The 115,343-nt window shown below is 62.1% G+C and carries 88 protein-coding genes, 3 tRNA genes, 2 pseudogenes and 1 riboswitch (2 of these 94 running past the window's edge); of the genes and pseudogenes, 31 read left to right on the top strand and 62 right to left on the bottom strand.

Annotated features, from left to right (window positions below; genetic code table 11):
* The 7 genes from ABGT83_RS09480 to ABGT83_RS09510 form a co-directional block, all read right to left on the bottom strand.
* Positions 1-2,358, bottom strand: the 5' portion of a protein-coding gene (locus ABGT83_RS09480) for an AMP-binding protein (protein ID WP_346687245.1). 600 nt of this gene lie to the left of the window's left edge; only the first 2,358 of its 2,958 coding nucleotides appear in the window; its start codon is at positions 2,356-2,358; its stop codon lies off the left edge, out of view.
* Between the two features lie 85 nt (positions 2,359-2,443).
* A complete protein-coding gene (menB, locus tag ABGT83_RS09485; RefSeq protein ID WP_346687247.1) occupies positions 2,444-3,283 on the bottom strand; it encodes a 1,4-dihydroxy-2-naphthoyl-CoA synthase in 840 nt (279 codons plus the stop codon).
* Positions 3,284-3,453: 170 nt separating this feature from the next.
* Entirely contained in the window at positions 3,454-4,326 is an 873-nt protein-coding gene (locus tag ABGT83_RS09490; protein WP_346687249.1) for an alpha/beta fold hydrolase, read from the bottom strand.
* 113 nt (positions 4,327-4,439) lie between these two features.
* Entirely contained in the window at positions 4,440-6,269 is a 1,830-nt protein-coding gene (gene menD, locus ABGT83_RS09495; protein ID WP_346687250.1) for a 2-succinyl-5-enolpyruvyl-6-hydroxy-3-cyclohexene-1-carboxylic-acid synthase, read from the bottom strand.
* The gene (locus ABGT83_RS09500; RefSeq protein WP_346687252.1) at positions 6,266-7,681 is read right to left on the bottom strand and encodes an isochorismate synthase; all 1,416 of its coding nucleotides are present in this window, start codon (positions 7,679-7,681) and stop codon (positions 6,266-6,268) included. Before ABGT83_RS09500 ends, menD begins: the two co-directional genes overlap by 4 nt.
* 231 nt (positions 7,682-7,912) lie before the next feature.
* Positions 7,913-8,263: an anaerobic ribonucleoside-triphosphate reductase gene (gene nrdD, locus ABGT83_RS09505; protein WP_103265175.1), complete on the bottom strand. Its 351-nt coding sequence runs from the start codon at positions 8,261-8,263 to the stop codon at positions 7,913-7,915.
* 298 nt (positions 8,264-8,561) lie between these two features.
* The gene (locus tag ABGT83_RS09510; protein ID WP_346687253.1) at positions 8,562-10,073 is read right to left on the bottom strand and encodes a helix-turn-helix transcriptional regulator; all 1,512 of its coding nucleotides are present in this window, start codon (positions 10,071-10,073) and stop codon (positions 8,562-8,564) included.
* Positions 10,074-10,353: 280 nt separating this feature from the next.
* On the opposite strand from ABGT83_RS09510, the gene ABGT83_RS09515 reads away from it, so the two are divergent.
* Positions 10,354-12,078 (top strand): FAD-binding protein, encoded by a 1,725-nt coding sequence (locus tag ABGT83_RS09515; protein ID WP_346687255.1) that lies wholly within the window; start codon positions 10,354-10,356, stop codon positions 12,076-12,078.
* A 277-nt stretch (positions 12,079-12,355) separates the two neighbouring features.
* On the opposite strand, the gene ABGT83_RS09520 is transcribed toward ABGT83_RS09515, so the two are convergent.
* From ABGT83_RS09520 to ABGT83_RS09530, 3 genes and pseudogenes are all read right to left on the bottom strand, one after another.
* Positions 12,356-14,047, bottom strand: coding sequence for an FAD-dependent oxidoreductase (locus ABGT83_RS09520; protein ID WP_346687257.1), 1,692 nt, complete (start codon positions 14,045-14,047; stop codon positions 12,356-12,358).
* Between the two features lie 171 nt (positions 14,048-14,218).
* Positions 14,219-15,679, bottom strand: a complete 1,461-nt coding sequence (locus tag ABGT83_RS09525) for a LuxR C-terminal-related transcriptional regulator (RefSeq protein ID WP_103265179.1) — start codon at positions 15,677-15,679, stop codon at positions 14,219-14,221.
* 165 nt (positions 15,680-15,844) lie between these two features.
* Positions 15,845-15,934, bottom strand: a pseudogene (locus ABGT83_RS09530) (LuxR C-terminal-related transcriptional regulator); the annotation flags it as partial.
* A 143-nt stretch (positions 15,935-16,077) separates the two neighbouring features.
* Between ABGT83_RS09530 and ABGT83_RS09535 the strand changes: the two are divergent.
* Positions 16,078-17,496 (top strand): response regulator transcription factor, encoded by a 1,419-nt coding sequence (locus ABGT83_RS09535; protein WP_346687259.1) that lies wholly within the window; start codon positions 16,078-16,080, stop codon positions 17,494-17,496.
* A 6-nt stretch (positions 17,497-17,502) separates the two neighbouring features.
* Here ABGT83_RS09535 and ABGT83_RS09540 read toward each other — a convergent pair whose 3' ends face one another.
* Together ABGT83_RS09540 and ABGT83_RS09545 are read right to left on the bottom strand one after the other, a co-directional pair.
* Entirely contained in the window at positions 17,503-19,173 is a 1,671-nt protein-coding gene (locus ABGT83_RS09540; protein ID WP_346687260.1) for an FAD-dependent oxidoreductase, read from the bottom strand.
* 203 nt (positions 19,174-19,376) lie between these two features.
* Positions 19,377-19,586, bottom strand: coding sequence for a helix-turn-helix domain-containing protein (locus ABGT83_RS09545; protein ID WP_103265229.1), 210 nt, complete (start codon positions 19,584-19,586; stop codon positions 19,377-19,379).
* 81 nt (positions 19,587-19,667) lie between these two features.
* Between ABGT83_RS09545 and ABGT83_RS09550 the strand changes: the two genes are divergently transcribed.
* A complete protein-coding gene (locus tag ABGT83_RS09550; RefSeq protein WP_103265182.1) occupies positions 19,668-19,889 on the top strand; it encodes a helix-turn-helix domain-containing protein in 222 nt (73 codons plus the stop codon).
* Between the two features lie 26 nt (positions 19,890-19,915).
* On the opposite strand, the pseudogene ABGT83_RS13470 reads toward ABGT83_RS09550, so the two are convergent.
* Positions 19,916-20,125 (bottom strand): annotated as a pseudogene (locus ABGT83_RS13470) (LuxR C-terminal-related transcriptional regulator); the annotation flags it as partial.
* A 240-nt stretch (positions 20,126-20,365) separates the two neighbouring features.
* Positions 20,366-21,775, bottom strand: a complete 1,410-nt coding sequence (locus ABGT83_RS09555; RefSeq protein ID WP_346687262.1) for a helix-turn-helix domain-containing protein — start codon at positions 21,773-21,775, stop codon at positions 20,366-20,368.
* 205 nt (positions 21,776-21,980) lie between these two features.
* Between ABGT83_RS09555 and ABGT83_RS09560 the strand changes: the two genes are divergently transcribed.
* Positions 21,981-23,528, top strand: coding sequence for an FAD-dependent oxidoreductase (locus ABGT83_RS09560; protein ID WP_346687263.1), 1,548 nt, complete (start codon positions 21,981-21,983; stop codon positions 23,526-23,528).
* Positions 23,529-23,718: 190 nt separating this feature from the next.
* On the opposite strand, the gene ABGT83_RS09565 is transcribed toward ABGT83_RS09560, so the two are convergent.
* Entirely contained in the window at positions 23,719-25,464 is a 1,746-nt protein-coding gene (locus ABGT83_RS09565) for an FAD-dependent oxidoreductase (protein WP_346687265.1), read from the bottom strand.
* Between the two features lie 275 nt (positions 25,465-25,739).
* Here ABGT83_RS09565 and ABGT83_RS09570 point away from each other — a divergent pair, with 275 nt between their 5' ends.
* From ABGT83_RS09570 to ABGT83_RS09580, 3 genes are all read left to right on the top strand, one after another.
* Complete coding sequence (locus tag ABGT83_RS09570; RefSeq protein WP_346687267.1) at positions 25,740-27,215, top strand: response regulator transcription factor; 1,476 nt, start codon at positions 25,740-25,742, stop codon at positions 27,213-27,215.
* A gap of 124 nt (positions 27,216-27,339) precedes the next feature.
* Positions 27,340-28,800: a helix-turn-helix transcriptional regulator gene (locus ABGT83_RS09575; RefSeq protein WP_346687269.1), complete on the top strand. Its 1,461-nt coding sequence runs from the start codon at positions 27,340-27,342 to the stop codon at positions 28,798-28,800.
* A gap of 136 nt (positions 28,801-28,936) precedes the next feature.
* Complete coding sequence (locus ABGT83_RS09580) at positions 28,937-30,676, top strand: FAD-binding protein (protein WP_103265189.1); 1,740 nt, start codon at positions 28,937-28,939, stop codon at positions 30,674-30,676.
* Positions 30,677-31,019: 343 nt separating this feature from the next.
* On the opposite strand, the gene ABGT83_RS09585 is transcribed toward ABGT83_RS09580, so the two are convergent.
* Both ABGT83_RS09585 and folE read right to left on the bottom strand, forming a co-directional pair.
* Positions 31,020-31,289, bottom strand: coding sequence for an ACT domain-containing protein (locus ABGT83_RS09585; protein WP_103265190.1), 270 nt, complete (start codon positions 31,287-31,289; stop codon positions 31,020-31,022).
* Positions 31,290-31,441: 152 nt separating this feature from the next.
* Positions 31,442-32,011, bottom strand: a complete 570-nt coding sequence (gene folE, locus ABGT83_RS09590) for a GTP cyclohydrolase I FolE (protein ID WP_346687271.1) — start codon at positions 32,009-32,011, stop codon at positions 31,442-31,444.
* A gap of 309 nt (positions 32,012-32,320) precedes the next feature.
* Here folE and ABGT83_RS09595 point away from each other — a divergent pair, with 309 nt between their 5' ends.
* Together ABGT83_RS09595 and ABGT83_RS09600 are read left to right on the top strand one after the other, a co-directional pair.
* A complete protein-coding gene (locus tag ABGT83_RS09595) occupies positions 32,321-34,039 on the top strand; it encodes a helix-turn-helix transcriptional regulator (RefSeq protein ID WP_346687273.1) in 1,719 nt (572 codons plus the stop codon).
* A gap of 231 nt (positions 34,040-34,270) precedes the next feature.
* Entirely contained in the window at positions 34,271-35,926 is a 1,656-nt protein-coding gene (locus tag ABGT83_RS09600; protein ID WP_346687274.1) for an FAD-dependent oxidoreductase, read from the top strand.
* Positions 35,927-36,173: 247 nt separating this feature from the next.
* Here the strand turns inward: ABGT83_RS09600 and ABGT83_RS09605 are convergent, their stop codons facing one another.
* The 4 genes from ABGT83_RS09605 to ABGT83_RS09620 all read right to left on the bottom strand — a co-directional run bounded on the left by ABGT83_RS09605 (position 36,174) and on the right by ABGT83_RS09620 (position 41,053).
* On the bottom strand, positions 36,174-37,031 hold the full coding sequence (locus ABGT83_RS09605) for an exodeoxyribonuclease III (RefSeq protein WP_346687275.1): 858 nt from the start codon (positions 37,029-37,031) through the stop codon (positions 36,174-36,176).
* Positions 37,032-37,044: 13 nt separating this feature from the next.
* On the bottom strand, positions 37,045-37,200 hold the full coding sequence (locus ABGT83_RS09610) for a hypothetical protein (protein WP_157938956.1): 156 nt from the start codon (positions 37,198-37,200) through the stop codon (positions 37,045-37,047).
* Between the two features lie 147 nt (positions 37,201-37,347).
* On the bottom strand, positions 37,348-37,818 hold the full coding sequence (locus ABGT83_RS09615; RefSeq protein ID WP_346687277.1) for a 23S rRNA (pseudouridine(1915)-N(3))-methyltransferase RlmH: 471 nt from the start codon (positions 37,816-37,818) through the stop codon (positions 37,348-37,350).
* Between the two features lie 397 nt (positions 37,819-38,215).
* Positions 38,216-41,053 carry an MSCRAMM family protein gene (locus ABGT83_RS09620; protein WP_346687279.1) on the bottom strand — a complete coding sequence of 946 codons (2,838 nt, stop codon included), beginning with the start codon at positions 41,051-41,053 and terminating at the stop codon, positions 38,216-38,218.
* 319 nt (positions 41,054-41,372) lie between these two features.
* A riboswitch (glycine riboswitch) is annotated at positions 41,373-41,471 on the top strand.
* 145 nt (positions 41,472-41,616) lie between these two features.
* Here ABGT83_RS09620 and ABGT83_RS09625 point away from each other — a divergent pair.
* Both ABGT83_RS09625 and ABGT83_RS09630 read left to right on the top strand, forming a co-directional pair.
* A complete protein-coding gene (locus tag ABGT83_RS09625; RefSeq protein WP_346687281.1) occupies positions 41,617-43,134 on the top strand; it encodes an alanine/glycine:cation symporter family protein in 1,518 nt (505 codons plus the stop codon).
* A gap of 290 nt (positions 43,135-43,424) precedes the next feature.
* Positions 43,425-44,027, top strand: a complete 603-nt coding sequence (locus ABGT83_RS09630) for an AAA family ATPase (protein ID WP_346687282.1) — start codon at positions 43,425-43,427, stop codon at positions 44,025-44,027.
* A gap of 38 nt (positions 44,028-44,065) precedes the next feature.
* Here the strand turns inward: ABGT83_RS09630 and ABGT83_RS09635 are convergent, their stop codons facing one another.
* From ABGT83_RS09635 to ABGT83_RS09645, 3 genes are all read right to left on the bottom strand, one after another.
* Positions 44,066-44,575 carry a shikimate kinase gene (locus tag ABGT83_RS09635; protein ID WP_103265200.1) on the bottom strand — a complete coding sequence of 170 codons (510 nt, stop codon included), beginning with the start codon at positions 44,573-44,575 and terminating at the stop codon, positions 44,066-44,068.
* Between the two features lie 160 nt (positions 44,576-44,735).
* Entirely contained in the window at positions 44,736-45,707 is a 972-nt protein-coding gene (locus ABGT83_RS09640) for a DMT family transporter (protein WP_346687285.1), read from the bottom strand.
* 218 nt (positions 45,708-45,925) lie between these two features.
* Positions 45,926-47,935 (bottom strand): DUF2207 domain-containing protein, encoded by a 2,010-nt coding sequence (locus tag ABGT83_RS09645; protein ID WP_346688030.1) that lies wholly within the window; start codon positions 47,933-47,935, stop codon positions 45,926-45,928.
* A 73-nt stretch (positions 47,936-48,008) separates the two neighbouring features.
* On the opposite strand from ABGT83_RS09645, the gene ABGT83_RS09650 reads away from it, so the two are divergent.
* Positions 48,009-48,099: transfer RNA gene (locus ABGT83_RS09650), tRNA-Ser, on the top strand.
* 182 nt (positions 48,100-48,281) lie between these two features.
* On the opposite strand, the gene ABGT83_RS09655 is transcribed toward ABGT83_RS09650, so the two are convergent.
* From ABGT83_RS09655 to ABGT83_RS09670, 4 genes are all read right to left on the bottom strand, one after another.
* Complete coding sequence (locus tag ABGT83_RS09655; RefSeq protein ID WP_103265202.1) at positions 48,282-48,653, bottom strand: guanylate cyclase; 372 nt, start codon at positions 48,651-48,653, stop codon at positions 48,282-48,284.
* A gap of 45 nt (positions 48,654-48,698) precedes the next feature.
* Positions 48,699-49,253, bottom strand: coding sequence for a LemA family protein (locus tag ABGT83_RS09660; RefSeq protein ID WP_103265203.1), 555 nt, complete (start codon positions 49,251-49,253; stop codon positions 48,699-48,701).
* A gap of 287 nt (positions 49,254-49,540) precedes the next feature.
* On the bottom strand, positions 49,541-50,581 hold the full coding sequence (gene ispE / locus ABGT83_RS09665; protein ID WP_346687287.1) for a 4-(cytidine 5'-diphospho)-2-C-methyl-D-erythritol kinase: 1,041 nt from the start codon (positions 50,579-50,581) through the stop codon (positions 49,541-49,543).
* Entirely contained in the window at positions 50,578-51,243 is a 666-nt protein-coding gene (locus ABGT83_RS09670) for a nucleoside deaminase (RefSeq protein WP_428994607.1), read from the bottom strand. The genes ispE and ABGT83_RS09670 overlap by 4 nt, the downstream gene beginning before the upstream one ends.
* Before the next feature lie 126 nt (positions 51,244-51,369).
* Between ABGT83_RS09670 and ABGT83_RS09675 the strand changes: the two genes are divergently transcribed.
* Positions 51,370-51,457 (top strand) — tRNA-Ser (locus ABGT83_RS09675).
* Between the two features lie 282 nt (positions 51,458-51,739).
* On the opposite strand, the gene ABGT83_RS09680 is transcribed toward ABGT83_RS09675, so the two are convergent.
* Positions 51,740-53,092, bottom strand: coding sequence for a citrate/2-methylcitrate synthase (locus ABGT83_RS09680; protein ID WP_346687289.1), 1,353 nt, complete (start codon positions 53,090-53,092; stop codon positions 51,740-51,742).
* Between the two features lie 293 nt (positions 53,093-53,385).
* Between ABGT83_RS09680 and ABGT83_RS09685 the strand changes: the two genes are divergently transcribed.
* From ABGT83_RS09685 to ABGT83_RS09710, 6 genes are all read left to right on the top strand, one after another.
* Positions 53,386-54,960 carry a glycine betaine ABC transporter substrate-binding protein gene (locus tag ABGT83_RS09685; RefSeq protein WP_239926496.1) on the top strand — a complete coding sequence of 525 codons (1,575 nt, stop codon included), beginning with the start codon at positions 53,386-53,388 and terminating at the stop codon, positions 54,958-54,960.
* Position 54,961: 1 nt separating this feature from the next.
* Positions 54,962-55,735: an ATP-binding cassette domain-containing protein gene (locus tag ABGT83_RS09690; RefSeq protein ID WP_187143311.1), complete on the top strand. Its 774-nt coding sequence runs from the start codon at positions 54,962-54,964 to the stop codon at positions 55,733-55,735.
* 390 nt (positions 55,736-56,125) lie between these two features.
* Positions 56,126-56,764 carry a TetR/AcrR family transcriptional regulator gene (locus ABGT83_RS09695; RefSeq protein ID WP_346687291.1) on the top strand — a complete coding sequence of 213 codons (639 nt, stop codon included), beginning with the start codon at positions 56,126-56,128 and terminating at the stop codon, positions 56,762-56,764.
* Positions 56,761-57,966, top strand: a complete 1,206-nt coding sequence (locus ABGT83_RS09700; protein WP_346687292.1) for an ABC transporter ATP-binding protein — start codon at positions 56,761-56,763, stop codon at positions 57,964-57,966. Before ABGT83_RS09695 ends, ABGT83_RS09700 begins: the two co-directional genes overlap by 4 nt.
* Positions 57,959-58,756 carry an ABC transporter permease subunit gene (locus ABGT83_RS09705; RefSeq protein WP_346687294.1) on the top strand — a complete coding sequence of 266 codons (798 nt, stop codon included), beginning with the start codon at positions 57,959-57,961 and terminating at the stop codon, positions 58,754-58,756. Before ABGT83_RS09700 ends, ABGT83_RS09705 begins: the two co-directional genes overlap by 8 nt.
* Before the next feature lie 193 nt (positions 58,757-58,949).
* A tRNA-Arg gene (locus ABGT83_RS09710) sits at positions 58,950-59,026 on the top strand.
* A gap of 365 nt (positions 59,027-59,391) precedes the next feature.
* Here the strand turns inward: ABGT83_RS09710 and ABGT83_RS09715 are convergent.
* The 14 genes from ABGT83_RS09715 to ABGT83_RS09780 form a co-directional block, all read right to left on the bottom strand.
* Entirely contained in the window at positions 59,392-59,817 is a 426-nt protein-coding gene (locus ABGT83_RS09715) for a metal-dependent transcriptional regulator (RefSeq protein WP_428994608.1), read from the bottom strand.
* Between the two features lie 262 nt (positions 59,818-60,079).
* A complete protein-coding gene (locus ABGT83_RS09720; protein WP_346687296.1) occupies positions 60,080-61,528 on the bottom strand; it encodes an ABC transporter ATP-binding protein in 1,449 nt (482 codons plus the stop codon).
* Positions 61,519-62,214 (bottom strand): energy-coupling factor transporter transmembrane component T family protein, encoded by a 696-nt coding sequence (locus ABGT83_RS09725; RefSeq protein WP_346687297.1) that lies wholly within the window; start codon positions 62,212-62,214, stop codon positions 61,519-61,521. The genes ABGT83_RS09720 and ABGT83_RS09725 overlap by 10 nt, the downstream gene beginning before the upstream one ends.
* Positions 62,214-62,795 carry an MptD family putative ECF transporter S component gene (locus ABGT83_RS09730; protein ID WP_301154607.1) on the bottom strand — a complete coding sequence of 194 codons (582 nt, stop codon included), beginning with the start codon at positions 62,793-62,795 and terminating at the stop codon, positions 62,214-62,216. The genes ABGT83_RS09725 and ABGT83_RS09730 overlap by 1 nt, the downstream gene beginning before the upstream one ends.
* Positions 62,796-62,819: 24 nt before the next feature.
* On the bottom strand, positions 62,820-64,532 hold the full coding sequence (locus tag ABGT83_RS09735; protein ID WP_346687300.1) for an ABC transporter ATP-binding protein: 1,713 nt from the start codon (positions 64,530-64,532) through the stop codon (positions 62,820-62,822).
* Positions 64,533-64,566: 34 nt separating this feature from the next.
* Entirely contained in the window at positions 64,567-66,360 is a 1,794-nt protein-coding gene (locus ABGT83_RS09740; RefSeq protein ID WP_346687301.1) for an ABC transporter ATP-binding protein, read from the bottom strand.
* A gap of 73 nt (positions 66,361-66,433) precedes the next feature.
* The gene (locus tag ABGT83_RS09745) at positions 66,434-67,072 is read right to left on the bottom strand and encodes a TetR/AcrR family transcriptional regulator (RefSeq protein WP_346687302.1); all 639 of its coding nucleotides are present in this window, start codon (positions 67,070-67,072) and stop codon (positions 66,434-66,436) included.
* Between the two features lie 149 nt (positions 67,073-67,221).
* Positions 67,222-67,431 carry a helix-turn-helix domain-containing protein gene (locus ABGT83_RS09750; protein WP_301154603.1) on the bottom strand — a complete coding sequence of 70 codons (210 nt, stop codon included), beginning with the start codon at positions 67,429-67,431 and terminating at the stop codon, positions 67,222-67,224.
* A gap of 218 nt (positions 67,432-67,649) precedes the next feature.
* A complete protein-coding gene (locus tag ABGT83_RS09755) occupies positions 67,650-67,877 on the bottom strand; it encodes an iron dependent repressor, metal binding and dimerization domain protein (RefSeq protein ID WP_346687303.1) in 228 nt (75 codons plus the stop codon).
* 144 nt (positions 67,878-68,021) lie between these two features.
* Positions 68,022-69,785, bottom strand: a complete 1,764-nt coding sequence (locus ABGT83_RS09760) for an ABC transporter ATP-binding protein (RefSeq protein ID WP_346687304.1) — start codon at positions 69,783-69,785, stop codon at positions 68,022-68,024.
* Positions 69,786-71,561 (bottom strand): ABC transporter ATP-binding protein, encoded by a 1,776-nt coding sequence (locus tag ABGT83_RS09765; RefSeq protein WP_301154600.1) that lies wholly within the window; start codon positions 71,559-71,561, stop codon positions 69,786-69,788.
* A 5-nt stretch (positions 71,562-71,566) separates the two neighbouring features.
* Positions 71,567-73,021, bottom strand: coding sequence for an ABC transporter ATP-binding protein (locus ABGT83_RS09770; protein WP_301154599.1), 1,455 nt, complete (start codon positions 73,019-73,021; stop codon positions 71,567-71,569).
* Positions 73,018-73,725, bottom strand: coding sequence for an energy-coupling factor transporter transmembrane component T family protein (locus ABGT83_RS09775; protein ID WP_346687306.1), 708 nt, complete (start codon positions 73,723-73,725; stop codon positions 73,018-73,020). The genes ABGT83_RS09770 and ABGT83_RS09775 overlap by 4 nt, the downstream gene beginning before the upstream one ends.
* A complete protein-coding gene (locus ABGT83_RS09780; RefSeq protein ID WP_346687308.1) occupies positions 73,722-74,345 on the bottom strand; it encodes an MptD family putative ECF transporter S component in 624 nt (207 codons plus the stop codon). Before ABGT83_RS09780 ends, ABGT83_RS09775 begins: the two co-directional genes overlap by 4 nt.
* A gap of 412 nt (positions 74,346-74,757) precedes the next feature.
* Here ABGT83_RS09780 and ABGT83_RS09785 point away from each other — a divergent pair, with 412 nt between their 5' ends.
* Positions 74,758-75,459 (top strand): helix-turn-helix transcriptional regulator, encoded by a 702-nt coding sequence (locus ABGT83_RS09785; RefSeq protein WP_346687310.1) that lies wholly within the window; start codon positions 74,758-74,760, stop codon positions 75,457-75,459.
* Positions 75,460-75,519: 60 nt separating this feature from the next.
* On the opposite strand, the gene ABGT83_RS09790 is transcribed toward ABGT83_RS09785, so the two are convergent.
* From ABGT83_RS09790 to ABGT83_RS09840, 11 genes are all read right to left on the bottom strand, one after another.
* Positions 75,520-75,750, bottom strand: coding sequence for a helix-turn-helix domain-containing protein (locus tag ABGT83_RS09790; RefSeq protein ID WP_301154595.1), 231 nt, complete (start codon positions 75,748-75,750; stop codon positions 75,520-75,522).
* Between the two features lie 219 nt (positions 75,751-75,969).
* Positions 75,970-76,347, bottom strand: coding sequence for a metal-dependent transcriptional regulator (locus tag ABGT83_RS09795; protein WP_301154594.1), 378 nt, complete (start codon positions 76,345-76,347; stop codon positions 75,970-75,972).
* A gap of 61 nt (positions 76,348-76,408) precedes the next feature.
* Positions 76,409-78,172, bottom strand: coding sequence for an ABC transporter ATP-binding protein (locus ABGT83_RS09800; RefSeq protein ID WP_346687313.1), 1,764 nt, complete (start codon positions 78,170-78,172; stop codon positions 76,409-76,411).
* The gene (locus tag ABGT83_RS09805; protein WP_346687315.1) at positions 78,169-79,878 is read right to left on the bottom strand and encodes an ABC transporter ATP-binding protein; all 1,710 of its coding nucleotides are present in this window, start codon (positions 79,876-79,878) and stop codon (positions 78,169-78,171) included. The genes ABGT83_RS09800 and ABGT83_RS09805 overlap by 4 nt, the downstream gene beginning before the upstream one ends.
* 229 nt (positions 79,879-80,107) lie before the next feature.
* Positions 80,108-81,115 (bottom strand): AraC family transcriptional regulator, encoded by a 1,008-nt coding sequence (locus tag ABGT83_RS09810; protein WP_346687316.1) that lies wholly within the window; start codon positions 81,113-81,115, stop codon positions 80,108-80,110.
* Positions 81,112-82,584, bottom strand: a complete 1,473-nt coding sequence (locus ABGT83_RS09815; protein ID WP_346687318.1) for an ABC transporter ATP-binding protein — start codon at positions 82,582-82,584, stop codon at positions 81,112-81,114. The genes ABGT83_RS09810 and ABGT83_RS09815 overlap by 4 nt, the downstream gene beginning before the upstream one ends.
* Complete coding sequence (locus ABGT83_RS09820) at positions 82,584-83,318, bottom strand: energy-coupling factor transporter transmembrane component T (RefSeq protein ID WP_301154589.1); 735 nt, start codon at positions 83,316-83,318, stop codon at positions 82,584-82,586. The genes ABGT83_RS09815 and ABGT83_RS09820 overlap by 1 nt, the downstream gene beginning before the upstream one ends.
* An 11-nt stretch (positions 83,319-83,329) precedes the next feature.
* A complete protein-coding gene (locus ABGT83_RS09825; RefSeq protein WP_346687321.1) occupies positions 83,330-83,947 on the bottom strand; it encodes an MptD family putative ECF transporter S component in 618 nt (205 codons plus the stop codon).
* A gap of 1,027 nt (positions 83,948-84,974) precedes the next feature.
* The gene (locus tag ABGT83_RS09830; protein WP_301154587.1) at positions 84,975-85,406 is read right to left on the bottom strand and encodes a metal-dependent transcriptional regulator; all 432 of its coding nucleotides are present in this window, start codon (positions 85,404-85,406) and stop codon (positions 84,975-84,977) included.
* Positions 85,394-87,127 carry an ABC transporter ATP-binding protein gene (locus ABGT83_RS09835; protein WP_346687322.1) on the bottom strand — a complete coding sequence of 578 codons (1,734 nt, stop codon included), beginning with the start codon at positions 87,125-87,127 and terminating at the stop codon, positions 85,394-85,396. The genes ABGT83_RS09830 and ABGT83_RS09835 overlap by 13 nt, the downstream gene beginning before the upstream one ends.
* Complete coding sequence (locus ABGT83_RS09840; RefSeq protein ID WP_346687324.1) at positions 87,128-88,933, bottom strand: ABC transporter ATP-binding protein; 1,806 nt, start codon at positions 88,931-88,933, stop codon at positions 87,128-87,130. It abuts the gene before it with no gap.
* A gap of 174 nt (positions 88,934-89,107) precedes the next feature.
* Here ABGT83_RS09840 and ABGT83_RS09845 point away from each other — a divergent pair, with 174 nt between their 5' ends.
* The 5 genes from ABGT83_RS09845 to ABGT83_RS09865 all read left to right on the top strand — a co-directional run bounded on the left by ABGT83_RS09845 (position 89,108) and on the right by ABGT83_RS09865 (position 94,273).
* A complete protein-coding gene (locus ABGT83_RS09845) occupies positions 89,108-90,088 on the top strand; it encodes a helix-turn-helix domain-containing protein (RefSeq protein WP_346687326.1) in 981 nt (326 codons plus the stop codon).
* Between the two features lie 155 nt (positions 90,089-90,243).
* Complete coding sequence (locus ABGT83_RS09850; protein ID WP_087192219.1) at positions 90,244-90,864, top strand: MptD family putative ECF transporter S component; 621 nt, start codon at positions 90,244-90,246, stop codon at positions 90,862-90,864.
* Between the two features lie 24 nt (positions 90,865-90,888).
* Complete coding sequence (locus tag ABGT83_RS09855; protein WP_087192220.1) at positions 90,889-91,626, top strand: energy-coupling factor transporter transmembrane component T; 738 nt, start codon at positions 90,889-90,891, stop codon at positions 91,624-91,626.
* The gene (locus ABGT83_RS09860; protein ID WP_346687329.1) at positions 91,623-93,239 is read left to right on the top strand and encodes an ABC transporter ATP-binding protein; all 1,617 of its coding nucleotides are present in this window, start codon (positions 91,623-91,625) and stop codon (positions 93,237-93,239) included. Before ABGT83_RS09855 ends, ABGT83_RS09860 begins: the two co-directional genes overlap by 4 nt.
* Positions 93,236-94,273, top strand: a complete 1,038-nt coding sequence (locus tag ABGT83_RS09865; protein WP_301154581.1) for a helix-turn-helix domain-containing protein — start codon at positions 93,236-93,238, stop codon at positions 94,271-94,273. The genes ABGT83_RS09860 and ABGT83_RS09865 overlap by 4 nt, the downstream gene beginning before the upstream one ends.
* Positions 94,274-95,381: 1,108 nt before the next feature.
* Here ABGT83_RS09865 and ABGT83_RS09870 read toward each other — a convergent pair.
* The 3 genes from ABGT83_RS09870 to ABGT83_RS09880 form a co-directional block, all read right to left on the bottom strand.
* Positions 95,382-103,388: a Spy0128 family protein gene (locus tag ABGT83_RS09870; RefSeq protein ID WP_346687332.1), complete on the bottom strand. Its 8,007-nt coding sequence runs from the start codon at positions 103,386-103,388 to the stop codon at positions 95,382-95,384.
* Between the two features lie 396 nt (positions 103,389-103,784).
* Positions 103,785-104,582, bottom strand: coding sequence for a MerR family transcriptional regulator (locus tag ABGT83_RS09875; RefSeq protein WP_346687334.1), 798 nt, complete (start codon positions 104,580-104,582; stop codon positions 103,785-103,787).
* A gap of 43 nt (positions 104,583-104,625) precedes the next feature.
* Complete coding sequence (locus ABGT83_RS09880) at positions 104,626-105,852, bottom strand: MFS transporter (protein ID WP_346687336.1); 1,227 nt, start codon at positions 105,850-105,852, stop codon at positions 104,626-104,628.
* Between the two features lie 315 nt (positions 105,853-106,167).
* Here ABGT83_RS09880 and ABGT83_RS09885 point away from each other — a divergent pair, with 315 nt between their 5' ends.
* The 5 genes from ABGT83_RS09885 to ABGT83_RS09905 all read left to right on the top strand — a co-directional run bounded on the left by ABGT83_RS09885 (position 106,168) and on the right by ABGT83_RS09905 (position 109,776).
* Positions 106,168-106,464: a type II toxin-antitoxin system RelB/DinJ family antitoxin gene (locus tag ABGT83_RS09885; protein WP_278806865.1), complete on the top strand. Its 297-nt coding sequence runs from the start codon at positions 106,168-106,170 to the stop codon at positions 106,462-106,464.
* Complete coding sequence (locus ABGT83_RS09890) at positions 106,451-106,741, top strand: type II toxin-antitoxin system RelE/ParE family toxin (protein ID WP_346687338.1); 291 nt, start codon at positions 106,451-106,453, stop codon at positions 106,739-106,741. Before ABGT83_RS09885 ends, ABGT83_RS09890 begins: the two co-directional genes overlap by 14 nt.
* 491 nt (positions 106,742-107,232) lie before the next feature.
* Positions 107,233-107,469, top strand: coding sequence for a hypothetical protein (locus ABGT83_RS09895; protein WP_346687340.1), 237 nt, complete (start codon positions 107,233-107,235; stop codon positions 107,467-107,469).
* A 398-nt stretch (positions 107,470-107,867) separates the two neighbouring features.
* Positions 107,868-109,250 carry a phosphoadenosine phosphosulfate reductase gene (locus ABGT83_RS09900; protein ID WP_346687342.1) on the top strand — a complete coding sequence of 461 codons (1,383 nt, stop codon included), beginning with the start codon at positions 107,868-107,870 and terminating at the stop codon, positions 109,248-109,250.
* On the top strand, positions 109,240-109,776 hold the full coding sequence (locus tag ABGT83_RS09905; RefSeq protein WP_346687344.1) for an IbrB-like domain-containing protein: 537 nt from the start codon (positions 109,240-109,242) through the stop codon (positions 109,774-109,776). Before ABGT83_RS09900 ends, ABGT83_RS09905 begins: the two co-directional genes overlap by 11 nt.
* Before the next feature lie 60 nt (positions 109,777-109,836).
* On the opposite strand, the gene ABGT83_RS09910 is transcribed toward ABGT83_RS09905, so the two are convergent.
* On the bottom strand, positions 109,837-110,094 hold the full coding sequence (locus tag ABGT83_RS09910; protein ID WP_346687346.1) for a hypothetical protein: 258 nt from the start codon (positions 110,092-110,094) through the stop codon (positions 109,837-109,839).
* 497 nt (positions 110,095-110,591) lie between these two features.
* On the opposite strand from ABGT83_RS09910, the gene ABGT83_RS09915 reads away from it, so the two are divergent.
* On the top strand, positions 110,592-110,846 hold the full coding sequence (locus ABGT83_RS09915; protein ID WP_346687348.1) for a hypothetical protein: 255 nt from the start codon (positions 110,592-110,594) through the stop codon (positions 110,844-110,846).
* A gap of 462 nt (positions 110,847-111,308) precedes the next feature.
* Here the strand turns inward: ABGT83_RS09915 and ABGT83_RS09920 are convergent, their stop codons facing one another.
* From ABGT83_RS09920 to ABGT83_RS09935, 4 genes are all read right to left on the bottom strand, one after another.
* Complete coding sequence (locus tag ABGT83_RS09920) at positions 111,309-112,910, bottom strand: carbon starvation CstA family protein (RefSeq protein WP_346687350.1); 1,602 nt, start codon at positions 112,908-112,910, stop codon at positions 111,309-111,311.
* Positions 112,911-113,201: 291 nt separating this feature from the next.
* Complete coding sequence (locus tag ABGT83_RS09925) at positions 113,202-113,423, bottom strand: hypothetical protein (protein WP_103265209.1); 222 nt, start codon at positions 113,421-113,423, stop codon at positions 113,202-113,204.
* Between the two features lie 529 nt (positions 113,424-113,952).
* On the bottom strand, positions 113,953-114,891 hold the full coding sequence (locus tag ABGT83_RS09930) for an aldolase (RefSeq protein WP_103265210.1): 939 nt from the start codon (positions 114,889-114,891) through the stop codon (positions 113,953-113,955).
* A gap of 114 nt (positions 114,892-115,005) precedes the next feature.
* Positions 115,006-115,343 carry the final stretch of a TM2 domain-containing protein gene (locus tag ABGT83_RS09935; protein ID WP_103265211.1) on the bottom strand. 655 nt of this gene lie beyond the right edge of the window, so only the last 338 of its 993 coding nucleotides appear in the window; the start codon falls outside the window, past its right edge; the stop codon is at positions 115,006-115,008.

Raw genomic sequence — 115,343 nt, forward strand, 5'->3', positions numbered from 1 at the left:
ACTCTGGTTCGCATCGAGCGTGATCAGAGCGTTCGGAGCGGCAGCTTGAGCGGCGCGCACGCATGCAACGGCAGTTCCGGGCTTGATCTTCAGTTTGACGCGCGCATAGCCCGCTTCCGCGCAGCGGCGTACAGCAGCGGCCGTTTCGCTCGGGGATCCCGCGCCCACCACGGCGCCGGCCGGCACCGAGATGCTCGCATCGAGCGCGGACGAAGGCGAGACCGAGGAAGCAAGCACATCCGCCACCGAAGCTGCGCGCGCGGCGGAAACCGATGTCGGCGACCCCGGAGACGCAAACGCCTCGCCGACAAGCTGCCACAGCGGCTTGTTCACGATCTTGCCGTACAGGTCCCACAACGCCGGTTCGAGGGCGCCGCACGCCATGGGATGCCTGGCGGCCTCGGCGCAGGCGGTGAACAGCGAGCTTGCCTCACCGGGATGCAGAAGCGCCTCGTTCAGCACGAGAGGCGCCAGCACGTCCTTCAACACGCACAGATCCTGATCGAGCGTCTCAGGAAGGTACCAATCGGTGGAGAAGGCCACGCACTCGCCCAGGCCCGTCCTGCCCGCATGGTCGGTCACCTCCACGATGATCGACTCTCGCTGCGACAAGGTGCCTTTCGCCGTCTCGAACGGGGTGATGAACGGCACGCTGATGCGGTGGAGGGCGACCCGGGTCACTTCGATGCGCTCCTCGTAGAGGCGCTCGAGCACGGCGCGATCGATTTTTCCGATGCCGCTGCGCGGGAACGCATCAAGCACGTGCACGTGCTTAGGCTGGTAGATTTTCGAAAGCTGGGACGCGACGCTCTCCCTTGCGAACACGGCGAACTCATGGTCCCCCGAGCGCGCAGGCGCTTCCCGCAGGCGGCCCGAGACATCGGAAGCCGTCGGGGGCGCAGCGGCCGGCTCGGGGGCACGCTCGATGAACGCAATGGGCCGGCGTCCCCAGAGGGCATCGCGGGCGCCAAACACGTAAGCGTCCGACACGCCAGGTACGCGCAGCAGCTTTTCGCGGATCTCGGCCGGGTAGACGTTCTCTCCGCCGGAGACGAACATATCGTCGGTGCGTTCTTTTACGTAGAGCAGCCCATCGATGAGCGCGGCGGTGTCGCCCGTGAGGAAGTATCCGTCCACCGTGAGCGCGGCGCGCGCGTTCAGGTAGCCGCGGAACAGGCCCGGACCTCGCACCGCCAAACGGCCGAAGCCATCCTCGCCCGGATCGACAATGCGCGCATGGTATCCGGGAAGCAGCCGCAGACCACCTGCATACGATGGCGTGAGCAGGGAGTTCGCTATCTGGCTCGACGTTTCGGTCATGCCATAGCTCACGAATACGCGCAGCCGGAGAGCGCGGGCGCGCTCGATGGTGCTGGGATTCGTCGCGCCGCCGCCCAGCAAGATGCAGCCGTAGCGACGCAGCGCCTCGCCGCGCCCCGTGGCTATCATATCCTGCAGCATCTTGTCGACCACCGACACATGCGTCGCGCCCTTGCGCGCCCCATCGGATACAAGGCGGTCTGCATCAAAACGCCGGTAAAGGATGAAGGGGCAGCAGTTCAGAAAGCTGCGCACGATCACTTGGAATCCGCCAACATGGTACAGGGGCAACGCAGCCTGCCACAGTCCCTCGCCCTGCCGGTTGAGCACCGCATTCGACACCTCTGCAGAACGGCAGAGGTTCTCCCAGTTCAGCGTCACGGCTTTCGCACGGCCCGACGTACCCGACGTGAACATGACCACCGCGCGGGCCTCGCGGTCGAACACGTGCGCCGCATGCTCGGCGAAGTGGATGACCCCTTCGATCGCATCCTGGCGCGCCACCTCGTTGCGACGTCGGAGAGCGGCCCGACTTGACGAGGCGCGGCCTAATCCACGCGCCGATCGAGGTTCCGCCTCCGCCATGCTCGCACGCGAGGAGAACGTGGTGCGGGAGACGCGCGTTTGCATAAGGTTGCCTCCGCGCACCACCAGCTCGCCAGAGAGCAGTGCCATCGCTTTGCTCACGTAGCGCTCGACGTTCGCCTCGTTGATGCGCACGGCGATACCTGCGCCGGTGGCGCGCTCGACGTCCATGAGACGGGACGCCTTCTCGCTCTCGGTCAGGCGATTGTTGAGCACGACAAGCGTGAAACCGCCATAGGCGGCAGCCAGCATGAGCTGCACATAGGCGGGGCAATTCGGCAAATCGACCGCGACGTAGTCGCCTGGCCGCACGCCTCGATCCCTCAGATAGCGCGCGAGCGCCGCGGACAGCAGGCGCGTCTCCCGATAGGAGTACGCCGTCTCTTCGCCAGCCTCATCGACATAGGTGAAGCATGTGCGCTGGGGGCACCGTCGCACCATGCTTTCGAACATGCCGATCATCGCTGCTCGCGTCCAGCCTCTCTGCGTCCGTCATCGTCAACAGTCATTCGAGCGCCTCATTCGCCCATAAGCCGCATCAGGGAAACTTCGGGAACTGGTCGAAGTCGGGCGCGCGCTTCTCCTTGAACGCGTCGCGTCCCTCCTTCGCCTCGTCGGTGGTGTAGTAGAGCAGCGTCGCGTCGCCTGCGAGCTGCTGGATGCCGGCCAGGCCGTCGGTTGCCGCGTTGAACGACGCCTTCATGAAGCGCAGCGCCGTGGGGCTCAGGCGCAGCATGTCGCGCGCCCAGCTGACGCATTCGGCCTCCAGCTGGTCGAACGGCACCACCTTGTTCACCAAACCCATCTCCAGCGCCTCCGCGGCCGTGTACTGGCGGCAGAGGTACCAGATCTCGCGAGCCTTCTTCTGGCCGACGATGGCGGCCAGATACCCCGCGCCATAGCCCGCATCGAAGCTGCCCACTTTGGGGCCGGTCTGGCCGAACTTGGCCGTGTCGGCGGCCAGGGACAAGTCGCATAGGATGTGCAGCACGTGGCCGCCGCCGATGGCGTAGCCGTTCACCATGGCGATGACGGGCTTGGGCACCACACGGATGAGGCGCTGGAGGTCCAGCACGTTGAGGCGCGGGATGTTGTCCTCGCCCACGTAGCCGCCGTTGCCGCGGATCTTCTGGTCGCCGCCCGAGCAGAACGCCTGGTCCTCGGGGCGCCCATCGTGGTTGGCGCCGGTGAGGATGATCACGCCGATCTCCGCGTCGTCGCGTGCGACGGTGAACGCGTCGTAGAGCTCGTTCACCGTGAGCGGAGTGAAGGCGTTGCGGCGCTCGGGCCGGTTGATGGTGATCTTGGCGATGCCATCGCAGGTTTCGTAGATGATCTCGCGATACGCCTTGCCCACCTGCCATGCGATGTCGCTCACTGCACGTCCTTTCGATACGCGCGAACCAAGACCTTGGAGGATCCGATCGCGCGCTGCATTGAGAGGGGTTTTGATACGATCATCTCTATAGTACACCAACTCAACATATTGTAGGCTTTACCGAAGAATATCCCCACATAGAGCAACCGCTTCAACCAACCGCTCAATCGCTATACCCGCAGAGAGGCGACGAAGTCCCCCGGAGCTTCGAGATGAACATTGTGACCAGCGCCTTCGATGATGCGGGTCTCGCAGACCCCGTTCGACGCCAGGCCTTCGGCGAGGATGCAGTACTTCGCATCGCGCGCGCCGGCCAGGTAGAGCACGGGCGCTCCGCTTTCGCACATCGACGCCAGCGCGGCGAGCGCCTCGGGCCGGGACGGCATGGCATGTTGGCCTGCGCCCTCGAACGTGCGGGCCAGAGCCTCGGCGTCGTTGGCCAGACGGCCGGCGCGCACGCGCTCGCGGACGGCAGCGGGCAGATCGCTCTGGGTGGCGAACAGGGGGAGGCGTTCCCATGCGTCCATGAAGGCGGTCAGGCCTTCGGTGCGCAGCCGCATGGCTTGGGCGGCGTCGCGTTCGCGGGCAGCGGCGCGTTCACGCGCATTCGCCGGGCCCAGGCCGGCGCTTTCAAGGACGAGGGCAGCGAAGGCCTGCGGGTCCCGAACAGCGGCCGCAAGAGCGACGCGACCGCCAAGGGAGTACCCGATTACGGCAGGCTTGCGGCTTTCTCGGCCGCCCTCGCCATCCGAGACGGCGCTGATGAATGCGAGCAGGGCTTCGGCCTGCGCATGGAGCGCGTAGGCTTGCGGACTATCGGGGCGGTCGCTGCGCCCGTGGCCGACGAGGTCGAGCGCGTAGACGGCGCGATCACGAGCGAGCCGCCCCGCAACCTCGTCCCACGACGCGACGCTCTGCGCGAATCCGTGCACGAGCACGAGCGGGGCGCCATAGGCGGAGGAACCGCTGTTTGCGGACCGATCACCCCAGCAGCGTACTCCGTACCGCACACCCGCATGCTCGAAACGAGGTTCCGTCGTCATCCGTCATCCTTTCTCAAGCGCTGCCGTGCGCGTGCGCACGAAGCGCCACGTCTCACACGCCAGGCTGCGCGAAAGCCCCAACGCCGCCGTTCGCGCGTGCGCACAAAGCGCCCCTACCAATACGGGCGGTAGCGCTCCTTGAGTCCTTCCAGAGGCACGCGAACCTCAATGAGCGAGATGCCGGGCGTGCCCAATGCGGTGCGGTACGCCTCGTCGAACGCCGCCGCCGTGTCGGCCCGTTCGTACGGCACGGCGAAGGCGCGCGCCGCCGCCTCGAAATCCACGTCCTGCGGTGTGAGGAACAGGCGCTTGAAGTAAGCGTCGTCGGATTTCTGCGGCAGCATGTCGAAGATGGCGCCGCCGTTGTTGTTGAGCAGAACGATCGCGATGCACGGCGCCGCATCGGATATGCCGTCGCGTGCAGCGCTCGCTTCCCGTTGCACGCGCAGCTCGCGTTGGAGCGCGAGCGCATTCAGGTCGTGCAGGAGCGTCAGATCGCCGGTGATGAACGTGGTCTGGGAGAACCATTGCGCCGCCCCAATGGCTGCGGACACCGTGCCGTCGATGCCGTTGAGACCGCGATTGCACAGCACGGTCAGGCGTTTCGCGCTCTTGAGGTAGAACGTGTCCAGCGCGCGAACGCTCATGGAATTGGCGGCGAACAGACATGACCCTTCGGGCGCACGTTCCACGACGCGTCGAACGAACGCCCCTTCGAAGCCGGCCTCCCGATCGTCCACCGCCGCGATGCGCGCGCGGGCGGCGTCGTTTGCATCGATCCATGCGCGGGCGAAGGCGCGCTGGGCATCATCGGGTTCGTACTCGATGGTCTGCAGGTCGTACGCCATCCCAAGCGATCCCGCAAACTCCGACGGCCTGCATTGCACGAACAGGTCGGTTGCCGCATTGCAGTCGCGCGTCTCCAGCGGATCGACGACGATCTGCATCGGGTGCGCAGCGGCAATCAGCTGCGTCGCTTTCTTCGACACGGGGAAGCGCCCGAAGCGGACGACCGCCTCCGGCGCAAGACCCTCGGGCGCCAAGCCGCCCGCGCCGAGCACGGAATCGTAGTTGTCGATGACCAAGTCCTCGTCGAACGAGCGCAAGCCGGACAAGGGATCCGCCAGGAGGGGAAGGCTAAACGACCGCGCCCAGTCGAGCACCTTGCCTGCCTCGAGCTCATTCTCGCAGGTTCCCTCGCCCGCATACACGAGCGCGCGGCGCCCCGCGAGCATTGCTGCAAGGCTCTGAGCATCCTGCATGCCAATCGACCTGCGCGGACTCACGATGGGCGCCCCTTCGAGCGCGCTCCGCCCGCTTTCGAACAGCCCCTCGACGCCAAGATCGGGCTTGAGCGGCTCGTCGAACGGAAAATTCACGTGCACGGGTCCGCCCAGGCACGCCCCCGCGATGCGCGCAGGCCCCGCAGCGGGAGCATTCCCGCCTGCGGCGATGCACGCCTCGCGGGCCGCCTGGCGGGCGAAGGCGAGCGACGACGCGCTTTCGGTCGGCAGCGGCATCTGGCGAAACGCACGCACGTGATCGCCGAACGCCTTGAGCTGGTCGCACGTTTGCGGAGCCCCAAGGCCCTGCAGGCGCGGCGGCCGATCGCCCGTGAGCATCACGAGCGGCACACGCGACGACTCCGCCTCGAGCACAGCCGGATAGTAGTTCCCCACCGCCGTGCCCGAGGTGCAGATGACCGCCGTGGGTCGGCCGCTCGCCTTGGCCAGTCCGAGCGCGAAGAAGGCCGCACCGCGCTCGTCCACGTCCACGAACAGCCGCAGCCTATGGGGATGCCGTCGCGCCAGCTCGTAAGCGCACATGGCGAGCGGGGTCGAGCGCGAACCGGGGCTCGCCACCACATCCCGCACGCCCCAACGCGCGAGCTCGTCCAGAAATGCACCCACGAACAACGCCGTTACAGCCGGGTCTGCGCTCATCGGATGGTTCCTTTTTCAACGCGCTGGTTGTTCGTAGAGCCAGCGAGGGTTTCCGCAGTGCCCGAGATGCAATCGATGGCGGAGGCGTAGCGTGCTTCGCTCCGTGAGCCTTCGCCAGCGGCCGCAGATCGAGTACTGCGGGAAGCCGCAGTGTCGGCTCCATCCTCTCCGCTGAAAGCGGAGAGGATGGTCATGAGCTTCATATCGATTTCGTCGTATTCGGCATCGGCATCGCTGCCGGCCACCACGCCGCAGCCGGCGTACAGCCAGCCGATCTCGCCGTCGAACACGCCGGTGCGCAGCGCGACCGAGAACTCGCCATCCCCATCGCCGTCCACGTAGCCGCACGCCCCGGCGAAGAACCCGCGGTTGTACGGCTCGATGCGCCGCAACAGCATCTTCGCCTCGCCCACCGGCGTGCCGGCCACGGCCGGCGTTGGATGCAAATCCTCCATCATCGACCACAGATCGACGCCCTCCAGCAGGCGCGCCCGCGCAGGCGTGCACAGGTGCTGCACGTGCGTGAGCGGAAGTATCCCCGGCTCGGAAGGCACGTCCACATCGTGGCATGTGCGGTTGAATACTTCGCGGATGAAGCGCACCACGTAATCGTGCTCGGAGCGGTTCTTGGAATCGGCCATGAGCTCGGCTGCCAGCCGCATGCGGTCCTTTTCGGAGCTGCCGGCCGGACACGTGCCGGCCAGGCACATGCTCTCCAGGTTGGATCCGCGCTTGCGCACCAAAAGCTCGGGCGTGCACCCGCAGAAGAACACGTCGGCGTAGCGGTAGAGCAGCACCGTGCCGCGGGCGGACCCGTCGATGAGGTTCACCAGCAGGTCCTTCGACGAGAAAGGGTGTTCGGCGACGAGTTTGAGGCGCCTCGACGGCACCACCTTCTCCACGCGTCCCTCGGCGATGGCGTGCAGGCCGGCGTCCAGAACTTGCCGCCACGCCGCACGCGAATCGGGTTCGATGCGATAGGGTATCGTCTCGCGCCGGCGCGCGGGCGCAGCCAGCGCCTGGCGAGCGAACCGCTCGATACGCCCCGGATACACCGGCCCAAGCGAGTTCACCTGCAGCAGCGTGCCCCGCTCGTTCTCGATGAGCACGATCTCCGGCAACATGAACTTGAGGCGCGGAAACGCCTCGAACAGCTCGTCGGGAGGCGCTGGGTTCTCCGCATCGAAACGGTTGAACGAAAAGAACACGGGCGGCTGTGCCGTCGGCCCTTCGAGTTCGCTCTCGGCATCGTCGAGCGTCGGCAACGCAATGCAGCGTCCCAACCCCATGTAGCGGCATGCCCGCTGCTTGTCGTAGTACACGAACTGGTCCGTGAAGCCCTTCTGCAGCAGGCAGAATGCGTCTACTATGTCGGCCTCGATCGGACGTGTGTGCGAGAATATCCTGGTCATAGGCTCTCCTGCCGCACCAGCTCAACGCAGAGCTTCAATTTTGGCAGTACGGCCTTAACCTTGTCCATGGGCATCCTCCGATCGCATACGCCTGGTGCGCACCGGGCATCGGGCGCGCCTGACAGTATACCCGTGTACGGCCGTGAGCTCGACCAGCCTCGGAGGGACGGAGCACGAAAGCGGGCGATCGTACGTTCCGGACCCTTTCCGGCACTCGCGTGCCTCCCCGCGCTACGCCACGCCGTGCTTGACTCGATCGGCTTCCTCGGAGGTCTTCGCGTCGTTCCAACGATCCATGGTGCCCACCAGATAGCCCGTAATGCGCCGGATGCGATCGAACGGCGCTGCCGCAAGCTCGTAGCGGATGCCCACGTCCTCGCCATCGACTTCGAGGGCGAGTCCCGTGACGGAACTGTTCGGATGGTGGGAGTTGCCGCGATCAAGATAGGCGCGGATTTCAGCGTCGCTCACCGGGGCATCGTCGGGATTGACGTATGCGATATCGACCGCAACGCCGTCGGTCGTTCGCTGCTCGCGTCGCTCTGCCGCGCATTCGACCTTCGATTCTCGTATCGCTTTCATGCTGGTCCTTCCGCTCGTCTTTGCGTTCGATTAAATGATATCTTAATACTATCATATAGCCGTACTCGCGAGACGCGGTGCTCGGCAACGGTTTCGTACGCCGGCAAACGCACGAGCGCAGGCTCAAGCGCAGCAAACTCGGCGTGCGGCTTGCAACCGCGCACGCGCAATCGGGGCTCTGCGCAAATAATCGCTGCCCGAACCAAAGCCGCACGAATGCGACGCTACCACGGCTCGGCGAGAGGGTCATACGACGGCCGGAAGCCTCTTCGAGCGTCTGAGAAGGCGCACCGCAGCCTCACGCTTCGACAAGCTCCACGAGGTCGATGAGCTCCTGGCGGGAGTGTACCCCCGTTTTCGCGAAGATGCTCTTGATATGGCTGCGAACCGTGTTTTTGGATATCACGAGCTCCTCGGCAATGTAGGGCACGTCGCGCCCGCGCGCCAGAAGATCGAGCACGTCGGCCTCTCGGCGCGACAGCCGGTAGCGGTCCACCACGACCACGCATCCCGCCGATACCGCATCCTTCCCTTCGGCGCCTCCCAAGGACAGAGCGGGTTCTGCCAGGATCGCCGGACCGGCCGCGCGCCGGAGGCGCTTTCCATGCGGTGCCACCATGGCGATTGAAAGCAGGTACACCGCCACCAGTGCCACGACCGACAGCTCGGCCAGACCGACGCCTCGCCCCGCTCCCACGAACAGACCCACAACCGAGCCCACCAGCTGACTCGCGTACACGACGCCGGCAAACAGGCCGTAGACAAGCACCGGCGGAAGCGTTTGATTACGCGCAGTGCGGGCGCAGGACACGACCATAAGCGAGGACGTGACCGAGAACACCAGAAACACGAACGACAGCACTATCTGGCGAAACGCACCCTCGAGCAGCGGCAGCAACAAGAACGCCGTTGCGGTGAGAGGAAACAGGATCTGGTACAGCCGCATCAGCGTGACGCGCTCGTACAGAAGCTTCCACGATGCCAACAGCACGATGGAGGCGACGAGCAGCCCTATCATATTGCTCGCATTCGTCTGGCCGATCGACCCGCCACCCGACGCCGACCCGATGCGCACGATACCCACGATGAACGCAGAAAACGCAACACATAACAGCGGCCGCCAAAGCTCTGCCACAGCCTCGCGGCACCGATCGCGCCTCTGGGAGGGAACAATTTCGAACATCGGGTGGGTTTTCGGCGCGCGGCGCCTCGCCACCGCGACGAGCACGGTGGCTGCGGGAGCGAGTGCGAACAGAGAGGCTCCGGGGACGATGCTCTCGGGCAGCAGTTCGACGGCGAAAAACAGAAGTGCGGATACGCCGGCGGCAAGGAACACGACGATGCCTGCGGCGAATACCTTCTGTGCGGCTACGATCTCTTGCAATGTGCAGAACATGAGACCGCTTCCCCAGCCGAAGCAGAAACCTACAGCGACGAGTGACCATCCCGAGGACAACATATTCGTCTGCTCCAAGACGACCAACACGGCCCCCGTCAAGAAAAGCCCCAGTGCGAAAAACGGAGAACGCCAGGCGCGCGCCTTCGGTCGGCGGTAGGCCGCCACCCCAGCTACCGCAAGCGAGGCGGGAAATGCGGCCGTACGCGCGAAGTACTCCGCCATGAGCGCGCCCGGGCTTTCGATCCCCGTGAGAAAACGCAGATACCCGCCCCAGAGCATCACCGAGGTGCATGCCAGGAAAAACCCGTATGCAAGTGCGGCCAGCATCTGCTCGCGCTTCACGTTGTCGCCCGAAAAACGCGGTTTCGGCTTCGATTCCGTGTTTTTCGGGCGACGAGCTTTGAACCCCACCGGTCCGCACCTCCCTCTCCCTCGCACGGATAGCGCCGACATTCGAGCGCATCGACGCCCGCGCGGCGCATGTCCATTGTACCGCACGCTCCGAACGGCCCGACGCAAGGAAGGGCGCCGCGCGGCTTCTGGGCGAAAAACCACCCAGGCTGGGTGAGCCATTGTTTTGCCTGATCGGATACGCTTCGGACAACTCGGAACCCGCTCGCTGCCGCACGGCCCGTTCGCGCAGTAGCTCGTTCCCGGGAGCGTTCGTCACACACAAGGAAGGGAGATTGTCATGGAGGGTACTCTGAACCGACGCAGCTTCGTCAAAGGCGCCGCCCTGGGCGCCGCGGGTCTGGTGGCGGGAGGGGCGCTGGCGGCATGCTCGCCCCAGGCAGACGCGCCGAAGAGCGAATCCGACGCCGCACAGGCGACGGCCACGAACAGCGCCGAGCAGCAGTGGAGCTTCGAGATTGCACCCGAGCCTATCGCCGACGCCGACATCAAGGAGACGGTGGAGTCCGACGTCGTGGTAGTGGGCGGCGGCATGTCCGGCATGGTAACTGCGGCCTCATGCGCCGAGAACGGCCTCAAGGTGACGCTCATCAGCGCGTCCACCGCGCCGGTCAGCCGCGGCGGATCCAACAACGGCGTGTACTCCACGGTCATGGAGCAGATGGGCATCCCGCGCATGGATCCCACCTGGTTCTACCGCATGCAGTATGCGGCCAACGGCGGCAACTTCAGGCCGGGGCTATGGTATAAGTTCTACAACAATTCAGAAGAAGCCATCAACTGGATCATCGACATCGCATCCAAGGCGAACATCAAAACGACGATCGAATCCGGTCCAGCGTACAAGGAAGGCGACCCCATGTACACGCCCACGGCGGCCCACGCCTTCTACGTGGACGACGAGGAGCTGCATGGCGCTATCGGCAACGGCGAGGGATACATCGCCGCGGAGATGGGACGCTACATCACCGAGGACTTGGGCGTGGACGTCCGCTGGAACGTGAAGGGTGAGCAGCTGGTGCGCGGCGGCGTGGCGAACGGCACGAGCGGGCGCGTGGACGCCATCATCGCTTCCAACGCCGACGGCGCGTACACCAAGTACGTGGGTACCAAGGCTGTGGTCATGGCGACCGGCGACTTCTCCCACGATAGGAACATGATGGAGAAGTACTGCCCACAGGCCGTGGAGCTGTGCGATTTCACAACCGACATCAACTACGACCAGGGCATCTGGATGGGCGGCCTCATGCCCGGCGACGGTCACAAAATGGAACTGTGGGTGGGCGGCGCATGGCAGAAGGAGCCCAACAACATCATGCTCGGCCGTCCCAACCTGCCCGGCGACCAGCCCTACACGAGCCACACCGGCCTCATGGTGGACAAGAACGGCCAGCGCTTCATGAATGAGGACGTGCTGGGCGGCCTTGCATGCGCCACAATCATGCACCTGCCCGAAAAGACCGCCTACTGCATCTGGGGCCAGAACCGAGCCGAGGCGGGCGGTCCCTGGGGCGCCATCAACTATGCGCACGGCGAATACTTTACCACCGAAGAGGTTATCGAGCGCTGGGACACCGACGCCGACGGATTCGGCATCGTCAAGGCCGACACGCGCGAAGAGGTTATCTCGAAGCTGGGGCTGCCCGCCGAGACCATCGATACCGTCAACCGTTACAACGAGATGTGCGCGAGCGGTGTGGACACCGATTTCTACAAGACCGCCGACAAGCTCATCCCCATCGGCGAAGGCGACGGCCCTTTCTATGGCGCATCGTTCACACCCGGCTTCCTAACCTCCCTCGGCGGCCTGCGCACCGACGTCAACCTGCGTGTGCTCGACGAGAACGACGAGCCCATCGAAGGTCTGTTCAACGCGGGCTGCATGATTGGCAACTTCTACTCAGCCACCTACACGTTCGCCATGGAGGGCATGAACTACGGCGCCACCTGCATCACCCTGCCCTACGTGCTGGGCAAAGATCTGGCCGCGGGCAAACTCGGGTAAGCGCTACGACCTTGACCAAAGCGCAGTGAGGCGAAACGGCGGATGCGCGAAAGCGTCGCCCCGTACCCCCTCTCCCCGAACCTTACGAGAGGGCGTTCAGGCTTTCGAAACATATCCGGCGCAGCCCTGTATCCCCTCCTAGGCAGGGCTGCGCCACTCACCTGCTGCTCGCAGAAAAGCCCAGCCCTGCAGGGAAACAGGACCGGGCGATCGAATCGCGCCGCAGCGAACAAGGGAGGGAAGGCTTGCCGCGGCGCAGCGGGAATGGCGTTCGAGGCTATGAGGCAATCAGCTCGGTGAGCACGGAGTCCTTCGCCAGCGCCTCGCCCACCAGCTGGCCAAACGTGACACAGCGGCCATGGCTGATGCCGGGGCAGTGCACCGGATAGTCCTTGCCGAAGAAATCGCCCTGCACGTTGCCGATGGCGAACAGGCCCTTGATAGGAGCATCTTCCTCGGTGCACACCTGCGAGTCCTCGTTCACATGAAGACCGAACGGGATGGTCAGCGTCGAGCACACGAGCGGCGTCGCGTAGAACGGAGCCGTCTTCACCTCGGACAGGAACTGCGCCGGGACGCCGAACCGAGTGTCCTCGCCCTTCTGGTACATGGCGTTGTAGCCCTCGACGGATTCTTTCAGCTTGTCGGCAGGCACGCCGATCTGCTCGGCCAGCTCTTCGAGCGTGTCGGCCTTGTACAGCTCGCCGCTCTCGATGCGCTTCTCCATCTCCTCCTCGATGCCGTCAAGCCACGTCTCGTACTTCGTGGGCCACTGCTGCTGCACGTACTTCGGATAGTCGGCATCGAAGACGGACCACGCCATATCGCCCGGCGTGTTCATGCGGGCGTTCGTCAGGTACGGCTCGAACGGGATCTCGGCGCCGTAGCGCTCGCCGTTCTTGTTGACTGCAAGCCAGCTCATGATGAAGGCCGTAAGATTGAAGGTGTATGAGCTGGGTGTGAACTGGTGCACCATGGGCGCTGCCGGGCTCTTCGATATAGCCGCGCCGGCCCAGCTGCCCATGAGGATGCCGTCGCCGGTGTTGGCGCCTTGCGGCGTGTAGATGAACGCGTCGGAGCGGTTGCAGATGGGAGCCCAGGCGTCGACCATCTCCTGGTTTCCGCTGATGTCGCCCGTTGCCAGGATAACGCCCTTGGATGCGTTGAACTGCACGTACTTGCCGTCCTCGCCGGTGGCGATAACGCCTGTGATGCCGCCCTCGGCATTGCCAACCAGCTGCTCGGCATGCGTGTTGAAGAAGTATTCGGCTCCGCTGTCGGTGGCGGACTTGTTGAGCGCCTCGCCCAAGGTCCAGTTGACTTCCTTGCCATCGGGGCGCACGGTGCCCACTTCGTCACCCTTCACGAACGAGACAGCATCGGGATAGATGCGCCAGCGCTCAGGGAGCGTCTCCCAACCGTACTTGGCCGTGCCGGACAGGGCGGACACCATCGAGATGCCCTGCTTGCCCACCATCTCCTCGATGTAGTTGAACACGGGACCGGTCTGCTCGGCCCAGGTGCGCAGCAGATTGTAGTTGACCGTCTGGTTGGACCACTGATACAGCAGCATGCACGCCGTATCGATGTCGATGTTCACGCCGTTCTCAAGCTTCCAGTTGCTGCCGATAGCGGCCACGTCCACGCCGCGAATCTGAATGCTTTCGGTGCGCTCAAGCAAAGCGACCTTTGCGCCGTTGCGCGCCGCCGCCTCGGCGGCCGAGTTGCCCGCGAGGCCGCCTCCGACGATGACAATGTCGTAGTCCTTCGTCTCAGCGATATCGGTAATAGGCTCGGGCGCGACTTCCCACGTGTGCTTGCCGATGCCGTTCGACGAACCCGCAGCCGACGTCGAACCGGAGCCTCCCTCGGAAGCGGCGGGGGCGCATCCTCCCAGCGCGGCAGCCGCAGCTGCACCGGCGCCGGCAACGATCGAGCCTTTCAGAAACGTCCTACGTGAAATACCCATGTCTCATCCCTTCCCGTAACCTTCGCACGCCCCTTGCGTGCAAAGCGCTTCTTCAAGCGCCCTTGCAGTCTAGGGATGAAAGGAAGCGGGCGAAACGCACGAATCCTGCCATTTTCCGAAAGATCGCAGGGTTCGTGCGACAAGGGCGACTCGGTCGCATGAATCGTGCGACTATGCGTTTAGCACCAGGTCGATCAGCTCCTGTCTGCTGTGCACCCCCATTTTCTGGTAGATGCGGCGAACGTGGGTGTTCACCGTGTTCTCGGATATACCCAGGCTCTCGGCAATCCATGGCTGCGTGCGGCCTACCGCCAACAACCGAATGATCTCCTGCTCGCGCTGCGTGAAACCCCACTCCTGGCAGCGCTCCTGCAGCACGTCGTCGGGCCGATCCTCGACGTTGGGAGAAACCTCCGCAACCGGGCGCACGAGCACCTGAGGTGCGAACAGCTCCCACACCTCCTTGCTGGTAAGCAGCAGCACGATGGCGACCGTCATCAAGTACCCGACGAACATAGCCTCCTCGTAACCATGAGCGTTCGTGGGCATCGCGAAGGACAGGACGATGGCGATCGCAGCTCCCGCCGCATAGCACGCGCCCACCGCCAGCCGCATGACGGCGATAGTCTTTACCGGCTCGCTCGAGCGCGTATGGGCGACCTGCGAGAAAATGACCCAACTGAGCACGTCGAATACCGTATATCCTCCGATAATGACAGCTCCCGACGCTTCAAACGACTGACCGTCGTACAAAAACGGCATGAGCGAGAAACCGGCGACCATAGCCAGCAGCCCCAACCGATACATCCAGCTCGCACGCTTCGGCGCAACGAGCACGACCAAGAACGCGACCACCGCCACCATACCTCTGACAACCTGGATCAGAACGCCGCCGCCTATAGCCGACTCAACCGCTTGCGGGGCGAACGACGCAAGATGCTGGACGTATCCGAAGCCGATCATGATGAGCATCACGGCGCCAAGGGCTGGCAGCGACACGCCGAAGCTGGAGCGCAGGCGCTCGGCCAGGTTCTGCTCGGACGATGTAGTCAATTCGTTGCGGAAGCCATAGGTGCTGAGTTTCGGATCCACTCGAGCGAGCATGAGCAGCGAAGCCGCCGGAAGCAGCGCGAAGAAGCAGGCGGAAGCCACCGGGATCATGAGAAGCAAAGGGACGTCGACCACGAACGCGAACGCGAAGCCTCCCGCGACGTAGACCATGGCGCTACGAGCCCCGTCACTGCTGTAAACCGCACCCCACGCCAAGCCGGCGAATCCCATGAAGATGGCGCAGAGCACGGCACCCGCGAACAGCAGCGTCCAGCTATCAGCGAACCCCGCGCATACGAGCACCAGTGAACCGACGGCGCCTGCGACCGCAACCGCCGCCATGATCTTCTTTCTCGCCAACAGCCGGCGCATCGCGTCGCTGCGACGCATTGTGACCACGTACAGCGGTACGCCGAATGCGAATATGCAGATCGCGGCGATCTCCGACATGAACCCTTGTTGGCCAGACGGACTGAAGAATACGCTCATGAATAGAGCGTCGAACCACGCCCACAGGAAACCGGAACCGATAATAGCTTTTACATCGAACCGCGCGAAACCTTTGCGAACAGCGAACGGCATGCGATCCTCCCCCTCCTGGGCGCATTATAGTGGAAGACCGTGAACCGTGCGCAGCGGAAAGCGAGGACGACGGCGCTGCCAGCTTCACTCGTCGTGCTTCGTACGGGCGCCGTTAGGGCGCTCTTCGATTCGCTCGCTCTTTTGAACAACCAGCGCGATAAGCTCCTAGCGCGTACGGACGCCTGTTTTCTGATAAATATGTCTGATATGGGTTTTCACCGTGCTGTACGAAATGAATGCATCCGCCGCTATCGTCTTAGCGGTTTTTCAGCAAGATGGGTGAGGATACCCTCCGCGCACCGGTCGGCTCCCGTTCTCGAAGCGCGATGACGGCTCCTACCCTTCGCGGTCGGGTATACTTGACACCGGCTCATAGACGTTCTGCGAAAGAAACGCACATGGAAAACCGCAAACTCATCGTGCTCGTCGGCTTGGGATACGGAACGTTCCTTGCCGTTAACATCGCTTTCATGTGGGGAGGATTGTCCTTCGCGATGGAAGCCGACGAGTCCGTGCGCAACCTCTCCCAGCTTTTCCGCATCGGCGCTACGGTCGCCATAGCACTCGCGCCTCTGACGGTTCTTGCAATTGCTGTGCTTACCGGCTTCCGACGCTCCAGTCGATCACTCCGCGTTGTCTTCACCGCTCTCTTGGCTCTTTCGATGGCAATGTTTTTGGCCGCATCGTTGTGGTGCCCTTCGGCATCCGTCGTTTTCCTGATTGTCGGCGCGGTGTTCGGCATTACGAACGGCATGTACTTTCTACTCTGGGGAGAGGTGCTCTCTCGTTTGGAACCCCGGGCATCCTTCGCAGCCATGCTCATCATGGGAGGGGTGTCGAGTTTGTCCAGTATAGCCCTCTTCCAGATCGAGGGTTTCTTTACTCCCAGGATAGCGGCGTTCGCCTTGCTCGTACCCGCCTTCCTGCTCTTCGAACACTGCGCCAACGCCACCGAGGCGCTTTCTGAAAAGTCGACCGTGCACGCTCCGCGGTTAGGAAAATCCCCTGCGCGTTCGACGCTGCGCCCGGTCTTGGTACCGGTGCTCAGCGTGGCCGCCTTGGCCTTTGAGTTCAACGCTATCCGCGAAGTGGCCGCCAGCAACTTCAACGGCACGCTCATCAACACGCTGTCGACGGCGGGAGTGCTGCTGGCCGCCGCGATACTCGGCGTTGCGTCGTTCGTCAAGAAGCGGCCGCCCGACATCGACAGCATATATCCCTGGGTAGCGCTCGGCTTGGCAACGCTACTCATTCCCACGCTCTTTCTCGAATCGTTCTACTGGCCCGTTCTCACGGCGCTCGTCAGCATCGCGTACACGTTCATGGAGGTTCTGCTTCGCACCATTCTGGCAAAGATCGCGTACACTAGGCGCGACAACCCGTTCATCGTGTTCGGCTTCGGTGAAGGTATGGTATTTTCAGCTATCGGGCTGGGAACGCTCGTCGGATCGCTCGTGTACTTGAGCGGCCTGTCCAAAGACGTGCTGGTCGCCATCGTGCTCATGGTCTGCATCTACCTGCTCGTCTTTCCTTTTGTCCTCGGCAAACTGGAGACGAAGAAGCGCCTATCCGACTTCGAAGGGGCGGCGCGCGGCAATTTGGAAACGCGTTGCGCCGCCCTGGCTGAAACGAACGGCATCAGCCCGAGCGAGTTGAAGGTGATGGTCCTGCTCGCCCAGAAGCTGAGCTACGCCGCAATCGCACAGAAGCTTATGCTGAGCGAGAACACTGTGCGCAGCCACTGCAAATCGATCTACCGGAAGCTCGCCATCCACAGCAAGCAAGAGCTCTACGACCTTGCAATGCGGAAGCCCTGATAGCTCTTATTGCACAAGCGAGCCCTTCGCCACAGCTGCGCCCAGCAATGCGCCGAGCGTGATGCAGCGCCCATGGCTCAGCCCGGGAGCGCAGATGGGATAGTCGTTGGCGAAGAAGTTGCCCTGCACGTTACCGCAGGCGAACAGACCCTCGATCGGGCGCTCTTCAGAGTCGAGCACGCGCAGCTGATCGTCCACATTCAACCCTCCGGGAATGACCAGCAGTTTGGCCGGCACCTGCGAAGCGTAGAACGGAGCTTTCGCAATAGGCTTCAAGCAGGCCGGATCTTTGCCGAAGTCTTCGTCGACGCCGAGGTCGACGAGCTCGTTGTAGCGAGCGACCGTCGCCACAAGCGCATCGGCAGGAACATCGATCGTTGTCGCGAGCTCTTCGAGGGTCTGGCCCTCGAACGTGGCGCCTTCATCGATACCCATCTGCACGATTTCAGGCAGGGGCGGCACGGCATCGGGTGTCATGCTGCCGTCCATGAAATACTTCGTCAGCGAGCCGGCAGTGTTGAAGTTGTACGTGCTCAGAGCAGACATGGAAGCCATCTGGCTCTCGTAGTCCGCGTCGAAGATAGTCCAGACAGTGCGTTTCGCGCTGCTCATCACCGCATCGGTAATGCCGGGCAGCGTTGTGTTCTCGTCGGCGAACCGCTTTCCGTTGGCATTTACCCGCAAGAAGGACGCAGTACACAGCGCACCGCCGCCTTGGATGGGATGAACCATGGGGCCATGATTGCCCGGCTGCATGGAAGCGCCCGCCCAGAGGGCCATGTTGATGCCGTCGCCCGTGTTGGCCTCGGGAGGAATGTAGGCGGTACCGTGCACGCGACCAACCAGCGGACACCACTCCGCCACCATGTCCTCATTTCCGCCATAGTCGCCCGTCGCTAGGATCACGCCTTTGGAAGCAGTGTACTTCACATACGAGGAACCCTGCGAAGCCACCACGCCAATAATATTGCCGCTCCCGTCTTTCAGCAGCTGTTCGGCCCTTGTTTTGTAGTACGACGCGCCACCGTTGGCAAGCGCGCGCTCCTGCATCCAGCCGACAAGGGCCTCCATGCACTCATGCACCCCGTATCCCGCCAGGTTATGATCGGTCGGATACGTGCGCGTGGTGAAATCGGGGGCATTCGCTGTTGCAGACGAGCCCATGCCCAGCACGAATTCGGCATCGTGATCGGCTGCAAGGTCGATTATGCGATCGAACACCTCGCCGGACTTGTCGGCCCACAGTTTGATGAGGCTGCCGTTCGCTTTGTAGCCCGATGCCTTCACCAAATCGCTGACCAGCTGGCCTTTGTCGATCGAAACGCCCGCGGCCTTTTGCACCCGCGTGTCCACGGCGGCCATATCGAGTCCACGTGCGCTCGGCTGCGACATCTTTTCGATGATAACCGCCTTCGCTCCCGCTTCGCACGCGTGCATGAACGCCGTCATACCGGCCACGCCGGCTCCGATGATGACCACGTCCGCCTCAACAGTTTCGGAGATGTCGTTTTCAGGAATAGGGTCGGGTACGGTTTCCCATGAACGGGCCTTCGTCGTCCCTGCCGTTGGCGAATCGTCCGCACCGCCTTGCGGCGCACATGCAGCCAGCGAACCCGCTCCCGCCAAGGCTCCCATGGTGACAGCACCTTTCAAAAAGTCGCGTCTGTTGATGCTCATGTTGTCCTCCTCCGTATTGGTCAATCAGACGAGATGCATTCTGCCCGGGAGGAGGCCGACGGCAACCACATTTCTAGGGTGAAACCATGGTTCACCCTAGAAATGTGATCGGAGATATAGAAAAGAGAGGATCGATAGTCCAAGAGACCGCAAAGCTCATCTTATTCGACGAATTCGAAGCGGACAATCTGTCGAAACTTGAGTTAAAGGCCTTCAGTAAGTTGCCCGACCGTGAGGTCGAAACCATTTGCAATACGCTCAATTGTTTTAATGCCGACGTTAATCTCGCCGTTCTCTATCGCAGCAAGATAGCTCCTATCAATGCCGGACGCTTCTGCAAAAGCACGCTGTGTCATACCGCGCTCATCGCGCAGCTCTTTTATCCTCAAACCCAGCGTCGTCTTGATATCCATACCGAAGACGGTAAGGAAAGCTGCTAAACTAGGGTGTAGCAAATCAACAACAAATTGCTTTCTGATGCCAAGGAGTTCAACATGCCGGTAGTCTGGCGCCTCGATCGCATCATGGCCAAATACGAGATCAGTCTTAAGCAGCTAGCTGACCGAGTAGGCATTACTCAAGTTAATCTGTCTCGCATTAAAACTGGAAAATCAACAGCGGCACGTTTCTCGACGCTCGGCGCTTTATGCGAAGCGCTCGATTGCCAACCAGGGGATCTGCTTGAGTACATTCCCGATGCGTCTTTTAATAAATAGGAAGCATGACTTGACTTGATCGATGATCACGATCTCTTGCCCGCACGCGCGTGCGGCCGCGCAACTGCCGCCACAAAAACGAACTGCGAAAGCGACGGTGACCCGTCGTGTTCCTCGAAATATGCCGAGAGCTCGTCTTTGTTGTGGATGCCCAATTTCTGATAGATATGGGAGATACGCGTGTTAACGGTGCCGAGGGAAAGGTACAGCTCCGCTTTGATTTGGGATCGCGATCGACCTAAAGCGAAAGCACGAGCACCTCCTCTTCCCGATCGGGCAAGCTACGCCGCGATTATATTACCGACGAGGTATACGATGAAAAGACTGGCCACGATATCGGTTTCCCAAAGGTGGTATGTACAAGGGAGTCACGATCAAGTGGTACAACGAGCAAGCTGCAGCCGGCTACGATGAGGACTTCCATAAGCCGCCAACTGGTTACGAATCCCCCCCCCCGCAACCGGTCGCCGCATGCGTCAGCCCAAAAGGCCTTGATGGGCGGAGTTTTCAAAATCCTCCACCATATCGGCAAGTTCCTGCCGCGAATGAATATCCACCTTACGATAGATGCGCTTGATGTGCGTTTTCACAGTGTTGGCCGAAATGCACAGCTCTTCGGAGATTGAGGGAGCGTCCCTGCCGAGCAACACCATGCGCAGCACTTCTTCTTCACGGCTTGTAAGCCCGTACTCTTCGGAGACGAGAGCCGCAAAATAGTCCCGACTTAAAAGCGTTGAAGGTGCTCCTCCTCCGTCATCGCCTTCCTGTCCGCTTCCCAAAACGATGTCGGAGTCGTATGCGCTGCCATCATGCAAGCGAGCGGCTACCAGCAGAACCGCGAACACTGCGAATACCAGAACGTACATCCCCACGCCCGTATAGTCGCGCGGCAGCAATCCCACGACATATCCGAGCGTCGGAAAGATGTTCACCACGCCTGCCGCGGCAGCGTACAGCCCCGAAGCCGAGAACCCCTTGCGCTTCGCAATGGAGGCGCACAGCGGCATGAGCAGTATGAGGCAGAGGTTGAACGCAGCGCTCACGATACCCATGCACAGCACCTGCAAAACGCCGGCCACGAACGCTTGCAGGACTATCAGCAAGCAGGCAATTGGACAGAGCAGGCGAAACACCCATGCAACGCTGAAGGAGCGCACACCCGGCATCGACGCCGCCAACAAAACGACCGAAACGGCAAACGCCTCCCCGATGGCGAAGAACATACTGGCAAGCGCATCCAATCCGGCGACGGTCCATGAGTATTGGTAGGCGAACCCCAACGCCCCCGCGCAGATGATCGGAACGAAAAGGCCTTTGATACCGGAAAGCAAGCGGACGTTATCGCGCTCTTTCTCGCCCGAGCTGTTTTTCGCAGGCATCGCAAGCTTTACAGAAAAACCGGCGGATAAGACAAGGAAAAGGCATTTGGTGACCAGCACCGCCTCCGCCGATTGAAAGGCGCTAATGAAGATTACGGCGAACGATGCCATAAGGCTGCCTGCCAGAATGCAGAACTGAAAGCTGCGCCTGTCGAACAGATAAGCGACTCCTGCCCAGAACGCGAAAAGCACCGCGAACGAGGCGCCCGTCCCAACGTGCAATCCAGTCATAATTCCGAAAGGAATCGTCAGGATACCATGGTTGTGCAGGTAGAATACTCCTTGGCTCACCACGATTGTTCCTGCGGCGATCAATGCCAAACCAAGCGGAACACGCTTGATGCCGCGCGGCAAAAGCGCTGCAGCAACGAGAAAATACACCATGAAGAACGCCGTGTTCTCCACGATGCGCGAGGATATCGTCTCCGTAGCTAATTGCTGATACCCTTGAGAGACGAACACCTGCGTTGCAGAAGCTACGAATGCGGCATATCCAACGACTGCCACAAATACCCTTTTCCTCGAATCCATGCCAGATCTCCCCGTCTTGCACAATTCCCTGACCCGATTGTAGCGGAGCGGCTTTGTTTCGCAGGCACGATCCGTCACCCACGCCGGGTGATCTTTCGGCACGCACCCGCCAAGCATGGTTTCAGGCCGGCAATCGACGAGTACGGTTTGTGTCGTCTGTTATCGAAGGGAAGGGAAACCTATGAAACTCACGCGAAGGAATTTTTTGCAGGGAGCAGCGTGCGGCATTGCCGGAACAGCGCTTGCAGGCGTCGTCGGCTGCTCACCCCAGGGCCAAACAGCATCCGACCAAACCGCCGGCGAGGGCGGAGAATCCGCAAGCGCTACGGAAGAAAAGGATGTCGACCAAACCTACGAATGCGACATATGCGTCGTCGGGGCAGGGTTTTCCGGCATGATAGCAGCGGTACAGGCGCATGAAGACGGAGCGAATGTCATCGTGCTGGAGGCGGCCGATATCACAGGCGGGGCCTCGGCGAACGGCGTAGAGGGGTCGTTCGGGGTGGATTCAAGCCTTTCAAAGGAGCTCGGCATCCAAGTGGATTTGAAGAACATCCTCATGAGCGAGATGGAGCAATCCCAATGGCGCGCAGACGGCCTTGCCTGGCTCGAGATGATGGAAAATTCTGGCCAGAATATCGATTGGCTCATTGAGCAGGGTGTAAAGTTCGACAAAGTGGACGACTACCACGGCAAGGACTATCGAACCTTTCACTGGTATCAAGGCGGCATCACGGAAGGCTATATCAATCCGATGACGGCCAAACTAGAAGAACTTGGCATCCAGGTGGAGTTCTCGACCAAAACCGAGGAGCTCATCCTCCACGATGGAAATGTATGCGGAGTGTATGCGCAGAATAAGTCCGAGTGGATACAGGTCAATGCGAAAGCCGTCATCTTGGCCACCGGAGGATTCGGCGCGAACTATGAGCTCTGCTCGAACATAGGCTACCCTGCCGATCGGCTCCTATCCGTCGGATCGCCTCATGACGACGGGTCCGGGCATGACATGGCCATCACCGCCGGCGCAAAGGATTTCGCAGATTACGCAGCCGACAACTGCGGCTCCATCATCAAATCGTTCTCCTTCAGTATGACGAATCTCGGTTTCTGCATGGCACCTCAAATTCCATGGATCAATGAAAGCTGTGAGCGATTCTATAAGGAGGACAACTGCACGGTAAACCTCTCGCTGGCGAATCCGCCGAAATGGAACCAGGAACGCTCGTTCATGATCTGGGACGAAGCCATATTTGAAGCGTATGCCGCCACCCAGGAGGACGACATACGCGCCCTCTTGGAAAGCGCGCTCGCCTCGGATGAGGGAGACGTATTCAAAGCGGACACCTTCGCCGAGCTCGCCAAGGCCGCCGACTTGGATCCGGACCGGCTTGAGAGCTTTGCGAACGAGTACAACGCCATGTGCGCCACGGGCAAAGACGAGCTCTGGGACAAAGATCCTCGATTTCTCGTCCCTTTGCAGAATCCCCCTTACTACCTGGCTCAACCGATCAACGCCATGTTCACCACTATCGGAGGCGTGGCAACCAATCGCAATGCTCAGGCCATCGATGCCGACCATCATGCAATCGAGGGGTTGTACGTGGTGGGCGTGGAAGGCTGCATGCTCTACCGCAATGTGTATACCATCGGCACGCCTGGCTCGTGCAGCGGCAATTCCATCAATACCGCGAGAACCGCCGCGAAACACGCAGCGGCGAGACTCTAGATGATCGGAAGCAGGTGCGATCCTTCGCGAGAGAGCACGACCGAATGGTACCGGCAAAGCTTTAGAGAATCGGAAGCAGAGTGCGGCCCCTCCCCGAGCGCCACCGCTTCTGCTTTCTCGCCAGTACGCGGGGGCCGCATCTCATCGATGCGGCCCCCGCGCTTTCGCCCTACAGGCTCTTGATTTCGCCTTACAGGCTCTCGCCGAGAATCGTGCGGACGGCATGGCGCGCGTAGGTCATCGTCCTTCCGCTGGCCAGACCCGTGAACAGGTTGGGATACGAGTGCGCGAAGAATCCGCCCGACACGTCGCCCACCAAATGGAGGCCCGTGAACGGCACGCCTTGGGCATCGACCGGGTTCAGATCGGTGTTGACATGGACGCCGTCGAGCGTGCACAAGAGCCTGCTGCACGTGCGCAGCCCGTAGTACGGAGGCTGATCGAGCGCGATCAGGCGATAAGGTTCTTTGTAGAAGTCGTCGTCATGGCCCTTGGCGGCAAGCTCGTTGTAGCGCGCAACCGTTTGGGCGAACGTCTCGGGAGGTATGTTGAGTTTTGTCGCCAGTTCTTCGGGTGTGTCGGCGCTCTGCACGAAGCCGGCTTGCTCCCATTCGGCGATAGTGTCCGGCAGCGTTTCGTACTTGCCATCGGACGGAGCTCCATTGGGATACGGGTAGTGGCGCGCGCAGCCGACCGTTTCGAACTGCTTCATGTGCTCAAGGTAGTTGGCGTCCCAAATGGTGCACCAACAATGCTCGGGCTGATAGGCCGCCGCATGGACAATGTAGTCGTAGGGCGCCGATTCGTTGGCGAACCGCTCGCCGTTCAAGTTCACCTTGAGCCACGCCTGCGACCCGAACCGGACCTGCTTTTTAAGTTCGGGCCATCCCAGGCCCTCGGTGCAGGTGAGAGGCGTCTCGTTGGGATACATGCCGGTGCGATCAAACACCATGCACGCATGGGTCTCATCGAATGCGGCTCCCATCCACAAGCAGGCTTTGATCCCATCCCCGGCGGTCAGGCCGGCCGACGTGTAGCCTGCCGGCATGCTGGCAAGCGTCTGCGGCTGGAGAGCCCGCAGCATGTCTATGTTGTGCTGGTATCCGCCGGTTGCCAAAATGATGCCCTTCGTCGCCTTGAAGCGGATCACCTTGCCGTCGGCATCCTGGGCGAGAGCGGCGGTAACCGCGTGATCGTCGTGCTCGAACTTCACGAACGCCGTCTCGAAGCGGAACTCGCCGCCCAGTTCCTCCACGTACTCGGGCCATACCACCTTGCTCGTCCGCTCAGGGTCGTCCCATACGGGGCTGTGCCCGGATTGGAACTTGGGATAAGCGCCGGGATCGTCGAACGTGGCGGAGTAGCCGCCCTCGAACAGCAAGTGCCCGACGTTGCGTCGTTCAAGCAGGTCGGCGTACCAGTCGATCGCTTCGCAGCTTTCGTCCAACCACAGCTTCACCAGACGCTGGTCCATGTCGTTGGCGGCATACATGGTGATGTAGTGTAGGCACGCTGCCGGGTCGGGGCTGTTGTTTTCTGCCCGTTGCAGCTTCGAGCCGATGCCTCCAACATCGTCACGCACCATGCCGGCCGCGCCGGTCTTTTCGATCGTGATGGTTTTCAAGCCCTTTTCCAGGCAGGTCATGGTCGCCACCATGCCGCCTGAGCCCGCGCCAATGATGAGAACATCCGTCTCCACCGTTTCCTCGGGCTCGCCAACATCGGGCTCGGCGCCAAGCCAGTCGGCCGCGGATGCGGCGTTGGCGGACGATCCTGTCTGGGTGACATCGTGCGAGCCGTCATCCGAGGCGCTGCTCGACCCACCGCCCGATGGCGAGCAGCTTCCCAAAACACCGAGGGCTGCAATGCCGGCTGTTCCCGCAACGGCCCCTTGCAAGAAGCTTCGGCGCGTCAGCTCATGCTCCATCTTCCCCATCTTCTCCTCCTTCAACGTTCGGTAGAAAGCGCGCGGCCTCATTTCGAACTACGGCCGCTGCGCCTGCGCAGCTAGCACGTTACGATTCCTCCGATGTGCTGTCACTCGGGCGCGTGGATCGGCGGGGATGATCTTGCTCATCCCCCTCATCCTTCTCCATCTACTACCCATTCCATCAGGTAATTCCATGCCTAACGAAAGCTTCGACTCGACGGATCGTCACCGGCACTGCACGTATTTGCTATAGAATGGGAACGACGGCATGGGAGGGTCCTATGGGGATATGCTCGACGTCGAAACAGCCGGGGCGCGATTCCGCCCCTCATGGAACCGGAGATGGCAAGACCGTCGGTCTCTTTGCCCGGCTGCCTTCCATCCCTCTTGCTTTTCTGGGGTTCGGCATCTATCGCGCGTGGATCGAACTAGCCTTCGTCGGATCGTTTGTCGATTTTCCAGCCACGCAGTACAGCGGACATGATTGCTTCGATCTGACGATTCTTGCGACGGCGCTCGTCTTCGTCGCCGCCTCGCGGCGTCTCGGCACCCTGTACAACCGCAAGGTGCTCTACGGAGCGTGCGGGATCTCCTTGATCGGATCCACGCTGGGGCTGTTCGCTTCGCTGTACGCCCCGGAGTATGCCGCGACGCTCGCCGTGCCCTCTGCGGTGCTGGGCGGGTTCGGCATTGCCTTGAGCATCCTGTTCTGGTCAGAGCTGTACTGCTGCCTCAATCCAGTGCGCGTCGCGCTGTATTTCTGCGCATCCATTGTTGCGGGAGCGATGCTCATCTACATCTGCCGAGGATTCCTCATGCCGTGGCTTTTCGCTGCCATGCTGATCATGCCCCTCGCATCGCTCGCCTGCCTTCGAGCGAGCTTCCGCTCCCTCCCTCCCGAAGAACTCCCGCATCCGTACCGGGGTAGCTTCTCCTTCCCTTGGAAACCGGTTCTGCTCATGGCCTTGTTCGCCTTCGCTTACGGATTAAAAGAGTCCTCGCTCTACGCAAGCACGTTCGGGCCGCATTCGGCATTCGGCACCGTCGTTATGGCATCTCTCGTATTCGTCGGCGTGGTGTTTCAGGGCGGCAAGTTCGACTTTAGGGTGATCTACCGGTTCGCCCTGCCGCTCATGGTGGGAACGTTCCTCATCCTGCCAAGCCTGGGATTTCTGGACAATGCAGCGGCTGACTTCTGCTTGACCGGCGCGTACACCGCCTTCTCCATCCTCATCATGATCATCCTGACCAGCCTGAGCTTCCGACAGGGCATATCCGCCATTTGGCTGTTCGGCATCGAACGCGCCATACGCGTCTCGTTCAACATGCTCGGACGGCAAACGGAATCGCTCGTTTCCGAAACCGATTTCATGGGCGGTCTTCCTCCGGACTTCGTTCTGAACGCGCTCGTCATCCTTCTGGTAGCCGTACTCACCATGATGCTTCTGACGAGCAAGGGAATGCCGGATCGCTGGGGAGTCGCCTTTTTCGATAGCTCCGAGGACGCCGACGAAAGCTATCTCGTCAACGACCAGCATCTTGCGGCGCTGTGCAAAAAGGTGGCGAAAGAGCGCCTGCTCTCGCAACGAGAAGAGGAGGTGCTGTTCCTGTTGGCTCAGCGAAAGTCGATCGGCGCCGTTGAGAAGGAACTCGTGGTGGCCAAAGGAACCGCGAAGACCCACATCAGAAACGTGTACCGCAAGCTTGACGTGCACTCGCGCGACGAGCTTGTCGAATACCTGGAAATGCACGACTGACGTTGCGACGACACCTGCCATCATAGCAGAGCCCGGCGGCGCGGACGCAAAAGTCATGCTACAGTATCGATGCCCCCTCGCCGATGTCTGTCATCGGCGAAACGAAGCCAGCAAGGAGAAATGCGTGCAAGAGGGTTCTGTATCCACGTTCGTTCGGGAAGCGAAGGGCCTGTGCGTCGATGCTTCGGCTGCGCTCAAAAGCAACCTCCTTCTCGTACTTGGAAGCATCGCATGGTGGGGCAGCCATTTTTTGTTGCTCTGGAACGTCCCCATCGCAACGCTCGATTCGTTCATGAGCGGCTATGACGGCAGGTTCGTGCTCACCATCGCAGGAACCGTCGTCGCCCTCGGAGCCTTGGCCTTGCTTGCATGGCGCAAGCCGAACCTCAGCTTGTACGCGCATCCCGCCTCGTATGCGATGTTCGCCGGCTGCGCATCGCTTGCGCTCGTGCTGCTCGTGATACCATCCATCGTCGAAGCGGGCGCCTTCGCGGGCGCCGTCGGCGCGTTGCTTTCCGGTATCGGGAACAGCTTCGCACTGGTCCTGTACGGCGAGCTGCATGCGCGCATGGGCTACCGCTTCGTACCGCTGGCCTGCGCGGTCGAGACCGTCGCAGGGGTTGTCGTGTTCGCCCTGCTCTCGCAGCTGCCGATGATCGCGGAAATGGTTGCAGCCGCAATGCTCGTGCTGATTGCCGCCGCCCTCTATTTCACCTCCGCTCGCTCCCCTGAAAGATCCGCAGACGTTCCCGCTCCGACGCGCGTCGATATGACCGTGCGGTCATTGGTGGCCCTCGCCATGCTCACCGGGTTCGCTTACGGCCTTCTGCGCACATTCGCTATCGGAGGTCTCGAAGCGGCCAGCATGCGTGCGGAAATGACCTCGGAAGCTATCGGTACCTGCCTGAGCGCACTTCTATTGGTCGCCGTCTTTTTTCTCCAATACCGGCAGTCGCTTTTCGAGCAGTGCCTGTTGTTCGTTGTTCCGCTCGTGGCCACAGGGATGCTGCTGATATCGGTACAGGGAGTGAGCGTGGTCGCCCCTATGGCCGTCAACACGGGGGGTTTCGCATGCTTTTTCAACCTGATGTGGTATTTCGCAGCGGTTTTAGCCGCACGCAGGACACGGCATCGCGTTACTTTTCTCGTGGCATTGCTGTTCTTCGGCAGCCAATTCGGACAGCTGCTGGGAGCATTGGTGCCCGTGCAGTTCGCCAATGCGTTTTCCAGCGGACTGATGTATATGCTGCTGCTCGTTCTAACGCTTTTCCTCTACTGGCGCGCGAAATCGCTTCGAAGCGCTGCGGAGGCACCGAATCAAGCGGCGGCGTTGTCCGCCGTTTACGGAGAAGACTCAGTGAGCAGCCAGCCTGCTGTTTGGGTGAAGCAGTTTGGCCTGAGCCCCCGTGAAGCGGAGATAGCACAGTTGCTCGTGCAGAGGATCCCCTATAAACAGATAGGCGAAGAATTGTTCGTTTCGGGAAACACGGTGAAAACTCACGTGCGCAACATCTACAAAAAGGCTGACGTATCATCGCGCGAAGAGCTGCTCGAAAAGCTGAACGACCTCACGAAAAAAGGGTGACCCCGGAAATTTCTTTTTATTCTTCCTGATCAAAAGTACTATTTGAATTCACACTTTATTCGCGATTGCCGCATGCGGCAATGGTTCCTAGAATCCTTCAACGGTTCCGAAGCAATCGAAGGAGGAGGGAATCGCCATGAGCGATAGTTCGAGAAATCTTGATCGGCGCACGTTCTTGAAGGGGGGACTCGTTGCAGGCGCAGCCGCAGCAACCGGCTCCATGTTGGCGGCGTGCTCGCCGCAGTCCACCGGCGCATCCGGCGCGCACGACGATGCCGACGGCGGCACGACAGCTTCCCCGGTGGGCGCCGGCTATGCCAACCCCGACGGCGTAGGCATTCCAGTCAATCCCGACTCGACCGAGGATGTGGATGTCGTCGTCATTGGCTCCGGCATGGGCGGTTTTACGGCTGCGATGCTCACCAAGGAGCAGGACCCTGATGCAAAGGTGGTGATGCTTGAAAAGCAAGACGCCCTCGGCGGCAATACGAACTTCGCCGAAGGCGGTGCCGGATTCCTCAACATGTCGCCGGAAGAGGCGCGCGCGGCGGTGCAGGCGGATATGATCCAGCGCAATTTCGTCGTGGACGCATCGCTGTTCTACGCGCTGCGCACCCAGCAAGGAGATTGCGCCGACTGGCTGTTCGGGAAGCACGGAGTGCGGGTAAAAGACTACGGCAGCGGGCAGCCCCTCTACGAGGGCGGCACAGGCGCATCCGCCATCGCAACGCTCACCCCGCAGGCCGAACAGCTGGGCGTCGACATCCGCACCGGCTCCCGCGCGTTCGCGCTCGTTTTGGAAGACGAGTATGCCGTCACAGGCGTGCAGTACAAGGCTTCCGACAGCAGTGTCGTCCAGCTTAACGCCAAGGCCGTGGTGATCGCATCGGGCGGAATGAACAGCAACCCCGAGCTGCTCAAGCTCTATTCGAACGTGGATCTGAACAAGGTCATGCCCCTTGGCGTCGGGCAGGACGGCGACGGCCACCTCATGGTGGAGCAGACCGCGCATGGACGCACCGGGCTGCAGACTATCGATGGATTCTTCGCGGGCATCGGCACGGCCGACGATCCGTGCGGGTTCGACTCCGACCTCAACACGGCTGCCGGATTCCAGTTCTCGAGCGTCTTTGTGAACCAGTACGGCAATCGCTTCTACGATGAGTCGTTCGGCTTCAACACCGGCTCACAGCTGTTCTTCACGTGCATCCCGCAGGTCGTCTTGTCGCAAAGCCAGGCGTTTTCGCTGTTCGATGAGTCCTATATCCAGAGATGGGAGGCCGGCGAATGGCAGAACGGACACAACGGATTCGATAGCGCCACGAAAAAAGGAACCCCGCTCGAAATCCGATCGAACATCGAAAAGGTGCAGGACAAGGAGTGGTTCTACCAAGCCGATACCATCGAGGAACTGGGGGCGGCCATCGCGTCGGACGTGGAGAGCTTCGATGCGGCGGGATTCGTCAAAACCGTAGAGGCGTACAACGCCGCTGCGGACGGGGCTCCCGACGAGTACGGCAAACCGCAGGAATTCATCTGGCCGCTCAAGACCGCCCCGTTTTACGCGGCAAAGGTCGGCGTGAACGCCTACAACACCAACGGCGGCATCCACATTAACACCGATGCACAGGTGGTTGACCCCAACGGCAAGGCCATCACCGGCTTGTACGCCTCGGGCATCGCCACCGCCGGCTGGGACAGCCAGGTATACGGCGGCGGCACCAACCAGCCTGTGGCCCTGTGGTGCTCCTGCGCGGCAGCGCGCCATATCGTGGAGAGTCGTTTGAACAAGACGGTCGCCGAAGACTGGATGGGAGATATTCCCATGGCATCGATTCTGGGGGAAGACTACGCGAACGCCAATCCGCTCGGTTGAGTTTTCGACCGCCCCGTCCGCAGCTGGAATCGACCGCCCCGCCCGCAGGCGGAAGAGAGCAAGTTTATCGGCGACTCCGCCTATGGGAAGGGGCGGAGTCGCCCCCATCGCACGAGCGGCCGCCCTCCCGTCGCGCATACGGGCGCGGGCGGCTGCTTCGCGCGTGGCGCGTGCGGGCGGCTGCTTCCCACATGCTGCATGCCCTGCGAGCGGCTACACCCCGCGTGACGTTGCGACGGGCGGCTGCTTCGCGCGTGGCACGTGCGGTTGCCCCTCCCATTACGCGTGCGCCGTTGCGGTGGCTGCCCCCTGCGCTCTGCGCCATCAGCCGGAGCGGGCGCGCTTAAATCTTGTACATGTACTGGAACACGTCTTCGCGCTGGATGATCACCTGGACGCCCAGGTTCTCACCCACGGCCTCTAGCTTCTCCTGCACGGTGTTGAAATCGGCGACCGCGGTATCGAGCGTGGTGAGCATCGTCATCGAGAAGATGTCGTCGAGGATGGTCTGGCTGATGTCGTCGATGTTCGCGCCGCATTCCGCAAGCGCCGTCGACACGGCGGCGACGATGCCGCTGCGATCCTTGCCCAGAACCGAGATAACGCACTTCATTGGCTGATCCCTTTCGCTTTGTCCTCGTGACTTCAACCGGCGAGGTGGTGGCCGCCGGACGGCGTCTTATTCGTTCTTCTTCCATAGTACCTGATCGCGAACGAGTGTTTCACGTGAAACATCCGATGTGCACACGGACGCTGCGACGGCGCTCAGTCCCTGCGCGCGAAGATGAGCGACAGGGCCTCGGCGCGGGTGGCCTGGCTTCGCTCGAACGCGCCGCGGACGGCGCTCGTCGTGGTTTTCGCGCCGGCCTTCTTCACGCCGCGCATGCTCATGCACAGGTGCTCGGCCTCCAGCACCACGATGACGCCCTGGGGGTGCAACTGCTCGATGAGCGTGTCCGCGATCTGCGACGTGAGGCGCTCCTGCACCTGCGGGCGCTTCGCGAACACGTCCACGAGGCGCGCGAGCTTCGACAGCCCGCAGATGCGTCCATCGGCCGCCGGGATGTAAGCCACGTGCGCCATGCCGAAGAACGGCACCAAGTGGTGCTCGCACATGGAGTAGAACGGGATGTTGCGCACCAGTACCATTTCCTCGTGGTGCTCGTCGAACGTGGTGGCGAAGTGCTCGGCCGGGTCCTGCTTCAGGCCCGCGAACACCTCCTCGTACATGCGCGCCACGCGCGCCGGCGTCTCGCGCAGGCCCTCGCGCTCGGGATCCTCTCCTACACCTTCAAGGATGAGCCGAACACCTGCTTCGATTTTCTCTCGATCCATCGGTCGCCTATCGTCCATCTATTCTCTGTTTTTGCCTTCATTCGCCCGCGCGGAACTATGCCGTGCGCGCATCGTTCGCATGCATCATAGCACGACCAAACAATGCGCCGTGCCGCACTGCGTCGCGACCGGCGCCCACCTCCTGCGTCCGTGAAGCGAACCGCGAGCACACGCGACCCACGTCCGCCATCGTCACCAACGATGGCGACCCGCTCCCAGCGCCGTGGAGCGCGGCCCGAGCACGCACCCCCGCCTGGCTCATGGACGAATCAGGTATAATCTGCTTTCGTACTACAAAGGGGAGGCACGGTGGACACGCAACCGAGCATAGCCGAACGATACTTCTCGCTGGGAGGAGCCAACTTTATTGGTCTAGGCTTCTATTGGGCGTGGCTGTTTATAACGTTCTACACATCGGTTCTTCTGCCCCCATCGACAGATCAAACCATGAGCGGTCTGTGGAACTGGGCCGCATGGGCCCATGCGCTCACGCTCATCACCTGCGCCCTGCTCGCTCGACGACTCCAGCCGTACGCGCTCAGACGTTCTTCCATCGCCCTCTCATCGCTCGCAACTCTGGGCGGGACCCTGCTGATCCCCCTGGGATCGCTGCTTTTGGGAACGGCCTCGCCCGTGGCGGTCGTGCTTGCCACCATCGGCGCCCTCGTCACCGGCGTGACGACCGCCTGGCTTGTGCTGGCATGGAGCGTCCTGTACAGCCGACGCGGAGCGCGCTTCTCGCTCTTCGGGATTATCGCTTCGTACCTGCTGGCCGCCCTCATCTTCTTCCTCGTGCAGCTCATGTCTTCGCCGATCGCCATCGCCACGACTGCGCTGATGCCCGTTTGCTCGGCCATTCTGCTGTACGCCGCAAGCCTCGATGCGCCCGTGAATGGAACGGTCGACGCGCCAGCAGATGAAACCGATGGCTCGCCGGCAGGCGCCGACGGCAATCCACCCGCGCACCGACGCGCCGAAACGACCCGTCGCTTCGCCCCGCGCCTTATCCTGCCGTTGACGGCCGTGTTGCTGTACGCGCTGTGCGGCGAGGTGCTGCGCGGATTCGCGACGGCGCCCGGCGACGGGACGAACCTCGACGACATGGGGAATCTCTACTTGCTAGGAAGCGCTGTCGGCGTTGTCGTCATGGGCATCATCCTGGCCCTCATTCCCCGGTTCGCGCACAAGAAGCCCTCCGAGATGCCCGGCATCCGCGTCACGCTGCTCATCATGGCGGCCGGGTTCCTGGTTGCCACGCTCACCAGCACCTCGTTCTTCTTCGCCTACGCCGTATTCGGCGCGGCGTTCCAGTGCTTCCGCGCGCTCGTATGGATGTATAGCGCCGATGTCACCGAACGCACCGGCGCACCGGCATTCGCCGTATTCGGCGCATCGCAAGGCTGTGCCGCGTTGGCCGTGGTGCTCGGCGTGCCTATCGCTTCGTCGCTCAATCAGGCAGTTTCGGTCGGAGCAGCTCAGCTGCCGGTGATTGCATCGGTCGCCGTATTCCTGATCTTCACCTCGGCGGTGCTTGTCGTCAACCCGAAAGACCTCGAAACCGCCTGGGGCCTCATACCGCCCGGAGCGGAACCCGATACTGCGACACGCGCGCAGGCGAAGGGGGATGACGCCCCGTCCGACGCCAGCGCCCTGTGCGAAGCCGACGCCCCGTCCGGCGCCGGCGCCGAAGCCACGTCCGAAGCCGACGCCGGCGCCCTGTCGGAAGCCCACGCCCTGTCCGATGCGCGGGACGGGACCGTCGGCGCGAACAGCGGCGCATCTGCGGACGATCCAGCGAACGATGATGCGCTTTCCTTTCTGTCCGACACCTACGGCCTCACGGCCCGCGAGTCCGAAGTGGCCCGGCTTTTGGCAAAGGGACGCAGCCTGCCCTTCATCCAAGAGGAACTCCACATCGCGCAAGGCACGGCACAAACGCACCTCGTCCATATCTATCGCAAGCTCGGCGTCCATTCGCGGCAAGAGTTTCTCGATGTGGTTGAATCTCAGACATCCCCTTCAAAATAACGCAGGCTCGATTCGACCTTCGTGTATCGCTCGAACAGTACGACATGATGCCAGGCTACGTATCGCCTGTTCATAAACAGATTTCTGGCGCATCGTATGGATCGTACGATCGCGCATTTACCAAAAATCGAACAGTTTATCGGACGACAGGCGCTCCTGGTTCCCGCATGATGCCGACAGACGGCGAAACGCTGCCGTCGCGTGCATAACCATTTTTGGGAAGGGGATATCATGCGCAAGGAACAACCACTTGTAACCAGGCGTTCGTTCATCGGCTTGGGAGGCGTGGCCGCAGCCACCATCGCAGCCGGCTCACTTGCCGGATGCGCTTCGGGTTCCGGCTCGTCAGGATCATCTGGCGGCGACAAGGCAGCGACGCCAGCGGAGTCGACCGACTACAAGGCGGCTCCGGCGCCTATCGCCGACGACGACATCAAGGAAACGGTCGAGGCCGACATCGTCGTCGTCGGCGGCGGCATCTCCGGAGCCGTTGCGGCGGCAACCGCAGCCGAAGCGGGCAAGAAGGTGGTCGTGCTGCAAAAGGCCGAGACGGCACTCTCGCACGGGTCGGGCGCAGCAGCTTGGAATTCGAAGGCGCAGCTGGAGGTCGGAGCCGACTTCGATCCGTGGGACGCCGTCACCGAATGGACGCGTCAGGGCGAAAACCGTGCCGACCTCGACCTTCTGAAAACGTGGATCTATAACAGCGGGCCCACCATAGACTGGGCGACCGCGCTCACCAACGACGTCGAAGGCGTCGGCCCCGTGATCATGACCTATCAGCCCGGTATGGAATATCCCGACGAGTACAACAAGTGCTTCCCCACCGTGCACATGTGGACCGGCCAGATGCAGGCGCTCGCCCAGTGGCTGCTCGATTACGCCGAAAAAAACGGTGCGGAAGTGCGCTACAGCACGCCGGCCGTGCAGCTCGTGCGCGACGACGACAATACAGGCCGTGTGAGCGCCGCCATCGCCGAGGGATCGGACGGCTATATCAAGGTCACTGCCGCCGATGGCGTGATCCTCGCTGCGGGCGATTACGGCAACAACCCCCAGATGCGCGCCGAGTATCTACCGCATGCCGAAGGCTTGAAGTCGGCCTACACTCGCCCCGACATCAACACGGGCGACGGCCAGCTCATGGGCATGTGGGTAGGCGGTTTCATGCAGCTCGCGCCGCATTGCTCTAACATCCACTACGACCCGCCCATCGACGTTCCCGACATCGGCGGTTCGGGCATCCCCTGGCTGTTCGTCAACAAGAACGGCAAACGCTTCTGCAACGAGGACATGCAGTACGGACAACTGTATGCGCAGGACATGAATCAGCCCGATTACCTGCACTTCCAGGTATTCGACGACAACTTCCGCACCGATTGGACAGACATGGGTTCCGGCATGATGAAAAAGGAGCCGCCCGTCGATATCGTCGCCAGCATCGAGGCAGGCATCGAGAAAGGCGACGTATTCACAGGCGAATCCATAGAGGAATTGGCCGCAGCCATGGATGTGCCCTCCGATGCCCTGGCCGCCACGGTGGAGCGTTACAACCAGCTGTGCGATGCCGGCTACGACGACGACTACGGCAAACAGGCCGGCCGCCTGAAGCCCGTCCGCAAGGGCCCGTTCTACGCCGTAGCCCGCAGGCCCGGCGTGCTGTGCACCTTGAACGGCATCATCACGAATGGCTCGTGCCAGGCGCTTGACGCGAACCGCGAGGTCATCGAAGGCCTGTACGCCGTCGGCAACTGTCAGGGCAACTTCTTCGGCGGCCTCGAGCACCAGATGGTCATACCGGGCATGAGCCTGGGCCGCGCCATGACCACCGGACGCGTTGCCGCACTCGTGGCCAGCGGTCAGGATCTTGCCAAGGGCCGCATCTAGCGAAACCGTTGCGCCGGCCGATCCCGCATCCCCGGATCGGCCGGCCATCCGCCTCGCACGACACACGACTGGCGGACAAGCATCCCGCGTTGCTTCCGAACCGCTCGCCATCGTCCGCAGTCGATCGAGGAGATGAAGACGTACTTTGCGCGATGAGGAGCCCGGCTTCGGCTCGATGTTCTCTATGTGCACGCGGCGCTCGCCGCCATGAGGAGCGTCGGAAGACGTCCAACAGACGCAGCATCGCCTATAGCGCCAGTTCCAACCCCACCGGGCAGTGGTCGCTGCCGTACACTTCGTCGTAGATGCACGCGCTTTCCACCGCGCCGGCCAGCGACTCGCTCACCAGGAAGTAGTCGATACGCCATCCCGCGTTCGTCTGCCGCGCCTTGAAACGGTAGCTCCACCACGAGTACGCGCCTGCCACGTCGGGGTGCAGATGACGGAACGTATCGACGAAGCCCGCCTCCACCAGTTCGGTGAACTTACCGCGCTCTTCGTCGGAGAAGCCGGCTTTGCCGCGGTTGGGACCGGGGTTCTTCAGGTCGATCTCCCGGTGGGCCACGTTGAAATCGCCGCACATGACAACAGGCTTCGGGTCGGCCTTCTCGCCGGGTTCGGTGCGTGGCAGCTCGGAAACGGTCACATGCCCCTCGCCCGGCGCGGGGCGTTGCACCGGCGCGCCGGCCGGCAGCACGCCTTCCTCGAGCCCCTTGCAGAAATCGCGGAACGCGTCGTCCCACTCCATGCGATGGTCGATACGCGCCAGCTCGTTCTGCGCATTCGGCGTGTACACGTCTACGAACCAGAACTGCGGAAACTCCAACGCCACGATCCGGCCTTCAGTGTCCAGGTAGTCGTTGCCCAGCCCGTGCAGCACCTGAAGCGGCTGCTCCTTCGTGAACACGGCCGTGCCGGAGTAGCCCTTCTTCTGCGCGTAGCTCCAGTACTCGCGGTACTGCGGCAGGTCGAGCGTGGCCTGCCCCTCCTGCAGCTTCGTCTCTTGCAGCGCCACGATGTCGGCGTCGAGCTCGCACACGATATCCTCGAAGCCCTTCTTCTGTACGGCGCGCAAGCCGTTTACGTTCCATGAGATGAAGCGCATATTGCTGCCTTTCTTAGTCGGCCGACCTGCCCGTCCTCCGGCACTTCTGCTCCCGCGCGTTCGAGCAGTCGCGCACCTGGTGGAGCGGATCGTCCTTCCAAACTGTTTTCAATTCTCTGTTCTGCCGCTCCGGTATGGCCCTCCCCCTACGGTTTATCAGTTCCGCCATTATAGCGCTCCTCATACGACGGGCTCCGTCACGGCGGCCTCAGTCGGACACAGCCGCACGTTTCGTGCGCTGGAGCACCATCAGACCCAAAGAACAGTCGGATCAGGCGGAAAGGCGATCCCGCACAAAGCAAGACCGGACAGCCCCTCACTTATGATACGGCTCCCCGCGGGATATCTTCTGGGCGCGGTACAGCTGCTCCAGCAGCACGACGCGGGCCAGGTTGTGGGGCAGCGTGATGGGGCCGAACGACAGCAGCTCGTCGGCGCGGGCGCGCACGACGTCGCTCACGCCGTCCGAGCCGCCGATGACGAACGCGAACTCGCTCGTGCCGCCCAGCGCAAGCGCGTCGAGCCGTTTCGACAGCCCCATGCTCGAACGCTCCGCGCCGTCGATGGTCAGCAGCACGACATGCGCGGACGCGGGCAGCGCGGCCAGAATGGCAGCGCCTTCGCGCTCGCGCGCCGCGTCGACGCCTCCCGTACGAGCCGGGTCGACGTCGGCCACCTCCTTCACCGCCGTGCGCGCATAGGGTTGCAGGCGCTTGAGGTACTCGGCGCAGGCATCGGTCCAGAACCGTTCCTTCAGCTTCCCCACCGCCACAATGGTGAATCTCATGCGTCGTCAGCCGCCTCCCCGTCGTCTTCGCACGCGTCGCATGCCCGATGGTGCGCGATGCGCCGATATCCTGCCCAATGCGCACAAGCGCGCACAAGCGTCGCATGCCCTTTTCAGTGCGCGATGCGCGGCATGCCTTGTCCTGAGCGTTTGTCCGTTGTTTCCGCGCCGCAGCTCATCTTCTAACCCGAATCCGCCCGCTCAGATACCGATAGTATAGTCCACCGGATGACCATGATGCGACGCGCATAGGCAGGCTGAATCAAAGCCGCGCGCACCCGGTAGAGACGGCATGCGCGGCTTGCGCCGTTGCCCGCCGGCAGATTCCACAAGGAACAGGCGAGCCGACCACGCGCTCGACCGTATGAGCCCGAGAAAAGCGGTTTTCCACCGGCGGCTAGCGACGACGAGCGCGATGGCGCAGAGCCCTCAGCGCCGTAGCGAGCGCACCCACCGCGACCGCAGCAAGCACGCCCCAAGCTGCAAGGGGAAGCGCGTCGCCAGTACTCGCCAGATTCGCCATCGGTTTCTCTTGCGAGCCCATAGGCGTCGAAGGAGGTTGCGGCTCGGTCGGGTCGGACGGATCCGCCGGGTCGGTCGGGTCGACTGGATCCACGGGATCGGGCGGCAGCGGGGTGTTGTCCATGGTAAGGCGGGATGCCGTCTGGCCCTCGGCCACGTCGAAGAGGACGGGCGTAGCGTCAAGCTGATAACCGTCCGGGGCCTGTGTCTCCACGAATCGGTACGACCCCACCGGCAAATCGGCGACTTCGATACGGCCGCCATCGTCCGTGACCAGCGATTCGTAGCCCGCCACCTCGGCCCACGTGCCATCGCCCAGCAATGCCTCCAGCTTGAACACGGCGCCGGCCAGCGTCGTGCCGGCATCCTCCGCGTCGCGCTTCACCAGCGTAGCGCCTCCCAGCACGGGGCTCTTCTCGTTGGCAGCCGTCAAGGCAATCGGCGTCGTGGCATCGTCCGTCACCTCGAAGGCGAGGGGGGTCTCCTCCAGCATATATCCGTCGGGCGCCTCCACTTCCACGAATCGATAGCTGCCAACCGGCAGAGCCCTCGCCTCCAGTACGCCTTGAGCGTTCGTGGTCAGGCGCTCGTAGCCGTCCAGGACAGCCCAGGTGCCATCGGCGGCCTGCTGTTCAAGACGGAATACGGCGCCCCCTAGGAGGATGTTCGGATCGTCCGCATCATGCTTGGTCAGCGTCACATCGCGTAGCACAGGGCTCTTCTCGTTGTCGGCGGTGAGCGAGACCGTGCCGGCTCCATCGGGCGTGATCGCGAACTCAATCGCGTGATCGGCCATGATATAACCTGCCGGCGGCTCGATCTCCACGAACCGGTAGCTGCCCACGGGCAGATCTCCCACTTCGATAAGGCCGTCCTGGTCGGTGGATAGGTGATCGTGTCCTTCAAGCGTCGTCCAGGTGCCGTCGGCGGCCTGCTGCTCCAGCTTGAACACGGCGCCGGCCAGCCCGACGGAGGGGTTGGCGGCGTCGCGTTTCATCAGCTGCACGTCACCCAGCACGGGGCTTTTCGTGTTCTCGGCCGTGAGCGCAACGGCGTGGTTTGGCGTAGACGAGGCGATGGCGAACTCCACCGGCGCCGTCTCCAACTCGTAGCCGCCAGGAGCCGAGAGCTCCACAAAGCGATACTGGCCCAGCAGCAGGCCCGTAACCGTAAGCGTGCCGTCGAAACCCGTCGTCAGACGTTCGGCGCCCGCCACCGGCGCCCAAGAGTTGTCGGGCTGCATCTTCTCCAGCTTGAACACGGCGTCAGGCAGCACGACGGAGGCGTCGTCGGCATCCACCTTCGTGAGCACGACCTTACCATCCCTCACCTCGACGCCGCCCGAGATGACGGTGAAATGCGCGCCGCCCGAGGCCGTCTCGGACGATGAGTCGCCATACGTGAGCGTGGCGGTGTTCTGGTACTGGCCCGTCTCGGACGCGTCGGTGCGCATCTCGATGATGAACGACGTGAAGTCGCCCTTGTTCGACCCCGTGGTGGCCAGGTAGTCCGTGATGATGTCCCGCTGAGCGGTTGTCACGTTGTTCTGGGTCAGCAGGGCGGCAAGCGCCTCATCGCCCCGTCCGTCCAGTATCTTGCCCATGTTCAGCGCGCTCGACCCGTCGCCCGTGGGCACGTCGCCAAATCCGATGTACACCACATGGCCCTCCCACACGCCGATGGTGGGCTTGCTGGCGAAGCGCACGCTGTAAGCGAACTGGTCCTGCGTCATACCGTCGGCGGACGACGCGTCCACCTTCTCGAACATATCCGTGATGGGATAAGCCGCGTACTGCTGCGTCTGCGCCACGCCGTCGTCGGTGGTGGCCTGCACGGGAAGGTACACCACCACCTTGTCCGACGCGATGGCCTGGCCGCCCTGCAGCTCGTCTGTGAGCAGCAGGCTTCCCTGCTTCGGCGACGGTTGAGGGTTGCCCTGCGCGTAGGACTTATAGGCGTTCACCACGTTGTCCAGGTTTACGCCCATGCTCCACACAATCTGGTTCTGCCCGGCCACCTGCGAGCCGTACTTCATCAGCGGCACACCCGGAAGCGGGGCCGTGGAGGGCGGGTCAATGCCGAACGAGGGAAGCGCCTCGCCGTTCACCGTGAACACGATGTCGTCGCCCGTGCCGCGCACATACCCTTCGAGCGAGAAGAACCCGTTGTGCAGCGACGGAAACTGCGCCCCCTCCGCAGACAGCGTGGTGACGATGGAAACGGGACCGGGTATGGGATTGCCGTTCTGGTCGTGGCTACCCGTGACCACATACGAACCGATGACCTTCGAGGTGGTAGGATCAACCAGGTCTTCCGGTCCGAAGTCGTACGCGAGGAAATGGTCGTCGCCATCGACGTTGATGGTGAACGTGCTGCCTTCTTCAGCGCCCGTCATGTCGTCAATGCTCCAGGTTATATAGATGCGCACGTAGGCCCCGTTGGTCAGATGTTCGCCCTCCGCAACATCCTGCCACGTGCTGCCCGTCTTCTTCTGCAGCGCTATGCTGTCAAGCTTCAGCCTATCGGTGAGGTCGGCTACGCGCGGCTCGGGTGCGGGAGTGTCGGTGGTCGCCTCGGCGTCTTCCGCGAAAGCGGACATATGAAGCGCGAGCGAGCATAGAAACGCCGCAGCAAGCAGCGCAATGAAGGCTACCGTCCGTGCGACGAGTTTCGATTGCCGCACGGACTGCCAAGGGATGAAGAAATGCAACATGAAGCCTCCTGTCGGAAGGGATCCTCGGGTGCGTGCATCCTGTCGGAAGGGATCATCGGGCGTCCCTGGTTCTCAGGCAGGACGGGTCCTCGGGCGTGTATATCGCTCCTGCAGGAACGGGTCCTCAGGTGTCCGTATCACCATACGGGATTGCCGCGCGCGCCACGAAAGAGTGAGAGAGCGCTTTCCAAACGGTTGGCCTGCAGAAAATTGGCCGTTGTCGAACTGGCGCGGTCTTGCTACAATGTCCACCGCAAATCACAGCGTCACCCCGTTGATGCTCCCTGGATCGATGCGCATACCGCACGAGACAGGGCGTGAAGGGGCCTCTGGAGAATCCCGGCGAGAACCGGGTGCCGAAGGGGCAAGGCGGCCAAGCGCCGCCGAAACTCTCAGGCAAAAGGACAGAGCGAAGATGCCGGCTTGCCGCCTATCCATGCGGTCGCCCTCTTCCCCCTCCCCAACCTCCAGCTGCCCTTGCGCGCGCAAGGCGAAGTCGCCCGCGGCTACCGCTCACGGGCGAAGGGGAACGCACCAGGCAATCGTGCTAAGGAGGCAGGTACGTGGAAGGGTTTTTCGGCGTCATAAACGATGGGCTCGTCGCTATCGACGACTTCATCTGGGGAGTGCCGCTCATGGTGCTCATCCTGTTCGGCGGCATCTTGCTCACGGTCAGGCTGCGCGCCGTTCAGTTCCGGCAGCTGCCGCGCGCGCTGCGCTACATGATCAAGAACGAAACGGGCGGCGAAGGAGAGGTCACCAGTTTCGGCGCGCTGTGCACGGCTCTGTCAGCCACTATCGGCACCGGAAATATCGTCGGCGTGGCCACGGCCATCGTCGCCGGCGGCCCGGGCGCGCTGTTTTGGATGTGGCTGGCCGCGCTGTTCGGCATGGCGACGAAGTTCTCCGAGGGCCTGCTGGCCGTGAAGTACCGCAGCATCGACAAGAAAACCGGTCATGTGCTCGGCGGCCCGTTCTACTACATCGAACGCGGTATGGGAAAGAACTGGCGCTGGCTGGCGAAGATCTTCGCGTTCTTCGGCATGTGCGTGGGCTTGTTCGGCATCGGTACGTTCACGCAGGTCAATTCAATATCGAGCGCAATTACCGGGTTCTTCGACCCCGAGAAGAACGTCACGGTGAACATCCTTGGAATGGACTACTCCATCTTCACCGTCATCGGCTCGCTTTTGCTGGCGCTGCTTGTGGGCCTTGTGGTCATCGGCGGCCTCAAGCGCATCGCGAAAGTGTCCGAACGCGTGATTCCTGCCATGGTGGTGCTGTACGTGGGCTTCTCGCTCATACTCATTATTACGAATCTCGACAAAGTGCCGGCGGCATTCGTCACCATCTTCGAGAGCGCATTCGGCCTGCAGGCGGCAGCCGGCGGTATGCTGGGCGCCATCATTGTCGCCATGCAGAAAGGCATCGCGCGCGGCATCTTCTCGAACGAGGCAGGCCTCGGCTCCGCTCCCATCGCCGCTGCAGCCGCCCAGACGAAGGAGCCGGTGCGCCAGGGCCTCGTGTCCATGACCGGCACGTTCCTCGACACGATTGTCGTGTGCTCCATGACGGGCCTCGCACTCGTTATGACGGGCGCATACCAAATTCCCGGCCTTGAGGGCGCCGCAGTCACCACTGCCGCATTCCAGGCGGGCCTGCCGTTCATCCCCGGCGACGTGGTCTCGTTCGTGCTGATGGCGTGCCTTGTGCTGTTCGGCTTCACCACCATCCTCGGATGGGACTACTACGGCGAGCGCTGCCTTGAGTACTTCAGCAACGGTTCGATGAAGGCTGTCAAAGTGTACCGCTGGCTCTACATCGCCGCCGTGTTCATCGGCCCCTACATGACCGTTGCCGCCGTGTGGACCATCGCCGACATCTTCAACGGCCTTATGGCGCTGCCGAACATGGTGGCCCTGATCGCCTTGTCGGGCGTGGTGGCCAAGGAGACGAAGGATTACTTCGCGCGCCTCAAAGCCGCTGGCGACGAGGAAGGCATGGAGCCGCACCTGCCCGGCGACAACTGGGACATCCCGCCCATCGATCCGCTGGAAGATCGACTGGGCGCTGCCAGGTAGGACGCCGCCCTGCCAGGTGGGCCTGTCAAGGCGGCGCAACCAAGTAGACTCACCTGGCAAAACAGGTGGGGCAGCCTAGGCGGCCCCACCGACCAGACCTCCCGCGGCATGCGACGAGAACGCATCCGGCTTCTGCGCGATAGCGGAAAGCCGGATGCGTTCTTCTCGACGGTTTTTTGCCATTCCAGAGACCTCCGCTCGGCGGCAGACGTTTTTGCATCGATTCGGTGGGGCGAAGCGGCGAACCGCTACAATACACACAACGTGGAACGCAGGAGAAAAGGAACGGTATGGACCAGCACCTCGTCATAGCTATAAGCAGGGAATATGGTAGCGGAGGTCGCGAGATCGGCGAGCGTTTGGCGGAAGAGCTCGGCATCGCGTACTACGATAAGCTGCTGCTCAAACGCATAGCCGAGGAGAGCGGCCTCGATGGCGACGTTGTGGCGGACTTCGACGAGAAACCCCTGCGACCACTGCTGCTCAATCCGAACGCTTTTTTCTGCGCGACGGATTTGGAGCATCCGGTGGCCTCCCGCATTTACCGAACGGAAGTCGATATCCTGCGCTCCATTGCCGATGAAAGCTCATGTGTCATCGTCGGCCGCTGCGCCGACTATGTACTCGCAGGCCATCCGGACCTTGTGAGCCTGTTCGTGAGCGCGCCTATGGAAGCGCGCGTCGCTCGCGTCATGCGCCGCAACACTTTGTCCGAGAGCGAAGCGCGCTCGCGCATCGCTCGCGTGGACAAGAACCGTGCGAGCTACTACCGCTACTTCACCGACGAAAACTGGGGCATGGCGCGCAACTACGACCTATGCATCAACTCCGGCGATCTCGACGCTACACGCGCGGTCTCTATAGTTCGTTGCTTTCTGGATGCGCGCTCGTAGTCGAAGTGCACTTGGACCGAACGTACGCCCTGCAAGGTCTACTTGAGCGCGTCGGCCACCTTGCGAGCAGCGGCGGTGATAGAAAGGTCGTTCACGTCGATGGTGATCTCCGCGTACTGCTCGTACAGCGGCTTGCGCTCGTCGTACAGCTCGCGCAGGCTCATACCGATGCCGCCCTTGAGCACCACACCGCGCTCCTGCAAATCGTGCAGACGGCTCACCAGCTCGTCGTAAGATATCTGCAGGTATACCACCGTACCGATCTCGGCCAGATGCCGCATGGCCTCGTCGGAGTACACGGCCGATCCGCCCGTGGCAATGATGGACTTGGAGGCCTGGATATCGCTTAAAATCTGATTCTCGACTTCGATGAAGCCTTCGGGGCCGCACGCATCGATGAGCTTTTGCAGCGTTTTGTCGCACTGGTTCTGGATGACCAGGTCGGCGTCCATGAAATCGTAATTCATGATCTTGGCCAGCACGATGCCGAGCGTCGACTTGCCCGCACCGGGCATGCCGATGAGTATGATGTTGTCCTTCTGTGCCATGCTGCTCTCCTTTAAGCTTGAGACCGGCGACTTCGCGCACTCGTACGCGCCGCAGAAACCATGCTCGATTATAGCAGCAAGGCAATCGGTTTATGAGTCTCTTGAGTCTCCGGGTCAGGCAACCTTCGCGGCCGTTGCGCAAGCCGCACGCGCGACGGCCTTATTCGAGCGCGTCCGCCGCGCGAGCCGCGCGGGCCGCAGGCTGCTCCGACTCCTCCTCCTGCGGCACCTTGCGCTTAAGCGGGAATGTCTCGCTGATCACGATGGCCCCGAAGATGAGCGCAAAGCCCAGCAGCAGACGGCTCGTGATCTGCTCGTTGTACAGCAGCACGCTGAACAGTACGCCGAACACCGACTCGAGGCTGAGAAACAGCGAGGCTTGGGCAGGCGGCACGTGCGCGAGCGCCACGTTTTGGATGACGAGCGCCACGCACGATGCGAAGATCACGAGGTACGCCATGTTCCAGAAGAAGCCGGGCGTCAGGGCCGATACAGGCGGCAGGGTCTCGAAGCAGGCGCCGTAGGCAATGCCCAGCACGCCACCGACCACGAACTGCATCACCGTGAGAACGAGCACGTCGTTGGTCTCGGAGAATTTCGACACGTACACGATATGGATGGCGAACAGCAGCGCGGACACGAGCGTCATGAAGTCGCCGTAACCCATGGACAACTCCTCGAGCGCCCCCGTGAGCGACACCAAGCCGATGCCGGCGACAGCCAGTACTGCGGCTATCAGGTTGAACGCCGTGGGTCGCTTGCGCGCAATCGCCCACCAGGCGAACGGCACGATCACGCAGTACGTCGCAGTGAGAAACGCATTTTTACCCGGCGTGGTGTTGTCCAGCCCAATGGTCTGTACCCAGAACGCCAGAAAGCACAGCACCCCGAGTATCATCCCTTTGATCAGGTAGTCCTTTTCGAAGGCGCGCGGCATGCGCCTCCAGAACACCGCGGCCAGAATGAGACCGGTCGCCAGAAAGCGAAAGCCGATGAGGTATGCAGGCTCCAGCACGTCGACGGCATCTTTCATGACGACGAAGCTGAGTCCCCAAATAACGGTGGCCACAACCAACAAGAGCTTGTAGACGCCGGCGGGAATACGACCGGATATGTTCGCGAAGGTGTTCATGGCGGATGATTATAGCAACCACCCTGCGCGCCGCCATCGCACGATTATACGTAGGTCCCGATTTCTCGCTGAAAATCCTCGCCGCGATCGGCAGCGCGCAGGGCGCAGTGGCCGGCGATCCGAACGGCCTGGGGACGAAGCGGCCTGCGGGCCAACCGACCCGCAGGCCATTACCGCGTACCGTGATCGGCGGCGCGCAGGGCGCAGCGGCCGGCGTCCTACCGCGCGCCGCCGCCTCCGCCGCCGAAGCCGCCGCCTCCGCCGCCCGAGAAGCCGCCCCCGAAGCCTCCGCCGCTCGAGAAGTTCCCGCTTGCACCCGAGATGGCCGCCTGCGCCGTCGACATCGTGTTCGCGACCGACGTCTGCAGCATATCGCCCACCGAAGGCAGCGTCGCTCCGCTCGCGGTATGCGCGCCGGTGTACCAGAACCACCACGGCACGTACGTCGCGCCAAGCGACCCGTCGTACTCGAACAGCTGCGGCATGGCGATCTGCAACTGTTTGATGGTTTGCTCGGCCACACCGAACAGATAAGCATACACCATGAACTCGCCCCACACCTTCACGTCGGTGGGCGGGCGCTCGTCAAGCGTTGAGAAGTCGCGCAGCCAGTTGCGCAGCGCTTTGCACTTCGCCACCAGGTTATTGCCGCGCACGCTGCGCCGCGGCAGGTAGTTCGCAATAACGCCGATCGCTATAGCCGTTGGCAGCATGAAGATAAGCGGGATGAAGTTGCTCATGAACACTGCGATCGCGATTCCGGCCATCGCCACCAGGCCGGCTACGGCAATCAGATAGCCTTGGTATCGCTTTCCTTTGAGCTCGAAGAAGTCCTGCTTATTCGTCTCCGCCGAAACAACGCCTTGCCACGCCTGCATGGCGTCGAGGAATTCCTGGGGATGGTCTTCGCCATACTTCTTAAGCGTGCCGAACCACAGGGCGTCGCCCCCCTCGGCCACTTGGCCGAACAGGAGCGCGAGCGCCTGGAGGTCGATGGGATCGGTCACGGCATCGGCCGCCGGCAACCGCGTGATGTAGTAGTCCGACACCTCCTTGGCGCCGAACACGCCCGGTTGCGGGTAGCTCCCGGAATCGATGCGCACCGCACCGATATGCGCCAGATGCATGAGCGTGGCCGTGAAGTCGTCCTGACTCTCGCGATCCCAACGCCACAGCCTGCCTATGACCGCAGGGTGCACGGATGGATCGGGCACGTCGCGCCAATATTCACCGGTATAGTCCGGTTCGTATTCCTTGCCGTACTTGAAGTATGCTCGGAGCGCCCAACCTATCAGCAGCACGCAGATGACGCCGCACGCGATGACGAACGCAAGCGCGAGCACGCGGTCGCGGTTCGCCTGATCCGCCCACCCCTGCTCCTCTTTCATCACCTCATCGAGACGCAGCTGGTCCTTGAAGGCGAGTGCCGCCTCGCCCGATAGATTCGTCAGCCAATCGACGGGAAACACGACACGCGCCTCGGCATACTGACCGGGAGCCACCGATGGAACCGTGTAAACGATGGTCCCGTCGGGGTTGACGACCAGCGAGCCGTCGAGCGGTCCGTGGCCCCATGCGCGCACGTTGTCGCCCGGAACAACCTCGGTTCCCTGGGGTACGGGCAAGGCAAGCGTCAGCGTCACGTCCGATGCGGTCTCCTCCCATTGGGAGCCGATATAGCGCCAGTTCACTTCGCCCACATCTCGAAATGCCTGCACACCGTTGACCACGGTATAATCCAGCTCGATGATGACACGCTCGTTCGACGCGTGAAAGAACGCGTAGACCGTGTTTTTGGCTGCATCAAGCGAATACGCGTCCGTGCCGGGACCGCCTTCGTCGCGCCAGGCGAGCACGAACGGCTCGTTTTTCATCGTCACCCAGTCGCCCTCTACCTTGCCTTCGGCGTCAACGGCAGCCATGCGAGCTCCGTTCATCTGCAACTCGGAGTTAGGCGGAAGGTTCTCGAACGTCCACCAGACGGCGGTGAAGTCGCCGTTGAAGTCGAACGTGCGCTGCTCTGTGAAGTGCAGCGATCCGTCGGTCTCCACCTGGGCCGCGATATCCACCTTTGGCATCGTGTACGATTTCGCCCACGCCTCGACCGGATTCGACGCAGCCATCCAGCACGCCGCCACCAGCACGGTAAGCACGAGCGCAAGCGACGCGCCCAGCGAACGCGCCCGGGAATCTCGATATTCTCGAAAGCCAAGATACGAACCGCTCATGTTTTGCACGATCATGCTCCTTGCAACTTGAAGATGGTCACGGTATCATAGCAAATCGCACCTACTATACTGAGGAGAGCTGACCGAGAGGCCGAAGGTGCTCGCCTGCTAAGCGAGTATACGCCACAAGCGTATCTGGGGTTCGAATCCCCAGCTCTCCGCCACTGAAACGTACAACCCTCGTCCGCCCAGCGCGCACGAGGGTTTTTACCGTTCGGAACCACCTCCCACGCTGTCAGAACCCGGCAACGCGGGCCATCGCAGCCGAGGCCCGGTACGCCCGCGCTGGGTGCGCGCGGCCGCGTTCCGACGGAAACCTTCCAACGGCTTCCCAGCATCCGGCGTGTTAGCCGTCGCGCCCGCCGCGGCCCTTCCGACGATCGCTCAGGCGCTCGGTTCGCATCGGCTTCTTGCGATAGCTCGGATGATGCCGCAAGAATACGGCACGGCATATAAAGGTAACGCCGAGGCCGATAAGCGCCGTAACAAGGAAGCTGAGCGCAAGGTCGAACACCGCTTCGTTATGCTCGAACCACGCATAGACGCTGACCAGCAGAAAAAATGCCGACAATCCACCGGTGATGACGGTGAACATCTTGATGAGAATTTCCTTAGCCCTGTTCGGAGAATGCCGATACGCCATCACCAGATACACGATGCCCGCCAGCACGGCAAGCAGAATGAGCATCGGGACGATGCGCGATAGACGTGCGATCATCGGACGGCTCTCCTTTCTGCGCGCGCAGCGTTCGACGGCTCCATGCTAAAACTGCACTCGGGGAGCCGCATCGGAACCGGCTGCGGCATCGAAGCTCTCCCGCTGCGAGAAGCCCATCATTCCCGCAATCAGCACGGCAGGGAATGTCTGAATGGCAGTGTTGTACTTCATGACGGTGTCGTTGTAGCTCTGCCTCATATAGCTGATCTTGTCTTCGGTGTTGGAAAGCTCGGCCTGAAGCTGCTGGAAGTTCACATTCGCCTTGAGGTCGGGGTAGGCTTCGGCCACGGCGAACAGACTCTTGAGCGCGCCTGTCAAAATGCCGTCGGCCTCCATTTTACCTTCCGGCGTACGCGCGCTCATCACGGCCGAACGCGCCTGCGTAACTTCGTCGAGCGTGCCGCGCTCGTGCGTGGCGTAGCCCTTGACAGTCTCCACCAGATTCGGGATGAGATCGAGGCGCCGCTGCAGTTGGACGTCGATCTGCGCCCAAGCATTGTCCACCATGTTGCGCAGCTTCACGAGGTTGTTGTACAGCGCGATGATGGCGACGATCAACACGACGACGATGACGAGGATGACGATTACGAGGATATCCATGGTTCTCCTTTGCCGTTACGTGCAGTATATTCTACCATCGCTCGTCTTGCGTTAAGGCGCTCCGTCATGCGACCGACAAAACCCTCGCAGCCGGCAAGAGAACCCTGTGCGCCCGTGCCCAGTTCCACTTCGAGGGCCTGGCCTTCCACGGCTCGCATCGACGCGAATGCTCCCTCGTACGCGTCGGCTGGGAGACGCCGACGCGCCGAGAACCGCGAACGCGTTGGTAGGCGGGGACACTGCGGCGCCGCCTATGCTGGCACGCGCGGCGCACGGCCGCACCACGCTTACCGAGCGGTTGCGGAACGCCCGGCGCCCGAAGGGACGATCCCCGCGCGCACAGGCCCGAACATCGTCGCGCGCGCCCACCACCCGCGCGCATGGGCTTCGGCGGCAACCAGGCTTGCATCCTGAAACGACCGGCAAGGTGCAAACACGGCCGATCCGCTGCCTGACATGAGCGCGCAATCAACGCCGTCCTGCGCTTCCATCCACGCGCGAACCTCGGCGAGCAACGGTACGAGAGATTCGGATGCACTCGCCAGATTGTTGCGGAGCGGCACGTCGCACGCCCGGCGCGCGGCGAGGGCCCGTTCCCGATCGACACCCGCAATGCGCTCGGGACGAACGTCGAACGCCCGGTACGCCTCGGCCGTCGACACGCCAACTTCGGGCTTGACCACCACGGCATACGCGCCCATCGGCTCAAGCTCATGCATGAACGCATCGCCCACGCCGTCGAAGCACGCGCATCCCCCATGCAGGAAAAACGCCACATCGGCCCCAAGCTCGCGTGCGACCTCCTCAATGCGCGGATCATCGGAGGCAAGGCCCCACATATATGCCGCGCCTACGAGCGCCGCAGCGGCATCGGACGATCCGCCGCCCAAACCCGCTTCAGAGGGGATGTGTTTCTCCAGGCGCACCGTCACCACCTCGGCTTCGTTCCGGCCAATGCGCCGGGCAAGGGCACGCACCGCCTTGCTCACAATATTGCGCTCCGTCGGCACATCGAGAGGCGGCAGCCCGCCGCGCGCAACGCAGGCAAGGTCGATGTCCAATCCTCCGGCACGCTGCGGGGCGACGCTCATGTGCAGCACATCCCGAAGCGTGAGCGCATGCATGATGCTCACGGCCTCGTGGTACCCGTCGGCACGCCGCTCCCCGATATCGAGAAACAGATTCACCTTCGCCGGCGCGATAAGCTTAATTGCGCCAGGTTCTTTGAACGGGGCGGCGGACAGCTGCGCCGCGCGTGCCGCGGCGATCAGGTCCACGGGCTGCTCGGCACGCGGCACTCTTCGTTCTCGTTCGTCCGATTGCATCATGCCTGCTCCGTTCGTTTCTTTCTCTTGGCCGCGAAAAACGAGCGCAGAAGCTCAGCGCACTCGTCGGCAAGGACGCCCGGCACGGCTTCGAAGGTATGATTGAGGCGCTTGTCCTCGTTGACCGCGTATAACGTCCCAAGAGCCCCTGCCTTTGGATCGGCCGCACCGTACACGCAGCGATCTACGCGCGCCTGGTGCATAAGGCCCGCGCACATCACGCACGGTTCGAGCGTCACATAGACTGTGCAGCCGGCGAGCCGCCACACGCCTCGACGTTCGGCGGCTTGCTTGAGAGCGAGAAATTCCGCATGGCCGGCAGGGTCCTGCGTCGTCTCGCGCAGGTTGCACGCCCGCGCGATCACCTGAGGCTCGGCTAATGGACGGCGCGTTGCGGGGTCGGTCGGCTTATACACGACGACTGCGCCGATGGGCACTTCATCAAGGGCGGCAGCCCGATGCGCCTCCTCAATCGCCATGCGCATGTAATCCTCGTCAGAAGGCCGCGACTTTCGCTGCCGCGAGTCGCTCGCCGGCAGAGCATCAGCCGAACCAGCACCGGAAGGAACCGTGCCGCCGGTTGCTTCCGCGAGATCGCGCGCCCGAGACGCGCCGGCCTTCGGCTCGGCGCCGAGAACGTCGGCGCTGTTGTCTTCATCGTTCATGCCAATTATTATATGGTATCCTGTGCTTGCATTTCGAAACCTGTTTCGAAAAAGCATGTGGCGAACGAATGTTTCACGTGAAACATCGGGGTCTTGGGGGCCGCGTCGTTCGTTTCATAGCAATGCGGAGGCGTGGCCGAGTGGTTGAAGGCGGCAGTCTTGAAAACTGTTATGCCGAAAGGCATCGTGGGTTCGAATCCTACCGCCTCCGCCACATAGATTCCCTCAATCCGATGCAAGCTTTTTATGTCTTGGCGGTATTCCAGATCGCAGGTCAGGGCTCAGTCGATGTGCGAAAAGGATCTGCCGAAGAAGACCAGCAGACAGGACTGTGCGGAAAATGCTCCGCAGAAAAGCCTGCTATCGTCTTTCGCCATCATCGACCACCGTGCAGTCGTTCCACGAGCAGTCGACTCGCTGAACCCGCAACGCGGACGTGCATAGTCGAGCCCCTCGGTGCGAGGGGCTCGACTCGGTTTCGGATACCGAGCAAGAACTACCGCTCGTTCATCGGAACGTAGGGGCGCTTGCCGCCGCGCGTGGATTTGTACGCCGGGCGGATGATGCGCTTGCCAGAGACGATCTCCTCGAAACGATGCGCAGCCCAACCAGGCATGCGCGCACAGGCGAACAGCGGCGTGAACAGATCCTCGGGAATCCCCATCATCGAATACACGAAGCCGGAGTACATATCGATGTTGGCGCACATATCCTTGCTCGTGCCCTTCTCGCGCAGGATAACCTCGGGCGCGAGGCGCTCGATACTGCGAAGCAGGTTGAACTCGGCCTCGTATTCCGTACCCGTTGCCAGCTCCTCAGCAAAGCGCTTGCACACCACGGCGCGCGGATCGGACTTCGTGTACACGGCGTGGCCCATGCCGTAGACAAGGCCCGTCTTGTCGTAGGCCTGCTTGTTCACGATTCTCGCAAGGTAGGCAGCAACCTCATCGTCGTTGCTCCAGTCGGACACGTTCTCCTTGATCTCCTGCTGCATGGCGAGCACCTTGTGGTTCGCGCCGCCGTGCTTCGAGCCCTTGAGCGAGCCCATGGCAGCTGCATAGGTAGAGTACGGATCGGTGTCGGCCGAAGTGAGCACCCGCGTCGTAAACGTGGAGTTGTTGCCACCGCCGTGTTCGGCATGCAGACACAGCATGATGTCCAGCATGCGCGCCTCCTCCTGAGTGAACGAGCGGTCGGGCCGCAGCATCGACAAGATGGTCTCAGCCGTGGACTGGCCGGGAATGAAACGATGCATGATCATGGATTCGTTGTTGTAACGGGCGCGCTTGGCGTAGTACGTCAGCACCATGATGCGCGGAAGACGGGAGATGAGCGAGATGGCGGTATGAATCTCGTGATGCGGCGAGCGATCCTCCGCGTCCTGATCGTACGCGTACAGCAGCAGAATGGAGCGCGCGAGCACGTTCATGATGTCGGGCGGCGTGTCGCGCATAATCATGGAGGCAGTGAACCCGTTGGGCAGCTCGCGCTCGGCGTCGAGCACCGAGACGAACCGGTCGAGTTGGTCCTTCGTGGGCAGTTCGCCCATAAGCAGCAGATATGCCACCTCTTCGAAGTTGAAGCGGCGCTCGGCAGCATCGGTTCCCAACAGGTCGTACACATCGTATCCGCGATAGCGAAGGCTTCCCTCGTCGGCGATCTTCTCGTTGTCAGACACCACGTAGCCATGGACGTTCGCAATATTCGTGAGTCCGGCGACGACCCCCGTGCCGTCAGCGTTGCGCAGGCCGCGCTTTACATCGTACTGGTCGTAGTAGGCCGCGTCGATGGCATTGATCGCTTTGAAGTTCTCGTAGAGGGCGATCTTCCTCTCTTTCTCGTCGCTCATAGCACATCCTTCCTGCCGCGCCGAACGCGGCCCCTTCTCCTTGTTCCGGCAATGCGCATATCCGGCCGTCCGCGGGGCGTACGGCCTCCCGTTGCTCTGGTGGATGGGAGATACAGCGATGCTTCTTTAGCATGATAGAGCGAGCAGGCGGGCGGCGCAATCCCAGGGAGGGAACTAGTCGGCGAACGCGACGGGACGCTCACGGTTCGGCAACCGCCTTTCCCTGAAAAAGCGTGGTGCAGGCGGGCCGTATAGACTGACCTCCACGACAGTCCGAAAGCGAGGGCCACGCCGTGATAGAATCAATGTTTTCCCTACTCATCGAAAAACGCGACTGGTTCATCGACCTGTTGCTCCAGCATATCGCCATTTCGCTCGTCTCCATCGCTCTCGCTGCGATCATCGGGCTGGCGCTCGGCATTGCTATCGCTCAGTGGCGGCGCGGCGCGAAACCGGTGCTTGCGCTTGTGAACTTCATCTACACCATCCCCTCCATCGCTTTGTTCGGCTTTCTGATCCCCCTTACCGGCATCGGCGACCTCAACGCCGTGACGGCGCTCACCATCTACGCGCTGCTGCCCATGGTGCGCAACACCTACACGGGCCTTACCGCCATCGACCCGGCCATCATCGAGGCAGCGCGCGGCATGGGCTCCACCGACCGGCAGACGCTCTATCGCATCGAACTGCCGTTGGCAGCGCCCGTCATCATGAGCGGCATCCGCAATATGGCGACCATGACCATTGCGCTGGCCGGCATCGCGTCCTTCATCGGCGCGGGCGGCTTAGGCGTGGCCATCTATCGCGGCATTACCACGAACAATCTGGCTATGACGCTGGCCGGCAGCGTGCTGATTGCCGCACTCGCCATCGTCGTCGATCTGTTGCTGGGCCTTGCCGAGAAGCGCGCACGTCGCCACTTGGAGCCCTCGCCTTCAACTGTCCGCGCCAAGAAACTGAGGCGCGGCGGACGGGCGGTCGCAGCCGTTGCTGCGTCGGTCGTGCTGATCGCGGGCGGCACCTTCGCCTACGCGAAGTTCGCGGAAGACAACGGCGGCGGCACCATCGATATAGCCACGAAGCCCATGACCGAGCAATACATTCTCAGCGAGATGCTCAAAACGCTGATCGAGCATGACACCGATCTCTCCGTGCAGATTACCCAGGGTATCGGCGGCGGAACATACAACATCCATACCGGCATGGAGCGCGGTGATTTCGACTTATACCCGGAATATACCGGCACAGCCTGGACGACGGTGCTCAAACGCGAGGAATTCTATGACGAGTCGATGTTCGACGAACTGCGCCAGGCCTATGAGGATCGATTCGGCTTCGAATGGATATGCGAATACGGGTTCAACAACACCTTCGGCATCGCCGTTCGCAAAGACGTAGCCGAGCGCTACGGGCTGCACACGTACTCGGACCTTGCAGCAGTCGCTCCCGAGCTCACGTTCGGCGCACAGCCCGATTTCTACGATCGGGAGGACGGCTACCCCGGCCTGCAAGCCACCTATGGCATGGACTTCGGAACCACCGCCGACATGGACATAAGCCTGAAATTTCAGGCGCTGTTCGACGGCCAGGTGGACGCTATCACCATGTCCACCACCGATGGACAGGTAACCGACGAGCGCCTCGTGGTATTGGAGGATGACCGGCATTTCTACCCGTCGTACCGGTGCTATGACATTGTGCGCAGGGACACGCTGGAAGCGCACCCCGAGCTGCAGGACGTGCTGTTGAAGCTGGACGGCGCTATAAGCGACGCCGATATGGCACGCATGAATGGCGCGGTCGAAATGGAGGGCAGGGAGCCGAAGGACGTGGCCGACGCGTTTCTGTCCGAAAGGGGACTGGTATAGCATGGGAAGCCCGAGTGCGCAGGAGAGGAACATGCCCGCCATCGAATTCGACCATGTGGTGAAGCGATTCGGCGATGCCGTCGCCCTGAACGACGTGAGTCTGAGCGTCGACAGCGGATCGTTCGTCACCATCATCGGCAGCTCGGGCTGCGGCAAGACGACGCTGCTCAAGCTAGCCAACGCTCTCGTCATGCCCGACGAGGGGCAGGTGCTTGTGCATGGCAGCGCCACCACCGAAGCCGACCCTATCGAGCTGAGGCGCACCATAGGCTATGTTATTCAGGGCAGCGTGCTGTTCCCCCACCTCACCGTGGAGCAGAACATCGCGTACGTGCCGAGCCTGCTGAACCGGCGCGACCAGCGACGCACCGAATCCGCGGTAGACAAATGGATAGGGCTTCTAGGGCTGCCCTCCAACCTGCGCGACCGCTATCCCGCCGAGCTTTCCGGCGGCCAGGCCCAGCGCGTCGGAATCGCCCGCGCGCTGGCAGCCAGCCCCGACATCCTGCTGGCGGACGAGCCTTTCAGCGCCGTGGATGCTATCACACGCGCAAGCTTGCAGGACGAAATCAAGCGCATCCACAACCAGACCGGCGTCACCACCCTGTTCGTCACGCACGATATCGACGAAGCACTTGACCTGGGTGAAAAAGTGATGGTCATGGAAGCTGGACGCGTCGTGCAGTACGCATCGCCGCACGATGTGCTTGCGAATCCCGCGAGCGGGTTCGTCGAGCGACTCGTCGCCCGCAAGCGCAGCGTCTATGCACGATAGAAGCCTCTGGCGCGACTTCAGCAATCGCCCCTTCGCATGCGAACGTCTTTACTGACAAGTATCGGAAGTATGTGCCCCCCCCGTCCGGGGCGCCAGACCCACCGAATCGGCCGGATGCTTTACTGAAGACAGCCTTCCGAAACGAACGTGAAGTAGCTTGGGTAACCTTCTGCACACCGCCCAGCGAATGATTCCGCGACACGTATTCGCACAGAGCCCGAACGTGCCCCTTTCCCAAACAATCGTCCCGACGGGGAGGGCGTGTGAAAATCCCGTCCTCGACCCCTTCATAAAAATAGTCAACCGTATAGGATGAAATCCGAGAACGATTGACCGGCCGGTCAACACGGCGGCGCGCGAACAGCCGGTCGACGACGAAAGGAGGCGACAATGGGCAACCGGAAGGAGGAGTTCGAGAAGTTCGAGAGCCTTCCCGAAGAGCGGCAGGACGCAATCGTCGAAGCCGCCGTTGAGATGTTCGGACGCTTCGACTACAAAAGCGCATCAACCGAGGAGATTGCCCGCAAAGCTGGCATATCGAAAGGCCTCCTGTTCTTCTACTTCAAGAACAAGAAGGAGCTGTACCTCTACCTCATGGAGCACCTCATGGAGAAGGTGTCCGATCTGGTGGTGGACGACGGGTTCTACGAGATCGACGACTTCTTCGAGCTGCTCATCTACGCGGCGGAAACCAAGCGCAAGGTGCTTTCGCGTTTCCCCTATCTGTTGGAATTCTCCGTCCGGGCCTTTTACCCGGAGCATAAAGACATCAAAGACACGATGGACAGCTGGACGCAGCGGCAAATCGACCTGATGTTCTCCACGTACTTCAGATGCGTGCGGTTTGACCGGTTCCGCGACGACATCGACCCGAAGTACGTGCTCGACCTGCTAATTTGGCTGGCTGACGGCTACCTGCACCAGCAGCGCGCCCTGCATCAGCGCCTCGACATGGACGCGATGCTGGACGAGATGTACCGCTGGTGCGCCATGCTAAAGGCCTACTCGTACAAGGAGGAGTACCTATGACGTTACGCGAAGCGCCGCAGAAAGCGCAGGGTGGTTCCGTCGAAGGCGATGCGCTTACCGAAGACAAGGCATGCGGCGAGAACCAAGCTTCTCTCGTAGGTGAGGTATTCGAAGGGAGCGGAGTCGCCGCTGAAGAGCGCAGCCGCGAAGTCACCAGCGGCACGGCAGCTATCGAGGTGTGCGGCCTTGTGAAGGATTACGGCAAGGGTCGCGGCGTATTCGATGTTTCGTTCGCCGTGCAACCGGGCGAGGTGTTCGGATTCCTCGGATCAAACGGTGCCGGCAAGACGGTGACCATGCGCAATCTCATGGGCTTCATCAGGCCCGACGCGGGTACGGCGCGTATCGGGGGGCGGGACTGCTTCATCGAACGGGCGCGTATCCAGCAATCGCTGGGCTATCTGCCGGGCGAGATCGCCTGCATGGACGAGATGACGGGCACCGCCTTCCTCGAGTTCATGGCGCGCATGAAACGCCTGCAGGACCGAAACCGCATGCGAGAGCTGGTTGACTACTTCGAGCTTGATGCCGGTCGGCGCATACGCAAGATGTCGAAAGGCACCAAGCAGAAAGTGGGCCTCGTATGCGCGTTCATGGGACGGCCCGATATCCTGCTGCTCGATGAGCCTACGAGCGGCCTCGACCCTCTCATGCAGAGCCGCTTTATCGACCTCGTCATGGCCGAGAAGCGTCGCGGGGCCACCATCATGCTCTCGTCGCACCTGTTCGAGGAGGTGGAGCGCACATGCGACCGCGTGGCGTTCATCCGCGCGGGCCGGTTGGCCGCCGTTGAGAATATGGACGATGTGCGCCGTTCACGCAAGCGCGTGTTCTCGGTGACGTTCGCCGATGCCGTCGCATGCGAGCGCTACCGTACGGCACACCCCGAGGCTGTGGGCAAAAGCGAGCGCGTGGTTGAAGTGACCGTGGCGGGATCGAAGGCGCCCGTTCGAGGAGCTGCGGCGCATTCGGCGGGATCGATATCAGCATCGATGTCAGCATCGATGTCGGAAGCAGCACGTTCGACAACGGAACCGATGACGGGAATAACGCATTCGGCAACGGGATCGACGGATGCGTTCGTGAAGGACCTGGCCGCCTACCCCGTTGCCGACCTAGCCGCGCGTGAGCAGTCGCTGGAGGAGCTGTTCATGCATCTGTACGGAGCAGATGCGTCGGAGAAGGGAGGCTCCCATGAATAGGACCCTGTTCGCCAAAGAGCTACGCTCGAACCTGTTCGTTTTCGGAATCGTATATGCGGTGCTCGTCATGTATATCGCCGTGGTCGTAAGCATGTTCGACCCTGAACTCGGAAAGAGTTTGGACATGATGATGGCCAGCATGCCCGAACTGTTCGCGGCGTTCGGCATGGCCACCCAAGCGACCACGCTCACCGACTTCATGCTGAACTACCTGTACGGCTTCTTGTTGACCATGTTCTCGTTCGTATTGATCGTGATCATGGCGAACAAGCTCATGGTGCGTTATCTCGATCGCGGCACCATGTCGTACCTGCTGGCCACGCCTAACAGCCGCACGCGCATCGCGACCACGCTCGCCGGCGCGATGGTGGCGCTCCTTGCGCTGCTGGCCATGCTGGTCACGCTTGCCGAGGTGGGCTGCGCCGAGCTCATGTTCCCGGGCGATCTAGACACGCAGGGGCTTCTGCGCGCGAACGCAGGGATGCTCGCGCTCTGGGTGTTCCTGGCGGGAATGTGCTTCCTTTCAGCCTGTCTGTTTGCAAGCGCGAGCGCGGCGTTGTGGGTGGGCGGAGGCGCCGGCATCCTATTCTTCCTCATGCAGATGCTGTCGCAAGCGGGCGACAAGCTGGAGTTCTTGGAAAACGTGAACCCGCTCATGCTGTTCGACTACTACGGCCTGGCTGCAGGCGAAGGCGAGGCCGCCCTAGGGGCGGCTGCGCTCGCGGTCATAGGCGTCGCCCTATTCACGGTTGCCGTAGCCGTCTTCAACCGCCGCAACCTAAGCATTTGATCAGGCGCGACCGATGCGCTGACCGCAACCAGAAAGACAAAGGGTCCGACGCGCCGGATCGCTCCCGCAGCCGCCATGGCAGGACTCTGGGAACCAAGCCCGGACCACGGGTCGTGCAATTTCTCCGCACCATGAAAATTGTCGTTGACAGCTTCCGCGTTTACTGGCAGAATATCTTCTGCTGCTTCGATGTGCGCCGTTACCTCAGCTGGATAGAGGGACTGACTACGAATCAGTACGTCGGGGGTTCGAATCCCTCACGGCGCACCATTTGTCATCCCAGATCAGAGCCGATTTTTAGGCTCTGATTTTTTGTTTTACGGGGACGTTTTGACCAAAAATTGCCGAAATTGGCTCACTAACTCGGTTCAAACGCCTTTCCATGTTTCGTTGCAAAATTATTTTCTCTCTCCACGCATGGAGATTTTGTATACGCGCTCAAGAGCGTTCTGATTTGGCTTCAAGGCAGGTGTAAGACGCTTGGCACCGCCTTTGAAAAAGACGCTTAAACAACGATTCAAAGGAAGACGTTTGATTGCACCCTTTTCGACGCGGCACGATTTTTCGGTCGGGGGTTCGGCAAAAAGCCCACAGCGCGCTTTCGCTCCGCTGCGCGACACATGGTACAGTCTGCATCACGTCTCGGGCCGCGGGCGATCCGGGACCGAGCCGCGCCAGTCCGCACTCGAACCTTCTTTCGGACCTCGATCCCCGAGGCTCGCGGAGAGCTTCTTGAACGAGTCCTCGGAAAGGCAGTGTTCCATGCGGCAGGCTTCCTCCGAGGCGATCTTGGCGCCCACGCCGGCCTCCAAGAGCATACTTTCGAAGAACCTGTGATGCTCGAGGATCGAGCCCGCGACCCGCCCGCCCTCCGGAGTCAGGCGCACGTCGCGGCCGACCACCTCGGCGAACCCCGCCGCGGACAGGCTCGACAGCGCCTTGGTGACGCTCGCCTTCGAGACGCCCAGCCGCTCGGCGATGTCCACGTTGCGGCACGACCCGCGCAGGCGGCGGATCACGAGGATGGCCTCGAGGTAGTCCTCGGAGGACTCAGTTAGCACCCCATTCCGTGGGCCGCAGCCTGCGTCGGCGTCATCCCTCATTCCAATCATCCTCTCGTTCGCCAAGTCCCTGCAGGCGACATGGCATCGCGGGCAATCTGCCACATGAGCCGACTTTGCATCGGCAAAGATGACGAGATCGACCGATTAGCGATGTTGTCCCCTTATCGAAGAAAAACCTGGGTCTGCTCCATGTGGCACGCCCCTTCTGCCATTCGGAAAGAGCCATGGAGTCGACTCCCACTGCGTTAAGTGAAAGCAACTAGCGAACGTGCTCCATAAACCTAAGGACGCTTTCGCTGGACCCGTGCGCTCGCAGATCGACCTTTTCGCAGCCGCTCCGCCCCACCATCAGAGCCGAAGTGCAGACCTTGAACAAAAACTCAAGGTCATGGGTGATGACAGCCACGGGACGGCCTTTGGCAAGCTCCTCGATGAGTTCGGCAATCCTTGCCATGTGCATGAAGTCGAGGCCCGATGTCGGCTCATCCAGAACGACAATCTTCTTGTTGCTTAGAAAGGCGCAAGCCAGCGCCAAACGCTGCTTCTGGCCCCCCGATAGATTCTGCGGATGCTCGGTCCTTTTGTCCCATAGGCCGATGGCCTTGACGATGCGCGCTGCCTCGTCAAGGCGGTCGTTATCGATGTCTTTCTGGTCGGTCAGGATCTCGTTTTCCACCGTATCGAAAAACAGCTGGTAATCGACGTCTTGCATCATGTAGTACGAATAGCGAAGCCTCTGCCGCGGTCCAACCCCCCACGAGAAGGCTTGCCGCCCGCCGGCAAGACCGCACATCGCTCGGGCGAGCGTGCTCTTTCCGACTCCGTTCGCCCCAAGGACGCCCATAACCTCGCCCTCTCGCAAAGAGAGCGTCAAGGGCCCAATCAGGGCTCGCCCGCCTGCAGAGACCGAAACGCCCTTCATTGAGGCAGTCTCTGCCCCGAGCTGACGGTGGTTTTCCGGATTCAAGCTGCGCAAATCAAGTGCACGAAGCCCATAGCGCGCGCAATCCTCGGCACGAAGCCGACCCGCTGCGAACGAATCGATGATTTGGCCGCCCGCCATGACGTAGAGCCTGTCGTAGAGATCCGCCAGAAAGTAAAGCCTGTGCTCGGCGATGACGACGGTCTTGCCGAGGGTCTTCAAATCGGCGAGGATTCGGCGAAAGTCCTCTATCCCTTCGTGGTCGAGGCTGGCGGACGGCTCGTCGAAGAAAATCACCTGGGTGTCGTAGACGAGCGTCGAGGCTATGGCGACGCGCTGCTTCTCTCCTCCCGAGAGGCCTACGAGGTCCTTGCCCGCCAGATGCGCGATTTTCATGCTCTCGAAAGCCGACTCGACCCTTTCGACCAGCTCCTCGCGAGGCATGCCCAGATTCTCGCCGACGAGGGCCACCTCGTCGGCCGCCTTGCGGGTGAAGAACTGGTCGGTCGGGTTCTGGAACACGTTGCCGATCGCACGGGCAAGCTCGCCGGAGGAAAACTCTCCCAGGCTTTTCCCGAGAAGCTCGATTCTCCCATCGAGCTCGCCTTCGCACTGATCAGGAATCAAGCCGTTCATGGCACGCATGAGAGTGGTCTTCCCGCACCCGGAGTTGCCAGTGAGCACGACGAGCTCGCCGCGCTCCACCGAAAACCGCACGTTCTTCAATGCCGCAAAATCTTCTCCCTTGTACGAGAAAGACCGAATGCCGACGTCAATCACATCCATACAGCAACCCCCAAAAGAACGACTCCGGCGCCCAAGGCGGCCCCGTCAAGCAGACCGAAGGAGAGACTTCGGTAGCTCGTCTTTTCACAATCCGCTTCGATTCCTTTCGAAACCACGGAGGCGACGAGCGTCTCGCTCACGTGCAGGCACTTGTACACCAGGGGCACGAAGTAGAGCTCGAAGGCGCGCACAGGACGAAGCGGGCTCGGGCGCAGCCCGCGAACCCGCATCCCGCGCTTTATCTCCTTCACGCGGCCGCCCATCTCATCGAGGAAGCGCAACCCTATGACTGCGCCGACTGCGGCTCTGTTCGGAACGTGCAGCTTGCGCATGCTCGCCAGAAGCTTCGAGGAGCTCGTCATCATGAGGGCGCAACCGACGTTGACGACGGGGAAGACCCTCACCACCAAAACCGCCACGCCCAGGAAGATGCTCGTGACATAGCCGATGTCGACATGCAGGATCAGCTGCACGACCCCGCACGCTACCGCAAAGAGCACAAGCTGCCTCAAGAAGGATGCCGGCGAGACGTCCAAAAGGACGAGAAACGACAGCGCCAGCACGAGGTCATATACCAGCTGATTGGCGAGAAACGCTTGGATGAGCGCCAGAAGCGTCAGCGCGAAGAGCGTCAGTGGGTGCAGATGCCCCTCGCGCCCGCCGTCGAGCAGATCCGTTTGCCCCATCAACCCAGCCTGCTTTCCTTTGCGCCCTTTTCGAAGAACTTGTCGTTAATGAACATTCCGAAACGCCCGGCCAGAAGCTCGGTCACAATGTTAATCAGCACGCAGATAACCATCATGTCGACCGTATACATCGCCACCATCTGCTGCGCCTGTTCAAGCGAGATGCTCTCGACGAAAGTCGCCAGCCCATCGGATCCCAGAACGAGCACGAACACTATCATGTGCATCGAATAGATGAACATCGATGCCGAAAACGACAGCCACACCCTCTTCTTGTTTCCGTAGTCGCCGACGATGATCTCTGCGACGATGCCCGCGATCAGGCACAAGGGCGTCGCGACGGCAAAGCCCATGATCGCGTAGAGCACGCCGTAGATCAACCAGAAGCAGAAAGCCGTCCCTCTTTTTTGCACCTTGCGTGCCATGATGATGTAAACGGGACCGACGAAGAAGGCCGCGAATCCCGCCGAGACGTACATGGAAAGCGCGCCGAACATGCCGGTTATCATGCCGACGCCCATCCCGAGGGCGAATCCGATTACCCCCAGTACCGCTATTGTCGCGATGTCCTTCAGTTTCATGTGAGCCTCCTTTTGCTCGGTTTGCTATGCCAATTGCCACTGGGAGCTCGCGTTGCGCTTGTCCCAGAAGTCTTTGTATTTTCCTTCGAGGGCGATCAGCTCGTCGTGCGTTCCCATCTCCGCAACCTTGCCCGAGCGGTCCATGACCACGATCTTGTCCGCCATGCGCACGGTTTCGAGCTTGTGCGCGACCACGATGAGCGTGGAGCGCCGTTTGAGCGTCTCTATTGAACGAACGACGTTCTTCTCGTTTTCCGCATCGAGAGCCGACGTCGCCTCGTCCAGAAGCACGATGGGAGCCTGTTTGAGAAGCGCTCGAGCGATGGAAACGCGCTGCCGCTCGCCGCCGGAAAGCGAGCGACCTCCTTCGCCGCACAGCGTCTCCCAGCCCTCGGAAAGGCGCTCGACGACCTCCGTCATCCCGGCAAGGTCGGCGACCGCGCGAAGCTGCTCTTCCGAAGCATCCGGGTTCGCCATAAGCACGTTGTTTCGCAGCGTGTCGTTAAAGAGATAGACGTCCTGGAAAACGAAAGACACCCGAGCGAAAAGATCCTCCGTCGTCATATCGCGGACGTCTACACCGCCGATCCTGACCGCTCCGTCGTCGACGTCGTAAAAACGCGCGATCAGCTTGAGCAAGGTCGTCTTGCCGCAGCCAGATGGGCCCACGATGGCGACCATACTGCCTTCCGGAACGTCGAGATCGACTCCACGAAGGATCGGCTTTTCCTTCATGTAAGAGAAGCGAACCCCTCCCATTCGGACGCTTGCGTCGATCGGACAAGCCCTCGACTCGCCCACAACCGGCAACTCGGCTGCTTCGACCACCTCGTCCATGCCGTCGAGCATTGCCCGACGGTCCTCCATCCCGAATAGGGCTGAGGCGACCTCGTTGAGGAGGGTGGTGAACCTTAATGCGACGCCGATCATGACCACCGTCTCAAGTGCTCCGATGCTTCCGCTTGCACCCAAGCAGCTCACCGCGATAATCATGCTCACAACGAGCGCCTGCACGCTCGCTCCGGAAAGGATTTCGCCGAGAGCGCTCCACCACAGGCCGCGGACCGACCGCCTTCTACCTTCTGCGAAACTGCCCTCAAGCTCCGCATAGTCGGCGCCCGCACGGCAGGCGCGCAGCGATCCTTGGCATCGTGCGAACTCGACTATCCTCGCGGCGATATCTCGCTCGGCGGAATCCTCCAGCCCGTTTCCTTTTCCGACGCATGCCTGCGAAACACGCAGAAGAAGGAAAAGGATCGGGATGGAAAGCGTCAGCATGATTCCAATTTGCCAGCTCCAAAGCCACACGGCAGCGCAGAACACGACTGCGGCGGCAGCGTTTTTGATAAGTTGACCGACATAAAGCGCGGCGGCCTGTCCGGTCGAGATCATTTCCTGTGTGACCACGCGCGAAAGCCTTCCGGCGCTATCCGCCTTGAACCAGCCGAGCGGCAAACGCGACACTTTGTTCCCGATGACCACCTGCATATTGCGCATGAAGCCCAGCCCTGCCGCATAGCTGAGTTTGGTGCCGAAGAACGAGGCTGTCGAGCCGACGACTGTCACCGCTGCAAGCGCGACCGCCCAGCCCCAGAATGTCAAACCCCATTGGGGGCCGCCGGACTGGAGAGCCATGGCCGCCGGCATCATGATGGCGAGACCAATGCCGCACATCACGCCGGAAAGGGCGTAGAGCAGAGTTCCCAGACGGTGCTGGCGCCTATCGCTCTCGTCCATATAACGACGAAGCCTCGGTAAGAAGCGTTTGGAATTACTCATCTGCATCGCCCTCTTCTTCACTGCCGCAGAGGCCTCCCTGCTTGAGAAGCGCCTGGTAATGCTCGTTGACTTGAATCTCCGCATGCGTTCCAAGGGCGACGATCCTGCCTTCTTCCAACACGGCTATTTGATCGGCGCCTAGAACGGCGTTAAGCCGGTGGGCGATAGCCAGAACGGTTCGGCCCTCGACCAAGGCACTTAGCGCTTTCTGGATTTCGAGCTCTGAATCCGGGTCAGCAAAAGCGGTGGCCTCATCCATGATGAGAACCGGCGTGTCGGCCAAAAGGGCGCGCGCTATGCTCACGCGCTGGCTCTCGCCGCCGGAAAGCGAGCAGTCCGTTCCTAAAACGCTGTCGTACCCCTTGGGCAACGACATGATGAAATCGTCGATCTGCGCTGTGCGGGCAGCCTCCCGAATCTCTTCCAGAGAAGCCTCCGGCTTCGCTAAAGAAATGTTCCTCCCGATGGAGGCGTTGATCAGCATGGGGTCCTGGAGCACGAACGAAACCGCGCTATAGAGGTCACGGGAGGAGATATCCCGCAAATCAACGCCGCCGAGACGGATGGAGCCGCTTTCCGGATCGTCGAAGCGCGCGATGAGCGTGGCGAGCGTCGATTTTCCCGAGCCTGACGGGCCGATGAGCGCCGTCATGGTACCAGGATTAAGGACAAGGCTGACGCCGCGCAAGGCCTGGTTATCGCCGTAGGAGTATGATACGTCGTTCACCTCAACGACGACCCCGTCGGGCTTCATTGGGGCTCCCGACTCGGGAATCGACGGCGTGTCCAGGATCTCGCACAGCCTGACGGCGGCGGCGCCGGCCATCTGGTACGACCATGTGCTGTTGGCGACAGCGCTGATGGCGGTCGGCAAAACGATGGCTATCAGCGAGCACGCGAGAACTTGGGGGAGGCTGGCCAGCCCCGCCCCCATGACGATTGCGCCGCCGCAGAGGTTGATCAGCAGAAGCAAGGGAGAGGAGATGAGCTCGCCGGCAATCGAGCAAAGCCCAATGAGCGGGGCGCACCAGTCCCAGTACGACTGGGAGAATGCCGATGCGGCGTCCGCGTAATTACGATGCGCCTCTCCTGTTTTCCCGAACGCTTTGACCACCTTGATGCCGGACACGAGCTCGACCATCGTCGAGGACACTTGTGCAAGATGCCCGTTCATCTCGGCGGTTTTCGGTCCCATATCCTTCATGGAGAGCGCCTGCAGCAGGAAATAGAGGGGGATTGTGGCAACGCCGATCAACGCCAGACGCCAATTGACCCAGAGCATGAAAGCCAGAAGGACCATCGGCTGCAAAACGCCGTTGAGACGATCGACCGGCCCGTGCGCGATAACGGTGTGAACCGTCTTCGTGTCATCCTGCACAGCGCTTCTGACCTTACCGGATTCCGTAGCGCTAAACCAAGCAAGAGGCGCGTGGCTCAACCGCTCAACGATACCCTTGCGGATGACGTAGCGCAGCTTCATGTCGGCAAAATGCGTAATAATAAGCGCGAGAGCGCGAAAGAATAGCTGCGAGAGGAACGCCATAACGAGAAGGAGGGCAATTTCGTATACCTTGGAGGCATCGGCCTGCGCGAGCGGGCCTTCTCCCGCTAGGAATAGGTCTCCCAGCCATACCAAAGCCAAATACGGGGCAAAGGACAAAAGCGCCGAGAGTACCGTAAACACCTGCGCCAGCATGACACGTCCCTTGACGGGACCAGACAGGCGCCTGATAGCCTCTCGCCCCGCTTCGTCCCGTTGCCGGTCTTGCTCGCTTGTCTCTGCCATGGGCACCACCTCAAGTTATAGTCTCGGTTAATAATGACTTAGTTATCTTTGACGGCAAAAAAAGAAAGAGCCGTCAAAGCGTGCGATATTTCTCCCAGCCCGCATTGAAGAACGTTGAAATAACCTCAGTTGTCGCGTTGAGTTCCTCGACGCTCTTCGCATGGATGATGTTCTCAGAAAGAGCGCTGTAGAACGCGTGATTGACGATGTGGAGAGATTCCTTCGAGATAACGGCTCGAGCCTTCTCTGCGCCGTGGATTAGCTCAAGAGCACGAAGGGTCGTTCTGTCCTCCTCGTCGACGAGCCAATCCAGGAAATGCTCGTAAGGAGTGCCGTAGGAGCGGAACACAAGGAGCTCGTAGATGTCGCGATGGGAGTACAGCATCGCCGTGGTCGCGAGCGTCCCCGCCGCTTTGGCCTCGAGCGCGGCGCGCACCTGCTCCGGAGTCACGGGCTTTCTTTCGTCGTACCCGGCGAAACCTCGCTCCTCACCCTGAGCGTAAGCTTTGCGAATCATGTTTGCCAGCGGCTCGACCAGCTCCGAGAAGAGCGCCTCTTTGTCCTTGAAGTGCTTGTAGAACGCCCCGGTGGTCACGCCGGCTGCCTTGCAGATCCTACGCAGGTTCGCCTTCTCGAATCCCTCTTCCAAAAACGCCGCAAGGCCGCTCTCCAAGATGCGCTCGTGCGTCTCCTGGTAGTTTCCGTTGCTCACTACGGCCACCCCCCCTTCAAAAGTAACTTAGATATCTTTCGTTCTGGGGATTTTACCACCAAAGTTAGTTATTGCAAACTCTTATGCCGACAAAAGAAATGCCTTGGAGAGTTTTGCCCTGGCTACAATCGTGTCGCGTGCAGCTTGCTTCACTCGAGGAGCTCGTCGCTGAACGCGAAGCGCCCTCTCTTCCTGCCCATCATCCTCCTCAGCGGCAGGGGGTCGTCCTCGAGGAGGCTCCATTCGTAGACCGCGTTACTGCTCACGCGTAGGAGTATCGCTATCTCCGCCACCGAGTACGTGTCTTGTATTGGCACGGGAACCTTGACATACGGGCATCCCGCCGATTCGACTGCCATGCGTCTGCTCCTTCCGGAGCGGCAGACGCTACACCTCGGCGTCGCGGAACTTGGCGGCGATGGCGCGATGCTCGTTGCCATCGCCGCCGCTCGGTGTCGTATCGTCGTCCGCACGAGTCCTTTCAGGCGGGCGAAAGCGGCGCATACCGCCCGTCGCGCGGGTTGCATGCGCCGCAGGGTTCAGCACGTTTCGCCTGGGTCAATGGACGCTCGGCCGGTTACCCGTCCCGATCCTCTTCCCGCATATTCGCAAGGTGGTCTGCCAGGCGGCGGAAGGAAGGGGCGGAGATGCAGTGCTCCAGGCGGCACGCCTCTCTGGCAGCCAGGTGCGCATGAACGCCGGCGTCGCAGAGCAGCCGCCTGAAGAACTCGTATTTGTCGAGGGTCGAGCGGGCGACGCCCAGCCCCCTCTGCGTGAGCCGCACGTCGCGGTCGACCACCTCCACGAGCGATTGGGCGGAGAGCCCCGCCGAGCGCCTTGGTGGCGCCCGGGCTTGAAGAAGCCCGGGCGCTCGGCGATGTCGGCGTTGCGGCAGCATCCGCGTTCGGCGCGGATGACGAGAATCGCCTCGAGGTAGCCCTCGGACGAATCATGCCTTGCCGTAAGAGGCCCCTCCTAACTGCCAACCAGCCGCCTCGCGGCGCACCTCGATGAAGCGGCGGTAGATCCCCTGCTCGCGCATGAGCTCCTCGTGCGTGCCGCGTTGGACGATCCTCCCGCCGTCCACGACGATGATCTGGTCGGCGTCGCGCACCGTGTTCAGCCGATGGGCGATGGTGACGAGGGTCTTGCCGCGCGTGAGCTCAGCGATCGCCGCCATGAGCAGGTGCTCGTTCTCCGGGTCGACCGAGCTCGTCGCCTCGTCGAGGATGACGATGGGCGCGTCCTTCATGATGGCGCGCGCGATGGACACGCGCTGGCGCTCCCCGCCGGAAAGGCTCGCCCCTCCCTCCTCGAGAACGGTGTCGTAGCCCTGCGGCAGCCCTATGATGAAGTCGTGGCACCGCGCGCGCTTGGCCGCAGCCACCACTTCCTCGCGCGACGCGTCGGGCCATCCGAACCGGATGTTGTTCTCCACGGTGTCGTTGAACAGGTACACGTTCTGGAAGACCATCGAGATGAGGGAGAGCAGGCTCTCTGCCGTCCCCTCGCGCACGTCCACCCCTCCGATCGTGACGCGCCCCTCATCGACGTCCCAGAAGCGGGCGAGCAGGTTCACGAGCGTGGTCTTGCCCGATCCGCTCGGTCCCACGAGCGCGCAGGTCGTGCCCTCGGGGATGGAGAGCGTCACGCCGTCGATCACGCGGCGTCCTCCGCCGTAGGAAAACGACACGTTCTCCATCGCGAGGCCGAACCCCTCGCAGGCAAGCGGCCTGTCCGTCGAATCCTGTCTCGGGATCGCGCACACCTCGTCGATGCGGTCGAGCTCGCCCTCGATCTTCTTGGTGAGGAAAGCGCCGTTGTTCGCGCTGATGAGCTCGCCGTAGATCATGAACGCGGCGACCAGCAGCGTGAGCGCCCAGGATAGGGGGAGCGCGCCTGCCAGGTACAGGGCGCACGAGGCGAGCAGGACGCCGCAGCTTGCGAGGTTGAACACGAGCGCGTAGAGCTTCAGCACGCCTTGGGCGGCCTGCTCCTGCTCGAAGTCGGCCTTCCGCTTGCGTTCGAAGGACGCCTTCGCCTTCGCCAGAGCCTCGTCGGGCGAGGCGAACGTGCGCAGCACCGCCATTCCGCGGGCGTACTCGATCACCGCGTCGGCCATGTCCTCCTGGGCTGCCGTGACCTCGCGCGTGACCGAGGTCGACCGCCTCCGCAGCCACTCGAGGACGACGAGCCCGACCGCGATCCCCGCGAACGTGACGGCGGCCACGGGCGGTGCGAACGCCAGGAAGAACAGGCTCATGATGACGGCCATCGCCACGCCGCCCGAAAGCCCCGTCAGGCAGATGGTCATGAACTCTTCGAGCTGGTGGACGGTCGTGGTGAGCGTGGTCGTGATGGCGGAGAGGCGCTGCTCCGAGAAGTAGCCCATGGGGGCTCCCTTCAGCCTGTCGCCAACCCTGAGGCGCAGATCGCGGAACACATGGAAGCCCTCCGCGTCCATCTTGATGTCGACGAGGTACTGGAACGCGAACTGGCCTGCCACGCTCAAGGCGAGCATTCCGAAGCACTGCAGGGCGACCTCGGCGCCCAGCCGGTCGCGGTTCTCGAGCGCCCACCACACCGCAGCGAGCATGCCCGCCATGAAGAGGGCCTTGAGGACGTTGCACGCCATCCCGACGACGAGGCTGCGCCGGGAGGAGGCGGAGAAGCTCCCCGCCAGGTCGAGTATCCTTTTCACTATCGCCAGCATCTAGCCCTCCTCGCTGTCGTCGGACAAGGAGCCCGTGTGCTCCGCCCACATGCGCGCGTACAGGGGGCAGGACGCGAGGAGGTCCTCGTGCTTGCCGCATGCCGCCACGCGTCCTGCCTCCATAACGACTATCTGGTCCGCACTCGCGACCGTCGACAGGCGGTGCGCTATCGTCACGAGCGTCTTGCCCGCCACGAGCTTCTCGATGGCGCGCTGCACCGCCGCCTCGCTCTCGGGGTCGGCGTACGCCGTCGCCTCGTCGAGGATCACCACGTCCGCGTCCTTCAGGATCGCCCGAGCGATCGTGATGCGCTGCCGCTCCCCGCCGGAGAGCCGCGCGCCGGCCTCTCCGGCCGGCGTGTCGTAGCCCAGCGGCAGACGCTCTATGAACCCGTGCGCGCCCGCTGCGCGCGCGGCCCGCTCCACCTCGGCGTCCGTCGCGTCGGGCCTTCCCAGCCGGATGTTGTCCGCGATCGTCGCGTCGAACAGGAACGTGTCCTGCGCCACGTAGGAGACGTGCTCCATGAGCTGCTCGAAGGGGATGTCGCGGACGTCGCGCCCTCCGTAGCGGACCGTGCCGCCGCTCGCGTCCCAGAACCCCGCCATGAGCTTCGCCACGGTGGACTTCCCCGAGCCGGACGGGCCGACGATCGCCGTCATGGTGCCGGGGTCCGTCCGAAGGCTCACGCCGTGGAGCACCTCGGCGCCCTCGTGGTAGGAGAACGACACGTCCTCGAACGAGAACGGCTCGCCGGACAGCTCGACTCGCTCCGTCGGGCGGGAGAGCTCCGGAAGCCCCAGGAAGTCCCATATCGCGTTCAGGCACGCGTCCATGCGCGAGATCTGGCCGGCAGCCTGGGCGAACTTGAGCACGCCCCCTATGAAGCAGAGGGGGATCGTGATGCACACCATGAATTCCGGAAGCGATATCTCCCCGATCGACAGCAGCCACACCCCGAGGGGCAGCGAGAACAGCAGCGTGCAGGGGACGACGGCCCTCACGAGCGCCAGCCACACCCAGCTCTGGCGGAACCAGGCGAGCGTGGAGTCGTGGTAGTCGGCGACCGCTTCGGAGAACGATCCGTACGACGACGCGCTCCGGCCGAACGCCTTGATGACCTGGATGCCGTTGACGTACTCGACGAGCGTCGAGTTCATCTTCTGCTCGCTTGCCATGTAGCGCGCCATCTTCGCCTTGTACCCGCGCATCATGCCGAGGTAGAACAGCGCGCCGAGCGGGATCGTGGCGATGCCCGCCAGCCCCATTCTCCAGTCGACGGCGAACACGATCGCCATCGCGAGCACGGGCGCGAACACGTTGCTGGGAAGCTCGGGCATGAAGTGCGCGATGGCGTCCTCGAGCTGGTTCACGTTGTCGACGAAGCGGTTCTTGAAGGCTCCCGTCGGGGTGTCGACGATCGTCCCCATGGGGACGCGGGCCATCTTCTCCGCCATCCTTTCCCGCATGGTGCGCAGGGCTTTGAAGGCAATGCCGTGGCTCATCATCGACGAGCGCCACGTGAAGAGGAACTTCGCCACCTGCCCGAGGGCCGCGGCGGCGGCGAGCCATACGGCCTCGTCGAGGGACAGCGTTCCCTCCAGAAGACCCGCCGCCAACACGGCGATCACGATGTAGGGGACCATGCCGAGCGTCTCCCCGATGCAGGCCATCGCAAGGGAGAGGATCATCCTTCCCTTGTCGGGGCGCATGAAGTAGAACAGCTTCGCGAACGCGCTCGGGCGCGCGCTTCGGTCTTCAGGGTTTGCGTTTCCCATGTATCTCACCTCTCTTCGGACTTAACGGACAGGCTCACTACGCGATCCCCTGCCAGCCGCGCGAGCGTATCGTCGTGGGTGATGACGGCCACCGCCTTGCCGCTCGCGGCGAGCTTTCGGCACCACGCCGCCACTTTCCCCATCCCGCGGCCGTCGAGCCCGCTCGTGGGCTCGTCGAGCACGACGAGCTCCGCGTCCGAGCAGTACGCCGCCGCCAGGGTCACGCGCTGCTTCTGCCCTCCCGACAGGCTCGCCGGGTGCCGGTCGGACAGGTCGGCGAGGTCGAACGCGGCAAGCGCCTCCCATGCCCGCGCTTTCAGCGCCTCGTCCACCTTGCGTCCGAGCACCACCTCGTCTGCGACGCTTCCCGCGTAGAGCTGGTAGTCGGCGTCCTGCATCACGAAGTAGCTCAGGAGCCTCCGCTTCCGAGGGGAGAGCGCCACACCGTCTCTCGTCACGCGCCCTTGTTGCTCGCGCGCCGCTCCAACCAGCACTTTTGCGAGCGTCGTCTTCCCGGTTCCGTTACCGCCGCACACGACCGTGACGCATCCCAGGGGGAACTCGGCGTCAACCCGGCTGATGCCGCGCCCCGTCGAGGGATAGGCGAAGGTGACGCCCTCGAGCCGCCATGCGGAAAGGTCGGGCACCGCCTCGCTTTCTCGCGCAACCGCCATATCCGGATGGCGCAGGCCGAACCGCGAGGCGTCCGCCAGGGAAAGGCGAGCGAACTCGTCGGCGTCCCAACGTGCGGCGACGCGCCCCGACCTCATGCACACGAACTCGTCGGCGACGGGGAGGAACCGGTGCAGCCGATGCTCCGAGACGACTATCGCGACGCCCTCGCCCTTCAAGCGCGCCAGGATCCCGACGAGCGCCTCCGAGCCTGCCGCGTCGAGGTTGGACGTGGGCTCGTCGAGCACGAGGATCCCCGGGCGGCACGCGATGGCGGCGGCGAGCGCCACCCGCTGCTTCTGCCCACTCGACAGCTCGGTGAGCTTTTCCGACAGCAGCGCCTTCACGCCGCAAAGCTCCGCCGCCTCCCGGACCCGCGCGACCGTGGCGCTCGGGCGGGTGCCCAGGTTCTCGAGGGAGAAGGCTATCTCGTCGGCGACGGTCCCCATGAAGAACTGGCTCCTCGGGTCCTGCATCACCACGCCCATCCCCTCGGTCCGCTGTCGGGGCGATAGGTCGAGCACCTCCGTTCCGCCGACGAGGACGGCGCCCTTCCTCTCGCCTGGAAAGAAGGTGCCCGCCAGCCCGTCGATAAGGCGCAGGACGGTCGACTTGCCGTCGCCTGACCGGCCACAGAGGACCGTGCACGAGCCGTGCGCCACGCTAAGCGACACCCCGCAGACGCGGCTGCCCGTCTCGGATGGCTCCTGCTCCTGCCCCGCTACCTCCGACTCGTCGAGATAGCGGAAGGACACGTCGTCCAGCGCCACTGCTTCCGAGCAGCTCATAGGACCACCCCCAGCGCGTACACCGAAGCGGCGGAGGCGATGGCGAGCGAAGCGCATGCCGCGTCGCGGGCGGAGAACCCGACGTGGTGCACCGACGTGCGGCCCTCGCCGATCTCGATGCCCCTCAGCTCCGCCGAGGCGGCGAGCTCGCTCGAAAGCCGCAGGGAGCGCATGACGAGCGGCGTGTAGACGCACTCGTACGCCAGGGCGGGATGCCTCACGACGTCGAGGGCGCGGGGGAAGATTCCCCTCATCCTGATGCCGCGGATGATCGAGCGGATCTCGAAGGAGAGGATCGATGCGAACCTGAACATCATGCAGATCCCGACGAGCACCCCCTGGGGGACATGCCAGCGGTCGAGCGCGCACATGATCGCGGACGTCGAGAGCGTGAAGAGCGCGCAGCCGACCGTGAAGGGCGGCACCATATGGAGGATGCTCACGAAGAGGACGCCGTAGAGGCCCGGCAGAGGCAGGAAGCTCAAGGCGCAGACCGCGGCGAAGCTCGCGCATGTCTTGGCGGCGAGCCTCTGCCTGCCGTTCGCCGCAAGGTAGGCTGCCGCGAGCGCCTGCAGAAGAGCCGTTTCGAGCAGCCCGGTGACCAGCATGGCGGCAACTCCCACGGCGAGGAAGGACGCGAGGTGCGTCCTGGGATCGAGTCCGAGGACCCCCGTCCTCATGCCCGTATCTTCCGCCCGGCTCATGCGATCTTCGCCTTGCGGACGTGCTTCTTCAGGAATTTGGAGCCGATGAGGCCGCCGACGACCGTCCCCGCGACGAACATCGCCATCATGAGAAGGATCCAGGGAAGCTCCGTGTACTGGGCAACCATCGCCGCGACGTCGGCGGCGTCGTAGTACGTTCCGAGCTGCTCCATGTACGCCTCGCGGAAGAGCAGGTAGGGCATGATGCCGTAGAAGCCGAACGTCACCCAGTAGACGATGTAGCCGCCGACGATGCGCTTGATGTCGTGGTAAGAGCCCTTGCCCCACATGACGAGCTCTCCGACGACGGCGCCGACGACGGCAACCGGAGCGCAGTAGAGTCCTCCCATGAACGTGTAGAGAACGCCGAACACCAGGATCGACGCCGCCAGCACCCCTCGCTTTCCGATGCGGTCCGCCATCACGACGTAGAACGGCGTCGAGATCAGGGGGAACAGCCACGATCCCACGAAGAACGTGTTCTGGGGAGCGAGCAGCATGTCCTCGATCATCTTCGCCGCCATCGTGAGAAACACGATGACGAGGTTGAAGACGACGAACGTCAGGATGTCGCGCGTGGTCCATCTGCCGCTTGCCGACCGAGAGTTTTCCGCTTGCATAGAGAATCCTCCTTAGCATGATTGTTAGCTATAACAAACTTTGATCTATAATGAACGGAGAAAGGTCTCGGGGGGTCCGAGACCGACGCACATGCGACCCAGCGCGGAAAGACCGCGCCTAAACACGGAAGGAAGCATCTAGGAGCTGGCAGATGGAGAGCTTGGAAGAAGACCTCTACAGTGCGGCGTTTCGGAAGTGGGAAATCTCGCCCTCCTCTAAAACGCATCCATACGGGCCTGAAGGCGCCCTGCGGACCTTCGAGAACGAGTTCGGCGAGGGGGAGTACTGGTCTTACTTTCGCGGAAACCTCTTCGCGATCAATTCCTTCAGGATGAAATTCAAGAAAAATTGGATCCTGAGGTATCGGTGCACTGAACATCTTTGCGTTTCGTTCTACGACGAAATCGAGGAGTGGCGCAGAAGCAGGGAGCGCCGCTCAGCGTCGGAGCGATCTCGGTATATCTCGGAGGAGAGGGCGAAGAGTACGAGGCGTGCGTTTCCGAAGGCGCGTCGGCAAGGGGCACGTCGATCACCTTTTCCCCTGACTACTACCGCACCTACCTGCAAAGCAGGTTCGGGAGCGTCGAGGACATGAGAAGAGCCTTCCTGGAAGCCGACGGAAGGCATGACATGCCGGATCTCGTCAACCTGCTCAGGAAGGCTCGAAGCTACAAGGGCACGGGGATGGCGGCGGAGCTCTTCTACGAAGGGGTGATCTCGGAAGCCGTCGCGTTCGTCATGCAGCATTCTTCCTTCTGCCCCGACGAGCATCGCAGCATACCCCTGACTCGCGAAGACCGCGAAGTCATCGATTTCATCTGCGGATACATTGCCTCGAACCTTGGAGGGGACCTGTCCTGCTCTCGCCTGGCAAACCAGCTCTACATAGGGAAGACAAAGTTGAAAAACCTCTTCAAAACGGCAACGGGACTGTCGCCGTCCCGCTACGTCGCGCACGAGCGCATGGAAGAGGCCGCGCGCCTGCTTGCCGAAACCGACTTGGCGATAGCAGAAATCGGCGAAAAAGTAGGCTATACCAAGCCAGGTGCATTTACGGAGGCCTTCCGAAGGGACAGGGGCTGCACGCCCACACAGTTCAGAAAGCAGTGCTAGCATTCAATCCCAGAACGAGAAGAGCGCTCTCGGCTCCGGTCTTCAACCTGACGGCAAGATTCACGTCGCGTGGCGCTTGCTCCACTCGAGCAGCTCGTCCCTGAACGCGAAGCGCCCCCTCTTCCTTCCCATCATCCTCTTCAGCGGCAGGGGATCGTCCTCGAGAAGGCTCCATTCGTAGACCGCGTTCCTGCTCACGCGCAGGAGTATCGCTATCTCCGCCACCGAGCAGGTGTCCTGGATCGGCACGGGGACCTTGACGTACGAGCATCCCGCTGATTCGACTGCCATGTGTCTGCTCCTTTCGGAGCGGCAAACGGCTGCATCTCAGCGTCGCGGGATTCGGCGGCGATGGCGCGAGGCCCGTTGCCATCGTCGCCGCTCGGTATCGTATCGTCGCCCGCACGTGTGATTCCGGGCGGGCGAAAGCAGCGCATACCGCCTGCTGTGCGAGCTGCATGCGCTGCTGGGTTCAATGCGCTTCGCCTGGGCTTTCGGACGCCCGGCTATTCACCCGTCTCTGTCCTGCCCCTGAAGACTCACAAGGTGGTCCGCCAGGCGGCGGAAGGAGGGGTCGGAGATGCAATGCTCCATGCGGCACGCCTCCTCTGATGCCGTCCCCCCGTCCACCCCGGCGTCGCAGAGCAGCCGCCTGAAGAACTCGTGCTTCTCGAGCGTGGCGCCGGCGAGGCGGCGCCCCTCGGGGGTGAGCCGCACGTCGCGGTCGACCACCTCGACGAGCGACCGAGACGAGAGGCCCGCCAGGGCCTTGGTGACGCTCGGCCTCGTGACGCCCAGGCGCTCTGCGATGTCGGCGTTGCGGCACGACCCGCGCAGGCGGCGGATCACAAGGATGGCCTCGAGGTAGTCCTCGGACGATTCGCTCATCGGGATGCCCCCATATGCCGGGGGTTCTTCTCGTCGGATCTGGAGGACGAACTGCCTGACATCATTGGCGGAAGCTCCATCCCTCGGCCGTGCTTCGAATCTCCACGAACCTGCGGTATATCCCCTCCTGGGACAAAAGCTCTCGATGGGTTCCGCGCTGGACGATCCTCCCGCGGTCCACAACGAGTATCTGGTCGGCGTGCTCGATGGTGGCGAGCCTGTGGGCTATCACCACGACGGTCTTGCCTCGCGTGAGCTCGGTGAGCGCTGCCTGTATGAGGGCCTCGTTCTCGGGGTCGATGCTCGCCGTCGCTTCGTCGAGGATGACGATGGGGGCGTCTTTCAAGAGCGCCCGCGCGATCGAGATGCGCTGCTTCTGGCCGCCCGAGAGCGCCGCGCCCCCTTCGCCCACCATCGTCTCATACCCGTCGGGCAGCGCCTCGGCGAACTCGTCCACCCTGGCGCGTTGCGCGGCGCGCCCGACCTCTTCCTCCGTCGCGTTCGGCTTGCCGAAGCGGATGTTGTTCTCGATGGTGTCGTTGAAGAGGTAGACGCCCTGGAACACCGCGGAGAAGTTCCGCAGCAGGCTGTCGCACGTCAGCTCCCTTACGTCCCGCCCTCCCACGAGCACGCGCCCCGCGTCGACGTCCCAGAACCTCATCATGAGGTTGGCGATGGTGGTCTTGCCCGAGCCCGAGGGCCCCACGATGGCGCACGTCGATCCCTCGGGAACGCGAAGGCTCACGCAGTCGAGGGCCTTCCTGGCCCCCTTGCCCCGGCCGTAGGAGAACGACACGTCCTGGAACTCGACGTCGTGTTCGGAGAGCTCCGCCTCCCGGCCGTCCTCGTCAATCATCTTCGCTCCCTCGACCTTCTCCAGCCTGTCGAGGATGTCGCCCAGGTCGCCGAGCATGTGCGCGGAGTCGTTGACCCTCTCCACTCCCGAGAAGATGGTGAACGAGAACGCGAGAAGGGCGAAGAACGTCCATAAGGGAAGGGATCCCGCCGAAAAGCCCCAAACGGCGCATGCGACCACGCCCACGCTGGCGAGCTTGAACGCGACCAGGTGGACGACGTTCCTCGGCGTGAACCCGAACTCGATGGCGATGCGCGCGTCCTTGAGCCTCTCCACCGAGCGCAGGATGGGCTTCTCCGCAGCGCCGCTCTGCCCGTACGACTTCGCCGTTCCGAGCCCTCGGACGTATTCGACGATGCTTCCGGCGAGCCTCTCGGTCGCCTCGTGCGCGGCGGGGGCGAGCCGCCGCGACGTCCGGTTGATCGAGGCGAGGGCCAGGCACGAGACGGCAGTGCCCAAAACGGCTGCGAGCGCCGCCGCAGGGCTCAGGAAGAGCAGGAAGCACAGTATCGCGAGCAGGTTGACGTAGCCGTTCACCACCGCATCGACCATCTTCATCCCCTGCAGCTCGAGGACGCCCAGCTCCGTCGTGGCCAGAGCGAGGATGTCGCCCGTATTCACTTCCGAGAAGAAGCCCAGCGGGACCCGTTTGAGGACGCTGCCGATCCTCGTCCGGTCTTCGGGCGCGACCTCGTAGCCGATGGATTCCTGCAGCCTGTTCTTCCCGTAGGAGAAGACGAACCGGGCGAGCACGCATGCCGCCAACGCGAGGAAGGAGAGCCATACCCAGGAAGGGTCGAGCGGGGAGCGCCCGCTCGCGTCTTCGACGACTTCGGCGAGAAGCCACGCCCCGATGACCACCGGCGCCGCGGTCGCCCACGTCATGAGGAAGGAGCAGAGGCATCCGAGAAACAGGCGCCCCCTGTACGGCCCGGTCCACCGGATGATGCGGATGAGCGAGTTCATCATCGCCTGCCCCCTTCCTCGCCGGAGCCTGCCGCCCACGCCCGGGCGCCGATGTGGGCGTCCCACATCCGCGAATAGAGGGGGCAGGCCGAAAGCAGCTCGTCGTGCCTTCCCGTCGCGACCACCCTGCCGCCCTCGATCACGGCTATCCTGTCCGCGTTCACGATCGTCGAGAGCCGATGCGCGATCACCACCAGGGTCTTCCCCGCAGAGAGGCGGGCGATGGAGCGCTGGATCTTATCCTCGCTTTCAGGGTCGGTGAAGGCGGTGGCCTCGTCGAGGACCACTATGGGAGCATTCTTCAGAATGGCGCGAGCGAGGGACACGCGCTGCCTCTCCCCGCCCGACAGCTCGAATCCCGCCGAACCCGCCGGGGTATCCAGCCCCTGGGGCAGCCTGGAGATGAAATCGTCGCAGCACGCTGCCCGCGCCGCCTCCTCCACCTCGTCGTCGCTCGCCGCGGGGTTCCCGAGCCTGATGTTCTCCCGGATGCTCGCGTCGAAGAGGTAGTTGTCCTGGGCGACGAAGCTCACGAGCCCGGAGAGCTGCTCGAGGGGCATGTCGCGCACGTCGACGCCCCCGATGGCGATGCTGCCGCCGTCGACGTCCCAATGCCGTACGAGAAGGCGGGCGAGAGTCGATTTTCCGGATCCGGACGGGCCGACGAGCGCCGTGAACGACCCGCACGGCATATCCAAGGACACCCCGTGCAGAACCTCTTCGCCCTCTCCGTAGGAGAAGCGGACGTCCTTCAGCTCGATGGACGAGTCCTTGACCCTGGTAGCGCTTCGGTCGATTTCGGGAAGTTCCGGCAAACCGAGGAACTCCGCCGCGTCGGCCACGGCGTACTCCATGGACTTCAGTTCGTTGACGAACGATGTGAACCTGGCGATCGGATCGACGATGGCCAGCGACAGCACCACGCACATCGCCAGATCGGCCGGAGACAGGGCCCCGCCGAGGTAGAGAGCCAAGCCGGCGGGCATCACCCCGAGGAGCGTCGTCGGCATGATGGACGACATCAGGTTCATGGCCACCCAGGTGGACTTGAACCACTCCATCGTGAAGCCCTTGAAGGCCTCGACCGCGCCTGCGTACTTCTCGTAGGAGTCGCTCGCCTGGTTGAACGCCTTCACCACCTGGATGCCCTCGATGTACTCGACTATGACGCTGTTCACGTGGTTGCTCTCGGCCATGAACGCGGCGTATTTGGCGTTGAACTCCTTGAGGCTCGAGGCGAAGACGGCGAGCCCCAGAGGCACGCAGGCGAGGCACGCCAGGGCCATCCGCCAGTCGATGGCCGCGAGCCATCCCGCCAAACCCGCCGCGAGGACGAGCGAGCCGCCGAGCTCGGGGATCATGTGCGCCAAGGGGGGCTCGATGTTCTCGATTCGGTCGAGGAAGACGCTCTTGATGCTGCCGATGCTCTTCGATTGGACCGTCCCCAGGGAGGCGTGCATGAGCTTGCGCGTGAAATCCTTCCGAAGCGATTCCAGGATCGTATAAGCCGAAACGTGGGACAGCAGGGTGGACGCCCCGAAAAGAATTTTGCTCATGACGTAGGCAGCGGCAGCAACCGCAATCCACACCAAAGCGCCACCCCAGGTCAGCGAACCGACGATGGCCATCTCCATCAGGCTGTACACCGCGTAGAACGGGACGAACCCGGCCGCCACGCTGGCGACGGAAGCGATGACCGAAAGGGCCATCCTCCCCTTGCATCTCGACGCATAGGAGAAGAGCGTAGAAACCCACGACCTCCCCTCGGCTCTCCGGGAAACACCTGCTGTTGTCGACATAGCCTCACTCCCTCCGGCGGCGTGCTGGCGAAGCGCGTGCGCGCCTCACCCCAATTGTTATCTAAGGTTTATTATTGGACGTGCCGGACGTTGCTTCAGCCCCGTTCGGGCCGAAGTGTTCCGATTGGGCAGAACGTGTCTATCCGCGGCGGCGGTACTCGCTCGGCGTGACGCCCGTGGAGTCCTTGAAGGCCACGGAGAATTTGGAAGGACTCTCGTATCCGACGAGGGCGCCGATCTCGGCGACCTTGCGGTCGGTCTCCCTGAGCAGTTTCGCGGCGAGCTCCATCCGCACGGTGCGCACGTACGCCGCCGGGGAGGAGCCGTAGACGCCCTTGAAGCACTGCTTGAAGGCGGTGAGGGACATGCCGGCGTCTTTCGCCGCCCGCTCGACCGTGACGCTCTCGGAAAGGTCGGACACCATGAGGTCGTGCGCCTTCTTGACGCGGGCGACCTTCGAGCGCGGGTAGTATCCCGTTCCGTAGGTGTGCATGCCGGGGTCCGTCGAATCCAGGAAGAGAAGCAACTCGAGCGATTTGATTTGGCAGTACGCCTTCTGCTTCTTCACGGGCGCAAGGTAGAGCTCCGAGGCGATGTGGCTCGCCTGCTTGCTGGCATGCAGCAGAAACGGCCTTCCCTCCCGGCAGAACCGCCTTTTCAACTCGGAAAGGTCGACGGCGAAGCCGGGGAGCGCCCGCCCGATCGAGGCGGGCGCGAACGAGAGGTCGAAGGAGACGGTGACCCCCCGGTACCGGCGCGTGGGGAAGACGAACTCGCCGGTATGGCACGCCCTGTCGTCGACCTTGAGGTCGCCCGAGGAGACGTAGGCGTACGACCCGCCGGGCATGGGCTGCTCGATCCTGCCCTCACGGCACCAGTCTATGCACAGGACGTCGCTGTCGGTCGAGAAGGAGGAGACGCAGCGCTCCATGCGGAAATCGTTGAACGAGACGGTGATGCCCGGGAGGACTTCGATGAAACGTATCTCCCCGAATCCGTCGTCGCCCTCGACGCGCAGCACGGTCTCCCCGGCGGCCGAGGCCAGGTGCGCGCCCGTGCCCGGAGTCAGGCTCGACGCCGCGTCGAGCGAAAAGGGGAAGGCGGCGTCTTCGCCGTCCGAGAATATGCTTTTCCGCCTGACGCTCACCGAGCCGCCCCCTTGCCCGCTGGGACGCCGAGCTCGACAACGCCGTCGCAGCAGCGGTTGAGGAGCTCCCTGTCGTGGGTGACCAGGACGACAGCCGCCCCAGCCTCGGCCAAGCCCCGCACAAGGCGCGCGACTTCGACCATGTGCTCGAAGTCGAGCCCGCTCGTCGGCTCGTCGAGGAGCAGCACCCTCCTGTCGGAGAGCAGGGCGCATGCGAGGGAAAGGCGCTGCTTCTGCCCGCCGGACAGGGACATGGGATGCGCCTGGGCCTTGTCGGAGAGGTCGAGCCTGGAGAGCGTCTCCCCGATGCGCGCGCGGGTCGGCTCGTCGTCTCGACCGCCGACCGCCAGGAGGCACTCGTTCCAGACGCTGTCCGTGAAGAGCTGATGGTTGACGTCCTGCATCACGAGCGCTGCCGACCGCCTCCTCTCTTTCCGGGTTTGCCTGCTCCCTCCGAACCGCACATCGCCCGTCTCATGTCGCTCAAGGCCCGCCAGACCGCGCAGGAGCGTCGATTTGCCGGCGCCGTTCTCCCCCAAAACGCCCAGCACCTTGCCCGTCGGCGCAAAGACGCTGACGGGCTCGAAGACGGGACCGCCCCCGCGCACGACGGCGTACGCGGAAAGCTCGAGCCCCTTCGGCTCGCCGCCGGCTACGCTCTCGCCGCCGGGCGCGGCGCGGGGGACCGTCACGGAAAGGGCTTCGTCGGGATCCGTTGCGCGAAGCCCCAGGGCCTCGCGCTCCTCCTCGCCTAGTTCCGCGAGTTCGCCCGGGGATAACTCGCGGGAAACCCGCCCGTCCTCGATCAGCACAGCCCTGTCGATCAGGTCGGAGGCGAAGTAGATCCTGTGCTCCGCGATGACCACCGTCTTCCCTTGCGCCTTCACCGCCGCCATCTCGTCGTGCAGCGCCTCCACGGAAGACGCGTCGAGGTTCGCCGTCGGCTCGTCGAGGACGAGGACATCCGGGCCCGCGATGTCGGCGGAGGCGAACACCAGGCTCTGCTTCTCCCCGCCGCTCATCTTGCTCACGTCGCGGTCAAGCAGGCGCTCCGCCTTGAGCGCAGCGACCGTTCTTGCGATCCTGCCTTCGATCTCCTCGACCGGGACGCCGCGCGATTCCAGACCGAAGGCGAGCTCGTCGTTCGAGGTCAGGTTGAAGAACTGGCTTTTGGGGTTCTGAAACACGCTCCCGACGAGCTCGGCGAGCTCGTGCATCTCGCAGCTCGACGGGTCGAGGCCGCAGACCCGGACCTCGCCCTCGAGGGCCAGGCTCGGCTCGAACGAGGGGATCAGCCCGTTTATGCACTTCGTGATGGTCGTCTTCCCCGAGCCGGAGCGCCCCATCAGAAGCAGGCATTCGCCTCTCCTCACCTGGAGATCGACGTCGTCAAGGATCAAGGCCCCGTCGCTCGAGGCGCAGCTCACGCCCGAAAGCGAAATCACCGGCTCGTCCTTGCGAAATTCCATCAGAGCTCACCCCCGAACAGCACGACCAGAACGACCGCGGCGGCGGAGACCGCCAGAACAACCCAGTCCGCCGTCCGCATCGAAAGACGCTCGGTATCCGTCGAAGGCGTTGGGTTCTCGATGCCGCGGCACGTCGCCGCCTTCGCCAGCTCGTCGGCGGTCGAGGTCGCCGACATCACAAGCGGAACGACGAAGCACTCGACCCTGCTCGCCGCCGGGATATCGCGCAGGGCCATCGCATCGCGAACATGCGACGCCTCCTCCTTGAGCGTAGGGAAATAGCGCAACGTCACGGTCAGGGGAATGAGCACCGACCGGGGAATCCTGAGCTTGGCAAGCGCGGCAGCGATCCTGTGGACGGACGATTCGGAGACCAGGAGGGTCCCCACCATCAGGCACAGGTATATCTTCCTGGCGAACGTGAGGCTGATCGTGAACATAGTGGCAGCGATTCCCCCGACAGAGGGAAGGACAAGGTGCAAGAGCGCTGCCAAAACGGCATAGCCCGCGACAAATCCGAGGGCCATCCTCGGGTGCCCGCAGAGAGCCTGGAGCAGCGCCACGGCGCAGACAAGCGCAAGCTCGACGGCAAGCCCCTTTCCGACGAAGGCGAGCGCCGATACCGCAACGAGAACCCCCATGAGGGTTCTTGGATCGAGGTTGAGTACGCCTCGGGAACGGGGCTTTCCCAGGATGGCGCCCTTGGGAAGAAAAGCCTTTTCGTCGGCAAGCATCCCCTGTCCCATTACACGAGGCCCGCTTTCTCGAAATGCTTCTTGAACATCCCCTTCGCGATGTAGGCACCGACGAGCCCTGCAAGGAACGTGACGACGAACATCGCGACGAGCATGGTCGGATTGGCAGCGGTCTCGAGCGTCGCAAGATAAGCGGCCCCCATTCCCTGCGAGGAGATCTGGGCGACGAATGAGTCATGGAACACCCAAAGCGGCAGAGGGCTGCCGCACATGCCGAACCCGAACACGGCGTACGCGACGGCGTTGCCGGCGAAGCTGCGGTACTTGGTGGCTGCGCGAATCGCCTCGGCGACGAGGCAGGCGCAGATCATCATCCCGAGGATGAGCGGCGTGAACATTCCGGTAATGAAGTAGACCAAGGACGGAACCATCCCCATGATGAGCACGGTGCCGAACTTGGGAACCTTGGCGCACGCCAGCATGAACGGGATCGCCGCAAGCAAGCCGTCGAGGGCGGGCATGAACACCCACAGATACGGATGGAGGCCTGACAAGAGCATGCACGCGAAGTTCACCGCGAAATACAGCGCAGTGAAAATGCCTACTGTTATCAGGTCGCGGCCCTTGAGGACACGTGAGTTCGGTTTGGAAGAATCGGCGCTACCCATCTTTCACTCCTTTGTTAGCCTATGTTAACTCATTCGCGAAGTATCCGATAGCTGCTGATGAACTCCTAGCCCAAATAGCCAGAATTGTTCCATTTGGACAGGAGGTTGCCCTTCGGGTCCATAATATGCGTCTCGGCGACTCATGCCTCCAAGCTGTCCGCCGTCCACCCCAGAAGACAAGCGGATTTAAACAGGGGTAACGAGAGGCGTCCTTTGAGCAGCCGAAATACATCTTTCGCGAGAAATCCCGCCTAGATGGAGAGCGAAATTCATATCTGCGTAGGCCGTTCATTTGCTTCAGCCTTGCTGTCAACGCAGGATATGTCGAGCACTCCCCGGTTCGAGAGAGGGGAGTGCGCAAGGACAAGGAATCTCAAAACCGTGCGCGCTATCGAGATGGGGCAAGCTCAAATCTTCTATCAGAGGCAGCGGTGCCGAGCGCTCCCGCGAGACGCTAAGGAGATTCGCGCTTATTCGCTGTTGAAGCCACAATCTATGTTCTGTAACGAGAAGGAGGAAGTCTTGCGTCATCGGCCCTTAATGATAGAATTTTTCAACCAAACCGCTAGACGATTGGCACGGTACCCGAATCGTTTTCCATGAATCGGCTATGCTTGATATATTCCGATAATTGGCAAGATCGCTTTGAGGGAAAAGCTAAAGGCCGCATCAAACGGCTTGCCCGATTGCCACTTCGACTTGATTTGCTTGGAGCTGCACAATGCTGAATGAGAACATAAAAATCAATTTGCATATCCACTCAATTGCCAGCAAATATAAAGAGAGCGTCGGGGTGGTTGACCAGTCGACCGCAGAAAAACTTCCCGTACTCTTCAGTAAATTCGAGACGGAAGGGATTAATCTCGTTTCGAGGCCAGATGTTAGCGTTGTTTCCTGAACTGCGACAACGGCCGCCATCGCCGCCGGCCGTTGTCGTTTTCCCGCCCGACGCGGAACCTCCGGGCAGATGAGGGCGACATACGCCGGTAAGGTCAGTGCGCCTTGTTCGGACCGGCAGGCGCCCACTTCATACGTCTCGTCCCCCTTCCCGCCAACCCCCGAGGTGATCCGCCAGGCGACGGAAGGAGTCCCCCGAGATGCAGTGCTCCATGCGGCAGGCCTCTTCCGACGCGACCTCCGCGTCCACCCCGGCGTCGAGGAGCATCCCCTCGAAGAAGCGATGCTTGGCGAGCGTCTCCTCGGCAAGACGGCGCCCTCCGGAAGTGAGCTTTACATCGTAGCCGACGACGCTCACAAGACCCTCGCACGTCAGGTTGGCAAGCGCCTTGGTGACGCTTGGCTTGGTAACGCCCAAAAACTCCGCCACGTCGACGTTGCGGCATGAGCCGCGCTCGGTGCGAATGACGAGGATGGCCTCGAGGTAGTCCTCGTACGACTTGCGGATAAAGGGGCGGGCGGAACTCTCGTCGAGGTTCCGACGATTTCCTACAGCGCCCATTGAGAGCTCTCCTGCTGCAGACGCACCATGCGGGCAAACAGACCGCCCTGTTCCATAAGGCAGGCGGGAGCGCCTTGTTCGGCGACCCTTCCGGATTCGAGCACCACCACCTTGTCGGCATTCGCCACCGTGCGCATGCGATGAGCGATCACGATGACGGTCTTGCCGGCAAGCAGCCGCGAGAGCGCCTGCTGCACCTCCGTCTCGTTCTCCACATCAAGCGATGCGGTCGCCTCGTCGAGCAAGACTATAGGCGCACCTTTGAGCAGCGCCCGCGCGATCGAGATGCGTTGACGCTCGCCGCCGGAAAGCCGCGCCCCATTCTCCCCGATCATCGTTTCGTAGCCCTGCGGCATACGCGAGACGAACCCATCGCAGTTGGCGGCCCGAGCCGCAGCGAGCACTTCCTCGTCGGTGGCATCGCGCCTTCCCAGGCGGATGTTGCCCATCACGGTGTCGTCGAACAGCAAGACGTCCTGGAACACCACCGAGAAATCGCGCAGCAGCACCTCGGGGTCCACCGTCGCCACGTCTACGCCGCCCACGCTCACGCGCCCAGACGTCGCGTCCCACAGGCGCGCCGCCAGGCGGGCGCACGTCGACTTGCCGGAGCCGGACGGTCCCACGAGCGCCGTGACCTCCCCTTCGCGTGCGGTGAAGCCCACGTGCGAGAGGACCCGCTCGCCGTCCCCGTAGGAGAACGACACGTCGTCGAACACGACGTCGTGACCTTGCGGCGCGTACGTTTCTCCGCCGTTCGCAAGCGGCTCGTCGTAGAAGCTCCTCATGCGCGCGCTCGCCGTCTTCGCCGCAAACAGCTCGGCGATGAGCATGAGACACTGGTCGAACGGCGCGTAGATGCGAGACACCACCAAAAGGAAGCAGAACAGCGTCATGAAGCCGCACGTCCCCTCGAGGACGAAGGCCGCCCCTGCCAGCACGGTGGTGGCGATCCCCAGCCGCAGCACGATCTGCGCGCCGTTCACGCAGATGCCCGTGGCAAGCTCGCCTTTCACGGTCTGGGCCTCCGCCTCGTCGATGTGCGCGCGAATGCCGTCCAGGTAGCGCTCCTCCTGGTTGGTCGCGCGCACCTCGCGCACGCATTCGAGCGCCTCTTGGATATCGTCAGACACAGCAAGGTTCTTCATACGCGTGGCGCGCATGAGAGGCGAAAGGAACCGGCGCGACGCGAACAGCAGCGCGAGCGCCACCGGCGCGCTCCACAGCGCCGCGATGGCAAGCCTCCAGTCGAAGGCTATCAGCCCGACTGCCGCAACGCCCAGCATGATGTAGGCGCCGTAGAGCTCGGGGAGCACGTGGCTGTAGGCGTGCTCGATGGTCTTCACGTCGCCCATGATCGTCTCGGTGAGGTCGGCCAGATCACGCCTGCCGAAGAACGACAGCGGCAGCTTGCGCAGGCGCTCCGCCAGCCCGATGCGCTGGCGACCGCTTTCCTTGTAGATCACGCCGTACTGGTAGTAGTAGGCGAGATACTCGGTGACGAACAGGGCGACGACGAACGCGGCGAGCCCCAGGGCGTACGGGGCGATGTCGGGCAGCGGCGCTCCCGACGTCAGATGGTCGGCGAACGCCCCCATCGCGAGGAACAGGATCCCCACGCCCGCGAACACCGCGATGTTGGACACGGCGGTCCACAGGGCCCCCAGCTTGACGTTGCGAACGCCCTCGTCGGTAAGCCCGTACTTCTCTTTGATGGACATCTAGGCCACCTCCTCGGACGAGATCTTCCAGCTGACCGCCTGCTCGTAGTCGGCCCACATGCGGGCGTACAGACCCCCGGCTGCCAGGAGCTCGTCATGCGTCCCCTGTTCGGCCACGCGCCCCGCGTCGAGCACCACTATCTTGTCGGCGTTGCGCACGGTCGAGAGACGGTGCGCGACCATGAGCACCGTGCGCCCGCGCGCGAGCTCCGAGAACGCCTTCTGGATCCTGGCCTCGTTCTCGGGATCGGCGAACGCCGTCGCCTCGTCGAGCACCACCACGTCGGCGTCCTTCAAGATGGCGCGCGCGAGCATGAGGCGCTGCACCTCGCCGCCGGAGAGGTAGGCGCCTTGCGCGCCATAGACGCTGTCCATTCCCCGGGGAAGCTTCGCAATGATGTCGTCGCACTGCGCTGCGTGCAGCGCCGCCCGCACCTCTTCGCGCGACGCGTCGGGGCGCGCCGCGCGCACGTTCTCGAAGATGCTCTGCTTGAACAGGCGGTTGGCCTGGAACACGAACGCCACGCGGTCCATGAGGTCGTGGGGGTCCATGCCGCGCACGTCCACGCCGCCGACGAGCACGCGGCCCTCGTCCACATCCCAGAAGCGCGGCACGAGGCTTGCCGCCGTGGTCTTGCCGCCGCCGGAAGGCCCCACGAGCGCCACCGTGGAGCCTGCAGGCACCTCGAAGCTCACATGGCTGAGCGCAGGCTCTTCCGCACCTTTGTAAGTGAAGCTCACGTCCTCGAACGCGATCGAGTTGCCCTTGGGCGCCTGCGGGCTCGACGGCGCCTCGATCACGGGAGCCGACAGCACCCCCTCGACGCGAGACACGGCGTCGGCCGCCGATTGGAACGCCTCGGACATGAACATCACGCGCGTCATGGCCGTGGGGACGACCGCCGAGAAGATGGCGTAGAACGCGAAGTTTGCCGCAAACATTCCGAAATCGCCCTCGCCCGGCGCGAGAAGGATCGCCACGGGCACGAGGAACGCCGCCACGCCGTTGATGACGGTCAGCGACAGCGACTGCGGGGTGCGGCACCACTTGACCGCGTAGTCCTGCGCGAGCCGCGTGAAGTCCTGGATGGCGTCGTGGAACGCCTTGAACGAGTGGACCGTCTGCTGGAACACCTTCACCACGGGGATTCCACGCACGTACTCGGTGCCCGTCTTGTTCATCTTGACGAGCGATTCCATGTACTTCGTCATGAAGTCCATGCCGCGCCCGCCCATCATGTAGAACATGCAGCAGAGCGAAAGGACGACGGGCACGAGGCACGCGAGCCCGAGCCTCCAATCGAACGCGAAGAACAGCACGAGCATGCCGGCTATCATGGCCACGGATCCTGCGGTGTCCGGCAGCTTGTGGGCGAGCAGCCCCTCCGTCTCCGCTGCGCACCCGTCCACCACGCGCCGCAGCGCGCCGGAGGCATGCGTGTCGAAGTACCCCAGCGACGTGCGCATCAGATGCTCGACCGCCCTTTTGCGCATGTTGGACGCGCAGCGAAACGCCGCCAGGTGCGTGCACATGAGCCCTGCGAAGTACAGCAGGATGGACGCGACCGAGAAGCCGAGCGCCCACCATCCGTAGGCGGCGATGCTCGTCGCAGCGCTCCAATCCGGCGCGACCGCGATGAGGTCGCGCGCCACGAGCCAGATGCAGACATACGGGCCGAAGCCCACGATCATCGATGCCGCCGAGAGCGCGCAACCCAGGTACGTGAGCGCCTTGCGCGGCCCGGCGAAGTCGAGCAGCCGCCCGACGGCGCCCTGCTTGCGGGACGGCCCTCCCTTTCCGTCCATACGAAACCTCCAATCTTGACCCTGCGCGCCGACGTCTGAATCCAAGACCGTCGACGCACTTGATAGTTAGTTGTGGTAAACATATCATTATGGACGGGTCCTCTCTTCCAAACCCGGAAACAGAAGACATCCTCGAAACTAATCGGGACAGGCACGAAACACAGGAGCAAAAGCATGGGCGCACCGCAATCGAATCTCCCGCAGCATTTGCGGACGTTCGTCGAGCCGCAGATAGAGCAGTTCTCCCTCAGGATGGAGCGCGTTCGCTGCGGTCTGTACGCGACGCTTCCGGAATCGCTCGGCGAGGGGTTCCTCTGGACGGCGGCACTCGGCGAGGACTGCCTTGTCAGCATGCACTCGCTGCGGCTCAAGAAACCGTTCGTCCTCGAGGAGCGCCCGACGGACTTCTCCTGCATCTTCTCCGGATCGCGCGCAACGCTCCAATCGATGCCGAACGTGCCCGCCGAAGCACCCGCAGAGCGCGAGAACCTCGCAGCGTTCTCGCAGGCGGGCGGAACGACGCGCTGCCTTTTGCAGGAGGGAGTTCTCTACGAGTCGACGAGCATCACCTACACGCCTGGCTACTTCGACGGCATGAGAAAGAGGTTCCCCGACGATTTCAGGGACGTCGAAGCGGCGATCCGCGCGGGCGTCGCCGCGAACCCTCCCGCCGAGATGCGCTTCATCCTGAGATCGTTCACCCCCGAGCGGGCGTCGCTGCCCGGAGCCGCGCCGTACTTCCACGCGAAGGCGCTCGAAGCGGTTATCGCCCTTTCCGCCCAGCCCGACCCTGACGCCGACGACGAAACGATGCGCGGGGATCGCGCGCTCGTGGAACGCGCGGAAAAGATCATCGCAACGCGGTTTTCCGAGGGGCTCACCGCAAAAGCGATCGCGGACGAGCTCTACGTGAGCCGATCGCGGCTCTATGGCGCATTCAAGAACGTACGCGGGGCAGGCGTGGCGGAAACCCTACGGGCGGAGCGCATGAAGGCGGCCTGCGGCCTTCTTAGCTCCGGGAAGGCGAGCGTGGCGAACGTGGCGCGCGCGGTGGGATACGCACGCGTCTCGGCGTTCGACGAGGCCTTTCGCCGAACGTTCGGATGCCCGCCATCCCAGTGGCAGCGCCGCAGCTCCGAGCGCCTGGAAAACTAATCAATTTTTCTTGTAGAGAACGCGGCGTTTTAGAGCATGCGCGGCTGCCCAGAGTTGCAGCTCTATGCGTATCCGACAAAATGGATTGTTGTTTCATAAGGCTAACTTTATGCAGGGCACGGCGGCCAAAGATCCGCACGGGAAAGGATTCGCACATGAAGATCACCGGAAACGCATCCGCCTCCGCACCGAAAACGGGAGGGAGGCTCGCAGGAAAAGACTTCATCAACATAGGCATCTTCACGGCGATCTACTTCGTCGTCGTGTTTGCCGTGGCGTGCCTGGGGTTCATCCCCATCCTCATGGCGGCGATCTGCGGAATCGTTCCGCTCTTCGCGGGCATCCCGTACATGCTTTTCCTCACGCGCGCCCGTAAGTTCGGAATGATCACGATACTCGGCCTGCTCATCGGCATCATCATGTTCATCACCGGCATGGGGTACTTCTCCATCGCGACGGGTCTCGTTTTCGGGCTCATCGCCGACCTCGTCTGGAAATCAGGCGGCTATGCGTCGGCATCGCGCGCCATCCTGTCTCACGGCATATTCAGTTGCTGGATCATCGGCAACTTCCTCCCCTTCCTCCTCACCGCCAACACGTACCTCCCCACCGTCCGCGCCCAATACGGCGACGCCTACGTGGACGAACTCATGACCTACCTGCAACCGGAGCTCTATCCGGTCCTGCTCGCAGCGTGCTTCGTCACGGGGGTCGTCGGCGGCTTCATAGGGCGCGCCATCCTGAAGAAGCATTTCAAGCGCGCGGGCATCGCATAGGGCATCGCGAGAGGGTCTTGGACAATGGAGCTGCTTCGGTCAAAGGCGGGAGAGCGGACGGTACGGCTCGACCCGCGCACGAAGATTGTGATGCTGTTCGCGGTTTCGACGGTGCTCCTGCTCGGAGGGAACGGAGGGGCGATGTTCGCCGTGCGCACGGCGATGCTGCTGTTTCCGTTCGGGCTGCTCGCGATATCGGGGCGCGTGCGCGCGGCGGGGCTCATGCTCGCGGCGTATCTCGGGACCTGCGCGCTTGCCGCGTTTGCCGCACCCGCGCTTGAAGGCTTCACGAACGCGATCATCGTGGCAACGGCAACAGTGGTCTCCCGCTTCGTGCCCACGCTCGCGCTCGCGTATTTCGTGTTCGCCACGACGACGGTGTCCGAGTTCATGGCGGCCATGGCGCGCATGCGCATGCCCGACTGGATCACTGTTCCACTATCGGTGCTGTTCAGGTTCTTTCCCACGCTCGGGCAGGAGGCGCGGGCTGTCAACGCCGCCATGCGGATGCGCGGCATCACCCCGATCTCCCGCGGGATCGCTTATGCGGAGAACTGCCTCGTCCCGCTCATGAGCTGCGCCGTCTCCATCGGCGAGGACCTATCTGCGGCCGCTCTGGCCCGAGGGCTCGGCGCGCCCTGGCCGAGGACGAACACCGGCAGCATCGGGTTCACGCCGGTCGATGCCGCGGTTATCGCCGCATCGCTTGTCGCAACGGCAACCCTCGCCTTAAGTCTCTTTTTCCCGGAGGCGATCGCATGAGCAGGGAATCGAAAACCGAATCCCCCGTCCTTTCCATGGACGATGTTTCGTTCTCCTATGCTGGAGGGCGCTACGGGGCAGGCGTCGAGGGGATCTCCTTGTCGCTGGGAAGAGGCGAGGTGGCCTTGCTGTGCGGGCCGTCCGGCTGCGGCAAGACCACCGTCACACGCATCGCGAACGGCCTCGCCCCGCATTTCTACGAAGGGACGGAAACCGGCACCGTGAGCGTGTGCGGCATCGACGTTGCGCGCGAGGAACTATGGGAGACCGCGCGGTACGTCGGCAGCGTCTTTCAGAACCCCAAAACCCAGTTCTACAACGTCGACGTCCGAGGGGAGGTCGCTTTCGGGTGCGAGAATCTGGGGTTCGAACCCTCCGACATCGACCGACGCGTGGACGCTGCGGCAAGGGAGTTCGACCTTGCGCCCCTGATCGACGAGAGCCTCTTCTCTCTTTCGGGTGGTCAGAAGCAGCGCGTGGCGTGCGCGAGCGCCGCGGCGGTATCTCCCGCGCTCGTCGTGCTGGACGAACCGTCCTCCAACCTCGACTTCGAGGCGATCGCGCAGCTTCGCTCGGCTATTGCACGCTGGAAGGCCGAAGGGGTCGCCGTGCTCGTGGCGGAGCACCGAATCCATTACCTCGAGGGAATCGCGGATCACGTGCTTTACCTCGATGACGGCCGCCTCGCGCGCCGATGGACGGCCGACGAGTTCGCGCGACTCGATGACTCCGAGCGCATGCAGCTCGGACTGCGCGCGCGAAGCGTCGACGGCATCTTCCACGGCAACGGTCGCTACAACGCCTCGGCAAAGGCTGAAACGCAAAGGGCGGCGGCCGAGAAAGAAACGGTACGCTTCGAGGGCCTGACGGCGCGCTGCCGGAAGAACGGAGCCTTCGAGAGGATCCTCAAGGTCGACAGCCTCGAGCTTCCCGCCGAGAGCGTCACGGCTCTGGTCGGCTCTTGCGGCGCAGGCAAATCGACGTTCGCCGAAGCAGTATGCGGTCTCAACCGATGCGACGGAACCGTAATTTTGAGAGGAGATCGTTTGGGAAAACGCGCCCGCAGACGCAAATGCTTCATGGTCATGCAGGATGCAAGTCACCAGCTCTTCTCGGAAAGCGTGCTCGACGAGGTGACGCTCGGTATGGAGGGTCCCGATCGGCAGCGGCGCGGCCTCGGCATCCTGCGCGACCTCGACCTCGACGCTTTCGCCGAGGATCACCCCCTGTCGCTCTCGGGCGGGCAGCGTCAGCGCGTCGCCATCGCCCAGGCGCTTGCCACCAACCGTCGGCTCGTCGTTTATGACGAGCCGACGAGCGGACTCGACCTCTTCCACATGCAACAGGTCGCCGAGGGCATTCGCCGTTTGTGCGAACACGGCATCACGCAGGTCGTTATCACGCACGATCCGGAATTCGCGCTATCGTGCTGCACGCACGTCGCCGTAATGGATGGGGGATGCATCACGGAGGTCTACCCGCTCGAAGAGGACGGCATCAACCGGTTAGCATCCTTCTTCTGCTCGAAACACCATGCAGAAGAAAAAAGGGGGCTCGCCAATCCGGCGGACACCCCGACGTCCTTCCTCGCGACAAAAGGGGTGAATCCATGACGGTGTTCGATATACTCGCAAGGAGAAACGCCGACAAGCTGCGCGCCATCAGAGCGGATGGGGCCTCTGTTCGATACCACCTGCGCATGGACGACGGCACGGCGGGCGTCATCGACGCGTTCGAACTGTTCGACGGCGTGTCCCTGGCGTTCAACAGCATTCCCCAGGGCACCGCGACATGGGATGATGTCGAGCCGCTCGAGCTCCAGATCGACTGGTGCTTGCACGGTCGATTCCAGCTTGACGACGGCATCCGTCTCGGAGAAGGCGAGCTTGCCGTGCACGACGAGCGGGTGAGAAAGCGCTCTATGGAATTTCCCGCGCCGCTGTACACGGGGCTCACCATCAGGATCAGCCGGTCAGAGGGAGCGAAAACCCTCTCCCGCTCCCTATCTGCAACCAGTCTCGACTTCGACGTCCTCGCACAACAACTCGCAGGGTCGAGCGGCTGCAAAGTCTATGCGCCCGACCCCTCGATGAAGGCCCTCCTCGAATCGTTTTGGGACATCGACGAACGAGAACCCCTGATGCGGCTACGCCTCAAAACGCTCGAACTCATTGCCCTTGTCAACGCGACCCCTCGTCTTGCCCCGCGGACAGAAGACTACCAGCGAAGAAGCACGATCGACTCTCTTGAACGGGGCATGTGGCTTCTCGGATCGAATCTCGAGCATGACGTCACAGTGGCAGATGCGGCGAAAGCGTCATGCATGGGCATATCCGCCTTCAAGGAAAAGTTTACGAAAACGTTCGGGGTCACGCCGATGGCATTCCGCCGCCAATGCCGCATGGAACGTGCTGCCCAGCTACTTGAAACAACCGAAAAGAGCATCTCAACCGTCGCACTTTCAGTGGGATATCGCAACCCAAGCAAGTTCTCCGCCGCTTTCGCAGCGACCTTCAAGTACTCGCCTTCGGGGTACCGAACCGCAAACCGCTCAGGTAACATGCATCTAACAAATTCTTTTCAGTCACGCGAGTTGAACATGAAGCGCAAACTCTGTCGAACTTGCGCGTCCGGGCCTAAACATTAAAGGCTCGACAGTTCACAGCTCTCAATCCAAGTCGAATCACCCCAAAAGTATCGCGAGTTTACACAGGAATATTGAAGGAAATGCCTTGAACAGCAGAAGCATTCCTTTTGAGTTTCCTCAGGAATGACACTCGGATGATCGACGCTGGCAAGTGTGCCGCCTTCTTCAATGCATCTTTGGGAAAACCCTAGCCAGACGAGAGGTGTTGTCATATCAGGAATAAGATATTTAAGCAGGTCACGCAACAAAGTCATCTTTCACTAAAACACAAGTCGAAAACTCATGCAATGGCGATGCGCAAAACAGCTGAGCTTGAAATGAGTTTTCTCCCGAAGGAGCTAGCGGGATACAACCAACAATGGAAAGCAACAGCGGATAAAACGAGAGCGAAATTGCAAAAGCGGAACACTTTTCTTTTATCGGGTGAAAATAATTATCTGAACAAGTAAAGCCTTCTGATCTGCGATTATTTTAGTACGCAATAGTAAACAAACCACTGGCGATTTTAAGAATGATGAGTTCCTAACGATTTCCCCGAAAACATCGATTTTCGGGGGGAGTTTACTTTAAGTACTGTTAGACGATGTTTAACTATGCTTACCCATAGGTGCTTTGCAAACCACCTGATATTATTCCTACAAGTTTGCATGATGCAGAAAAACGCTCTGTAATCACCCCCTATTCTTAAGGGATCGAAATCATAAAATCCTAGATCAAAAATGAGGAGTAATAAATTGGCTTAAAATGGTAAAACCGAGCGCTTCAAGAGCAGTTACAGTACAAAATTGCAAAACGACCTTGCGAATCAGCGATTACAAGCCCTATTGGGAAAACGGCGACAACGGCGGCGGACGCCGCTGCGGAGCTCAGAAGCCCATGCGGGCATCGCATATCGCCGTGGCCTTCGCCCGACCTTATCGGCCATGGCGAGATGGCTCCCGAAGCGACTTGCGCACGGCGAGGGGCGGCGCATGGCCCTGGTCATCGACACGCGTCCAAGCGGTCAAAGCGATCGCCCGCCGCCTCGCGGCTCGCACCCAGGCGGGAGGCCGCCGTCTTGCAGCTCGGACCCTCGTCGAACAGGCCCGCGGCGACCTCCCCCGCCTACCTACTCCAGCGCATCGCGGCCGCCGCCAAACCGGCGCGCACGTCGCAGGCGCGCCGCCGCCAGCACAGCGACCCCCAGGGCCGCGGCCGCCAGGGCCGCTCCGGCGATCGCGGCCGCAGGGGCGGCGTCGCCGGTCCTCACGAGCGCGCCGCCGTCGTCGCCTGCCGGCGGCAGGGGCTTCGGTCCCGGACCGACCGGCGCGGCATAGGCATTGCAGAACGCCATGTCCTCGGCGCCCTCCACCGAGGCGGTCAGATGGCCCTCCCCGTCGTCGGTCACCGTCACCACGACCTCGTGCCTCGCGTCGTCGTAGGCCACGCCCTCCTGGCCGTCGTCCACCTCGACGATCGTGTAGGTGTAGGTGCCCGCCTGCGTGAACTCGACGGTCGGGAACGTCACCGCGCCGCCCTCGTCGTTCCTCGCCTCGCGGAACACCTCGCCGTCTCGGTCGAGCATCTGGAACGTGAACTGCCCGTCGGCCAGCTCGGCGCCCTCGAGCACCTTGGCGGCGCCCAAGGTCACCGAAGCGGGAGCGGCGACGTAGGAGTTCCGGAACACGATCTCCTCGCTGCTGGCGCTCCACGCCACGGACATCGTGCCGTCGCCGTTATCGGTGACGGTCGCGGTCAGGGGGTGGATCGTGCCATCGTAGGTGACGCCCTCGAGGTCGCCCTCGGGAACCACCTCGGATAGCTCGAACTTGTACGTACCCGGCGCCATGAACGCGATGCCGCCCAGGGACACGTTGCCCTCGGCGTCGTTCACGCCCTCGGAAACCAGCGTGCCGCGCTCGTCGCGCAGCTCGAAGGCGAACTCGCCCTCGACCAGCTCGCGGCCGGTCAGCTGCTTGGTCACCTTCACGGCACCCTCGACGCTCGGGTCGGTGGGCGACACCGGGTCGGTGGGCCGCACCGAGTAGGTGTTCACGAAGGTGAAGTCGGTCGCCTCGCCAGCCGTGCTCTTCGCGACGTCCAGCGTGCCGTCGCCGTTGTCGGTCACCGTCACCTCGATGGTCTTGACCTCGGCATCGTTGACCACGCCCGCTACCGAGCCGCTCTCGGTGATCTCGTAGGCGAAGGTCTTGGTGCGCTGCGCCGCCATCGGGGCGACCTCGGCAGCCTCGCCGGTGGCCTCGTCGACCGTCGGCTCCTCGGGTGCCGCGGCCTCGCTGCCGAACACGTTCTCCATCGTGTACACGATCTTGCCGAAGTCCACGTTGCCGAAGGCGTCGTTTGCCACGGTCTTGGCATCGCCGCTGGATCCCTCGGGCATCGGCGCGCCGCCAGAGCCCTTCATGGTGAAGGAGAATTTGCCCGTGATGTCCGGCGGGGTCAAGCCGTCGGCAGCATCCAGCGCCTTTGCTCCCTTGATGGAGATCGCAGCCGACTCGGAAGCGCCATAGGTGTTCACGAAAGCCATTTCGGGCTGGCTCACCTTGGCGGTCAGCGCGCCCTCGCCGTCGTCGGTCACCTCGACCGCGAAGCTGAAGCTCTTCTCGACAGCCGCCACGCCGCCGTCGAGCGAAGCCTCGTCCTCGGCGACGATGTACTGGTAGGCGTACACGGCAACTCCGTCAGCGCCCTCGGTGCGCGTGGCCGCGCCGCTTGCGGCATCGGAGTTCAGCTTCTCCGTTGTGTAGACGATGGGATCGAAGGCCACGGTTCCATCGGCCGCATTGGTGCCGCGCGCAACCTCCGCACCGTTCTTGTCCGTCACCACGAACGAGAACTCGCCATCGGCCATCGGGCGTCCGATCAGCTCCTTGGAGGCCACGATCTGCGCCTCGCCCTCGCCGCCGACCGTTGCGGAATCGGCCTCGTAAGCGTTGTCGAACGCCAGCTGCACCGGTTCGCTTGCGGCGCGCGAGGCGGCTTCGCCGGTATGCGTGGCCGCAAGCTCGCCGTTCACGTACACGTCCACGGTTAGCGCGCCGTCGCCGCCGTCCGACACCGCGAACCTCAAATCGTACACGGTGTCATCGTAGGTGTAGCCCTTCGCGCCGTCGTCGATCTCGGACACCTTGTAGGTGTACGTCTTGCCCGCATCGGCCTTCTCGAACACCAGACCGGTGGAGACGGGCACGACATCGGTGGCAATGTTGCCGTCAAGCTCGGCATCGCCGGTGGTGTACTCCTTGTTCCCGCCCAACTTGTCGATGGAAGCCTGGTCCTGGCCTTCCATCCTGAAGTCGAACTGCCCGGCTTTGATGGCATGCCCGGTGAGGTTCTTCACGATCTCCAAGCCGCCGCCCGCAACCGTGTCGAAGTCAACTTCGCCCGTGTCGTACGTGTTGACGAAGGTGCCATCCGCCACGGTCGCGCTGGCAACCAGCTTGCCGGCGCCGAGGTCGGTCACGGTAACCTCCACCTTGGCGGTGTTGGTGGCGTACGCGATGCCCGCGTTGCCGCCCGCAACCTCGTTGACCTCGTACTCGTAGGTGCCCGCAGCCGCGTACTCGATCGCGCCGAAGTCGAACTTCGCGGTCTTGCCGTCATCCTCGGTCGGAGCGTTCACGACAACGGTATCCACCGCATTGCCCTCGGCATCGGTCGGCATCGGCGCGTCGCCGACGGGCGTCAGCGTGAACTCGAACGCATAGTCGTCGGTCCATTCGCGGCCCTCGAACACTTTGGCGAGCTGGAAGCCGGCGGGCACGCCCGTGGCGGCCTCGGCGTCGTAGGTGTTCGTGAACGCAGCCACGCCGTCGATGGTGGCCACCAGCTGGCCCTTGCCGTTGTCCGTCACCTCAACGGCGATGGTCTTGGACGCGGCGTCGTACGTCCAGCCCGCAGGCGCGTCACCCTGCGCCTCGTCCTCAACAACCTGGAACTGGTAGATTCCCTTGGCCTTGAAGGTGAACATGCCGAAGTTCGCGGTCTTCTTATCGCCCGCGCCGAAGTTCTCGGTCACGGAAGCCTTGTCCGCGCCCTCGGCAGCCTCGACGTTGTTCCACTTGGCGTCGTCGGGGTTCACCTTGCTCAGCGTGAAGTTGAAGTCGGCCTCGGTGCCCTTGCCCTCAACCGTCTTCTCAACGCTCAGATGCTGCGTGGCGTCGTCGCCACCCACAATTACGGGTTCGGCCTTGTAGCTGTTGGTGAACGTGGGGTTGTTGCCGGAAACGGCGTTCACATGCAGCGCGCCGTCATATTCGTCCTGGGCGTTCCGCGGGCTCACGGTCACAGTGATGGTGTACGTGCTTTCGTCGTACGTCCAGCCGTCGACACCCTGGCCGCCCTGGTTTTCCGTCACCTCAAAGGTATACTCGCCAGCCTCGACGAAGGTCAACGTGCCGAAGGAAATCGGCGTGGAAGAGCCGTCCGCCAGCGTGCCGCTAGTGGAGGCGGTCATCTCGCCGTTCTCGTCCAAGCCCTCAACGTTGGCGGCGTTGTTCGAGGTCAGCCTCAGCGTGAAGTCGAACCGCGCATCGGTGTCGGCGCCCTCAACCTTCTTGGTCACGCTCAGCGCCGTGCCGCCCTCAAGCACAGCGGGAGTGGGCTCGTACACGTTGGTGAACGAAACCTTGGCCGCCTGACCCTCGTCGGAGTTGTAGGTGCCCACAAGTTCGGGCGTGCCAAGTTCGCCCTCGGCGTTGGCGGTTCGGTGCACCTTGGTCACGGTGTGCATGGTGCCGTCAAGGTCGTCCACGACCTCGATGTCAACGCGGTAGGTGTTCTGGTCGTAGGTCAGCGAGGGCTTCTGCTGCGCAGGCGGCACCTCGTCGACGATGTAGGAATACGTCTTGCCCGCATCGGACTGGGTGAACGTCAAGCCGAGCAGCTTGGCAGCGCTCCACTCGGCACCCTCTGCGCTATCGCCGTTGGTGAAGCGCTTGTCCTTGTCGGACAGCTTGGCGTTGGCATCGGCCGCGGAAACCGTGTCGGACGCAACGCCCTCGATGGTGAACTCGAATTCGCCCGCGAACATCGGACGACCCTGCGTGGTCTTCGCCACGGCCAAGCCGCCGGCATTGCCATAGCTCATCGAAGCGGTGTAAACGTTCGTAAACGCGTTGCCTGCGGCATCGACATTGGTGCCGTAATCGACAGCAGCCTCAAGCGCGCCCGTTTCCTTGTTCAGGGTCACGTTCACGGTCACGGTGCAGTCGTGCGTGTCGTAGTTCACACCACCGGCCTTGTCAGCCTCGGCGGGCACGTTCTCGCTCATGGCGAACGTATAGGTGCCCACCTTGGTGAAGGCGATGTCGCCGAAGTTGAAGTCAACGGCAACGCCGTCCTCGCCGCCCTTCGCGGCGGTGGAGGTCAGGCCGTCGGTGGTGATACCCCTCACCGTGCCGTTGTTGATGGCGGCAACCGTGTTGCCCGTCGGCGTCAGCCGGAAGGTGAACTCTTCGCCCTCAAGCATGTCGCGCCCGGTCATGGTCTTGGTGCCCGCAACGGCGGTGTCGCCGGAAAGCGTGGCGGAATCGGGGGTGTAGCTGTTGGCGAACGCAATGGCGTCGGCATCGCCCTCCGCCGTGGAATACGTCGGGGTGGCGGTGATGTGCGCGTGGGCGTCATCGCCCTCGCCCTCCGTCTCTTCGGTCACTTCAACCTTGACGGTGTAGACCGTCTTATCGTAGCTCATGCTCTCTTCGGTGCCCGCGACCTCGGCCACTTCGTACACGTAGGTGTTGCCCACGCATGCGGGGCCGAAGATGATATCGGGGAAGTTGAACGCGTCGGCCACGTTGCCCTGCTGCATGGTGGTGCCTTCGGCACCGAGGGGCATCGGCACGTCAGCCGCAGAGATGGTCAGGTTCTGGTCGGAACCGCCATCGGTAACGTAACCGCCCTTCGCTTTCAGCTGAAAGGTGAACTTGTTCTGGTCGATGGGGTTGCCTCCCTGGCCGCCCTCGGCCACGGAGTTATCCGTGTAGCCCTTCGTGCCTTCGAGGTTCAGCACGGCATCGCTATCGATGGTGTAGACGTTGTTGAACACGGCGGTGTTGCCGTCGGCGATCTCGGGCTCAACCAGTTCAATGCCATCGTCGCCCGTCAGCTTCTCGACTTCGGGCGTAGCCGTCATGGTGCCGTCGCCGTTATCGACCACGCGCACAATCACGCGCCACTGCGCAGCGGAGTAGTTCACGCCCACCAGGTTGCCGCGCTGCTCGGTGATGGAGTAGCGGTATTCGCCGGGCTTGGTGTACGTGATGGCGCCGAAAGCGGCTGTGTGATCCGCGGTGTTCTTGCTGACAGTCACCGTTGCCGGGTTGGGCAGCGGGGCGCTGTCCGTGGTTCCAATGGTGAAGGCGAACTCGTCACCATCGCGCCAATCGCGGCCGGTGAAGCCCTTCCGCACCTTCAAGGTGCCGTCAGCCAGCTGGGTTTCCGCGGCCTTGTATTCGTTGACGAACTGAGCCGTGGCAATTTCGCCCGCCGCAAACGTGCCAACGGTACCAGTTGTTTGGTCGGCCACCTGAGTGAAGCCCGCAACCGGCTGCTCGGTTACGTTGTAAGCGCCACCCGCAGGCAAGCCGTAAATGTAGAGAACCTGATTGGGCTTGATGGCATGCGCGGCTTTGCCGTCCGAAACGTCTACGGCGAAGCCCGGGTCGCTCACAACAGCCCCGTTCTGCTTCACCTCGGCCTTGTACACGCCATCGGGCACGTTCTCAAACGCCATGTCGAACGTGAAGTCGGTGTCCGTGTAGCTGGAGGCATCGAAGCCTTCCGCCGCAGTGATGTTCTTCTTCACTTCAAGCGTGGCGCCCTGCTCGACGGGCACCTTGCCGTTGTTGCCGAGCGAGACGACGATGCCGCTTTGGTCGTCGTTCCAGCTGGGCGAGATGAATCTCCCGGCAGTGCCGGTAATATTAGAATCCTTTTCAGCGATGAAATCGTTCGTGCGATTCAAACGCGGAGCACCCGCCTTCATGAAGGCATTGCCATCACTATCGGCACTCCAGTTGTTGGCATGCTGGCTCTGGAACACACTCACAGGGATGGCGATAGCCTCTGTCTGCGCCGTGCCGACAGTGCCGTCCTGCGTGTAGAACTCATTCTTGTAGTACACGGTTTCGGTCTGCCGACCTTCGATATCATTCCGGGTGGCACGCTTCGTGCACCCTTCGTCGGTGTACAGCGGCGTGTCCTGGGTGAAGTAGTAGAACTTGTTGGTGGACGCAGGCGTGAACGTGGCGGTAGTGCCAGCGGTTTTCGCGTCGCGATTCCAGTCGTTGGAATAGAAGGCCACGGTGCCGTCTTCGGTCTTGTTGGCGGCGATGTAGGCGCTCATCGCGTTATCGGGGTTGTTCACCTTGTCCTGCACGCCATCCTGCAAGCCCACGCTGTAGAACACTCGGATGGGATACGCCTCATCCGTCTCGAACGTGGTGCTGCCGTTTTCCGTCTTGACCGTGTAGTTGCGCAGCGGGATGAGCTGAGCGGGGATCTTCACCTCCACGGTGTCACCCTTGCCGTTTACACCCGGCGTGACCTTCATGATGAGGTTCGAGAGGTTCGCGTTCGGGTAGACGGGATTGCCCGACACCTGGCTCTCGAACGTGTAGGTGTACGAGCCATCGTCGGCCACCCCGGACTTCTGCCCCGTGAACTCCTGGTTCGCGAAGACGACCGTCGCCGTATCGCCCTTGACCTCCATGTAGTCGCCGAGCGTGTCGGTGAACGTGATGTACCCGCCATTAGCCCCGGCGAAACCCTCCTCGGTATCAACCTGAGTGGGCGAACCGGCGGCAGTCGCCTGCTCGTCGAAGATTTCCTGGAAGATGCGGTTCAACGATGCGGCGTCAGTTGCGGCCTTGTAGTAGTCGCCTTCAACGCGATTATCGCCCCATGTAACATTCAAAGTGTTCCAGCCGCTCTCTTCTCCCCAACCACCTTGCTGCCATCCACTATACGTAGCCGTAGCATTGGGATAATTGCTGGAAACAGCGTTCATGAACTTGTTGATGTTTTGGGATGTATCGCTAGGGTCGGCACCTTCGACCATCCCGACGCTGTAAATGATAACACCGGATTCTTTCATGGTATTCGCCGTATTGATGGCTCCAGCGGCAAGGTCGGCATCCCAGTTACGATTCGCCTTGGAAGGCTCGCCATCCGTGAAGAAGATGACAACCTGCTGGGCATTCTCGCGCGCGTCGGAAAGCGCCTGACGAGCGGATTCCATGCCCTTGTTGGAATATGTGTTGCCGCCATCTTCGTAATTAACTTCGTTCACAATACTGTGAAGCTCGGCGGCATTTTGAGGATTCGCGTAGGTAAGGTGCTTTTCAATCCTCGCTTCGTCAGCGTAGGTAACAAGCGCGATGCGATGCTGAAGATCGCCAGACAGCTCCTTGTTCGCGTCGACGGCATAGTCGATGAAGTCGTTGGCGGCGTTCTTTAGAGCCTCGATGCGGCTCAAGCCACCGATCTTCTCATAGAACTGCGTGCCTTGACGGTCGCCCACGAAGGCCTTCGGGGTTACGGAGTTCCAGCGACCGCCCAGCACACCGCCGTAGTAACCCCACTCGTTCTCCTGCGCGTTCCACTGAAGCTCTTCATAGCTTCCTCCAAAGAAGCCCCCGTCGTAATAATAGTAGGTCTTGCTCGTATCCAAATTGTCGGCATAAACCTCAACGTAAGACTCTTCGGAATCCGTCTGGCGCATAGAATAGGACTCGTCCATAACAAGCACGATATCCAATGGCTTGCCGGAAACGGAAGTCAGGTTGGAAGTTGAGGAAAGTGCCGAGAGGCCCACGAGGAAGTCGGCGCCGTCGGCTTTGTCCACCTTGATGCTGCCTGACGTGCTGCCGGACAGCGTGATGTCATCTGTTTGAACCGTCTTGTCGGTCCAGATACGACCGACGTTCTCGGTGCTGTTTCGCACGTGGCCCACCCACGTATCAAGCGTGGATTGATCGGCCACCACAGCGCTCTTGTCGGCGAATGCCAAACCCGGCACAAACGAGAGGACGAAGGCGATTGCGGCTAAACAGGCGATTAGCCTAGAACTGCGCCCCCCCCCCATCTGCCTTATCTCAATCCTCCCATCAACCATAATCTGCTCCGTTCCTCACAATTCAGTTCCATCGCTTGGTAACAGGCATCGGCGCTGCACGACGCCATGTATGCCTTCGTCGCAATTATATAAAGGGAATGGCAGGTAAAATGTCGCTCGCAACGCAAAGACGCGCGCTCATATTCTCTGATACCCCCCCCCATCAGGATGAAGGCTAGTGTTAACCTGATTAAAACACCCATTTGAAGAAGCGAAATATTCAAAAATTTTCCATATTGATCAAGCGAGGCCATGGTGGATCTTTACGATATCCGTATGAGAAGCACGCGAGTTTCGCGCCGAATCCGCGTCGGCCTTGCGCAATTTATTATCTCCCAGCACGTAAGCAAGGGAAGAGAAGGCATAGGCGAATCATCGTGAAAACGACCCGGTTTTTCACGATGCGGCGCGCCGGACGATATCGAAGGCGAATCGCTCTATCCTGCCGTACACCTCGATCTGCACCTCGTTGAGAAGGCCCCTCTCCAGCGCATCGACCGCGGCATCGTACAGAAGGCGCGGCGAGCGCGATCCCGCGCGGGCCCCGACGCCCCGCTTTCCGGCCTGGGCGAGCAGGAAGTCGGCGATCTCCTCGCAGAACGCCTCCCCCTCGCTTACGGCGCCCTCCACGTCGTCCTCGCCCGAGGCTTCCGAGAGGGCCATGATCCGCTCCCCCAGATCGACGTAGCGCTTCGTCAGGGAGCGCTCGTCCAGGAACCTTCCCAGCTCGAGCCGCACGCTCGACAGGTCGCCGTCGAAATCCAGCGCGCCCATCAGCAGCAGCTCGTCTCTCTCCAGGGACAGAAGCCTCTCGCCCGCCCCGAGGCGCTGCAAGGCCAGAAGATGGTCGGCGAAAGCCTCGGGCTCGTCCCCGCGCGCGTTGCGCGAGCGCAGGGCCCTGACCGTCCTGAGCTTCCGCCTGATGCCCGCCTCGGCTTCGACCAGATCGGCTTCCAGGCGCGCCAGCGCGCAGTCGGCCCGCCCCTCCTCGGCTATCAGCGAGCGGATGGCCCCCAGGGAGAAGCCGAGGTCGGCGAAGCGCCTTATGCGGAGCAGCAGCACAAGGTCCTCGACGCGGTAGTCGCGGTACCCGTTCTCGCTCCTCGGCGGTTCCGGGAGCAGCCCGATCCTATGGTAATGGCGCAGGGTCTTGACCGTCACGCCGGCAGCGCCCGCGATCTCTCGGCTTCGCACGACCGTCCTCCCTTCCCGTCGAGCGTTTCGTCGGCACGGGCCATTATATGCGCCTCATGGTCTTCATCGAAAGCGCGAACACGGCCAGCACGGTCCAGGAGGCGATCAGGAGCAGGGAGGCCGCCCTCAAACCGAACGCCGTCACCATGGCGGAGCACAGGAACATCGACGCGGGCGACGCCGCCAGGTACAGGGCGTTCTGCGTCCCCAGGACCGATCCCCGGTCAACCTCCGGCACCGAGTCGAAGACGAAGAAGTTGAGCAGCGCCGCGAGAGGCCCCGCCGAGAAGCCCAGCACCGCCGCGCCGGCGATCATCAGAGGCAGGTCGGGCAGCAGGCCGATCACCGCTATCCCGCAGCTCATGCCCAGGAACGAGAGCACGTACCAGAGCCGCCTGCTCAGATCGAGGGCGAAGCGCGTGTAGACGAGGGACCCGACCAGCGTGCCGAGCGAGCACGCGGACGTGACGAAGCCGACGAGCTCCGGCGTTCCCATCGACGAGTAGTACGCGGGCAGAACCAGCCCCTGGAAGCCCCCGACCGCCATGACGAGCAGCAAGGCCAGCGCGACGGAGGACAGCAGCAGCCGGTCGCCCCGCACGAGGAGGGAGAAGCCCCGTCCCGCATCCCTCAGGGCCTCCCGGAGAAGGGGGCGGGGAGCGCGTTCCTTTCCACGGGAGGGCAGATGCGCCCCTCCGACGCCGCGCGGGACGGTCAGCATGGCCAGCACCGCCAAGACGGAGAGGCCGGAGGTGATCCACAGGGCGTTGACCGGCCCGAAGGCGCCCATGGCTATCGCGGCGAACGCGGGGCCGACGACGGTCACGACGCTCTCCACCGTCTGCTGCACCCCGACGAACGACTGGAGGTCCCGCCGATCGCGCTCGGCTACTGCGGGAAGCAGGGTGTCGCGGGCCGTCATGCCGGGCACGTCCCCGACGGCTCCGAGCACGCCGAACAGAACGAACCAGCCGAAGGAGAGCCCTGCGACGGCATCGACCACGGGCAGGGCGGCGACGCAGGCGGCCGACACGAGATCCGACGCCACCGCCACGTCCCTGCGGTTCAGGCGGTCGAGGAGCGCCCCTCCCACGATGCCGGCCAGCACCTGGGGGACGGCGCAGATCAGGGCGAGACATCCGGCAGCGAGCACGTCGCCCGTTCTCGAAAGGAGGACGAGGGGCATGACGACCCCGGCGACGGAGTTCCCCATGAGGGACGCTCCCCCCGAAACGATGTAGCGCGCAGACACGCCCGGCCTTCTCACCATATTCTCCTTTCCACTTGGGTTTCATCCCCATGGAAAACCATGACCTTGGGGCGGGGTCAAGGCACCCTTGGCGAGATCGGGCCGTCTCCAATGAAATGCCGCCTTCCAGCCTTCTTGGGAAGAGCAGATTCGTCAAGAATTCCACAGCGCGCCGCTTCTCGAACGCCCCAGCCTCGACGGTCGAATCCTTGCCCATGGCGGTTTCGCAGTTTCGCAATTGCGAAGATGCGCTGTTGCGAATGGTTGAATACAATCAATCGGTTGTGATACAATGTATATACGCTATATATACATCATTACCGAAAGGAGAATGCTATGGCATCCGTGACGTATCCCATACGGGTCGACGATGCGCTCAAGGGCGATGCGGCGCGCGTCGCCGAGTATTACGGCTTCGACCTCGCCAGCGTCACGAGGGCCTTCTGGAAGCAGATGGTCCGCACCGAGAGCATCCCGCTCACGCTGCGCAGCGAGGAGCCCAACGAGGAGAGCCTGGAGGCGATCAGGGAGACGGAAGAGATTTTCGCGGCCTACGAGGCGGGCGAGCGCAAGGGCTTCGACAGCGCCGAAGCGATGTTCGCCGCGATAAGGAACGACGATGCTGAAGCCTGATTACACCCCGGCGTTCAAGCGCGATACCAAAAGAATCATCAAGTCCCACCGCAGCATCAAGCCGCTCGAAGAGGTCGTATCCCTCATTCTCGAGAACACCCCCGAGTCCATATCGGAGCTGAAAAGGCGCCACAACATGCACACGCTGTCCGGCAAGTGGTCGGGCAGCAACGAATGCCACGTGTGCAACGCCGGAGACTGGCTTCTCGTCTGGAGCGTGAAGGGCGATCTGGCGGTCATGCAGAGAACCGGAACGCACGACGAGCTGTTCAGATAGGCTATCGGAGCCGAGGGGAAACCCTCTTCGATTCCCTCTCGGCCATCCGCCGAACCAGCTTCGTCTATCCCGGAGGCTGCCTGGCGGCCATGGAAAACCCTGTGCTGCGCTCCGGGTTTCCCACAACCGCACGACCGTTCCGCGCCTTCAAACGTCTCCGTGTGGAAAACGCTGCGCGTTTACCACACTCCGACCGGCGCTCCCGCTCCACTTCGTCGGTTTTTATTTATCAAATGGAAGGAAGAAGGCGCGAGGCCGCCACGCCGGCGCGTCGGGAACCGCCCGCAGGCGCGACATGGTTCGCCCTGTGCGGAATCCTTAGAGAAGGAAAACCCCTATAGACGCCTTACCCCGAAAGAGCTCGGACGTTACATGCGCTACTACCGCTCCAAGGCGGGAATCACTGCAAAGGGGGCGGCCGAGGTCATCGGAAGACGCACCAGGCCATATACCGCTACGAAAGCGGGGCCACGTCCCTCAGCCCGGTCGACATGTTCCGGTTGCTCGCCTTCTACGGGGTCGCCGTAGACGACGCCTTCACCGAGCCTTGGGAGACGGTCGACAACCCTTCGCGCGCCAAGGCGAGCTCGCTGCGGGCGCAGGAGCTGATGGAGGTGTTCGCGTCGCTCGGCGACCAGGAGCAGAAGGTCGTCATGCAGGTGGCGCGCCTCGCCAAGAAGAGAATGGAGGAAGATGGCTCGAAGCCTGGTTGCGGCGAGCCGGAATAAGCGCCTAGCTCCCGAGGGCGGCGTGGCACCACGGCCACGCCTCGGTTTTCTGCGAAGATGCGAAGATGCGAAAACCCGCAATATAGCAGTTTTGCATATGCGCAATCACTATCAAAGATCGCGCAGAAAGCAGAGCAGCCGCCGAGTGACCTCGACGGCGTTTTTACCTATCCAGTCGCGATGAGATGTCTTCGTGCGTGCGAGGAATCGCTTGTTCGAAAGCGCGCGCTCGCCCCGCGAGGCGATGCCAGCCATATCGTCGTCCCGCATGCCAGGATCATCTGCCGACAAGGCCTAAGGCCCTAAATCGATGAAACCGTAGATTAACGATGCCGATAGGTCAGTTTTTATGGCAATCAAAACTATTTTATGCTAAACGTCTAATGGAGCTTTCGCGAATGCGCCGCGCAAGCCGCAAAACGGCATCCAACGGCATCGACCATATGATCAGAAGATACACCGAACAAAACGTTTTCGAAGCGCTGCAGGACCGTCTTCGGTTCGTGTTCGAAGAGTTCGACAACGTATTCGTGTCATTCTCTGGAGGCAAGGACAGCGGCCTTCTGCTCAACCTGGTGCTCGACTTCAGAAACAAGCACTTCCCCAACAAGATCGTCGGCGTGTTCCATCAGGATTTCGAAGCGCAGTACTCGGCCACGACCGAGTACGTCGAGCGCACCTTCGACAGAATCGAAGGAGAAACGGAACCCTACTGGGTGTGCCTGCCCATGGCCACGAGAACCGCCCTCAGCAGCTACGAGATGTTCTGGTACCCGTGGGACGACGAGAAGGAGGACGCATGGGTTCGTCCCATGCCCGAACGCCCTTACGTCGTCAGCCTCGAAAAGAACCCCATCGAAACCTATTGCTACAGGATGCACCAAGAAGACCTCGCCAAGCAGTTCGGAAGATGGTACCGGATGGCGCACGGCGGCGGAAAAACGGTCTGCCTGCTCGGGATCCGCACCGACGAATCGCTGCACCGCTACAGCGGAATACTCAACAAGCGCCACGGCTACGAAGGGAAATGCTGGATCACTTCGCAATTCAAGGACGTTTGGGCCGCAAGCCCCCTTTACGACTGGTCGGTGTCCGACGTCTGGCACGCAAACGCGCTCTTCGGGTACGACTACAACCGGCTCTACGACCTGTACCACATGGCGGGCCTCTCGCCCGATCAGATGCGGGTCGCCTCCCCCTTCGGAGATTCGGCGAAGGACAGCCTCAACCTCTACCGCGTGATCGATCCCGAAATATGGGCCAAGCTCGTCGGACGCGTGCAGGGTGCAAACTTCGGCGCAATCTACTGCCGCACCAAGGCCATGGGATATCGAAACCTGGAACTCCCCAAAGGGCACACGTGGAAATCGTTCACGTTCTTCCTTCTCGAAACGCTCCCCCGCCATCTGCGCGAAAGCTACGTGCGCAAGTTCAAAACTTCGATCGAGTTCTGGTACGAAACGGGCGGAGGCCTGAGCGAAGAGGTTATATCCGAGCTCTTGGAGCACGGCTACCGCATAAGGCGCAACGGCGTTTCCAGCTATACCCTTCGCAAGAACTCCCGCATCGTGTTCGAGGGCGATCTCCCCGACCACACCGACGACGTGAAGAGCACCAAAGACATCCCCAGCTGGAAGAGAATGTGCTACTGCATCCTGAAGAACGACCACAACTGCCGCTTCATGGGATTCGGGCTGACGCGCGAGCAGCAAAGGCGCGTCGATGCTCTCAAGCGCGAATACCGGGCGGTAATCGGAAAGCGAGGAGAGAATGGAGCCTAGAAGCCCTGTATACAACTTAATCGCCGTACCGATCGAAAAGGTGAAGCCGAATTCGTACAACCCGAACTCGGTGGCTCCACCCGAACTCGATCTGCTTTACGACAGCATCAGAGAAGACGGCTACACCATGCCCATCGTGTGCTACTTCGACGAAACGGGCGACGAATACGTGATCGTGGACGGATTTCACCGCTACCGCGTCATGCTCGAGCACCCCGACATCCACGAAAGGGAGAACGGCATGCTGCCGGTATCCGTGATCGACAAGCCGCTCGACTGCCGCATGGCATCGACGATCAGGCACAACCGCGCACGGGGATCCCACAACGTCGACCTCATGAGCAGAATCGTCGCCGACCTTCACGAGCTCGGCCGCTCGGACGCATGGATATCGAAGCACCTCGGCATGGACAAGGACGAGATCCTGCGCCTCAAACAGATTACGGGGTTGGCGGCCCTGTTCAAAGACGCCGAGTTCGGCGCATCATGGGTTCCCGAAGAAGACGCCGAGAATCCCCGCTCCTGAGGAAGGGCGCGAATTCTCGAACTCCTGATAGCACGACAGATAAGACAGATAAAAGTCTAGTCATCGAACACGGGGTGGTAGCTCGCGCGCCAACTCGTCTTCCCTCACTGCACGAGGGAATCCCTGACGTAATGCACCCCAGTCACCACTCAGCTGAAGAAGCGTCGAGAAGAACGCGCTCAGCCCGACGACCTTGGCGACGGCATTGAACTCTCGAGCCATCGCCTCAGGGAAGATGTCGAACAACCGGTCGCCAGCGCAGGCGCGCCCCTCGCGACGGGATACCGCATAGGCCAGATCCAACTTCTTGCGCGCCACAAGAGATGTTTCGAATGTTCGCGGTTTCGCATAGGCGACAACCTCCCCATGCTCGGGCGATATGCGCCACACAATGCGTCCCGCTGCGAACCCGCAGTCGAGATCGCCCCATTCTAAGGCGGCAACCCGGCATGCCATCGCACGGGCGTCGACCGCGAGGGATGCAGACAGCCCGATCCTGCCCTGCAAGGAGGACACCAGCGAAAGCGCGCGCCCGGCGTCTTATGGCACCGCCCTCTCGCGCAAGCGCTTTTCAAAAAAAAGGGGGGGCTGACCTCCCTCGCCGGGTTGCTCCTGATTCCGCCCGAAGCCACCGCCGTGTCGAGGGCGGCAGTCATAAGGGAATGCTCCTTGCGCACCGTGTTGGGCGATACGCCTTTTCGCAAACGCATATATTCGTAATTGCGAATATATGCGAAGGTTCGAGTTCCCGCAAAGGCATGGCGACGATTCTCCGCGAGGCGCGGGCGATCTTGCCCAAAGAACCACGGTAGCCCTTGGCCGTCAGAGGGGACACCTCCCCTTCCTTCGAGGCGATGTACTCCTCGATCGCCTCGCCCAAGGAGATCGAGGAGTCGCTTATGGGCGACAGGTCGTGCAAGGCCATCCATTCGGCTTCCTCGACGGCGCTTTCGCGGTCGGTGCCCGAGAGCATGCGCCTTATCCGAGGAGACAAACTCCCGTCTTCGTTTCTCCACCTGAAATCTGCCCGGTATCGCGATCCGCAGACGGACACGCCGCTCACTTCGTAGCCCATGCTCTCCTCCTAGAAAAGCCTCGATGATTGATTTTTCGTGTCTTGGTCGACGCCGATGGAATTGGCTCGCAAATTGGCTCGGCAACCTTCTCGGCGCGGCGGAGGCATGGTATCACCCGTTTTTTCGAAAACTTGTGAAATATGGCCGTTTTCCTGCATCATCGTTGCATCTGGGTTTGATTGCATGTATCATACTTAAATCGGTTTTTGCTTGTGGATGGCGTACTTGATGGCGCTACGAATCAGTACGTCGGGGGTTCGAATCCCTCACGGCGCACCACTTTACATGATGAACCCCCGTCACGATCGTGGCGGGGGTTTTGTTTTACAGGCAGAGACGGCGCTTGAGGGCTATAGGCCAAAACATGTACCCTACATAACATCATAACCACTGTTCAGAACACTAAAGTGACCCTGGAGTTGGTAAAGACGAACTCCAGGGTCGGCCAAAACGGAGTTACAGAACGAAGTCGGGCACGTCTTCGCGGTCATCGCCCGCTCCTTCGGTGCCACGTTCTGCCGCACCGGCCTCGAGCACATCGTTGGGCGTCTCGTACTCGACCGGATTAAGCGCACCGCTTTCGATACGACGACGACGCACGAGCCCGGCGCGCACCACCAGCACGCAGTACACCGCCGTCAACGCGCCTGCCAGCGCATAGGCCAGCGACCAGTCCAGGCCGAAACCGATCTTCGCATTCAGCAGGTAACTGGACACCACAAACATGTAGAAGCAGCCCGGCACAAGCGTCATGATGCCCGGCTTGCGCTTTCCAAACAGATACACGCTGATCAGCGCAAAAGCGAACACGGCGCAGGTCTCGTTCGCGAAGCTGAAGTAACGCCACAGCACATTGAACCCGTTCGGATCGAACTTCGAATACACGAGCACCGCCGCCACCGGCGCAAAGATGGCGAGTGCGAGGCCCACCCGCTTCACTCGGGCCACTTGGTCGATGTGGAAGTAGTCGGCCAGCATGAGACGAAGCGACCGCAATGCCGTGTCGCCCGACGTGATGGCCAGGACGATAACCCCTACAATGGCAATGATGCCGCCCACTTCGCCCAGGAAATCCTTGGCAATGATACCCACTACCGCCACCGCACCGGTCACGCCCGCTTCGGCGACGCCTGCGTTGTACACGACCATAGCTGCAGCCGCCCAGATCATGGCGATAAACCCTTCCAAGATCATCATCATGTAGAAGGTTGAGCGGCCCTCAAATTCGCTATTCACCGAGCGCGCAATGATGCACGCCTGCGTGCTGTGGAAGCCTGACACGATACCGCATGCCACCGTGATAAAGAACATAGGGACGAGGTTCTCCATACTTGCCCAGATAGGCCAAACGCCCCACACCTCGTTAAGCTGGAAGATGCCTCCGCCCAAAAACAACCCGGCAAAGATGCCCACCGCCGACAGCAGCAGGACGGCTCCGAACACCGGATAGATTCGCCCGATGATCTTGTCGATGGGGAATAAGGTCGCCACCAGGTAATACGCAAGAATGATCGCGTAGATAATGAGCACCGGAGCCATGGCCTCGAATCCGAGCGAGGCGCCCGTCTCGGCATTCACGAACGAGGTCGAAAGCCCGAGCACCGAGCCGGCCAGCATGTCGCCCGGCGTATAGATGAACACGACGCCCACCAGGAACATGAGCAGGCACACGAAGATATTGTAGACCTGGTATACGCCTTTGCCCATAAAGCGCTGCATAAGACCAGGCATCTGAGCCCCTTTGTGGCGCAGGCTGAGCATGCCGCTGAAGTAATCGTGCACCTCGCCGCCCAGCACGCATCCTATCGGGATGAGCACGAACGCAATAGGTCCGAACAGGATGCCCTGGATGGGGCCGAGTACGGGACCGGTCCCCGCAATGTTCAGCAGCTCGATAAGTGCGTTCTTCCAGCGCTTCATCGGAACGTAGTTCACGCCGTCAGCCTGGGCATATGCCGGCGTCGTACGGCGGTCGGGCTGGAACACCCGCTCGCAGAACCTCCCGTACAGGCAGCCGCCCACCAGCAGTACGGCAAGGCCGATCAAAAACGTATACATTAACGATGCCCCCTCGCAAGATCGAGAGACGCAAAACCGCCTCTTCCGCATCGGCGGGCTCGCGCTTCCCGGTCGTTCCTCTATCGTCGAACCGGCGTTTGCGAAAAGCAGCTCGAAACCGGTTCGAACAACGAATCAAAACCGATTCGAAATGCGAAATCCTATGTTTGCGGTGCCATGGTATGACGTCATGCAAAATACGATTGCAGAATACCACTGGTTTTCGGCGACCGGTTCGGCACCGTGCGTCCAAGCGCAGGCTTCAGGCCAAGGAGGAAGGCCTAGGCAGCTCTACAGCAGAACGGCTAGAAACGTCGCGATTCCGCCGGTGACGATCACGATCGCCCACACGATAACCCAGAAGAGACAGCCGAACCAAGCGAACAGCTTGCCGCCTTCGCTCCACCCCCAGCCGTCTTTGCCCATAAACCACGCGGCCAGCACGCCGAATAGTCCACCGAACAGGCCCACGCAGAAGTAGCCGAACTTCGCCAAACCCGATATCTCGCGCATCGCTGCTCCTTTCACCGCTGAAAAGGAGATTGTATGCGCGACGATAGCTGATGCGGCAGGCAACAAGCATTCCGTGACCTGATCGATCGTCTGATGGCTACCGCCTGAAACAATAGCGTTCATCTAAGGCAATGACGTCAACCGGAAACCGTGGAATCCTCCTACTCCTTGGCATGTTGATCAACCGCTGATTGGGCTCCTGCAACAAAAAACGCGCTCCTGCACGCATGGATAGAAGCAGCGGCATACGGAACGGCCGTATCGGGTCCGGTCGATCCGGTCGATACGGTCGGTTCGGCATCGGTTTGGTCGGTCAGGTATCGGCCAGAGTCCCCAGATAGCGAACGAATGTTTCACGTGAAACATTGGTGTCAGGAGCGCGGTGCCTCGGCCAGCCGATGGCCGTATTCGGGAATCGGCATGATAGCTGCGGGTCGCGCTTCACCACATGGGTGCCCAGGAACAAGCAAGCGCCCCTGCCGGAAAAGGGCAAGGGCGCTTGCGGTACGTGCACGTTGCTGCCACTGCTCTACAGCGAGAAATCCTTCTCGCCGTTGAACACGGCCAGAGCATCGGCAACGGAATAGTCGGCCAGCGTGATGGCGCTGATAGCCTTAGTCAGACGCACCGCCTCGTCGAGCGAACGCTGGTGGATATTGCGGCCGGTAGCGTTGCCCACGGCGCCGCCCACGTGGATCTGGTCGTAGAGCTGGGTGAGGAACGTCTCGGCATCCACCGTCGAGCCGCCCGCGCATACGAGTCCCGTGCGACCGGAAGCCATCGTGGCCACTTTAAGGGCCTCGGCCGGCGCAGTGCCGTCCTCAGGCTTCGGCGGATTAACCTTCACGAAGTCTGCGCCGAGGCACAGGGCTACGCCCGCAGCACCTGCAATGAGCGCCGGATCCTTCTCGGCCTTGACGGCCTTACCGCGCGGATAGATCCACAGCACCACGAGTAGACCGTTCGCATGCGCTTGCGCGATGAGCTCGCCGGCCTCGGCCATCATGGTGGACTCGTACTCGCTGCCCAAGTAGATGGTATAGCCGATACCTACCACATTCACGCCAGCCTCGCGCATAGCAAGTACGGCGTCAAGATCGTAAAGCTGCGGCGAGTAGGGATCGTCCTGGCTGCCGGGCACGATGTTGGTCTTGGAGTTCATTTTCACAAGGTAGTTGATCTCGGGATAATCCGCCGCGTACTGCGCGATGAGACCGCGCTGACCGGCAAGCACGCCGCACACGCCCTGGCGGCCTATCTCAAACAAGTGCTCAGGCTTCGCGTCGGCGATGTCGATGCCCTCGCCGTAAAAATCCTTGTTCAGGTGCTCGATCTTCTGATCGCACGCGAACAGCATGAGGCGGCCGGTCCCGCGGGTGGCCTTCAGATAATTCTCAATGTACTCGTCACGGGACTCCGGCATGACGTCGGCCGGAACTCTCACCTGATCGCGGGTGATGCTGGGCATGGTGTCCTCCTTAAGGAATACTGCACGGTATGTCAGCGCCTTATCGATAGCGCAATTCTAACTAAAAAACCTTCACCGCCTGCGTCTATTCACCGAAAAAGCGGTGAACGAAAGCTAGAACCATTCCTTCTTGTTCAGCACGTACATGTGCTCGAATTCCGTCTGAGACTTCGTGAGATACAGAATGCCCTCAATAATGGCGATGACCCAGATGACCCACGTGGCAAGCGTCACCGTGAAGATGCCTCCCACGATGGAAACCGCGAGCATGATGAACCCTGCCGTGTTATAGCCCAGATAAAACTTGTGGATGCCCAACCACCCCAAGAAGATGGCCAGCAAACCAGCCGCTACATGGTCTTTCGTTCCCACGACCGGCGGCGCGTACTGCTCTTGACGGTAGGGCTGCTGGTAACCGTACGGAGCCTGCTGGGGCGGCACGGCATTCGGCC

Origin of the sequence: Enteroscipio rubneri (assembly GCF_963929405.1) — a bacterium.
GTDB lineage: Bacteria > Actinomycetota > Coriobacteriia > Coriobacteriales > Eggerthellaceae > Enteroscipio > Enteroscipio rubneri.

Bases quoted from the DNA above. Each gene is read 5' to 3' on its own strand.
- ABGT83_RS09490 (WP_346687249.1), bottom strand. From the start codon at position 4,326: ATGACGACGGAACCTCGTTTCGAGCATGCGGGTGTGCGGTACGGAGTA.
- menD (WP_346687250.1), bottom strand. From the start codon at position 6,269: ATGAGCGCAGACCCGGCTGTAACGGCGTTGTTCGTGGGTGCATTTCTG.
- ABGT83_RS09500 (WP_346687252.1), bottom strand. From the start codon at position 7,681: ATGACCAGGATATTCTCGCACACACGTCCGATCGAGGCCGACATAGTA.
- nrdD (WP_103265175.1), bottom strand. From the start codon at position 8,263: ATGAAAGCGATACGAGAATCGAAGGTCGAATGCGCGGCAGAGCGACGC.
- ABGT83_RS09515 (WP_346687255.1), top strand. From the start codon at position 10,354: ATGGAGGGTACTCTGAACCGACGCAGCTTCGTCAAAGGCGCCGCCCTG.
- ABGT83_RS09520 (WP_346687257.1), bottom strand. From the start codon at position 14,047: ATGGGTATTTCACGTAGGACGTTTCTGAAAGGCTCGATCGTTGCCGGC.
- ABGT83_RS09525 (WP_103265179.1), bottom strand. From the start codon at position 15,679: ATGCCGTTCGCTGTTCGCAAAGGTTTCGCGCGGTTCGATGTAAAAGCT.
- ABGT83_RS09535 (WP_346687259.1), top strand. From the start codon at position 16,078: ATGGAAAACCGCAAACTCATCGTGCTCGTCGGCTTGGGATACGGAACG.
- ABGT83_RS09540 (WP_346687260.1), bottom strand. From the start codon at position 19,173: ATGAGCATCAACAGACGCGACTTTTTGAAAGGTGCTGTCACCATGGGA.
- ABGT83_RS09545 (WP_103265229.1), bottom strand. From the start codon at position 19,586: ATGGATATCAAGACGACGCTGGGTTTGAGGATAAAAGAGCTGCGCGAT.
- ABGT83_RS09550 (WP_103265182.1), top strand. From the start codon at position 19,668: ATGCCGGTAGTCTGGCGCCTCGATCGCATCATGGCCAAATACGAGATC.
- ABGT83_RS09560 (WP_346687263.1), top strand. From the start codon at position 21,981: ATGAAACTCACGCGAAGGAATTTTTTGCAGGGAGCAGCGTGCGGCATT.
- ABGT83_RS09565 (WP_346687265.1), bottom strand. From the start codon at position 25,464: ATGGGGAAGATGGAGCATGAGCTGACGCGCCGAAGCTTCTTGCAAGGG.
- ABGT83_RS09570 (WP_346687267.1), top strand. From the start codon at position 25,740: ATGGGGATATGCTCGACGTCGAAACAGCCGGGGCGCGATTCCGCCCCT.
- ABGT83_RS09580 (WP_103265189.1), top strand. From the start codon at position 28,937: ATGAGCGATAGTTCGAGAAATCTTGATCGGCGCACGTTCTTGAAGGGG.
- ABGT83_RS09585 (WP_103265190.1), bottom strand. From the start codon at position 31,289: ATGAAGTGCGTTATCTCGGTTCTGGGCAAGGATCGCAGCGGCATCGTC.
- folE (WP_346687271.1), bottom strand. From the start codon at position 32,011: ATGGATCGAGAGAAAATCGAAGCAGGTGTTCGGCTCATCCTTGAAGGT.
- ABGT83_RS09600 (WP_346687274.1), top strand. From the start codon at position 34,271: ATGCGCAAGGAACAACCACTTGTAACCAGGCGTTCGTTCATCGGCTTG.
- ABGT83_RS09605 (WP_346687275.1), bottom strand. From the start codon at position 37,031: ATGCGCTTCATCTCATGGAACGTAAACGGCTTGCGCGCCGTACAGAAG.
- ABGT83_RS09610 (WP_157938956.1), bottom strand. From the start codon at position 37,200: ATGGCGGAACTGATAAACCGTAGGGGGAGGGCCATACCGGAGCGGCAG.
- ABGT83_RS09615 (WP_346687277.1), bottom strand. From the start codon at position 37,818: ATGAGATTCACCATTGTGGCGGTGGGGAAGCTGAAGGAACGGTTCTGG.
- ABGT83_RS09620 (WP_346687279.1), bottom strand. From the start codon at position 41,053: ATGTTGCATTTCTTCATCCCTTGGCAGTCCGTGCGGCAATCGAAACTC.
- ABGT83_RS09630 (WP_346687282.1), top strand. From the start codon at position 43,425: ATGGACCAGCACCTCGTCATAGCTATAAGCAGGGAATATGGTAGCGGA.
- ABGT83_RS09635 (WP_103265200.1), bottom strand. From the start codon at position 44,575: ATGGCACAGAAGGACAACATCATACTCATCGGCATGCCCGGTGCGGGC.
- ABGT83_RS09640 (WP_346687285.1), bottom strand. From the start codon at position 45,707: ATGAACACCTTCGCGAACATATCCGGTCGTATTCCCGCCGGCGTCTAC.
- ABGT83_RS09645 (WP_346688030.1), bottom strand. From the start codon at position 47,935: ATGAGCGGTTCGTATCTTGGCTTTCGAGAATATCGAGATTCCCGGGCG.
- ABGT83_RS09655 (WP_103265202.1), bottom strand. From the start codon at position 48,653: ATGATCGCACGTCTATCGCGCATCGTCCCGATGCTCATTCTGCTTGCC.
- ABGT83_RS09660 (WP_103265203.1), bottom strand. From the start codon at position 49,253: ATGGATATCCTCGTAATCGTCATCCTCGTCATCGTCGTCGTGTTGATC.
- ispE (WP_346687287.1), bottom strand. From the start codon at position 50,581: ATGATGCAATCGGACGAACGAGAACGAAGAGTGCCGCGTGCCGAGCAG.
- ABGT83_RS09670 (WP_428994607.1), bottom strand. From the start codon at position 51,243: ATGAACGATGAAGACAACAGCGCCGACGTTCTCGGCGCCGAGCCGAAG.
- ABGT83_RS09680 (WP_346687289.1), bottom strand. From the start codon at position 53,092: ATGAGCGACGAGAAAGAGAGGAAGATCGCCCTCTACGAGAACTTCAAA.
- ABGT83_RS09690 (WP_187143311.1), top strand. From the start codon at position 54,962: ATGGGAAGCCCGAGTGCGCAGGAGAGGAACATGCCCGCCATCGAATTC.
- ABGT83_RS09695 (WP_346687291.1), top strand. From the start codon at position 56,126: ATGGGCAACCGGAAGGAGGAGTTCGAGAAGTTCGAGAGCCTTCCCGAA.
- ABGT83_RS09700 (WP_346687292.1), top strand. From the start codon at position 56,761: ATGACGTTACGCGAAGCGCCGCAGAAAGCGCAGGGTGGTTCCGTCGAA.
- ABGT83_RS09705 (WP_346687294.1), top strand. From the start codon at position 57,959: ATGAATAGGACCCTGTTCGCCAAAGAGCTACGCTCGAACCTGTTCGTT.
- ABGT83_RS09720 (WP_346687296.1), bottom strand. From the start codon at position 61,528: ATGGATGTGATTGACGTCGGCATTCGGTCTTTCTCGTACAAGGGAGAA.
- ABGT83_RS09725 (WP_346687297.1), bottom strand. From the start codon at position 62,214: ATGGGGCAAACGGATCTGCTCGACGGCGGGCGCGAGGGGCATCTGCAC.
- ABGT83_RS09730 (WP_301154607.1), bottom strand. From the start codon at position 62,795: ATGAAACTGAAGGACATCGCGACAATAGCGGTACTGGGGGTAATCGGA.
- ABGT83_RS09735 (WP_346687300.1), bottom strand. From the start codon at position 64,532: ATGGACGAGAGCGATAGGCGCCAGCACCGTCTGGGAACTCTGCTCTAC.
- ABGT83_RS09740 (WP_346687301.1), bottom strand. From the start codon at position 66,360: ATGGCAGAGACAAGCGAGCAAGACCGGCAACGGGACGAAGCGGGGCGA.
- ABGT83_RS09750 (WP_301154603.1), bottom strand. From the start codon at position 67,431: ATGGCAGTCGAATCGGCGGGATGCCCGTATGTCAAGGTTCCCGTGCCA.
- ABGT83_RS09760 (WP_346687304.1), bottom strand. From the start codon at position 69,785: ATGCTGGCGATAGTGAAAAGGATACTCGACCTGGCGGGGAGCTTCTCC.
- ABGT83_RS09765 (WP_301154600.1), bottom strand. From the start codon at position 71,561: ATGGGAAACGCAAACCCTGAAGACCGAAGCGCGCGCCCGAGCGCGTTC.
- ABGT83_RS09770 (WP_301154599.1), bottom strand. From the start codon at position 73,021: ATGAGCTGCTCGGAAGCAGTGGCGCTGGACGACGTGTCCTTCCGCTAT.
- ABGT83_RS09775 (WP_346687306.1), bottom strand. From the start codon at position 73,725: ATGAGCCGGGCGGAAGATACGGGCATGAGGACGGGGGTCCTCGGACTC.
- ABGT83_RS09780 (WP_346687308.1), bottom strand. From the start codon at position 74,345: ATGCAAGCGGAAAACTCTCGGTCGGCAAGCGGCAGATGGACCACGCGC.
- ABGT83_RS09790 (WP_301154595.1), bottom strand. From the start codon at position 75,750: ATGGCAGTCGAATCAGCGGGATGCTCGTACGTCAAGGTCCCCGTGCCG.
- ABGT83_RS09795 (WP_301154594.1), bottom strand. From the start codon at position 76,347: ATGAGCGAATCGTCCGAGGACTACCTCGAGGCCATCCTTGTGATCCGC.
- ABGT83_RS09800 (WP_346687313.1), bottom strand. From the start codon at position 78,172: ATGATGAACTCGCTCATCCGCATCATCCGGTGGACCGGGCCGTACAGG.
- ABGT83_RS09805 (WP_346687315.1), bottom strand. From the start codon at position 79,878: ATGGCCCTTTCGGTCATCGCTTCCGTCGCCAGCGTGGCGGCCGGGTTC.
- ABGT83_RS09815 (WP_346687318.1), bottom strand. From the start codon at position 82,584: ATGGAATTTCGCAAGGACGAGCCGGTGATTTCGCTTTCGGGCGTGAGC.
- ABGT83_RS09820 (WP_301154589.1), bottom strand. From the start codon at position 83,318: ATGCTTGCCGACGAAAAGGCTTTTCTTCCCAAGGGCGCCATCCTGGGA.
- ABGT83_RS09825 (WP_346687321.1), bottom strand. From the start codon at position 83,947: ATGGGTAGCGCCGATTCTTCCAAACCGAACTCACGTGTCCTCAAGGGC.
- ABGT83_RS09830 (WP_301154587.1), bottom strand. From the start codon at position 85,406: ATGGGCGCTGTAGGAAATCGTCGGAACCTCGACGAGAGTTCCGCCCGC.
- ABGT83_RS09835 (WP_346687322.1), bottom strand. From the start codon at position 87,127: ATGTCCATCAAAGAGAAGTACGGGCTTACCGACGAGGGCGTTCGCAAC.
- ABGT83_RS09840 (WP_346687324.1), bottom strand. From the start codon at position 88,933: ATGGACGGAAAGGGAGGGCCGTCCCGCAAGCAGGGCGCCGTCGGGCGG.
- ABGT83_RS09845 (WP_346687326.1), top strand. From the start codon at position 89,108: ATGGGCGCACCGCAATCGAATCTCCCGCAGCATTTGCGGACGTTCGTC.
- ABGT83_RS09850 (WP_087192219.1), top strand. From the start codon at position 90,244: ATGAAGATCACCGGAAACGCATCCGCCTCCGCACCGAAAACGGGAGGG.
- ABGT83_RS09855 (WP_087192220.1), top strand. From the start codon at position 90,889: ATGGAGCTGCTTCGGTCAAAGGCGGGAGAGCGGACGGTACGGCTCGAC.
- ABGT83_RS09860 (WP_346687329.1), top strand. From the start codon at position 91,623: ATGAGCAGGGAATCGAAAACCGAATCCCCCGTCCTTTCCATGGACGAT.
- ABGT83_RS09865 (WP_301154581.1), top strand. From the start codon at position 93,236: ATGACGGTGTTCGATATACTCGCAAGGAGAAACGCCGACAAGCTGCGC.
- ABGT83_RS09870 (WP_346687332.1), bottom strand. From the start codon at position 103,388: ATGGTTGATGGGAGGATTGAGATAAGGCAGATGGGGGGGGGGCGCAGT.
- ABGT83_RS09880 (WP_346687336.1), bottom strand. From the start codon at position 105,852: ATGGTGAGAAGGCCGGGCGTGTCTGCGCGCTACATCGTTTCGGGGGGA.
- ABGT83_RS09885 (WP_278806865.1), top strand. From the start codon at position 106,168: ATGGCATCCGTGACGTATCCCATACGGGTCGACGATGCGCTCAAGGGC.
- ABGT83_RS09890 (WP_346687338.1), top strand. From the start codon at position 106,451: ATGCTGAAGCCTGATTACACCCCGGCGTTCAAGCGCGATACCAAAAGA.
- ABGT83_RS09895 (WP_346687340.1), top strand. From the start codon at position 107,233: ATGTTCCGGTTGCTCGCCTTCTACGGGGTCGCCGTAGACGACGCCTTC.
- ABGT83_RS09900 (WP_346687342.1), top strand. From the start codon at position 107,868: ATGCGCCGCGCAAGCCGCAAAACGGCATCCAACGGCATCGACCATATG.
- ABGT83_RS09905 (WP_346687344.1), top strand. From the start codon at position 109,240: ATGGAGCCTAGAAGCCCTGTATACAACTTAATCGCCGTACCGATCGAA.
- ABGT83_RS09920 (WP_346687350.1), bottom strand. From the start codon at position 112,910: ATGTATACGTTTTTGATCGGCCTTGCCGTACTGCTGGTGGGCGGCTGC.
- ABGT83_RS09925 (WP_103265209.1), bottom strand. From the start codon at position 113,423: ATGCGCGAGATATCGGGTTTGGCGAAGTTCGGCTACTTCTGCGTGGGC.
- ABGT83_RS09930 (WP_103265210.1), bottom strand. From the start codon at position 114,891: ATGCCCAGCATCACCCGCGATCAGGTGAGAGTTCCGGCCGACGTCATG.